Here is a 115,343-nt window from a genome sequence, read left to right as displayed (position 1 = left end):
TGAGTTGAACCATGCCAGTTTTGAATTATGTTGGCAATGCAGTGCTGAGCGCAGTGAAGCGCACTAAGGATGTGAGTAATGGCACATAACCCAGGTTTTGAAAAAATCGTTGAGCTTTTTCGTCCCCATGTAAAAGAAATTACCATAGAACAATATCAGGCCGAAGATGAATGGCAACTTGTCGATGTGCGCGAAGATCATGAATGGTTAGTCGATCATTTACCACGCGCCATCCATATGGGCCGCGGCATTATCGAGCGCGATATTGAAACTAGAGTGCCTGATAAGACCAAACCCTTGTTGCTGTATTGCGGCGGCGGTTATCGCAGTGTCATGGCCGCCCATCATTTGCAATTAATGGGATACACCCATGTGGCATCGCTGATTGGCGGTTACAAAGCTTGGCAGCAACACCAACTGCCACTGGTTAAGGATTAACCCTCAAGACGGTTATTTTCAGTATTAGCCTCTAGGAAAACATGCAGTATGTTCCAATCATGCTGGACACTAACCAGCTCAATATTTTAGTGGTGGGCGGCGGCAGCGTCGCTGAACGTAAGTTAACGCTCCTTGCCCGCACTCAGGCCAATATTGATGTTATGTCGCCAGCGATTACTCCAGCCATTGAGCAACTAGTTGCAAGCAAGCGTATACAATGGTTAGCGCATCACGCTGCGGCTGGCGATATTACTCATCACTATCAGCTAATTTATTTAGCCACAGATGATAGTGAGGTGCAGCAGCAATTAGCCGCCCAAGCCGCCAAGCTTTCGATTTTAGTCAATGTGGTCGACACGCCTGCGCTGTGCAGTTTTATTACTCCAGCGATAGTTGATCGCGGCCGCTTACAAGTAGCCATCAGTACTGCAGGCGCGGCGCCTGTGTATGCGCGCACTATTCGCAGCCGCTTAGAGCAAGCGTTACCCGCCTCATTAGCGCCATTACTTGATTTTGTGGCTGAGCAGCGCGGCGCAGTGAAGCAAGCATTTTTAAATGAAGATGATAGACGCCGTTGCTGGGAGCGTTTTTTTAGCCTGAATGGCGATAGGTTTGATGATCATACTCCGGCCTTATTTCAACAGGCATTGGTCGCTAAGACTCACGCTTTGCCACCGCTATTGTTATTAGATGAACAGTTAGTTCCTCAATTATTACCCATAGCTGCCGTACCGTTACTGCAGCAGCTTGAATACCTGTTCCATCGCGGCCCAGTGGCTTTGGAGCTTAATGAATTAATTCGCCGAGATTGCCACCGCGAAGCCTTGATTGAAGTATCGGCGGCGCTTTCGCGCCAACGCGCTGGATATCGCACTATGCTGATTGCAGATAGCGATACCTTGGCATTAGCGGCAGCGCAATCTCCTCATTGTTTGACCTTGATTGCTGGAGCTGTACATGGCACCTAATGCCACGATTTTTAAAACCGAACTGCAGATTGCAGATATGGACCGTTTTTACTACCAGACTCACCATTTGACCTTAGCGCAGCATCCTTCTGAAACTGATGAACGTATGATGGTGCGCTTAGCTGCCTTTGCTTTGAATGCCTCTGAACATTTAACTTTTTCAAAAGGCTTGTGTGTTGATGATGAAGCTGAGTTATGGGAAAAAAGTTTATGTGGTGACATTGAACTCTGGATTGAGTTTGGTGAAGCCGATGAAAAATGGATTAAGAAGGCTTGTGGCCGCGCCAAAACCGTTAAGTTGTATACCTATGGTGGTCGCAGCGTACCTATCTGGTGGCAGAAAAACCAAGGGCCTTTGAGTCGTTATAAAAACTTAGAAGTGTGGGAATTCCCTAAAGAGCAAATTCAGCTATTAGCCAGTTTAGTGAAACGCAGCATGCGTGTGAGCTGCAATATTTCTGAAGGCGAAATGTGGCTTAATGATGATGATCAAAGCTTAGCATTAACTCCGCAGCGCCTGTATTAAGCGTTTGCTTCTATTGATATAAAGTTAACGGCCGCAATTGTGGCCGTTATTGTTTGATGCTTGTTCGGTTGGCAAGTAGGCACGCAGTTATTGCTGCGCGGGCGCTGTGCGTTGTAATTCTTCTAAGGCGCTGCCATTAAAGGTGTGAGTGTAACCTTGCTCTATTAAGGTTTGCTGCGCCTTACCACTGCGATTACCACTGCGGCAATATAAAACCACTTCAGTGTCTTTGGCGATGTCACGCTCAGCAAAAACTTGGGCGATTTGATCGATAGGAATATTAATCGCATCCGCTAAGTGACCTTCGGCAAATTCCGCCGGGGTGCGCACATCGACGATTAAGGCGCCATCTTGGATCATTTGCCAAGCTTGATTGTCCTCATCTGCGGCTTGTACGCTAGTTTGTAGACTTAACACAGCCAACAGCGTGACAGCAAAACCTGTAATTACTTTTAAAAATTGCATTTCCTTATCCTTTTGCAAGCTTAGCAGTTGTTATCTCAGCTTCTGACTTGATACCACAGTAGCGCATGACCATGGCCGCCGGACAGAAGCCGGTAAAAGCACTTTGAATTAAATTAACACCGACAAAGGCAGTAAGCCAGATAAAATGCGAGCTTACCCAGTGTGTTAGCGCTAAAGATAGCAAAACCATGAAACCTGCAAACACGAATATGGATTTTTCGAGTGACATGTTATTTCTCCGTAATATAGCGTTTAGCTATGGCTGGGAAGCGGTTAATTAAACTGAAATATAGCACTGGGATTAAGATAATCGTGAGTAAGGTTGACACTAAAATGCCAAACAATAAACTCACCGCTAGGCCGTTAAAAATCGGGTCACCTAAGATAAACAATGAGCCTATCATGGCGGCCAGTGCGGTTAATAGAATCGGCTTGGCGCGCACCATACCGGCATGAATCGCGGCTTGCTCTAAAGGAATGCCTCTGGCTAATTCATGGTTAATAAAGTCGACCAGTAAAATGGAGTTGCGCACTATGATGCCAGCGAGCGCTATCATGCCAATCATAGACGGGGCCGTAAAAGGCGCCGCTAATAACGCATGTCCCGGCATGACGCCGATGATGGTTAAAGGAATAGGTGCCATGATGACTAACGGCACAAGGTAAGAGCGAAATTGCGCTACCACCAGTAGGTAAATGCCTATCATGCCGATGCCATAAGCTATGCCCATATCTCGAAAGGTTTCGTAGGTGATTTTCCACTCACCGTCCCACAAAATACTCACACTATCTAAGCCTGACGGCTGGCTAGCAAATGATTGCTGGTAGCCTAAACCCTGTGGCTCCTTGATGCGGCTAACCATATCAAACATGCCATAGAGCGGGCTATCAAGCTCGCCCGCCATATCGCCAGTAACCATTATCATAGGGATCATATTTTTATGCATGATGGGCGTACTTATCTTGCCCTTTTGGATGGTCACGACATTAGCTAGCGCCACCGCTTGCCCTTGCTGATTAGGCAAGGTCAGATTGAATACCTGATCTAAATCCATTTTCATGGACTCTTTAAGCTCAAGTCTGATGGGAATAGGAGTTTGTTGATGGCTTTGATGCAAGCTTGCGACATCTTTACCACCAATGGAGGTAGTCACTAAGTCAACAATGCTAGCGTAAGAGACACCTAAGCTGCTGGCTTTTTGTCTATCTATGCTGACTTGCCACTGAACTTGCTGTGCTGGCAAAAAGATGTCGATATCAACTATGTCTTGGGTTTGTTCAAACAGAGTCTGCATTGCCATAGCCGCTTGGTCTCTAAGCTCAGCACTCGGCGCGTATATTTCAGCAACCACTGGCGCCCACACCGGCGGCCCTGGTGGTACTTCCACCACTTGAATGCGCCCACCATACTGCTTGGCTATCTGAGTTAATTGCGGCCGCACTGCGGCGGCTATGGTATGGCTGTCACGCTTTCTTTGCGCCAGCGGCAGTAAGTTAACTTGAATATCGCCAAGCTCAGGCGTACTGCGTAAATAGTAATGCCTAACTAAACCATTGAAATTCATTGGCGAGCTTGTGCCTACATAAGTCTGCACATGGCTTACTTCGCTCACCGTTAATAAGTGTTGGGATAACCCATTGAGTACCTTTTGGGTTTGCTCTAGGGGGGTGCCTTCAGGCATATCGAGCATCACTTGAAACTCAGACTTATTATCAAAGGGCAGCATCTTCATCACCACTAACTTGGCCACAGGTAAACTTAAGGCAATGGCAATCAAGGTAATAATGGCGGCGCTAAATAAATGGCGATATTTTTTGGCATGCTGGCCAATAATAAACGGGCTAAGTAGTTGCTTAACTAGGGTCTCAAGGCGTGGTGGCGTGGTGGCTGGTGTTTTTAATACTGGGGCGTGACGCAGAAGCTTACCGCTGAGCCAAGGAGTTACCATAAAAGCTATGGCCAGAGAGATTAACATGCCCATACTAGCGTTGATGGGAATAGGGCTCATATAAGGCCCCATCAAACCGCCCACGAAATTCATGGGGAGTAAGGCTGCTATGACAGTTAAGGTTGCCAGAATTGTTGGACCACCAACTTCATCCACAGCTTTGGGGATGAGTGTTGTCATCGGCGCATGACTTAACGCCATATGGCGGTGAATATTTTCAACCACCACTATGGCATCATCGACTAAAATGCCGATAGAAAAAATCAAAGCAAATAGAGAGATACGATTTAACGTAAAACCCCATGCCCAACTGGCAAATAACGTCATAGCAAGGGTGATTAAGATAGCAACGCCTACCACCACAGATTCCCGCATTCCCATGGTCATAAGTACGAGTAAGACCACCGCCATAGTGGCAAACATCAGTTTATAAATTAGCGTATTTGATTTCTCTGCCGCCGATTCGCCATAGTTACGACTAACCACTGCTTCGATGTTATGTGGGATTAACACGTTATGCATCAAGGCGAGTTCATCAGTAATAGTGGCGGCTAAATCAACCGCATTGACCCCCGCTTGTTTGGCTATGGCGATAGTTACAGCAGGAAAGCTGCCGCTATTATCTTGAAACCACACATTGGCATCACTGATATCGGCGCCTAAATGTATGGTGGCAATATCGCCTAAATAGATAGGCTGCTGGCCGTTACTTGATGGGATTACAGCTACAACAATATCGGCGACTTCTTGCTCTGATTGTAAAAACTGACCAGTTTTTACCTTAATGACTTGATTATCTTGTACCAAAGATACCGGCATCGACGCATGGTTGTTATCGTTAAGGCTGGCTTGTATTTTTTCAATGCTGAGGCCAAAGCCATTAAGTTTGATGGGGTCAATCCGAATATTAAGCACTAAATCTTGCTGGCCGACTAAGCTAATTTCGCCCGTACCAGCAATGCGTTTTAACTGAGTTTTTAAGCCGGTAGCGACTTGGGTTAATTGCTCGGCACTGACATTCATATCGTGGGAAAAGAGATTGATGTTCACTATGGGAACGTCATCTATGCTTCGCGGTTTGATCAGTGGCTCACCAACTCCAGCTTGCCTTGGCAGGCGATCCATATTGGCATAAAGCTGATTATAAAGAGCAACTATGGCATCGTTGCGAGCCACTCCCACCTCAAAAACCACTATCAACATAGCGCCGTCGGCTTGTGACATTGAATATAGGGTATCTATGCCCTTAATTTCTGAAATTAATTGCTCAGCAGGCAAGGTGACTAGGTTTTGCACTTCCTCTGGGGTTGCGCCTGGGAAAGGAATAAAGACGTCAATAAAAGTCACATCTATCTGCGGATCTTCTTCTTTGGGGGTGACAATAATGGCAAAAAGTCCCATGAGTAGCCCAAGTAGTGCCAGTAACGGTGTCATAGGGTTTGTTTGAAAAGCTGCCGCCAAGCGCCCAGCTATGCCTAATTTTTGATAGTTCGCTTCCATGAGATACCTATTGTGCCTGGTGCTGACTTGGTGACGCTGCGCCTGTCACTAATACTTGATAAGGGTTCATAGCAATCTTATCCCCTGCGCTTAAGCCTGAGAGTATCTGTACTTGCCCATTGTGAGTTTCACCTAAGCGCACTTGTGTCAGTAAATATTTACCTTGCTGCCAAAGATATACCGCTGAGAGTTGATTTAAATGGTAGATGGCAGTCTCAGGTATCTGAATTTGCTCTGCTTGATGGCGGGTAAAGCTGACCTTAGCCGAGCTTCCTGGACTGAGACCGGTTAATTGTGATGGCAAGCTTAAGCGCACCATATAAGCGTGGCTCTTAGGGTCAGCAAAGGGACTGATCTCAGCTGTGATGTCAGATAACACTCGGCCATCACTTAGGCGTATGGTAAACGCAGGCTCGCGAGTTAATGCTGCTAGGTAGCGCTCAGGAACCCAAGTCACAACGCGCATGGCTTGAGTTGAGTAACCAGACAGCAGTGCTTGCCCAGGTTGCACGGTTTCACCCATTTCGACATGACGAGCCGTGACTATCCCTGAAAATGGCGCAAATACTTGGGTGTATTTGACATTTTCAATGGCTTTATCGACCTGAGATTGCGCTGCATTGACGGCTTGAGTGGCAGATTTGGCATTGGCAATGGCTTTGTCCATGTCACCTTGTGATACAGCGCCTTGTGGAAACAGTTGTTTAAGCCTTTGCAACTGAGCTTTAATTTCAATATTGATAGCTTTGGCACTGGCAAGTTCAGCATCAACTCGAGTTAATTCCGCCCCTTGCTCTTTGCTGGTCATGCGCAGTAATTCTGCGCCTTCAGGAACCCTATCATTGACATCATAATTAATGGCTAAAATACGCGCTGAGGTTTGGGCTGAGACAGTTGCATTTTTTACGGCTTCAATGGTGGCATCTAATGCTAAGGTTTGCTTGACCAGCGTTGGAGCGATAGTGATGAGATCCTTAGCGAAAGGGTCATTAACTATTTCTTGATTGAGCGCTGGCTCATTGCCAATGGCATCATTATTTTGAGCGAAAAGTAGCGGTGGGAATGCACTAACATTGAGCATTACCGCCAGTAAGGCAGTGCGGCGCATATTCATTATTGACCTCAATTCCATTGAAAAGCAGAGATAAACATCATCCATGCAAAAATTCTAATGGAATGTGAGGCAGACTGCAATCAATCCATTAGAAAAATATAATGGATTAATTGCATCAAGGGCTGGTTAATGAAGCCTTTGAATTAATGACATCGTTAAGTCACTGCCAACGGGGTCATTTCCCTACTTAGTCAATCAAGTAATAAGTCACAGTCGATACCACCCTTACTTGCTTGATGTAAGGGGTATTGCTATCGCGATCGGTAATAGTGAATTGCCCTTGGCTCGCTTGCATAATTTTACCGAGCTGGGATTGCGAGTCTTTAGCGAACTTGTCGGCAACTTCGCGGGCATTTTGAGTGGCTTGCTGGATCATCTCAGGTTTAATGGTATTGAGATCATTGTAGAGATATTGCACCTTGCTATCGTAACCATCGGTTGCGAAGGTAATGCCTTCTTTCAATAAGGCGAGAATTAATGGCTGCGCTTTACGCACCTTGTCGACATCGGTGGAATACACAGAAATGGTGGCTTTAGCACCATAGCGGTAGCGAACATTGGGGTCTGAATAGCCCTGAGCTTGTCTATCATCGATAGATGGCATGGTATTAGTAATTTCTACATCACTAAAGCCTTGTTCTTTCAAGAAGGCCACTATGATTTCACTGTTTTTACTGACATTTTGATAGAGTTGACTGAGATCGTTATCAACTACGCTAAATGGGATAGGCCAAATGGCAACATCGGCTTTAACTTCCATTTCGGCAAGGCCTTTCACCGTTACACTTCTATCTAAGGTTTTCATGGTGATGAGGCTATTACCGGCCTGATAGCCAAGCCCAACTAGACCTGCAAAAATTCCCAATCCTAGTAGTGCCGCTGCAATAATATTTTTCATAATGTCCTTGCCCTAGGTTATCGATAGTGATGCTTTGATTAATTAAAGTGGCTTCACTGTATCTAGTTGCGCGGCATTTGTACATTTTGCTTATAAAAAAAGCCGCGAATTCGCGGCTTTTGAGTCTAATTAAAAAATTACAATTAGAACTGATAGTTATACTGCAGACCGTACAACCAAGCGTTCGCACGAGTGGTACCGGTAATGGTAGCCGCTGCAAGTGAACCTACCATTTGTTGTTCTTTAAGATCAACATCTTCGCCCATCAGATAGGTGGCGCCAAAATCAATGCTGGAATGATTGCTTAGCTTGTAAGTAAAACCGGCTGATAGCCATTGGCGGTCAGAATCTGGAATGGCAATTGATTTGATTTCATCAACTGCGCCCATGTCATACATATAACCGGTTCTGAGGGTCCACTTGTCATTGATATCAAAGGTACCGCCGACAGAGAAATGCCAAGTATTGCGCCAGTTGTATTCTTTAATGGTGCCAAATGCATCGGTATCTAAGCTATCGAATTTGCTCCATTCGATGTACTGCGCCGAATATGACAGAGCGAATAAGTCAGTTAACTGATGAAAACCTGAGAATTCAGCCATAGAAGGTAATGGCAAATGCAGTGTGTCATCGTGAGCTGGCTTTCCTTGGTAAGTGAAATCACCTTCAGCCTCAATGGTTGGGCTGAAACGATAGCTTAAACCAAAGCGGTTATTACTGTTTACTTCATACACAGTACCTACATGCCAGCCTAAACCAACCCCTGAAGCCTCAACATCTAGAGCGGCTTTTGAACCAACAAGACCTACAAGTTTAAAGTCACGCTTCAGCTCGCCAGTACCTGAGATAATATCAAGGCCAGCACCTAAGCTCCACTGCTCGTTGATGCGATAAGAGACGCTGCCTTGTAAATTAACGCTGCGCACTTTAGTCAGACCGCCAAAAATATCGCCAGCGAAATCATCTGGATATTCAGTTGTGGTACCAAAGTTTGAATAAGCGCCAAAACCTATGGCCCACTGGTCGTTCAATGGATGAACAATGAAGATGTTAGGAGCAACGCTCACACCACCAATATCATCAACATTTGGGATGTCTTTTGGCACTGGTGACATTAAATTGCTGTACTTAGCATCGCTTAAAGTGACATCTGTATCAATTACTATGACACCACCACTGATAGCCGTGTCTTTAAATAAAGACATAGCGGCTGGGTTGCGAGCCATGGCTGAAGCATTATCAGCAATGACGGCATCGCCCGCATAAGCACGGCCAAGACCAGTGGCTGATTGGCTATTTAATTGAAAGCCTGCGGCCATGGTTTGCGCACTGAGTAAAGTCACTGCTGTGGCTAATAGAGTCTTGTTGAACATTTTCATTATTATCATCTCTTATTATTGGCACAGTGCGATACTCTGCCTTTTTAATGGCTGTATGTTAGGGACTGGTGACTAATGCCACAACTCCGACCAGAGATAAATGGCTGTTAATAAAAAGTTGGATGGCTGTATAATTTTAGCTTTTGCTTATTTTGGTTGCAAGATAGCGCTTTGTATAAGCTTTTGTTATTTATGTTTTTTATTCAAGATCGGAACTTTTGGTTGTGAAGGTTAGTTAGCTGGGATGGCATCAACCTAGCGTTACAATAAATAAAAAGCACAGTCGCTGACTGTGCTTTTTTAATGCAATGATTTTGCGTTTTTGGCGATAAATTAACTTTTTAGCCTAGGTCTTGCCCTAAGTTTTGCTCTAGGGTTAAGCCGTTTGGGGCGTTTAACTCCCAAGCTAAAGCTAAGCCATCGCTAGATAAACACTGCAATAACGCGTTAATTAGGCTCTTAAAAGCGTTATAACTGCTGCTTGAAGCGTTCAAACTGCGCTAGTGTAGCAGTGCTAGGTTTAGAGATAAGACTCACAAGATAGCCAGTGATGGTTGCTGCAATAAATCCTGGGATAATTTCATAAACATCGAAAATACCTCCGTTTAATTGCTTCCAAATCACCACAGTAATGGCACCGGCTAAAATCGTTGCCACCGCGCCATCACGGCTATAGTCTTTCCAAAATAAGGCCAGTAATACTACAGGACCAAAGGCGGCACCAAATCCAGCCCACGCATAACTCACCAGTTCAAGTACGCTTGCCTTAGGATCGAGCGCCAGTACAGTGGCTATAATGGCAATCACTAACACGCCAGCACGGCCAACCCACAGCAATTCTTTGTCACTTGCTTTTGGGCGCAGCCACTTTAAATAAAAGTCTTCAGTAATTACGCTTGAACACACCAATAACTGTGAATCAATGGTGCTCATAATGGCAGACATGATAGCCGCAATCAGTAGACCTGCGACCCAAGGATTAAAGGCCACTTGCACTAATTGAATAAAGACGGTTTCAGGTGTCGCTAGGGTTTCACTGAAATAAATATGGCCACTAATACCTACGGCCAAGGCTCCGATTAAGGCTAACGCCATCCAAATCATGGCGATATTGCGTGATAACGGAATCGCCTTATGATCTTCAATCGCCATAAAGCGGCTTAAAATATGGGGCTGGCCGAAATAACCGAGTCCCCAAGCTAATAATGAGGCAACACCTAAGAGACTGGTATTGTCATTAATCAGACTGAAATAGCTCGGGTCGAGTTGATTAAGATTATTGATGGCTTGTGGCTCAGTAAAAATAGTGACGGGCACTATGATTAAGGCCAATAACATTAAGCAGCCTTGAAAAAAGTCAGTCCAACTAACGGCAAAAAAACCACCGATAAAGGTATAAGACACTATGATGGCGGAGCCGACCATTAGCGCGGTGACATAATCAAAGCCGAAGACTTTTTCAAATAAAATGGCGCCTCCGACCATACCTGACGCTGAATAGAAGGTAAAAAAGACCAAAATGGTAATGGCGGAAACTAATCTGAGTAAGCCTTTATTATCTTGAAAACGGTTTTCAAAAAAGTCAGGCAAGGTCAATGAATTACTCGCAAATTCGGTATAAATTCGCAGGCGTTTAGCTACTAAGTTCCAATTGAGTAAGGCACCAATCATTAAGCCTATGCCGATCCAAGCTTCTGATAACCCGCCAAGATAGACAGCGCCAGGTAATCCGAGCAATACCCAGCCAGACATGTCCGATGCGCCAACACTTAAGGCCGTTACGGCGGGTCCCATCTTGCGGCCACCCAGAATATAGTCATCAACCGAATCTGTGGCTTTATAGGCCCAAAATCCTATGCCAAGCATGAGGATGAGATAAGCACTAAAAGTAATTAAAATAGGTAGTTCAACAGTCATAACGGGGAAATTCTCATTATTATTAGCGACACTAGTGCATGACCAACTCCAGCAAAACTGTTTGGTCAAAGATCTTTAATCAAGGTTTACGCGGGTGAGTGATGGATAATCCATCAGTAGATAAATTATAGCTTGCTGATATGCTAGCAGAATATGGCTTACCTTCGCAAACAAGGTAAGCCATTCCAGGATTAGATAAAGCTGGTTTCTATGCGTGAGCGGGTGGTGATTAATGCTTGCTGGTTATTGGCCACCAGTAACATATAAGCATTTGGGGTACTGTACGCAGCGCCGATATAGTCATCATCATTAAAGTTGCTAGTTAACTGAAAACGCATGTCTTTAGGCACTATATATAAGGTAACCTTTTGATCCCCTTGTTGTAATACTAGGTGAAGCGATTTAACTCCCTGAAAGTCACAATAAGTGGCGTATAAAATATCCCCAGGCGTTGTGACAAAATGCTCGCTACTGTCTGGGAATAGTTGCGCTAGTTTTGCATTGACCATAGCGATAGGAATAATAGACTCGTTTTGTAGCGCTTTGGTCTCATGATGCGTATGAGCTAAGGCATGTTCACTTAAATTAATGGGCGCGAGTCTTAATAAGCTCAAGGTCATCACACTGATAAAAGCTATGGAGGCCGCGATAGCAAAGCTCATTCCTATTCTTCGTTTTACGATAGCGTGGCTTTTTAGCTGACTATTAAGTAGCAACTTGTCTGCCAGTAATGGCGGTGGGGGGACAGCTAGCGCCCGATGTATTTTGCCATCGAGTGTTTGCATTTGTTCCAAAAAATCGGCTTTATTGGCATGAGTCGCCGCTTGGATAAAGTCTTCATCTTGGCAATGTGGGTCAATGACCGCTTGCCGACGAAAGCGTAATTCATCCATTGTTCACATCTCTTATCTGGTTAAATTCAAGAAGATCTTTTAATTGATTGCGCGCGCGAAATAAGCGAGTCAGTACAGTGTTCTGGTTCAATTCAAGAACTTGGGCTATCTCTTCGCCAGTAAAGCCTGCGATGACTTGCAGTAATAATGGCTCACGATATTCAGGCTCTAGCTTAGCGATTTGACGGCGCAATAAAGTTTGTTCCATTTTCTGCTCGAGGGTTAGATTGATATTGTCCTCTAACTGATTTTCTTCGGTATCGGTATAGTCAAACTGTTTGCGTTCAAACCGCCGTGCATTCTCACGCCTTAAAATGGTGATAAGCCAAGCTTTCGCCGCTTTTTCATCTTTTAAGGCATCTAATGACTTCCACGCACGCAAAAAAGTTTCTTGCGTGATGTCTTCGGCTACATGTCGATCACCACAAAGCCAGTAAGCATAACGAAATATATCGGCATGCAAAACCTTCACTAGGGCGTCGTATCGTTTTTGTTTATTCAGCATGTCATTATTGACCGTGCTTGGCTGAATTTTATTTCGAAGTTTTGTGAGCATAGTCATTCATGCAGGCGGCGATAATATCAGCTTAACCTAAAAGTGAGCAGAGGCAATGGGTATGCTTGTGTTTAACTGAGATAGAGGTGATGGCTGAAAGGATAGCAATCTTAAGCGGATTAGCAGGTTACCGCACAACATGGGCAGCACCGCCTATGTTATGCGTTAACGTCTAAAATTAAGGGGCAGGCTAAGGATTAAGTGCACTCAATTCAGAGCGTTGCAGGTTCGCAGGTGCTAACTGCTTAATCTCTTTTAATAGCTGTGAGCATAATGCGGCGCTATCGTGATTTTCCTCTTGGCCATAGGCGTGGCGTTGTAACTGAGCTAAAGTTGCCGCCACTGCGGGCGCGTAAGTGGCAAGTTCGACTAACGATAGGTTAACCCCTAACTTATCACTGCAGACACTGGGTACTAACGTCATTATGGTGCCAATGGCTTGTTGCTCACAGGCGCGCTTGAGCGCCTGTTCATTAGCTTGAGTTGGCGCCATTTGACTGTGAGTTAAGTGTGCTGGCGCGGCATTGAATGATGTTTTGCGCGCGCGCCACCAGGCCCATAAGGTGATTAACCATAGGATGGCAAAGCCTAAACTTAGCCATGGCCATAGGCTGCTATGAGTAAACGGCGATAGTGCCGAGTTGGCTGACTCTCTCTCACCACCATCTGCACTATTGATGGCATTGCTTGATGAATTACCTAGGTTACTGTTTAATGCCGTTGATGTATTGGTGGTCATAGCTGATGGCGCAACGTCAATCTGCCGCTCTGGCAGCGTGGCATATTCAACCCGTTTTAACTGCGGATTCCACCAAGGAATACTAATGGCTGGTAAGGTCAAAGGGCCTGGCTGCGTTGGCACCATAGCAACGGTTTGCGTCAGCTGTGAAATTAAGCGTCCCTCACGTAAAATGCTCTGGCGCACAGGTTTTTCAGGGTAGAGCTTCACATTGGCTGGCGCCTTAATATTCAGGCTAGGGAGATTGTAATCTTCGGCGTTGGAGGCAACCAGAGTGAAGGTACGAGTAATTGGAACCCCCACTTCAAATGGCTGTTGCTCATCCCACTTTTCCGACAGCATGGCTAAATCTGCGACCCACCATTGACCGTTAAAGTCACTTGGCACATCTACTACGTCTAAGGTGCTATCTTTTGCGCTGGTTTGTACTGGGCGACTTTCATTAAAGGCAAATAAGTTAGTGGATTGATTTTGATTGATAATATCGCCGTTAAACTTGGCGCCAACTAAGGTGACTTTGCCAGGTTTATCTATGGTAATACCATAAACGCGTTCAATGACCCGATAACGTATGCCATTAACTATCTCAGTGCTGTCCTTGTCTTCACCTAGCTGCTTTACTTGCGCCCCTTTAATTTCTGGCGCGCTAATTACGCCGCGCTGTAAGTCTTTGGCTAAATACAACTTAACCTGATAGGTAACTAGTTCATCAACATAAGGCTCAGCATTCGATAGCTTTGCCTTTAACATGACATCTTGGCTATGCATTGCATTTGGCGTTTCGGCAACCACCTCAAGGGTTATCGGTGAGCTTTGTATGCCATCAATACGAAAGGCTGGAATAGTCATAGTGCCGACTTGTTTGGCCGCTAATAAAATTTGCCAACGGGTTTCCTTGCTCGCATCGAAATTAATGATTTTAGTGCTGCGACTGACACTGGTTCGCCCAATAATAAAATCCTTAGCTAAGGCTGAGGTATTGAGCGCGTTATTGGCGGTATCATCGTTAGCTATGATAGTTAACGCAAAGTATTCATTTTGCATGACTGGATTGCGATCCACTTCTGCGGATAATCGTGTCACCTGCGCATGGGTGAAAAAGGGGATTAACCACAGCAAGAAAAATAGGGATTTGGTATTTACCACTGTTGTGCTTCCTTATTGGTGTTGCCTTGCATTTGGCGCTTTTGATATTCAAGCTGCATTTTATTGCGTAGCAGGATCTGGGGATTGTCGCTGACAGCGTTGAGCATGCGCTGCATCTCCGCGGGTAATGGCGGTCTTTGTGGGTCAGTGGTTGCTGACGGTACACCTGCTGTTGCCTCTTCGGTATTACCGGCAGCCTCATCTTTAGCTGCGCTTTGAGCCGCTTGGCTATTGCCTGCGGCTAACTCATCTGCTGAGCTTGGCTGTGACTCATCATGTGTTGCCTCTGTTTCTTTCCCGTAGCTAGTGTCACCGTCGGTTGGCGACTTAGCTTGGCTATCGTTAGGGTCTGCCAGCATGGGCGCTTGATTGCTTGGCTCATGTTGTTGTTCATCTGAGTCATTAGGCTTAGATTCATCAGGGGTAGATTCATCTTGCTTTGACTCATTAGAATTGGGCTCATCAGGCTTGGGCTCATTAAGATTTGATGCATAAGCTTGCTCAGATTTCTCATCTGACTGAGCATCATTTCCCCCTTGTGACTGACTCTTATCAGCATCTTGATGTGCTGGGTCTGCGGTGTCGTCAGCAGGGGTTGGCTGCTCGCGTTCGCTGCTCGCCTTTTGATTCGCTTCAGCCTGCGATGATGACTGCTTCGATGCTTGGTTTGAGTCAGAATTTGAACCAGAGTTTGGTTGTCCACTGGGCTCATTTGACTGTTCAGCACTTGAGGATTCTTGGTTCTGCTGGCTGTCTTCACCCTGATTGTTTTGCTGTTGATCTTGGCCGGACTCGCCAGATTGCGAGTCTTGCTGTTGTTTTTGTTGTTCTTGCTGTTGGTGGAGCAATTTTTCTGCCAGTGCCAAATTTTGCTTAGCCTCAGGAAAATCCGGCGCTAATTTGCTAGCTTGCTGATAACGCTCTTTAGCGGCCTCATATTGCTCGAGCTGCATTAAGGCATTGCCTTGATTATAAAGTCCATTGGCACTGTTATCTTTGCTAAATTCAGCGAACGCTTGCTCATATTCTTTCGCCTGATATAAAGCGGCGCCGCGCCACTTAGCGTCAGTAAAAGTATCGGCAGCTTGTTGATATTGTCCCTTGGCATAAGATGCTTGCGCTTGTTGATCTTGGGTGTGCCATAAATCATCCCAGCTACTGGCTTGTGCCTTAGGCGCGATGACACTTGAGGTTAATAACAGACATGCGAAGACGGCATTGGCCAATATCCCATGCCGGAAGGTTAGCAACACGGGCAATAACAATAATAGGGCGATATAAGGACCAAGATCTTGCCACTGCTCACCTTGAATATCGGTAAGCTTGGCGTTATGGGTCACCTTTGACCAGTCAATCACTTGTTGCACATCTGCGCCATTAACACTCATAGGCACAAATAAGCCATCATTCGCTGCGGCCAACTTCGCTAGTAATCCCATGTCAGTTTTGGCTATGATCACTGCGCCTTGATTGTCTTTTTGCAATTGACCATCAGGAAAGCGAATGGCGGCGCCGGCTTCTGTGCCTATGGCCATCACGGCCAAGCGATTGTGGCTGCCACTGAGTACTCGTTGCGCTTGTTCATATTGCTCCCGATTAATGCCATCGCTAAATACAATAATATCGCCATCTTGATAGCCAGCTTGCTTGAGTAACTGTTGGGCTAAGGCTATGCCTGAAGCTATGTTAGAGCCTTGGACTGGCATAATCTCCGGGGTTAAGGTTGGCAATAAATTGAGTAAGGTTTGCTTGTCGCTGGTTAATGGGCTGATAGTAAATGCATCACCCGCGTAGGCCACAAGCGCGGTATCGCCTTGAGTGAATGCTGTAATCAAATCAGTGGCTCTAAATTTTTCTTGAGCTAAGCGATTTGGGGTTAAATCGTCGGCAAATAACGAGTTAGACATGTCTAAAACTATCACTCGGCCTTGATTAGTGGCAAAAACCGGTGTGGCTTCTTTGGTGATGGCAGGCCCAGACAAGGCTAAGATACTTATCAGTAACATTGATGCTAACCACACTAGCGACTTCTTACGGGTCGCTGTGGCAGGGGACACTAATAACCGACTCAAATGACTGGCAATATAATTATTCCAGACCGACGCGCTGCGCTGCACGCGCCATAAATAAGCGAGTAAGAATGGCACTAATAGCAAGCTCCATAGCCATTCAGGTCGAATAAAATGCAGCATAATTATTTACTCTCCACATAACGACTGGGCTTGTTGACTTGCCATAAGGCGAGAGACACGCCGAGTAACAACATCATGGCTAATGGCCAATAAAAGAGTTCAGTTTTTGGCTGATAACTTTGCGCATCGCGGCTAACGGGCTCAAGTTTTTCAATGGCGTTATAAATTTGCTCCAGTTCTTTAGGATTACGGGCGCGAAAATATTGACCGCCAGTCATAGACGCTATGCTTGCTAAGGTTGACTCATCTAAATCGGCGGATGGATTAATTTGCTCGGCGCCAAAAATGCCACGGCGGGTAAGCGTTTCAGCGCCTATGCCTATGGTGTAAATAGTAATACCGCGTTTGGCCGCGATTTTAGCTGCAGCTAATGGCTCAATATTACCGGCATTACTGCTGCCATCTGTGAGTAAAATTAACACTCTATTACTGTCTTTTAGGTTCTCAAAGCGCTTGACCGCAAGCCCAATCGCTTCACCTATGGCGGTTTGTTTACCGACTAAACCAATCTGCGCCTCTTGCAGGTATTGTTTAACACTGCGTCTATCTTGGGTGAGTGGCGCCTGCAAATAGGCATGATCGGCAAACAGAATTAAACCGATGCGATCGCCTTGGCGCCGTTCAATAAAATCGCTTAATACATGCTGAATAAGCGTGAATCTATCCACCAGAGTATTGTTCACTACCATGTCTTCAATTTGCATACTGCCAGATAAATCTACCGCCACCATTAAATCACGGCCATCTGTGGGTAAGGCGATAGGCTCACCTAACCAAGTAGGGCGCGCTAATGCCATGAGCAGCAAAACCCAGATTAAGTAGAGGGGTAAGCTGGCCTTAACCGTGCTTGGCTGGCTTGGCGCTGACGTCATAGTGGCAACGCCTGGCAATTGCAGTTCACCGCCAGTGACAGCTTGTTGCTTACGTCGTAACAATAAGGGCAAAGGTAAAAGTAAAAATATCCAAGGCCAAGTGAGGGTTAACATACTAATTTCCTCTGACTTTGCTCGCGAGTTGGCGGCAAGGCTTGTACTAGCCAGTGCTGAGCCAATGCTTGTAGCTGCAAGGTTTGAGCGTCAGTGAGTGCTTTGCCACTAAAGCGCTGACCTAATAAGGGCTGCCATTGGCCACGCCTATGGCTGGCTAAATCTTGATCAAGCCAAGTAAACCACGCCTCATCATTGAGGCTGGCAAGATTGTGCCTTGGGTAGTAACTCATGGCGGCACGCTTTAGTAATATATTGACTTGATTGCTAAAGTCCGGCTGCTCGCGCTTGAGTTTGGCAAGTAACGCTAAGGCTTGCTTGCGGGCGCGGCGCTGCTGTTTCCGTTTCTTCATCCATAACACTAACGCTAGGCAGAGGATGATAATCACACCCAGCACTAACCAATAGCCGATTGCTGGTGGCCAACTGCCAATCTCAGGCGGCAGTTGGATATCTTGGAGTGAGGCCAAGGGTGAGTTGGCCATAGCGACATTGCTCACTGTCTTATCCTAATTTGGGTAATTGTTGCGATAACGGTAGTCCGGCGTCGATAAATCGTGGCTGGATTTTTAGTCCGCGCAACATAGTCACATATTGCTGTTGTTGCTGTAGCTGCTGCCTTAGCCATAACTCGTAACTGGGACGATTAAGCCAGCGCTCAACATTATGATCGCGTACGGGTAATTGAAATTGTGGCGGCAGCGCTAGCTCGCCTTGGCGCAGCGGGTCGGTAATGATAAACGCGGCTAAATCGCAATGTCGGTGTACTAAGCTTAACGGCGCTTGGCAAGCTGGGGTCATGTTAAAACCATCACTGATGAGGTAAATCAATGAGCCGGGTTTTGCTAAGCACACTAAGCGTTCACACGCGCGGGTTAAGTGATCAGGATCGGCTGGCGTGTGGCTAAACTGCTGCAGCTGCTCAGCATGCATGCTAGTTATCGTATTGATAAAAGGTAATATCCCCGCTTGGCGACTACGAGGTTTGAGCTCTTTATGCTGATGCTCCGACACTATTAAGCCGCCTAAGCGATCACCGTGACCAATGGCCGCCCAACCTAAGGTTGTGGCTAAATGGGCGGCTTGCACGGCTTGCAGCAATAAACTTGAACCAAAGTACATGCTATGGCTCAAGTCCAACAGGATAATGACTGGGCGCTCACGTTCTTCTACAAATAACTTAGTGTGGGCTTGGCCAGTTCTCGCGGTTACGCGCCAATCAATAGTGCGGACATCATCGCCGTGCTGATAATGACGTACCTCAGCAAATTCCATCCCACGGCCCTTAATGGCGCTATTGCGATGCCCAGATAAACTCGCGCGGGCACGCCCCAGTCGTTCACTTACGACTGCTGCTTGTCGCTGACAGGCAAGTAATTCGTTATCACAGAGCGAAATGCCATCGGCAAACAGTGGCATGGACGAAGGTAAATTCATATCTAAGGTACCGCTACCACTGACAATAAGTGATCAATGACCTGATCGCGTGTCACCCCTTCGGCTTGCGCTTGATAGCTAAGTAGCAAACGGTGGCGCAATACATTAGGGGCTACCGCTTGAATATCTTCAGGCGAGACGAAATCACGCTGTTGCAACCAAGCGCGGGCACGGGCGCAGCGCTCAATCGCTAAACTGGCGCGCGGACTAACGCCGTACTCTAACCAGCCTGCCAGTTCCTGACTATACAAAGCAGGTTTACGGGTGGCGTTAATAATATCCACAATATAGTGCTCTAACGGTTCGGCTAAATAGAGCTCCAATGCTTCTTTTCTGGCTTCAAATACATCTACTTGCGCAATAGGCTCGACTTTTAGCTGGTGATCGCTTAAGGCCTCGTTACGGGATAATCGTAGAATTTTCAGCTCAGTTTCGGCGCTGGGGTAATCAAGGTTGAGATGCATTAAAAAACGGTCAAGCTGCGCTTCTGGCAGTGGATAGGTGCCTTCATTTTCTAACGGGTTTTGAGTGGCCATCACCAAAAACAATTCCGGTAGCGGGTAGGAGTGCTTACCCACAGTGACTTGTCCCTCAGCCATGGCTTCTAATAAGGCGGATTGCACTTTGGCAGGCGCGCGGTTGATTTCATCGGCCAAGATCAGATTATGGAAAATAGGACCGGCTTCAAATTCAAATTGACCGGTTTGGGCGCGATAAATATCGGTACCGGTTAAATCGGCAGGCAGCAAATCTGGGGTAAATTGAATGCGATGAAAATCGCCCTCAACGCCTTCACATAAGGCTTTAACTGCGCGAGTTTTGGCTAAACCTGGAGGGCCTTCAACCAGTAAATGACCATCGGCAATCAGCGCAGTTAATAAGTTTTCAGTGAGATCTGGCTGGCCCAATACTTGTTGATTGAGATAATGGCGCAAAGAATGAAATCGACTAATTGGCATAAAAGGTACTCATTCACTTATAGATGGCAGATATAGACAAACGACAGTGTAAATAGTTTCGATGAAATTGGAACTCGTGTATCTATTAATTGTTTTACATGGAAAAAGTTGCACAAAGTAGGTAAATTTTAATAATAAACAAACAAGTGTTTTAAACCTAGATGGAAATAGTTAGAATCTGATCACACTTCTATTGGTCAGACCTGTTAAGTGGGTTGTCAGCACTCAGCAGCAGACGGACAAAATAATAACAAGAGGATGACACATGCATGCTAGACAAGATTTGACCACGCGCAGCGGCGAGCGTATCGCCATAGTCGCAGGTCTGCGTACGCCATTTGCCAAACAGGCGAGCGCCTTTCATGGTGTATCGGCCTTAGATATGGGCAAAATGGTCGTCAATGAGATGATTGCTAGGGCAGAGTTAGACCCAGCATTAGTGCAGCAACTCGTTTATGGCCAAGTGATACAAATGCCTGAAGCGCCAAACATTGCTCGTGAAATTGTCCTAGGTACGGGCATGAATGTCGCCACCGATGCTTACTCAGTTAGCCGTGCCTGTGCCACTAGTTTTCAATCTGCCGTCAATGTGTGTGAGTCGATGTTAGCGGGCAATATTGATGTGGGTATTGCCGGCGGCGCAGATTCCTCGTCAGTGCTCCCTATTGGTGTGTCTAAAAAGTTAGCGCGCGCATTAGTTGATTTAAATAAAGCGCGCAGCCTTGGCGATAAAGTGGCTATTTTCCGCCGTCTTGGCTTAAAAGATTTACTGCCAGTACCGCCCGCAGTGGCTGAATATTCAACCGGATTGTCCATGGGGCAAACCGCCGAACAAATGGCAAAAACCCATAATATTAGCCGTGAAGATCAAGACGCATTAGCGCACCGCTCGCATACCTTAGCGACCCAAACTTGGGCTTCCGGGGTATTACAGCAAGAAGTGATGACTGCGCATGTGCCACCGTTTAAAAAGTTTATTGATATAGATAACAATATCCGTCAAGACTCGCAGTTGAGCTCTTATGCCAAATTAAAACCTGCCTTTGATCGCCGTCATGGCACAGTGACGGCCGCCAACAGTACGCCTTTAACTGATGGCGCTTCAGCCATCATTATGATGACAGAAAGCCGCGCTAAAGCATTAGGTTATCAACCCATCGGCTATATCAAGAGCTATGCCTTTACAGCCATTGACGTGTGGCAAGATATGTTAATGGGCCCATCTTATGCCACGCCATTGGCGTTAGCGCGCGCCGGCATGCAGCTTGAAGATTTAACCTTAATCGAAATGCATGAAGCCTTTGCCGCGCAAACCTTAGCCAATATGAAAATGTTTGCCTCAAAGAAGTTTGCTGAAGATAAATTAGGCTTAAACCGCGCCATAGGTGAGATAGATATGGATAAGTTTAATGTGCTGGGCGGCTCGTTAGCTTACGGCCATCCTTTTGCCGCAACAGGCACGCGTCTTATCACGCAAGTGTGTCATGAACTTAAGCGCCGTGGTGGCGGTTTTGGGTTAGCGACAGCGTGCGCAGCCGGTGGTCTTGGCGTGGCAATGATTTTAGAGGTGGAGTAACACACATGGAAAACACATTTACATTAAGCCGCCAAGATAACGGCATTGCCTTACTGACTATGGATGTTGTGGGTGAAACCATGAACACCCTTAAATCTGAATTCGCCTTTGAAATTAAGGAAATTATTGAAGAGATTAAGCAAGATAGCCGGATTAAAGGGCTGGTATTAGTCTCTGGTAAACCAGATTCATTCGTGGCTGGCGCTGATATCAGCATGCTAGATAACTGCCAAACCTATGCTGATGCCAAAGCGTTATCACAGGAAGGTCATCAAGTGTTTGCCGCTCTGGAAGGTTTGAATATTCCCGTGGTCGCTGCGATTCATGGCCCGTGTTTAGGTGGTGGTTTAGAGCTTGCCTTAGCATGTCATTCACGGGTGTGTAGTGACGATGCTAAAACCCAGTTAGGCGTCCCAGAAGTGCAACTAGGTTTATTGCCTGGTGGTGGCGGCACCCAAAGATTACCGCGCTTAGTGGGAATAGCAAAAGCATTAGATATGATGCTGACAGGTAAGCAAATTCGCCCTAAGCAAGCGCTTACTATGGGGCTGGTAGATGATGTAGTACCTGTCACTATTTTGACTCAAACCGCCATCAACATAGCGCTTGCGGGTAAAAAGAAGCGTAAGCCAATCAAACAAACCTTGGTGGAAAAGTTATTAGAAGGCAATAGCATTGGCCGCAATATCATTTTTCAGCAAGCGCACAAGCAAGTGATAAAAAAGACCCAAGGCAATTATCCCGCGCCCGCCAAAATTATTGATTGCGTGCGCCAAGGCATGGATAAAGGCATGAGCAAAGGGCTTGAATTTGAAGCCAGCCATTTTGCCAACTTGGTGATGACCAAAGAATCAGCGGCCATGCGGGCGTTATTTTTTGCCATGACTGAAATGAAAAAAGAAATCAAGGTTGATGGCATAGCACCTAAGAAAGTCATGAAAGCCGTGGTGTTAGGTGGCGGCTTAATGGGCGGCGGAATTGCCTCAGTGACAGCCTCAAAAGCCAAAGTGCCAGTGCGAGTGAAAGATATTAACGAGCAGGGCTTAAGTAATGCTTTGGCTTATGCCTACAAGTTAACTGAGAAGCCAGTAAAACGTCGTCATATGACGGTCGCCGCTCGCGATAAAATGATGGCTATGATGACCACCACCACCCAATATTCTGGGATTAAAGATGCCGATATTGTGATTGAAGCCGTATTTGAAGACTTAAACTTAAAGCATCAAATGGTTAAAGATATTGAAGCTCATTGCGGGCCTGAGACTATTTTTGCCTCTAATACGTCGTCGCTGCCTATTGGCCAAATTGCCGCCGTGGCTAGCCGTCCAGAAAATGTGATTGGTCTACATTACTTCTCGCCAGTAGAAAAAATGCCGCTGGTGGAAGTCATTGCCCATAAAGGCACGTCGGCACAAACCATTGCCACTACTGTGGCCTTTGCGCGTAAGCAAGGCAAAACTCCGATTGTTGTGCAAGATGGCGCCGGTTTCTATGTCAATCGTATCTTAGCCTTGTATATGAATGAAGCTGCGCAATTGTTGCTTGAAGGGCAAAGCGTGGCACACCTTGATAAAGCCTTAGTTAAGTTCGGTTTTCCTGTGGGACCTATGACCTTATTGGATGAGGTTGGCATAGATGTCGGCGCTAAGATTGCTCCCATTTTAACGACTGAACTGGGTGAACGCTTTATGGCACCGGCGGCATTTGATCGCCTGATTAATGATGGCCGTAAAGGGCGCAAAAATGAGAAAGGTTTTTATGTTTATGGCGCTAAGTCATCTAAAAAAGCTAAGCAAGTCGATGAATCTGTGTATGCGGTACTCGGTATTAAACCGAGCTCCGATATGGAAATGACGAGCTTAGCTGAGCGCTGCGTTATTCAAATGTTGAATGAGGCCGCTCGTTGCTTGGATGAAGGCATTATTAGTTCGGCGCGGGATGGTGATATTGGCGCCATTTTTGGCATCGGCTTCCCGCCATTCTTAGGTGGTCCATTTAGATACATGGATAGTTTAGGTATTGCGAACGTAGTGGCGAAGTTAGAAGCTTACCAAGCAACCTTTGGCGATCGTTTCGCGCCATGCCCTCTCTTAAAAACTATGGTGCAAGACAGCCGCACTTTCTTTTAAGCGTATTCACTGCCAATGACGTTATAACCATTAACTAGTTGATTAAATTATTCAAAAAGCGGCTATCACTGGCCGCTTTTTTATTTTTAGCGGCAAATTGATTCCTCGGTTATCCATTTAATATTTAAGTGTCATTGATGCACCGTATGCTTAATGCACTAGGTATAGACAAAGTCAGAGTGACAAAAGGTATTGCAAGATACCCAGAGCGCACAGAGTGTCGCTAGAGGAAAGGGGCTGTAAGGCACTAAGAGATGAAATAAAAGAGGTAGTTTATTTGAAAGATAGGGAGCATGGCTCCCTATCTTGCTTTGTTATGAATGTTGCTAACGCACCACTAGTTCCACCAACGTTTGGCTGGAATGACTTCTAAACGCTGTAAACCTTCAGGTAGTTGCACCATTTTCCGAGGAGCCTTGTTTAACCCAAATGCTCTTTTTATCACGGTAATCATGGGATTTCCTGTGCTCTGCTGTTTATGCAATGCCTGTACTGTCATTAAAACGTACCCAAGGCAGAGCGGCAGTTTCGGTTTCAGTGAAACGCACCCAAGGCAGAGCGGCAGTTTCGGTTTCAGTGAAATGCACCCAAGGCAGAGCGGCAGTTTCGGTTTCAGTGAAACGCACCCAAGGCAGGGCGGCGGTTTCGGTTTCAGTGAAACGCACCCAAGGCAGAGCGGCAGTTTCGGTTTCAGTGAAACGTACCCAAGGCAGAGCGGCGGTTTCGGTTTCAGTGAAACGTACCCAAGGCAGAGCGGCGGTTTCGGTTTCAGTGAAACGTACCCAAGGCAGAGCGGCGGTTTCGGTTTCAGTGAAACGCACCCAAGGCAGAGCGGCGGTTTCGGTTTCAGTGAAACGTACCCAAGGCAGGGCGGCAGTTTCGGTATCAGTGAAACGCACCCAAGGCAGAGCGGCAGTTTCGGTTTCAGTGAAACGCACCCAAGGCAGGGCGGCAGTTTCGGTTTCAGTGAAACGCACCCAAGGCAGGGCGGCAGTTTGATTGGATAAATCAATTGCGACTGGAGCCTGAATTGAAGCAGACACAGAAGTTGCTAGCACTGACAAGCTTAATACTATCTTTCTAATCATCGTTGTTTTCTCTCGTGTTGATTTAAGTTGTTTTTATTGACAGCGAGATATATCTGCATTTTGTATGCCAATTCAGATGCGTGGTAGGACTTAAATTAGTGTAAGTGGTTAAAGTTAATTTTAATGGAGTGAGAGGCATTCTGCGGCCGTAGCTAAGTTATATTGATTTTATATAGGCGCTCAGTGCTATTAGGTGATAGTGGTAAATCATATGCGCTGACTTTAAAAACGGTTTTCAATAGTGATTTTTGCCTGTGATCAACATGTTTTACTAATTAATCGACTAGTGGCTTGATGAGACTGTTGATGAATATTTCAATGAACTAAGTCATCGACCACTTAGTGGACATGGTAATCCCCCCTAAAAATAATCGCTGCTAAAAGTAGAATTTTCTCGTAAGTTAAATGCAGGAGATTCTGCCATGAAAAAATCACGATATGCGAATAGCTAGATTATAACGATCCTTAAGCAATCAGAAGCTAGTACGCCTGTGCCTGAGCTTTGTCGAGAGCACGGTCTCAGTAGCGCCACCTTTTATAAGTGGCGTGCTAAATACGGCGGTATGGATGCATCATTAATGGCTCGAATGAAAGAGCTAGAAGATGAAAACCGACGATTAAAAAAGATGTACGCAGAAGAACGCCTTAAAGCCGAAGTGATCCAGGAAGCCATGGCAAAAAAGTGGTGAAGCCCTGTGAAGGACGCGAACTCGCTCAGCAGTCAGTGGCAAACCATCAGCTAAGTATTCGTATGGCTTGCCGCACGTTTATGGTCAGTGAAACGTGCTTTCGTTATCAAGCGCAGTACTGTGATGACAATACTCTGATAGCGAACTGGCATTGAACCTAGGTATTCGCCCCAAACGGCGGTTAAAGCGAAACGTGCCAGAACCCTTAAAAGAACCGATGAAGCCCAACCAAGTTTGGTCTATCGATTTTATGCATGACCAACTAGCAGATGGCCGTCACTTTCGGCTATTCAACGTTATTGACGATTACCGTTGTGAAGGATTGGCCATCGAGCCAGTTTTTTCACTTCCAGCACCGAGGGTGATAAGAACCTTAGAGCAATTACTGGAATAACGAGCTAAACCTACGGCTATTCGTTGTGACAACGGCCTTGAATTCATTAACGCAGAGTTCACCGCATGGGCTAAGGCTAACAATATTCGGATTGACTACATTCAACCAGGAAAGCCACAGCAAAACGCTTATATAGAGCGACACAACAGAACAATTAGGTATAGTTGGGTGAGCAAGTACTTATTCGAGTCAATCGAAGAGGTCCAAGATTATGCAACAAAATGGTTATGGTTATACAATCATGAACGACTACACAAAGCGAATAATGGCAGGCCTCCACTGATGGCTACCTAACTTCTACTTTTAACGGCAGTTAAAAATGGGAGGATTACCAAGTCAAATCCGCCGTGCACTCAGTCAGAGGGCGTTCAAAATTCTGTGTCAGGCTAATTTTTAAATTTCCAGCACGCTATCTAAACGTCCTTCAAAATAAATCGCTAACTGAGATAAACAAAGGCTCCAATTGTGGATTGGCATGGTCCATTTATCTGAGGCGTTTAATATGCCTGCGTAAAGGAGCTTCAACAAGCTATTTTCATTAGGAAAAGCACCTTTGGTTTTGGTGAGCTTTCTAAATTGGCGATGTACAGCCTCAACTGCATTGGTGGTGTAAATCACTTTCCTGATATGTTCTGGGTACTTAATATAATGAGACAAATTATGCCATTTGCGGCGCCAAGAGTTGATTACCAGCGGATAAGCATCACCCCATTTGGCCTCCAGTTCGTCCAATGCCATCTCTGCCGCTTCTTTACTCACGGCTCGATACACAGGCTTTAAATCAGCCATAAACGCTTTCTGATTTTTTGAGGCGACATACTTCATTGAGTTGCGGATCTGGTGGATAACGCATAGCTGTGTTTCCGTATGAGGGAAGATACTGGCTATGGCCTCAGGGAAACCGGTCAAGCCGTCAACACAGGCGATAAGAATATCTTTTACACCACGATTATTAAGATCGGTCAGCACCGATAACCAGTAATTAGCGCCTTCATTTTCGGACAAGTGAAGCTCTAAAATTTCCTTTTTTCCTTTCATATTAAGCGCTAACAATGTGTAAACGGCTTTACTGACGTAACGCCCATCCTCTTTGACTTTATAATGTATCGCATCAAGCCAAACGATAGGATAATGGCTATCTAATGGGCGCTGTTGCCACGCGTTAAGTTCGGGGATGAGTTTGTCGGTGATGGCGCTTACCGTTGCGTTAGACACATTGATCCCATACATATCTTCAACATGTTGATTAATATCGCGATAGCTCATACCTATACTGAACATCGACAACACTTTACGTTCGATTTCATCGGTTAGCGTAGTTTGATTTTTCTTAATCAACTGAGGCTCAAAGGTGCCATTGCGGTCTCTAGGCGCGTCTAACACAAAGTTACCGGACGGATGCTTAATGGTCTTAGGGGTTTTGCCATTTTTACGATTAGGCAGAGGATCATGCGCTAAATGCTGCTCAAGCTCAGCCTGGAGAGCCGCTTCAGTGAGTTGCTTGATCAGTGGGCCAAGAATGCTGTCTTTACCTGTGAGGCTTTTACCTGATTGCAGATCTTTAAGGGCTTGTTCGAAGTTAAAAGGTTGGGTCATGTGTCATTCCTGTTTTTGAATATTTTACTGAAATGACACAGAATTATGAACACTACCCTCAGTCAATCAATGGAACGCTATTCTTAACTTAAAAAAATCCTGATAGCGTAAATAACTTATGTTAACCACTAGCTTACCTGTTCGTTGGTTTTTGGATAAACCTGAAAAAATTAACTAGATTAGTTTAGCAGACTAGCTGAAGTTGCTTTTTCTCTTGAAGATCTGTTAATAGTTGTTGAAATTCGCTTTCCTTTAACGGCTTGCTAAATACATACCCTTGTATTTCTTCGCAATTAAGTAATTTTAATATGGCTAGCTGAGAAGCATTTTCAACACCTTCCGCCACCACTAACAATCCCATATTGTGGGCAATCGTGATAATAGAATCAACCATCTTCATGTCACGTTCTGAGTTGGTAATATCATCAATAAAGGCTTTATCAATTTTGAGTGTATGAATAGGAAAGCGCTTAAGGTAAGACAAAGATGAATAGCCAGTGCCAAAATCATCTAAGGCTAAATTCACCCCCATTTCAGCCAGTTCTTGCATGACTTTAATGGCTTTTTCTGGCTGTTTAATCACGGTCCCTTCGGTAATTTCAATTTCTAGGTGGTGAGGCGGTAAGTGTGTAAATTGTAAAATAGACTCAATTCGTTGTTGTAAATCAGCTAATGCAAATTGATGTGACGATAAATTGACGGCAACACGGCCATTAAATAAGCCTTGTTCGCGCCAATGCTGAGTAGCAAAACATGCTTTTGTAAGCACTAGGTCGCCAATTTCAGCAATAAGGCCAGTTTCCTCTGCTAAAGGAATAAACTCACTTGGTGGGATTAACCCAAGCTCAGGATCCCTAAGACGGACTAAGGCTTCCATACCATTAAGCATATGGTTTTTCACATCAACTTTTGGCTGGTAATAGACTTCAAAATAATTGTGCTGCAATCCTTTTCTGATGAGGTTTTCCATTTTTAATTGTTTGATAGCATGACGGTTTAACGATTCAGAGTAGAACTGGTAACGATTGCCACCCGCAGATTTGGCATGATACATAGCAATATCCGCTTTCCTTAATAATGCTTGCTCGTCTTGCTCATCTTCAGGATAAAATACTATGCCAATACTGACGCTGACGACCATAGGTTCTTGATTGATAATGAAAGGGTCAACGAATGCCGTAATCAAACGAGAGGATATATTGGCGCAGCTACTGATATCTACTTGGTTATCTAATAATACAGCAAACTCATCCCCCCCTAATCGATAGATGCTAGCAGTACTAGGTAAGCTTAGTACTAAGCGGCTAGCGACTAAGCATAACAACTGATCACCGACTTGATGTCCTAGTGAGTCATTGATTTTTTTGAATTTATCTAAATCTAGTACCATTAAAGTATGATGCTGATCTTTCTTGACTAAGTTATGCAGGCTGACTTGTAAGTTAGCACGATTAGGTAAGCCCGTGAGTACATCATTGTTGGTAAGTTTTCTTAATTCTTCTTCTTGGTATTTACGGCGACTAATATCTGAAAATACTCCTACATAATGACTTAATTCACCTTGTTCATCATTAATAGCGTCAATCGTGATCTCGATTAAAATACTATTGCCATCGCCGCGTATTGATTCAATTTCATCGCTCCAGCGGCCATCGTTGCGTAATAATGCTTTAATTTGTGCTGAATAACTTTTTGGGTAGGCGTCAAAATTTAGAGGTTGGCCAATCAATTGCTGCCTATTTTTACCAGTAATATTGCAGCAGGCTTCGTTCACTTCCACAAAACTATAGTGCGCATCTAAAATAAACATACCTTCAGAGATATTCTTTATGGCACGTTCGAACAACTTGAGTTGTTCTTCAGCTTGCTTGAATATGCTGATATTTTTGATAGTACCTGTCATTCGAAGAGCATTATCAAACTGATCTCTTTCCACAATTTTGGCTCTATCTAAGATCCACAACCAATTTTCATGTTTGCCTTTTACTCGATAAGCCACTTCAAAATGATCGGTTTTGCCATCAAAATGCTGATTTAGTGCCTCACTTACTCTAGATTGATCTTGTGGATGAATATTACTGTCTTCTCCAATAGTGCCTGAGCGGCGACCATCGCGAGGAAATTCTAACGTTCCCCAAATATTAGAGCGAAATATATGTCCGGTTTCTATATCCCAGTCCCACATTTCATCACCACTGCCCCAAAGTGACAGCTTAAGGCGTTCTTCACTTTGTGCAATTTGCTTTTGAATGGCGGCTCTTTTGGCGAATACTCTTAAGATGATGGCGATGATCAGTAAGCCAATTACTAAATAAATTAATTTGGCAGAGGTTGATAACCACCAAGGTGGCGTAATCACTAAGATAATTGATTTTTCAGGACCAATGATTTGTGTCTGATTATCAGTGGCATATACACTAAATACATACTTACCTGGCGAGAGGTTAGTATACGTTGCCGAGTGAGTGTTATTGGCCTCTATCCAATGATCGGACAGCTCTGATAACTTATATTTGAAGGTAAATTGATGATTACTGCGGCCAATCGCGCTAAAATTGATAGTAAATGGATAATCGGAATACTTTAATTTAAGCTCTTCAGTATGATTAATTGTGCTAGCTAAAAATTCACTGCCAACACGCTGAGATTTATTGAAAATGAGTAAGTCGTTAAAGGCGACTCTTGGCGTTGGCATAGATTTAAAGTAATTCTCAGCTTTGGCCGGGTTAACTAAGTCTATGCCATGGTTACCACCGAGCAAAATAGAATTGTTAACTGTAGATATTGCTTGTGCATTATATTCATCTTGTGCACCATTATATCTGTTTATGATAGTCTTATTGTGGTTTTTAGTGTTGTAGATAATGACTTCACTTACTGATGCTGCGATGACATATCCATCAATTGTCGCTAAAGAATAAATAGATTTTTTATTGTTGTGGATATAAGTGATACTTTTTCCATTGTAATGCTTTAGTCCAGATTCAGTGCCAAAATAAATTTCTTTGTTAATGGTGACCGCATTTATGGCAAAAGAATCTTTGATAATATGCGAACTAGTATGTTGGTTTAATGAGTAAATACCTATTTGAGTGGAGATCAGCGCTGAGTCGTTGCTTAGGTGTATGTTGAAAATGGGATAGCCATTACTAACAAGTACAGTGGTGAATTGATCATTGCCATCGACCTTAGTGATATAACCGCTAATGTCACCGACTAACAAGTCACCATTAAGCCTTGATTTTGATATTACTGTATACTGGCCATCGGCAATTTTTTCTATGTTGCTTGTAACTTTATTTAATTTAAATAGACCTTTTAAGCTGCTTAGATAAATATAGTTGGTTTCATTCGCGATGGATTTAGCGCCTAGTATACCGGTGGCGTAAGTGTGAACTACTTGACCAAACTTATCATAATGAATGATATCACCATTTTCATAGGCAATGAAAATACTGTGGTCGTTATTATTACTAGTAGCTATGTCCCATACACTATCGGCTCTAACTTTGACGCGATTAATGATGTTAGCGGTTTTATCAATGAGAATAAAACCTTGGTTTACAGTAGCTATGATTAGTTTGTCATCTGTAGCAAATAAATTAGGTTTAGCGATGATAGGTATATCATTAGGAAGTCTTCCTAACTCATCAAACCTGACGCCATCTATTGATGACAAAATATTCTTTTTTGATATAGCATAAATAATATTATTTTTTACGACGAGAGAGTCTATGTCTTGTGTATTTGATATCAAGTTGTTGTTTGTATCAAATAAACCATTGTCTCTTACCAATATAGCTTGATCCTTAAAGGATTCAATCTGCTTACTATAACCAAGCGGGGTAATGATATTGTTTTTTGATAAATAGGTGTTGCCATTATCGGTACGTAATACTATGCCTTGATTGACTAATTCAAATGTGAGAATGTTTTCGTCATTCGTTAGGTGTAATACTTCAACTAATTTACTCAAGTCTTGGCTTAAACTAAACACTTTATTTGTCGTTGAAATGAAAATCTGTCCATTATCTTCATGAATATGCCCGACGGCAAAATTTACGATAGGGATAGCGGTAAATTTATCCTGTTTGCTGTCATAAATTACTAAGCCATGATTAGTGCCGACTAATAAACGATTGCTTGAATCATTAAGTAAACTGCGGATAAATGAGGTAGATAGTCCTGAGATTGCAGAAGCCACATAATGACTAAAAGTATTACCATTATAGCGATTAAGGCCATTAAACGTACCTATCCACAGGTGGCCTTCAGCGTCTATCGCGACAGAGGATGCCGCGCTTTCAGACAAGCCTTCTGCAATGCTAAATTTTTTAGCATTGAGCATAAAGGGAAGATGCGAATTTTGAAGGTGTTCAAAGCTCCAAGCAAGTGTGCTCGGCAGGGATGCGAAAATGAATAGCAAGCCTAGAAAGATGTTTTTTAGCATATAAGGTATTGTTTTTATTTGCCATAGTAATGCTTTAGTGTTAACACTTTTCCAGAACTCATGGCGCTTGTAAACCCCACTTACAACTGAGTCGAATAGATTTCAATCAAAAGTTTGATTTGCTTGTTTTAGTTTTTGCTGAAATAGACGTATTGGCGGCAGTTAATGCTGTTCTTGTCGATAGGCTTAGCCGTTATTACTAGTCTTAGTGAAGAGTGTGATGGTTTTCGCTTAAGCGAATAAATATCTATAAATTTTAAATATATGGTCTATTTAGACTTCCCGCCTCGAAAGGCGAGCATAGTCGTAAACTTGTTTACCTGTATAGACAGTCACAAGAGTATTCATAATAGCTATAGCAAAAATAGCTGACTGTGATCTTTGAAATGTGTCAAGTCAGTTATCTGATTAGTGGAGCTAAGCCTTGGCTGCTGCTGATGAGCTTGGCCAGTGGAATGTAAGATAAGTCTATCGGCATGTTTAGTGCGCATGTGATTGACAATAAAGCTAATCAAATCAGCTCGGGTTAGTTTATCAATTTGCTCTACCACTTTCTCACGTTGATTAAATTGATAGTCCTTATGACCTAAACTTGCCCAATATCGCTGTGAGCGTGTTTTTAGGTTGGCGTCATGCTCCATGACTTGATTAATTAGTCCTTGTTTAGTGCTTTGCCATTGTTCTGTGGTGATTTGCATAATGGCATAAGTGAAATCTGCGATAAATTCATCGATGGCTTGCAGTAATTTAACTGGGCCAGTGGCGGGGGACTGAATATAAAAAATCATTCCAGGGTGGCGATGCAGGGGTAAATAACCAGTGCCGACCACATAACCTAATTGTTTTTCGGTGCGCAGTTCGTGAAAAAAGTTAGATGACATGCTGTGATTCAAAAGACTGAGAATCGCCATCGAATGCTCGTCGCTAAATTCAGACTGATAATACACAATTATGCTGCTGTCTTGATGATCGATACAAAGCTCACGATACAGAGTGCCGCGTCCTTTAAGATTAATTAGTTCGCGCCGTGTTTCATGGCTTGGCAAGCTGACTAAGGTCAGAATTTGTTTTAGGTGTAACGCCAGATTTTGTGCTTCTTTCGCTAACCAATTACCATAAATCATCCCTTCTAAATGTAACTTCTCATAAAACAGTACTATATGATTGTGCAGATGTTCTAAGCCAATAGGCTTTAATGCTTCAGCCATTTTGTGCGGTTCATAAGAACAGCGCTGTAAGGTCACGGCCATGCTAGTAAACAATTGTGAAATTGGCTTAGCCTGACTCTGATTTTGCCAACCGCGAATTAATTGCTCTTTAATACGGGCAAAATTAGTGGGTGAAAAATTACGTTCACGCGCTTTTTCTATCAGTAATTCTAATAGTTTACTTTGCTTGCCTGTATATCCTGACAAGTGCAAAGTGATCCCACCTTGATGGGAATAAATATGATAACTAAGACCTGCGACTTCTGCTTGATAGGTATCTTCTGTGAGTGCATCGAGTAGCATTTCTACATAAAGACGGGTGAGCGCTGCGTGAGTGACGGTTTTACTCGCTTGCTCTGAGTCCAACGATAAAAAGATATGCGCTTTAGGCACATTAAATTCATCATCTTTTTTATGCCATAAACGATAGCCTTTACCTTCGGCAATTATCTTGGGCACAGCACTGATATTGGCTTCATGGCTTGGTTCAGTATCATCAGGAATAAACGGGTTCGCCGGGGGTAAAGACAATTGCTCACACCATTTATCGACTTGCCACTTGGCTAAGCGCTCATAGGAAATCGCAGTGTTTTTATAGGGCGTAAAATACCACGGCGCTTGTTGATCGGTTTCAAGCCCTGGTGCCACTAGCTGTATTCTTAAGTTATCTGGCGATAGTTTATCTAACAAGGCTTTGGCTTCAGTTATTTGTAAACGATCCATACGATAATCACCAAATATAGTATCTACAGCAGGGTAGTGCTGCATATTAATACTAAGATGGCTGGCTAAATCGAGCGGACGCACAGGTTCTTGATATTTATAGGTAAGTGTTAGTAAGGTTGAGCGCTCTTGATAACGCCAATCTTCTAATCCTTGTTTTTTTATTAATAGAATTGCCTCGAAACACAAAGTAATAATGTCATCAATATGCTCAAAGCCTTCATCGGTCAGCTGAATATTGATGCAATAATCTTTAAAGTTATAACCATTGACGCCGCCACCTGCTGACAGATTGCTAGCAAAGCCCATTTCTTTAAGGCAATGCAACAAGCTGCCATAACTTTCATTGCCTAGTAGATGGCTAATAAAGGTTAACGGTTTAGTGGCGTACAGCTTATCTATGCCTTCCAAGGCAAAACTTAAGGTTAAGCGTTTTTGATCTTTTAATGGCACTATTTCAATTTGACGGTGTTGCTCATTTGGCGTAATTAATGCGACTTCAGGATAGTGTTTGCTGAGGTTATGGTTGTTAATCGCTGAGAAATATTGAACAGCGAGTTGCTCAAGTTGGCTGAGTGTAAACGGTGCCACTATGCACAAGGTCATTAAGTTAGCACTGTAATTTTTACTGTAGAACTCAATCAGTTCTTGTCGCAGTACCTGCGCTTCGCCACTTAAGGTAACTAGGTTACCCACCGAAAAATGACTAAAAGGGTGGTCTTGATTAACGCTGTCTTTTTGTACTTGATAGATGCGGCGAATGTCATCTTTTAATTTGAGGCTAAATTCAGATTCTATCGCTTGGCGTTCTCTATCCACCAACTCCACATTAAAGGCTGGAGCAATAAAAAATTGACTGAATCTATCAAGTGACTCTGCTAATTGATCTTGATGAATACTGTAAAAGAAATTCGTGTGTTCTGTGCCAGTCCAAGCATTATTACTACCCCCATGCTGATTAATAAAATGGTGATATTCAGCGGGATCTGGAAATTTTTCGGTACCTAGAAACAACATATGCTCTAAAAAATGAGCCATGCCAGGGCGTTGTTTGGGATCGTCGAAATGGCCAACATTCACAGCCATAGATGCAGCCGCTTGATTGCTTTGCATATCAGACACTAACAAAACCCTCAGCTGATTGGCTAAGGTAAGATAAGCATATTGACGACTATCATGCTTGCTGGTGTGGATTTGAGTCAGCGCTATGGGCAAGAGACGCTCCATGATTAAATGTCTGACTTATATCTTGATTGGCACTGAAGGGTTTGGCAAATGTCTTTTGGCTAATTTGTTTTAATTAGCGGGCTAAATCGGATAATAGTGGCACTATTGGGACTGAAATCGCTAACTGCTTTAGCCATACTCGACTAATTTACAGTGTCACTCCCAAGATAATCTAGATACAATGAGGCTTCATTCACGTTTGAAAATGCAAGAGTGAAGTATGCAGTTATTTTTGATGCGTCATGGTGAAGCTAGTTTTAATGCCACGCGCGATAAAGAGCGAACGCTGACCGATACCGGCCGTTATGAAACTCGTTCTATGGTTAAATGCTTGCAAGTCGATAATACCCGCTTCGATCTTGTATTAGTAAGTCCTTACTTAAGGGCGCAGCAATCATGGGATGAAATTCGAGAGTTAATCCCAGCCCCGCGCCATTGCATTGAGCTTAATGATTTAACACCCGATGCCAATCCAAGTTATGCCGCCGATGTTATCTTGGCTTATGCCGAGCAATATAAAGCCGACAAGGTGCTAGTGATTAGCCATATGCCATTATTGGGATACTTGGTGAGTGAACTGGTTGCAGGTCATGAACCACCATTATTTGCAACTTCTGCGGTGGCGTTATTAGATAAGCATGCAGAGCATGTGAGTTTTCAATGGATGAATGTGCCTACGGTCATGGCAGCGACTAGCCGTGCTTAAGTTTGCTTTTCCTTAACTTAAGCTTGCTTATGTTTACTCATGGGCTTTTTAGCTATCTATGAATAGCACACCACCAAGATGCCATGCGTTATGATGGCATCTAGGGCTAAGCGCTAGTCTAGTCGCTATAGAAATTCACACGGATGACCAATATCGACTAATACCAGTAAGGCTGCGTCGCCCCCCCAAGCCTTAGGCGCCTGGTGAAATGCTAACACTTTAGGATGCTGCGCTAGCCACAGTGGAATTTGCTGTTTTAAAATCCCCGCCCCATAGCCATGCATTACGCAGCAAGCGTGACTGTGCTCAGCAATACAAGCCTCAATCAAAGCGATTAATTCCAGTTTGGCCTCAGCTTGACGCATCCCATGCATATCTAACAATAATTCAGGGACATAGTCACCGCGGCGTAAGCGTTTTAATTCAAAGCTATCGGTATGCGGCGCGCGCCAACGCATAGGTCCATCACTTGGCAACAAGGGTTGGTAACTGTCGGAAAAGAGTCCTGCTGCATCCTGAGTTATCTTATGGTTCACCAGTACCGTTTTGGCTTTTACTGGCGTACCAAAATGGCGCTTATCTTGGCTCAAGGGTTTGACGCCGGCCATTAACTCAGCAAATAGTGTCACGTCTGTGTGTTCAATCGTCATGGAAATACTTGTGCTTGGTCAAATGAAAAATAGGCTTGCTAGGGCTAGTGTAACCTAATGTTAACCCCAAGCCCAAATCTTAGGCGCTGGCCAATTTAGCACTAAGAATTATGCCTTCTTTAACTGCATCAGTTACAATAGCGCCAGAGAATTAATGTTGGAGTGTGTTTTGGATAAAATTTTTGTGGATGAAGCCGTTACTGAGCTTAGAACCATAGGTGATATGTTGCGTTGGGCTGTGAGTCGTTTTAACGATTCAGGTATTTTTTACGGTCATGGTACTGATAACGCTTGGGATGAAGCCGTATCTTTAGTCTTCCATGCCCTGCATTTACCTGATGAAGTCGGCCAGCAAGTTATCCATGCTAATTTAACTAGCAGTGAAAAACACAAAATAGTGGAACTGATTTTACGCCGCGTACGCGAGCGTGTGCCTGTGCCATATCTGACCAATGTTGCCCGCTTTGCCGGTCTTGATTTTTTTGTTGATGAACGAGTGTTAGTACCACGCTCACCTATTGGTGAAATGATTGCCAATGGTTTTCAGCCTTGGATTAGCAATAAACCAGTCAGCCGTATCTTAGATTTGTGTACTGGCAGTGGTTGTATTGCGATTGCTTGTGCGTACGAATTTGAAGATGCTGAAGTCGATGCTCTGGATATCAGTGAAGATGCGTTAGATGTTGCCCAAATCAACATTGAAGGTTTAGGGGTAATGGAGCGCGTGTTCCCAATCCAATCTGACCTATTCGCCGCTATCCCAACGGGTCCACAATACGATTTAATCGTCTCCAACCCGCCGTACGTGGATGAAGAAGATTTATCGGATATGCCTGCTGAGTTCCACCATGAGCCTGAATTAGGCTTAGCGTCTGGCTATGACGGCTTAGATTTAACTAAGCGTATTCTGGCCAATGCTGCTGACTACCTGACTGAAGACGGTGTGTTAGTGGTTGAAGTGGGTAACTCTATGGTGCATTTGATTGAGCAATATCCAGAAGTCCCATTTACTTGGGTAAGCTTCAATCACGGTGGTGATGGTGTGTTCGTATTAACTCGTGAGCAGTTAGTTGAAAATGAATCACTGTTCGGCATCTATAAAGACAGGGCATAATCTGCACTCAGTGTGAATCAAGCTTTCTGCGCTAATAAACGACACTTGGGTGTCGTTTTTTTCAACCAAAAATTAGAATAATCAGCATGGAATAGAGAGGTTAAGATGTCAGGAAATAGCATAGGATTGAATTTTGTCGTCACTAGCTTTGGTGAAAGTCATGGCCCCTCAATTGGTTGTATCGTCGATGGTTGCCCACCGGGACTCGCCTTAAGTGTTGAGGATATGCAGCATGACCTCGATAGGCGCCGCCCTGGTACCTCAAAATTCACCACAGCACGGCGCGAAGATGATGCCGTTAAAATTCTCTCTGGCGTATTTGAAGGTAAAACCACAGGTACTTCGATTGGTTTACTGATAGAAAACACTGATCAGCGCAGCCAAGATTATTCCAACATTAAAGAACTCTTTCGCCCAGGCCACGCTGATTATACCTATCAACAAAAATACGGCTTGCGCGATTATCGCGGCGGCGGCCGGGCTTCTGCTCGTGAAACTGCGATGCGAGTCGCCGCAGGCGCCATTGCCAAAAAATACCTTAAACAGGCTTATGGCATTGAGATTTATGGTTTCTTGTCACAATTAGGCCCGATTGCCGCCGAGCAGATTGACCGCCACGAGATTGAAAACAACCCATTCTTTTTCCCAGACGTCACTAAGCTTAATGCCTTAGATGAATACATGCGCGATTTGAAAAAGTCAGGGGATTCAATCGGCGCCAAAATCACAGTGGTCGCGACCAGTGTGCCGGTCGGCTTAGGTGAGCCTGTGTTTGATCGCCTTGATGCGGATATTGCCCATGCCATGATGGGGATTAACGCAGTTAAAGGGGTCGAAATCGGCGATGGCTTTGCCGTGGTTGAGCAAAAAGGCTCAGAGCATCGCGACTTAATGACACCAGAGGGCTTTAAGTCTAATCATGCTGGCGGCATTCTTGGCGGCATATCCTCAGGGCAACCTGTGGTAGTGCATTTAGCATTAAAGCCAACTTCGAGCATTAGCGTCGAAGGCGATAGCATCAATGTGCATGGTGAAGCTACTAAGGTAGTGACTAAGGGTCGCCATGACCCTTGTGTTGGTATTCGCGGCGTACCGATTGCTGAGGCCATGTTAGCCATAGTCTTAATGGATCATTTATTACGGCACCGGGCGCAAAATCAGCAAGTGATGTCTACCACTCCAGTGCTAGGAATGTGTGAATGATGGAAGTTCGACCGCAGGCGTCATTAGTTTGGTTGTCCGCCTGCTATTTTTTCTTTTTTGCCATTCTTGGCATTATGGTGCCATACCTTGGCGTATTTTTTGACGACAGAGGGTTTAATCCGCAGCAAATTGGTTTTCTGCTCGCCATTGTGATGGGCACACGGATTATCGCCCCGAATGTGTGGGCGCGAGTCGCTGATAAAACGGGCATGCGGGCGCAGTTAATTAAGATGGGCGCACTAGTGGCGGCCTTTAGCTATACCAGTTTTTTTTATGACGGTTCATTTACCTATATGGCCATTAGCTTGGCCGTCTATACCTTCTTTTGGAATGCCATTTTAGCTCAGCTAGAGGTTATCACTTTAGAAACCTTAGGCGATAAAGCGTATCGTTACGGCGCTATTCGCAGCTTTGGCAGTATTGGTTATATCTGCTTAGTGGTTGCTGGCGGTTTTGCCATTGAAGCCTTTGGCCCGCAGGTGTTGCCTTATATCGGCATGGGGTTGTTTCTTGGCATGTTGCTGTGCTCCTTGCCATTGCCCAATGAAACCAAAACGGTTAATCGCGGTGAAACCAAGGCGTTGGCATTTAATCGCTCCATCATCTGGTTTTTAATTGCGGCTATGCTGCTGCAAATGAGCGCCGGCCCATTTTATGGCTTTTTTGTGCTCTATCTTAAGCAGGCGGGTTACACCGAATCTATCGCCGGTATCTTTGTGGCGTTAGGTGTCGTGTCTGAAATTGTCATGTTTATGTTTGCGCCTAAGTTATTGGCGCGTTTTAGTGTGATCACCTTACTCAAAGTGAGCACGGCGATGACGGTTATCCGTTGGCTGTTATTAGCCGTGGCGGTAGAGTCAGTGTTATGGCTGACCGTGAGTCAATTATTACACTCTTTTACCTTCGGCTTAGTGCATGCGGCATCCATTCAGTTTGTATATCAAGCCTTTGATAAATCGCATCAAAGTCAGGGGCAGGCTTTATATGCCAGCTTAGGTTTTGGCTTAGGCGGCTCCATGGGAATTGGGATTTGCGGCTTTATCTGGGGCGATGGTAGCGGCGCGGTTTGGACTTGGGTATTTGCGGCTATGTGCGCAGCAGCTTCACTCTTGGCGTTATATGTGATTCATAAGCCGGGCTCAGCCCTTAAAGTATCAGACGCGGTGGCGGCATAAATCGGTGAGTTTAGGTGTTAATTAAATAGAGATGCAGTGGTTCAAGCAGCCAAGCAATCAATTAAGCAATCAGTCAGTGGATGAATGATGAAGCGACAGTTTATGTTAGGCCTATTAATTAATCCGTTAGCAGGCTTAGGTGGTAGCGTGGCCTTAAAAGGCAGTGACAATGTGGCGGCGCAAGCGCTCGCTCTTGGCGCCAAACCTATGGCGAATGCGCGAATGGCGCAGGCGTTAACTCAGTTGCTGCCCTATCAAGATGATATTCATATTATTACTGGTAGCGGCAAACTAGGCGCCGAGTTATGTGAACACATGGGCTTTAGCTATCAAGTGATTTACCAAGCTAAGCCAGCTTACAGCGCAGACGATAGCCATAGTTTAATTGTGGCTATGGCAGAATTTTCGCCAGATCTCATCTTGTTTGCGGGCGGGGATGGCACCGCTCGAGATGTACTGGCAAGCATCAGTCCACAGCAAGTGGTTTTAGGTGTGCCTGCTGGAGTGAAAATTCACTCTGGAGTATACGGTATTACTCCAAAGGCCGCAGGCACAGTCGTTGCCATGTTATTGCAAGGTCAATTAGTGAACTTGCTAGACGCTGATGTCATGGATATTGATGAGCAAGCGTTTCGCGCCGGCCAAGTGCGCGCGCAGCGTTTTGGCTCAATGCGAGTACCGGCTGAACCCAGATACGTGCAAGCGGTTAAGATGGGCGGCAAGGAGTGTGATGAACTGGTATTAGCGGATATCGCTGCCGATGTGATTGAGTCCATGGAGGATGAGTATTTCATCATGGGGTCGGGCAGCACTGTGGCCTTTATCATGGAAGAGCTTGGGCTTGATAATACCTTGCTCGGTGTGGATGTGATTGCGAATAAAGCGCTGGTAATGACAGATACAACCGCGGCCGAGCTATTAGCGCTTAGTGATGATAAGCCCTTAAAGTTAGTGTTTACCTTAATTGGTGGCCAGGGCCATATTTTAGGCCGCGGCAATCAGCAGTTGTCGCCCGCGCTAATTCGCCGTGTAGGGCGAGAGAATATCATCATAGTGGCGACCAAAACTAAGTTAAAAGCACTTGAAGGACGGCCATTAATCGTGGATAGTGGCGACCCAGAATTAGACCAAGCCCTTGCTGGTTTTTATAAAGTGACCACAGGTTATCGCGATTACGTGATGTACCCAGTGGCTAACCCAGAATGAGCGGAGAAGTACCATGTTGGAAAAATACGATAACATCTTGAATCATTGGGTAGAAACCATTGTTGCTCAAGGCGATGATGATGCCTTATTTGCAAGCGGTTATCTGCAAGGTCATGTCACAGTCGCTTTAGCGCAATTAGAACAAGCAGGCGTTGCGGACTTCAGTCATTTGCAGCTTAAAATGCAAGACAGCTTAAAATTAGCCAGTCGCGAATTGGAAGATAACGATTACCAGTTAGTGCAACACGCATGGACTGAACTGTCTGCGCAATTGATGGTTTGCTAAGCCGATAGTTTGGCTAGCTCCCGCAGCTAACTCGCTTTACATGATACCAACCGCCCTCAAGTTTCAAGGTGTTTAAGGCTGTATAAGCCCAAAACCCTCAGAAATAGGGCGGTTGTTTTCGTTAAGCGGTTACCATTTTATTTGCTTGCCACGAATAAGCTTTCTTAACCATAAGCGATTTGGCATTAACATCTCAACCATGGCTTGCTGGCAAGGAAGAAACTCGCCACACAACTGACTGGCGAGCATTTCTGCGGCCAGTGCACCGTTACATAAACCGCGACTACCAAGCCCGCCGAGTAAATATAAGCCGCTAATGGTTGGCGCGGTTTGTTGCTGCCAAAAATCAGCCATAGCTTGTTTATCGCCTTGGCTAAAATGCTGATCACTCTCTAAACGCTTGAGCGCTTCCACATCAGTCGCTAAACCTACCACGGGAAAATGATCGCGACTAACCATACGCACACCTACGCGGGCATCTTGCTCGCTAATATCGACATCATCAACCCAGGTTTGGTTTGGATAACTGGTTTGTAGTTGCCCTAAGTTAGCCACTTGTTCACTGTCACTGTAATCCAGTGAGCTTGGATTTTTGATATAACTGGCGCCTAAACAATGATGCTTGTTATGGCTTGGGGTGAAGTAGCCTTTAGCGCATAGCACAGTATTCAGTGCTGTTAATGTTGCCGTGGATGGCACATGGCTCACTTGGCCTCGAAAAGGACTTAAGGCTTGCGCTTTAGTATCGGCAAACTGATTAATGCCAGTGCCATTGGCCAAGATCAGTTGCTCAAACGGACCGTGCTGCTGATTTCCCACATTTAGATACCAGCCATCTTGGCGATGATGAATGTCAGTTACACTATGGCCTAAATGCACAGTGGCAAAATCACCAGCAGCCTGCATGCAAGCCGAAGTTAGCTCTGCTGGCGCGATCCAACCACCGTTTGGATACCATAAGCCGTTATTATCTATCGCGATATTAGCTAAGGCATTGGCCTTAGCAGCTGAGCATGCTGACACTAACTGCGCGGGGAAGTTGGCATCGGCCAATTCTTGTAAGCGTTCGGCTGAGCGCGCGTCATGGGGCGTTTGTAACACCCCGCAAAACTCATGACTGACAGGATATGAGCTATGTATTTGCTCTAAGCGCTGACGACTGAGTAGAAATCCATGCTGATAAAAACGGCTAAGTAAGTCGTGTTCTGGTGTTAACAGCGGATAAAGGGCGCCTTGGCGATTGCCAGAAGCTGCCATAGCGAATTGTTCATCTTGGCAAAATAGACTAAATGTCCGTTGACGCGAGGCTAGGCTGTAGGCTAGTTGTGCGCTGGCAAGCCCGCCACCAATAATGGCAATATGACCAGGTCCTGGATTTATGGGTACATGGCCAAGCTGCGCTTGATGTTGACGGCGCAATACTTGGCGCTGCTCAAGGGTAAGCGTATCTGGTGCTTCACTTGTCATCATTTGTGCGTCAGTAGCGCTCACAAGCTCTAGCCTAAACTGCGGTAAATTGGCTTGGGTGAATGGGGCTGCGAGTACATTATCTTGATAACAAATTACCGCATCATCCTGACTTAAGCGCGCTAATTGCCATAAATGGCAGGCTTGTAACCAGTTGGTATCCGTTTGCTGCCAAAACCAGCGGCTCACGCGCTGCTGCGTTGGCGTCATGATTTGGCGCAATAACTCTGGCGCTGGCAAATAATGCACATCAAGACGCACTTTTCCTTGCTGCCATTCAAAACGTTGGCTTTGCGCGGCCTCTAAGGTGTTGGCGGTTAATTGCTGCAACAGGTAATCAGCTAACGCGTGATAGGGACCAGACATCTGTTGCCAATGGCCTAATGCCAATTGTTTGATATCGGCAGGGCCTAACACTAACAATAAATGGCAAGCTTGCGATGAAGCTGTGGCCAAGGACGCTGGGGTTAATGGTGCGGCGTTACACTGACTTTGAGCGCGCTCTAATTGGGTTAACCATAGTTCAGGTGTTATGGGTAACCCCAGCCAAGCATTCACTGTTACACTATTGGTTTGCTGTGTTATGTTGGTATTGGCTGTTGATGCCGATGACGGGGAACGGTCCAAATGGGGCAATTTCCGGTACTCAATTAGTCTCTATTGGCATCATTTTACCTGTATTTATGGAAAGCTGACCACTTAAGTGTTCTAAAAGCGATACCATTGGCTCAGCAGAATTTGGTCCTGACATTACGGAATGGATAGTTAGCAATGAAAAGAGTCGTTATCACAGGTATGGGTGTAGTTTCTAGCATCGGCAATAACCTCGTTGAGGTATTGCAGTCCCTAAAAGCTGGAAAAAGTGGCATTACTCGCTCTGCACAATTTGAAGAAATGAAACTCCGCAGTTTAGTGTGGGGTGATATTAAGTTAGATACGAGCGAGCACATTGACCGTAAAGCCTTACGTTTTATGGGCGATGCTGCGGCGTACGCTTATATCGCTATGAAAGAAGCCATCAGTGATGCTGGCTTAGAAGAACATCAGTATTCTCATCCGCGCGTAGGTTTAGTGGCAGGAAGCGGCGGCGCTTCATCACAAAACCAAGTAGCAGCGGCAGATATCTTGAGAGAGAAAGGTGTTAAGCGCGTCGGTCCTTATATTGTACCGCGTATTATGTCGAGCACTGCCAGTGCATGTTTGGCGACCCCATTTAAGATTAAAGGCGTGAATTACTCGATTAGTTCGGCCTGCGCTACCAGTGCTCATTGTATTGGTCATGCCGCTGAACTTATCCAATTGGGTAAGCAAGACATAGTGTTTGCTGGCGGCGCTGAAGAAGTTGATTGGACCTTAACCATGGGCTTTGATGCAATGGGCGCCTTATCAACTAAGTATAACGATACTCCAGAACGAGCTTCTCGCACCTATGACGCCAACCGCGATGGTTTTGTGATTTCTGGCGGCGGCGGCATAGTTGTGGTTGAAGAGTTAGAGCACGCGTTAGCGCGTGGCGCTAAGATTTATGCCGAAATTATTGGTTATGGTGCCACCTCTGATGGTTATGACATGGTTGCACCATCAGGTGAAGGTGCTGTGCGCTGTATGCAAATGGCATTAGCCGATGTTGATACTGACGTGGATTATATCAATACCCACGGCACTTCGACTCCGGTTGGCGATATGCGTGAACTTGAAGCGTTAAAAGAAGTGTTTGGCGCTAAGATGCCAGCGATTGCATCGACCAAGTCGCTCACAGGTCATGCCTTAGGTGCTGCTGGTGTTCACGAAGCTATCTATAGCTTGTTGATGCTCGAACACAATTTTATTGCTAAGAGCGCCAACATTGAGACCTTAGATCCAGAAGCCGTAGGTTTGCCGATTGTGACTGAATACACTGAGAAAATGATGAATACCGTCATGAGTAACAGTTTTGGTTTCGGCGGCACTAACGCAAGCTTAGTGATGCGCAGATATAAGTAATCAGTATTTAGCGGATTGACTAAAAAAGGGAAGCTTAGGCTTCCCTTTTTCATTGGTGCTCGGGCTACAATGGCGCAATACACAGAAGTAGGGATACATGATGAAAATAATCGCCGATGAAAATATGCCGTTCGTTAACGAACTCTTTGCCGGCATAGGTGAAGTGACTCTGGTGAATGGTCGGCAATTGCAGCCGGAGCAATTAATAGATGCTGATATGTTATTGGTGCGTTCTGTCACTGAAGTCAATGCTCAGCTGTTAAGTGCGGCGCCTAAGCTTAAATTTATCGGCAGTGCCACCATAGGTACTGAGCATGTCGATGCAGCGTATTTAGACACTTGCGGCATCACATTTACCAATGCTCCAGGGTGCAATGCCACCGCGGTGGGTGAATATGCTTTTATCAGCATGCTCGAATTAGCCCAGCAACATGGCTGCTTGCTGACAGATAAAACCGTCGCAATCATTGGTGCAGGTAATACCGGTTCGGCCTTGGCTGTATGTCTTGAGGCCTATGGTGTTAACTATGCATTGTGCGATCCTCTGCTAGCACCGACTGATAATAGCCGCGCTTATGTGAGCTTGGATGAGGCATTAGCGCTAAGTGATATTATTAGCTTGCACGTGCCCTTAACCACCACGGGCCCATATCCGACTCATTACCTATTTGACAAAGACCGATTATCAAAGCTTAAGGCCGGCACTTGGTTATTGAACTGTTGCCGCGGCGCCGTGATAGATAATCACGCCTTATTACAGCATATGGAGCAAGGAGGTGATTTATCGTTAGTGTTAGATGTGTGGGAAAACGAGCCTGAACCTTTGGCGGCGCTCATTCCTTGGGTCAGCATAGCGACGCCGCATATTGCCGGTTACAGCCTTGAGGGAAAAGCGCGTGGCACCTATCACTTGTATCAAGCCTGTTGCCAATGGTTAAGGCAGCCTGTGGCACACACACTTAAGGATTTACTGCCGCCCTTATGCTTTTCACAGTTGATGCTAGAAGATGAAACTCATCTTAATGGCGCGAGCTTAGCGCATCAGCGCCAAATGTTAGCGCTGGCGCGCTTGGTTTATGATGTTAGGGATGATGACCGAATGTTTAGACAACAGGTCCAACATATCAATGGATTTGATCAAATGAGAAAAAATCATCGTCATAGGCGTGAATTTAGTGCTTTGGCGCTAGCCTCGACAGGGGATTGTAAGTTAAATTGGTTAACTCGTTTAGGTTTTGCAGGAGTCAGTCAATAAATGTCGCAGGAATTTAATGTTGTAGTGTTGGGCGCGTCCGGAGCTGTCGGTCAAACCATGATCGAGATTTTAGAGGAACGCAATTTCCCAGTAGCCAAACTTTTTCCGCTGGCTAGCCGTCGTAGTGCAGGTGAAACCGTTGAATTTCACGGTAAACAAGTAGAAATCCTCGACGTAGAAACCTTTGACTGGAGTCAGGCGCAGATCGGTTTCTTCTCTGCCGGTGGTGATGTGTCTGCCAAATGGGCGCCGATTGCTGCCGAATTTGGTTGTGTGGTGATAGATAACACCTCACATTTCCGTTATGACGCGGATATTCCATTAGTGATCCCTGAGGTGAATCCGCATGCTATTGCTGATTTCCGTAATCGCAATATTATTGCCAATCCTAATTGCTCAACCATCCAGATGCTGGTGGCATTAAAGCCTATTTATGATGCCTTTGGTATTAGCCGCATTAACGTTGCGACTTATCAATCTGTGTCGGGCACAGGTAAAGAAGCCATTGAAGAGTTAGCAGCGCAGTGCGCCCGTTTACTGCAAGGCTTGCCAGCAGAATCAAAAGTGTACGATAAGCAAATTGCTTTCAATGCGTTGCCGCATATCGATGTGTTTTTAGATAACGGCTACACCAAAGAAGAAATGAAAATGGTGTGGGAAACTCAGAAAATTTTGGGTGATACCCAAATCACTGTGAATCCAACCGCTGTGCGCGTTCCTGTGTTTTATGGTCATTCAGAAGCCATTCACTTAGAAACTGTCCAAAGCGTTGACGCTGAAGCGATTAAGTCAGTATTAAGAGATGCCCCTGGCGTTGAACTGTTTGAAACTGACAGTGAATACCCAACAGCTGTGACTGATGCTGCGGGTGCTGATGCGGTATTTGTGGGCCGAGTGCGCAATGATATTTCTCACGAAAACGGCATCAATATGTGGGTAGTGTCTGACAATATTCGCAAAGGTGCTGCGTTAAATAGTATTCAAATTGCTGAAATTTTAGTGCGTGATTACTATTAATGACGTCACTGACTAGTTAAACGTAAAAAAGGCCTGCATTTTGCAGGTTTTTTTATACCTGTTTGACCCAGGCAATATCAGGCAACTGTGGACGGTAATCATCCGCGGCCAGAGCCACGGCGATTGCGTGCCAGACTAGCTCGGCGCGGGTTTCTAGTTTATAGTAATTTCAATAAATACAATTGCCTAAGATAATTGTTTGGTGGGATGATGTTTAGCGCTGCTAAGGGATGAATGGATGAATTTTTGTATGGCAACTTGGTTTAATGCATGGCGACCTGTGTTGTTGGCGTTGCCTTTGGTAATGACGACAGTGCAAGCGGCAGAGCCGCTGCGATTAACTGGGCCTGAAGGCCAAACACGGCAAATGGTTAAACAGTATGGCCCAACGTCTGCGTCTGACACTTTTTGGGGCATAGCGGTTAAGATGCGTCCCGATCCTAGTTTAAGTGTTTATCAAGTCATGGCCGCTATTTATGAGGCCAACCCGCATGCGTTTGCTAGCAATAATTTCAATAGCCTTGAAAAGGGCATGTTGTTAACTATCCCAAGTGGCGCCGATATGGCCGCCATTCCTGCTGAGCGTGCCAAAAGCCGAGCTGAGCAAGATGATGTCAATTGGAGTCGCTTAACCCGCAAACAAAAGCAGCAGCAATTTGATAATCTCACCGCCAGCAATGCTAATAATGCGGCAGAGGCTCCTAAACCTAGCCGCGCTAAAGTATCACCGCCACCTGTGGTTGTGCAGCCAGTATCACCACCCGTTGTCCCAGTACTTGTTAACTCTCAGCCATCCCAAGTAACTTCAGTGCCAGCAGCCAATCCAGCTGTACCAGCATCCCAAGGTGGCACTGCTGTGACTAATAGTGAATTAGTCAAAATGATTGCAAGCTTGGAAGAAAATCAAGCCAAGAATTTGGCATTGACGGATGAACTGGCAAGAGCGCTTGATCAACAACTGGTGTCTGACTTAGATAATAAAAACCTCAAAGTTAGATTGGAAGAATTAAGCACCACTATCGCGGCACTTGAAGAGCAATTGATGGCAAGTCGTCAGCAAGTGGCAGTGCTGAACGCCGAAATTGAAATGCTCAAGCAGCAGCAAAGCACAGTGCCGATTAAAGATGCAGAGCCAAGTCTCTTAGATAATCCTTGGTTAGTAGGCGGCGTGAGTGCTGCAATTATCGTCTTATTGTTACTGATGATTGGTTTGTTGCTGCGTAGGCGCCAAGCGCCAGTGTCAGCGTCCGCCAGTGTTGCGCCGTTAGTCGCTGCTACCGTCGCAGTCGTTGCCGCAGCGCCAACAGAGGTAGCTGTTGATGAGCCCAGTGTACATCTTGATGATGACTCTCTAGATAGCTTGCTCGAACTTGATGCGGTTGATTTAGCCCCTGAAGTAAGTTTGACTACTGATGGCCTTGATAGTAATGATGAGTTTGATTTAGCAAGCGATGGGGGTCAGTCCTTAGATGACTTATGGGCTGAAGCTATGGGCGAGCAATCTGCGGGCTTAGATAGCAGTGAGACTGATTTAGACGCGTTATTAGCTAGCTTAGAAATGCCAGAAGAGGATGATGTTACTCATGCCACTAACGATGTTGGCGATGAACTGAATTTGGACGCAGTATCCCTTGATGATGACGCCGAGAGTGCATTATTAGCTGACTTAGAGGCTGATTTTATTAGCGCGCCACCAAGATCGCCGAGTGAAACTATTTCTCAAGATGATTTAAATGATTTGTTCAGCCAGTTAGATGCAGAAGACAGCAAGGACAGCGTTGCATCATTAGATGTTGATGCCGATAGCGATGTCTTAGAAGATTTATTTGCGCAATCGGTAGCCGTAGAAGAGGCGCTGATTGAGCCTGATCTAACTGAGCTAGACCTAAATTCTATTGATGAACATGTGGCGAGTGAGTCAGGGCTTAACATCGATGATGATGCTGACGAATTAGAGATGCTGTTAGCACAATCGGTTGCCGTAGAAGAGGCGCTGATTGAGCCTGATGTAACTGAGCTAGACCTAAATTCTGCTGATGAACCTGTAGCGAGTGAGTCAGGGCTTAACATCGATGATGATGCTGACGAATTAGAGATGCTATTAGCACAATCGGTTGCCGTAGAAGAGGCGCTGATTGAGCCTGAACTTGATGAGCTAGACCTAAATTCTATTGATGAACATGTGGCGAGTGAGTCAGGGCTTAACATCGATGATGATGCTGACGAATTAGAGATGCTGTTAGCACAATCGGTAGCCGTAGAAGAGGCGCTGATTGAGCCTGATGTAACTGAGCTAGACCTAGATTCAAACATCGAACTCGACTCACTTGATATAGATGTGAGCCTGCTCGCGACGGATAGTCTTGATGACATGAGTGCGCCTGAACTTAATACTTTAGAGCTTAATGTTGATGAGTCTGGTTTAGACTCGATTGATGACAGTGCTATAGATTTAAATTCAGCAGACTTAGATTTCACAGACTTAGATTCAACAGGCTTAGATTCAACAGATTTGAATACGGCTGATGAGATCAATGACAACAATGCGCGCACTGCGCTTAACCTAGATAATGATACTGATGAACTAGCAGCCCCACACTTCGAATCTCAGCATGAACCTGCGATGGCATCTTTGGTCGGTACGCTAGATGAGCCATTGGTGGTCAATGAGTCAGAGTTATTAGTCACAGATAATGTGGATGATTTAGCTGAAACAGAGTTGATTTCAGAGCTTGAGTTAAATTCAGCAACAGAAATAGCGCCGCAATTTGTCGCCCCAGAGGCACTAGCACTCGAAGAAGAACTCGCTGCGTTTGAAGACGATTTACTGTTGCCAGAAGAGGAGTTCACTTACTCAAGTATTGCTGACATTCAAGCGCAGCCATTGACGACGCCAGTTGAGGATGATCTTAATAACATCAATACCAACCCTGATATTGATAGCAGCCACCTGAGTGATTCTGGCATTAAGCCAGAGCTTGGCTCGCCAATGAATACAGAACTCGATGCCTTTGCAGCCTTAGATACTGACATTATTGCTATCAGTGACGATGACCTCAGTTTTGATTTCGCGGCTTATGATACTGAGATTGATTTTGCGGGTGATGCCGGACACTTAGAACCGGTTATTTCAGATATCGACGTTTTAGATAGCGAGGCGTTAAATCTCGATACGGAAGATTTCAATGCTTTACCCCCTAAGGCTATCGAACCTAGTATTTCGCCGGCAATGGCAACTGAGGTTACCGCAGACTTGGCCACTGACGACGTATTTGACGTTGCTACCGAAATCGCTGCTGTTGTTGCCCCCGTTGCTGCTATAGCTATCGCTAAAACCGATGGCAATAGTCATTCAGATGCTGTGAGTCATGCACCTTTAGATGCTAAGACAAGTACTGAGCCAGATTTTGACCTTGACGCCTCAGACCTTGACCTAGAAGCCTTAGACCCGCTGGATTCTCTGTCCGATGATGATTTACTGGCGCAATTTACTGAGCATGCAGAACCTGTGGTGTTTGATATCGGCTCCGCGCTTGATAGTCATATCGACATAGATACCGACTTTGCAAGTGAGCTAAAAGCGAGTGTAGATTTTGATAGCAGTGCTGATGTCGATTTACATGCGATCACAGAGCTTGATAGTGACTTTGACTTACTGGCATTAAATCCAGGCCAGTCAAAGTTAACCGTTGAAGAGGCGTTGGCGGCGTTAGATGCGAAAGAGAGTATCAATCAAGCTAAGTATGATAATGATTTATCGAATTTTCAGCGTGATAACGGCTATATAGATATTGACCTTTTACTCAATGAAGCCAATGAACCAGAAGATATTGCTGACAGGTATCGCGAGCCTGAGATGGTGATGAGCGAAGTGACGCAATTATTCAATGGTGTTGATTTAATTGATGTTGATGATGAAGAAAATGCTGTTAATGCCAAACTCGATCTCGCTCGTGCTTACCTTGAGATTGAAGATGCCGATAGTGCAAAGGCGTTACTTGCCGAAGTTAAGCTCGATGGTAACGAGCAGCAGCAAGTAGAAGCTAAAAAGTTATTAGCTAAATTAGGCTAAGCCCAAAGAGTAATGAACGGCGCCACTAGGCGCCGTTTTTTTATGCAGAGCCTGTGCGGCCTTTATGGTATATTTGCCGCAAATTTGCAGTAGAGAGATGATGATGCGTATAGCCTTAGGGGTTGAATACGATGGCAGTGGCTTTTACGGTTGGCAGCGCCAAGCGGAAGTGGATTCAGTGCAAGCGCAAGTCGAGCGCGCCTTATCAGTGATTGCCAATGAACCTATTTTAGTTCAATGCGCTGGCCGCACCGATGCCGGCGTGCACGCCACTGGTCAAGTGGTGCATTTTGATACCCAGGCGGTGCGTAATTTAGGGGCATGGACCTTAGGGGTCAATAGCCATTTACCCGATAACATCGCTGTGCGCTGGGCCATGGAAGTGGATGATGATTTTCATGCACGCTTCTCAGCCACTGCGCGGCGTTATCGTTACGTGATTTATAACCATAATTTGCGTCCAGGCATTTTGCGCTATGGTGTGAGTCAGTATGCTGGTCAAATTGATGAGCAGCGTATGCACTTGGCGGCGCAGTACATTTTAGGCGAGCAAGACTTCACTAGTTTTAGAGCAATTCAGTGTCAGTCAAAAACACCGTTTCGCAATGTTCATCGTGTAGATGTGAGTCGTCATGGCGCCTTCATTATTGTTGATATTGCCGCCAACGCTTTTTTACATCATATGGTGCGCAACATAGTAGGCTCGTTGTTAGAAGTCGGCTATGGCCGAGAAGACCTTGATTATCTCGGCAAATTATTGGCATTAAAAGATCGCAGTAAAGCCGCCGCTACCGCTAAACCTCACGGTTTATATTTAGTGGATGTGACTTACCCTAATTATGAGTTGCCTAAGCCGGCCATGGGGCCATTATTTTTGGCGGATTAATATGACGACAAATAGCTTACAGAGCCCTGCTGCCAATAGTAGTCTTGACACTTGGCTTGATTATATTTTGGCTATGCATCCCACTGAAATCGACATGGGACTGACCCGTATTAGCCAAGTGGCAGAGCGCCTTGGGGTTAAGACGTTAACGCCAAGCAAGGTCATTACTGTGGCGGGTACCAATGGTAAAGGCACGACTTGCGCTATGTTAGCCAGTATCTTGCAAGAGGCAGGTTACAGCGTGGGTGTGTATAGCTCACCGCACTTATTGCGCTATAACGAGCGCATTAGCGTTAATGGTGTCGATGTCAGTGATGAGCAGCTAATTGCAGCTTTTCAACTAATTGAACGCACCCGCGCTGAGTTATCACTGACTTTTTTTGAGTTTGCCACCTTAGCCGCCTTAGTGATTTTTAAGCAGCAAGCGCTCGATGTGATCATTTTAGAAGTGGGCCTAGGCGGCAGATTAGATGCAACTAACCTGATTGATGCTGATGTGAGCGTGGTTACCGCTATTGATTTAGATCATCAAGAGTATTTAGGTGATACCCGCGAATTAGTGGGTAAAGAGAAAGCTGGCATATTTCGCGCAGGCAAACCTGCCATTAGCGGCGATCTCGATTGTCCTGCCTCGGTGTTAGCGGTAGCTAACGATATTGGCGCCCAATTTATTCAAGTCGGGCAGTCGTTTCATTATCAACCCCATGGTTTAGGCGTTAATCAGCCAGCCCAAACTTTTGATTACCAAGGCCCTGTGTGGCAATGGCAAGGTTTACCGGTACCGCTATTACCGCTTGCTAATGCGGCCACTGCGCTGGCAGCACTTGAGCAACTTATGCCTGATTTAGCGTTTGCCCATATTTCACAAGGGTTATTAAACGCTAAGTTAGCTGGGCGGTTTGAATGCGTGAGCAAGCAACCGCTGACCTATGTGGATGTGGCCCATAACCCGCATGCTGCCCGTTACTTGGCACATAAGTTAGTTGAGCTCGGTGCTAAGCGCATTATTGGCTTATGCGGCATGCTTAAAGATAAAGACATTAAAGGGGTGATGGATTGTCTCGCGCCTGTGATTGACAACTGGTACCTTATTTCCATTGATAATGCCAGAGGCGCTAAGGCGTCAGATTTACAACAATATTTAGCCACTGAAACTTCTCACTGTTTTGCTGATATGGCCAGTGCTTGGCAAGCCATTGGCGAGCACCAGCAAGCTGGGGATGCAGTAATAGTGTTTGGATCGTTTTATACCGTGGCTGCGTTTAGTAACGTTTTAGAAGGGAAATAGTTTGTCTACTCAGTTTCATAATCGACTGGTTGGAATAATAGTGCTGGTAGCACTTGGAGTGATTTTTTTGCCAGATATGTTGGATGGCAAGCCGCTGCAAGAGCAAGAAACCTTTGCTGAAATTCCGCTGCGACCAAAAACGCAAACGCCGCCGGCAACATTTGAAGTGGCAAGTATTGCCCCGGTAGATCTTAGCCAAGCGCCAGTGCAGTCAAGCTTTGAAGGTAAAACCGAATTGGCGGCTAAAGTTGAGCCTAAACCAGAAGTTAAGCCCGAGCCAAAGCCAGAAGTGAAGTCAGAAGCTAAGGCGCAACCTAAGCCTGAGCCAAAACCTCAGCCTAAGCCGCAACCTAAGGTCGAGCCAAAACCTGAAGCTAAGCCTGAAACGCAAACGGCGTCAATTAGCGCCAAAGCCGGGTGGACGCTGCAACTGGGTAGCTTTGCTAATGCTAAAAATGTTAATGCCTTAGTCGCGCAGCTGCGTAAAGCGGGTTTCCCGACTTATACCTATCCCGCTAAACCTGTGGATGGGCAGTTAACTAAGGTATTTGTAGGCCCAGAAATTAGTAAAGATAAGCTTTCTGGCATGCAGGCTCGGGTTCATAAATTGACTGATCTTAAGGGGCGAATCGTTAATTACGATCCCATTCAAGGTTAATCGTCGTTAGTGTCGGCAATAGGGGATTGTTTCCCCTACGGATAATACATTTTCTGGGGGTGAGAATCCTAACCGTCTCTGTTATTATCCCGCCGACTTCAATTGCTGTATCGGATTGCATATTTTATGGTTTGGATTGATTACGCCATTATCGCCATCGTTGGTTTATCGACACTGATCAGTTTGATCCGTGGCTTTGCCAAAGAGGCCATGTCTTTAGTGGTTTGGTTTGTTGCCTTCTTTGTCGCCAGTGAGTTTTATGAACCGCTAGCTGCTCATCTCACCCAATTACAGGACCAATTCTTACGCAATGGTGTCGCCATTGCCATTTTGTTTGTGTGCACCTTAATGGTCGGTGCCTTCGTTAACTATATCTTGGGTCAGTTAGTCTCAAAAACCGGCCTATCGGGAACCGATAGGGTCTTAGGATTATGTTTTGGCGCACTACGCGGCGCCTTGATTGTTAGTGCCATATTGTTTTTTATGGATGCGTTTACCGGCGCTCCGTCTGCCATTTGGTGGAAGGAATCCGTACTCGTGCCCGAATTTGGGGTAGTCATTCAGTGGTTTTTTAACTACTTGGAAAGCACCTCAAGCTTTGTACCTACATTATAAAAATAGAATTTGAACATCTTACAATGAGGATACTTACCCATGTGTGGTATTGTTGGAATAATTGGCTCGTCGGCGGTTAATCAAACGATTTACGATGCTTTGACTGTGTTACAACATCGAGGCCAAGATGCTGCAGGGATAGTGACTGTTGATGGCTCCGCCTTTCGTTTACGCAAAGCTAATGGTCTGGTGCGTGATGTGTTTGAACCTAAACATATGCAGAGACTACAAGGCAATGCAGGCATAGGGCACGTACGTTACCCGACCGCAGGCAGTTCCAGTGCCTCGGAAGCGCAACCTTTTTATGTTAATTCCCCCTTTGGTATCTCCCTCGCTCACAACGGTAATTTAACCAATACGCTCGAACTGTCTGAATCCTTACTTAAAAAACGTCGCCATGTGAATACCACCTCAGATTCTGAAGTGTTACTTAACTTATTGGCGGATGAACTGCAGCAAACTAAAGGCTTGATTTTGTCTGAAGATGAAGTCTTTTCTGCTGTAGCTCACTTGCATCAACAAACCCGCGGCGCCTATGCCGTAGTGGCCATGATTATCGGTCAAGGTTTGCTGGCGTTTCGCGATCCCTTTGGTATTCGGCCATTAATGCTAGGTAAAAATGAAACTGCCAAAGGCACTGAGTACATGGTGGCTTCTGAAAGTGTGGCCTTGGACGCTGTCGGTTTTGAAGTAATACGCGATGTCGCTCCAGGTGAAGCCATCTTTATCACCTTAGATGGCCGCCTATTTACCCGCCAATGCGCAGAAGCGCCAAGTTACAGCCCATGCATCTTTGAATATGTGTATTTTGCACGTCCAGATTCAACCATAGATAAAGTCTCTGTATATGCGAGTCGCGTTAATATGGGCACTTATTTAGGTAAGAAGATTAAGAAAGAATGGTATGAGCATGATATTGATGTGGTCATTCCTATTCCAGAAACCTCATGTGATATCGCGCTCGAAATCGCTCGTGAAATGGACTTACCTTATCGCCAAGGCTTTGTTAAAAACCGCTATATTGGCCGTACCTTTATTATGCCTGGTCAGCAAGAACGTAAAAAATCAGTCCGTCGTAAGCTCAATGCCATTAATACTGAGTTTTACGGTAAAAATGTCTTGCTGGTGGATGATTCGATAGTTCGCGGTACTACTTCAGAGCAAATTATTGAAATGGCAAGAGAAGCAGGTGCTAACAAGGTGTATTTTGCCTCGGCCGCCCCTGAAATTCGCTTCCCTAACGTCTATGGCATTGATATGCCAACCACTAATGAGCTGATTGCTCATGGTCGCGATGCCGATGAAATTGCCCAGATTATTGGCGCTGATGGCATTATCTTCCAAGACTTGCCCGATTTGATTGCCGCCGTTAGACAAGAAAATCCGGACATTGCCCGTTTTGAAACCTCAGTATTTGATGGTATCTACATTACTAACGATGTTGACCAAGCTTACCTTGATCAATTAACCGCGCAGCGTAATGACAACAGCAAGACTACCCGCAATAAAGACCTAGGCACTAACCTTGAATTGCACAATGTCTGCCACCCGTAAGGGATAAATGGCATCATTGCTAGTCATTTAATTAAAACCACAGCCTTGGCTGTGGTTTTTTTCTTGCCGAAACTAATAACAAACGCTAAGGTTACTGTAAATTTATCCAGTGCTTCGGTGTCGATGTTGTTAACGTCACTATGGGTGTACTGATTGGCAGTTTGATGGCCATCTACTTGAGCCCATGGCTGAACTCATTCGGGGTTACCAAGCCAATTAACGCCGCCGTCTGGATAATATCGTGAGCTTTAGAGCAGGTAAGTCAGTGTGAGATTATTTATTGCAGAAAAACCCAGTTTAGGCCGAGCATTGGTTGATGTGCTACCTAAACCCCATCAACAACATGATGGCTATATCAAGGCCGGCAATGGCGATGTAGTCACTTGGTGTATTGGCCATTTATTGGAACAAGCTGAGCCTGAAGCCTATAACCCAGATTATAAAAAATGGGCGTTAGAGCATTTGCCGATTGTACCCACTGAATGGAAATTGGTGGTTAAGGCTAACACTAAAAAGCAATTTACTGTGGTCAAGAAACTCATTAAAGACGCTGATGTGTTAGTCAACATGGGCGACCCTGATAGGGTCGGGCAGATATTGATTGATGAAGTCATTAATCATTGTGGCGTATCTAAAGCCAAAAAAGCTGAAGTATTGCGCTGCTTAATTAGCGATTTAAATCCAGTAGCAGTTAAAAAGGCGCTCAATAATCTAAGAAAAAATACCGACTTTATTCCCTTAGCAACCTCAGCGTTAGCTCGAGCTCGAGCCGATTGGCTGTATGGCATTAATATGACGCGCCTATGCACTCTGCAAGGGCGCCAATCAGGCTATAACGGCGTGTTATCTATCGGCCGCGTGCAGACCCCGGTATTAGGCTTAATCGTTCACCGTGACCTTGAAATTGCCGACTTCGTCTCTAAACCTTTTTATGAAGTGCTGGCAACTTTCTTGACTGCCAGCAATGAGTCTTATCAGGCCAAATGGCGCCCGAGTGCCGCGTGTGAGCCTTATATGGATGAAGATAATCGAGTATTATCAAAGGCATTAGCCTTGAATGTTATCTCACGGGTACAAGGGCAAACGGGCAAAATAGTCAATGTCACCCAAGCCAAAAAAGCCACGCCGCCACCACTGCCTTATAGTTTATCAGCCTTACAAATTGATGCCGCCAAACGCTTTGGCATGAGCGCTCAAAGCGTGCTTGATACTTGTCAGCAATTGTATGAGCGCCATAAGCTCATCACTTATCCGCGTTCTGATTGCCGCTATTTACCAAAAGAGCATTTAAATGATGTGCCGCAAGTCATTAGCGCCATCCGCCATTCTTGCGCGGCTTTACAAGATGCGGCGAACAATGCCAATGTTAGCCTTAAATCTAAGGCGTGGAATGATAGTAAAATCAGTGCTCACCACGCGATAATCCCGACCGCGAAAGCCACAGATTTAAGTCGCCTCTCTAGCGCCGAAAACAACATTTATGAGCTAGTAGCGCGGCAGTATTTAATTCAGTTTTATCCGCATTTTGAATACGTGGATAAACAAATAGATACTGAAGTCGCCGGTGGATTATTCATTGCCAAACAAAAGGATGTGGTTGCCCTAGGCTGGAAAGTGTTATTTCCGACTAAATCTAATCCTCAAGGCGAGAGTGAGTTTTCTGCCTTCAGTTTGCCACAGGTGGCGATTGGCGATGGCGTTCATTGTCAGCAAGCCGATTTAGTCGAAAAACAAACGACAGCACCTAAATTTTTTAATGATGCTAGCTTACTCTCGGCCATGACAGGTATTGCGCGCCATGTGACCGATCCTGCCATTAAAAAAGTGTTACGCGATACTGATGGTTTAGGTACAGAAGCCACGCGAGCAGGCATTATTGAACTGCTATTTAAACGTCAGTTTTTAACTCGCCAAGGCAAAGATATTCGAGCGACCGAGGTTGGCACTGAGCTTATTTGCTCGCTCCCTAAGCGCATGACTATTCCTGATATGACGGCGCACTGGGAATCGCAGTTAGAAGCCATTAGTCAGCGAGAGATAAAATACGCTCATTTTATGGAGCCTATTACCCAAAACATTGGCATATTAATCGATGAAGTGAAATCCGTGACCTTTAGTGGTTTAAAAGGCAAGGGCACGCCTTATAAACCCAAAGGGGTGTTTAAAGGCAAAGCCAAAACAACCAGTAAGGCCAAGCCTCAAGCGAATTTTAAGCCTAAACCTAAGGCAAAATAAGCGGTATGTCCTCGCGGATTTTGACATTTACCTTGTAACATTTCACTCAGAGATGAAGTTGCGGCTTATCTCTGGATCTGTTGTCTACGGCTTGGCCTTGGCCAAACGCTAGCTCTTAATGGTGATTGATACGTGGATCACTCATAGATTTTACTCGCTGAGGGATCCACTTAGACTACCGTTAATTATCGGCTTGGTTATTGGCTTTTTGTTCGAGTTTGGCGCTGCGTCGAGCCTCGATAATTTGTTTTACCTCACTGCCGATATGGGCTTCGCCGCGTTGTTTGGCTAAGTGAATTTGACGTTCGCGTTCTTCAAAGCGGGTGCGTTGTTGCTCACTGGTGTTGGTGATGCAATGTGGGCAGCTTATCCCTTGTACAAAGTGTGGCGACTGTTTATCAGCTTCAGTAATTGGCATGCGGCAGGCGTTACATTGATCGTACTGACCTTTGATTAAGTCATGAGTCACTGCCACACGGTTATCAAATACAAAGCATTCACCTTGCCAGCGAGTTTGTTGCTGCGGAATTTCTTCTAAGTATTTTAAGACGCCACCTTCAAGGTGATAGACCTCATCAAAGCCTTGCTCTTTCAAGTAGGCGGTTGATTTTTCACAGCGAATTCCGCCGGTGCAAAACATAGCCACTTTTTTATGCTTGGCAGGATCTAGGTTGTTTTTAACAAACTCAGGGAATTCGCGGAAGGTTTGAGTTTTAGGATTAACGGCGTTAGCAAATGTACCAATCTGCACTTCGTAATCGTTACGTGTGTCTATGACTAGGACTTCAGGGTCATCAATCAATTGATTCCAGTCTTGTGGTTTCACATAAGTGCCTACCACTTTTAATGGGTCTATGCCTTCAACCCCTAAGGTTACTATTTCTTTTTTAAGTTTGACCTTAGTACGATAAAAAGGCATGTCGTCATGATACGCGTATTTATAGCTGCTGTTCTCAAGCCCAGATTGCGACTCTAGCCAGACAAGCAAGGCATCGATAGACGCTTGCGTACCCGCGACCGTGCCATTAATCCCTTCGCTTGCCAGTAGCAAGGTGCCCTTGATGTGAAGTCGCTCTAAGGTTGCCAGTAATGGCCGCTGTATTTGAGTAAAATGAGGCAGGGCGACAAATTTATATAAAGCGCAAACTACAACTGACATAACATCCTCTCTTGCTGGCTGAAGCTTAATCTTCAGTGCAAATCCATTGATATTGGTAATATTACCGCCGCGCAGTGTACGCCACCTAATGCTTGCTAAATAGACAGTAAAATTGTGGGTATTTAAATGAGTTTGCTTTTGGCTGTGGTTAATGGGGGGGAGTTCACCATTTACTGACTGAGTTATTCAAGATCAAACAAACAAACGAGAATATCGGCTATGTTAGTGGCATAATCTTCACATGGACTTCAGTGAGAAATAGCCGATGAAATACGTCACTATCCCAGTTACTCCTTTTCAACAAAATTGTAGTTTGATGTGGTGTGAAACCACTAGAGAAGCGGCAGTGGTTGATCCCGGCGGTAATATTGACCGCATAATGCAGCGCATTGAAAAAGAACAATTGACCTTAACTATGATTTTGTTAACTCATGGTCATATCGATCATGTGGGCGGCGCCAAAGCGTTAAGCGATATGACAGGCGTTAAGATTATAGGCCCACATCAGGCCGATGCTTTTTGGCTGGATAATTTGGCCCAGCAAAGCCAAAACTTTGGTTTTGCGGCGGCAGAGCCATTTGCGCCTCATCGCTATTTAGAAGATGGTGATGTGATTGAGCTTGGTCATCAGCAATTGCAAGTAGTGCATTGCCCAGGCCATACGCCAGGCCATGTGGTGTTTTATCATCAAGGTGAGAACTTAGCTTGGGTAGGGGATGTGTTATTTAGAGGCTCAGTGGGTCGCACTGATTTTCCTGGCTCTAATCATAGCGACCTCATTCATTCTATTACCAAAAAATTATGGCCTTTGGGCAAAGATGTTACCTTTGTACCTGGTCATGGCCCCATCTCTACCTTTGGTGAAGAACGTAAGCACAATCCATTTGTGGCCGACCAGCTACTGGATTAATTTTGCCGTTTAGTCTGCCTTTTAACGACCGGATACGGAAAGACGTTATTGCTTACATTATCGTTAAGGATATGACTCGCAAACACGATAGCGCTCAATTGTCCGGCCTCAATATTGTTTTTGGCATGGTACATAGCGCTATCAGCTTTTCGTAACAATTCAGTATTGTGAGTGCCATCTTCTGGATAGCGACTCACACCTAAGCTGGCCCCGAGTGTGAGCTTAATGCCATTAAGCTCCATTGGTTCCTCGATTAACGTCACAAGCTTGTTGAGCTGAGCTGGCAAGGCTTCGACCTTGGCTTGGTTATCAAGCCATAGCACAAATTCATCACCGCCAAAGCGGCCGATAAGATCCGATTTACGCAGCTTTATTTGTAAGCGTGAACTCAATTGTTGCAGGGCCATATCACCACATTGGTGGCCGTAGGTATCGTTAATGTCTTTAAAACCATTGAGATCGATAAAGACCAACACCCCTTTTTTGCCATCGCGTTGGCAGCGCTCAAGAGCAATAGTAAATAAGCGTTCAAAGGTGTTTTTTGATAATAAGCCGCATAAATCATCATGTTCAGCCACATATTGCAATTGCTTCGCTTGTTGTTGCAAAGCGTGAGTTTGGCGACTAACTTCAATTTCCAATTCAGTCTTTAACATAGTAGTTTGCTGTAAATTTTTGCGCATTTCATTGAAATGGTTGGTAAGAAAACCAAGTTCGTCCTGGTAGTCACTAGTGACTGGTGTGGTTAATTCGCCACAGGCAACTTGTTGTACTCCCGTGGTGAGCGCCTGTATCCCGGCTTCAAAGCGTTTTAATAGCAAGACTGCGCCAATGCTAATGAGTAAGGCAAACGCCAGCAAAACCCCGCCATTTAAATACATGAGTTGCAATTGCAAGTGTTTGTGTTGATTGATGACGTGCAACTTATAGTGATACAAGCTTTCGCGCAGCGATTGAATGGCAATGGTCAATGATGAAAGCAAAATTAACTGGCTCTGCTCGCCGAGGCTAACATTTTGCTGACTTAGGGTGAGCAGTTTTCGAACCTGGGTAATATCGCGCTCAAGAATAGTGAAGTCGTTGCGTATGACAAGGTCGTCTTTAGGGATTTTTGCTAGCGATTGCTCAATATGGTTAATTTCCAGCAGATTTGCGGCAATTAATTTATTATCGCTGAAGTTTTTTAAGGTCCATAAATCAAAAGCTAAGGTGTCGATGGCACTGCTTAAACTTAAAATTTGTTCGAGCCGAACATTCGACTCTTGTTCGATTTGCACTTGTTTAACGATAGCGACTAATACTAAGGCGGTAAGGCCAAGACTAAATATGATTAATAGCCGTAGTTGTTGGACAATTTTCATTAGAGATCATCTGTGATAAAGCGCTGAGTATCTAAGGCTTGGGTATGAATAATCTGGTCAAAATCAGGCATTGTTGTGCTACTGACTATGCCGGTGGTCCGGGCCCAATGGGCGCTATTTTTTAATTGCGCGAGTAAAAACTCACTGCTTGATAATCTAAATCGATAATCGGGCCACAGGCTGGTTAATTCCTTGGCATAGACCCCAAGGAAGGCTTGCACCACTCGCTGACTTTCGGCCTCATTACTTAAAATAAATAAATTAGCTGCATTGATGGCTTGTAATATCGCAGGCCACTGTAGACTGTTGGCAAGCTTTTCTTGGGTGACAAGACTGAAGCTTAATAAGGTTAATACTTGGGTATCGAAGGCTAAGCGCACGCTGGGGTTATTGGCTTGTAAGCGATAGCCATAAGGCTCCCAAATTGAGACCGCATCTACCTCCCCCTTTAGTAGGGCATCGGCCAATTTATCAGCAGAATAATAGTGACGTTTAATCTGCGATGACTTAAGCCCGTGCAATAGCAGTAATTGATCTAACAAGTATTCACTGGCGGAATGTTTGACAATCCCAACGTTTTTATTGATGAGATCTTTGGGCGCATGAATGCCACTGTTATCTTGGGTGTAAAGTTTTATATCGTTATCTGAGCTTGAGATATTGGCTAAGACTCTAAAATCTTGGCGACTAAAACTCATAAACATGATGGCGCTGTCAGAAGTGGTAGCTAAATCCACTTCATTATTGAGCAAGCGTTCAAGGCAAGCATTGCCACCTATAGTGGTCAGAAGCTCTACATCTACTCCGTACTGGGTAAAGAAACCTTGCTGTTTAGCTATGATGACAGGTGTTGATAGCGGCGATAACGAGACGGCAATCTTGATGGGGTCAGCCTGGGCAATACTTGATATTAACCAATAAAATCCAATAGTTATCCAAATAAATTTTGAGCTGGCAACAGGCATTAATTTCATCCTTGAATTTCCAGTGCATCCTGCACTTCGGGTTACAGCGTTTACCTTGGTGATTAATCTTAATCGCTAAGTTAAGACCTAGCTTAACGACTTTTTTAACAGCTTGTTTAACTAGGCTGTTAACCTAGCTCACCAGCAGTAAATCATTTTTTGTTAAAATAGTGATGTGAAAAAATCTATCCGATTGAACTTAAGACATTAAATGCGAATTAACAAGTATTGTCATTAAAAAAGGAAACCGAGCGGTTTCCTTTATGAGTTATGCACTAAACTCGCTCCAAATCGGCGCGTGATCTGAGGGCTTATCTATGCCTCTTAGTGGATAGTCAATATCGGCCGCGACTAAGCGCTGCGCTAGGCTTGGGGTCGCTAAAATCACATCGATTCGTAAACCGCGATTATCATCAAAGCCTTTACTGCGATAATCAAACCAAGAGAAACGCTCATTGGTACTTGGGTGTACTTGTCTAAAGGTGTCGACAAAGCCCCAGTCCATGAGCGTCGCCAGCCATTGCCTTTCTTCCGGTTGGAAGCTGCATTTACCGGTTTTTAGCCAGCGCTTAGCATTGACATCACCAATACCTATATCTAAATCCAGTGGCGAAATATTGATGTCACCTATCACTGCAATGTCATCAGCATTTGAGCATTGCTCATTTAGATGCGCCATTAAATCTTGGTAAAAGCGGCGCTTAGCAGGATATTTGCTTTCATGGTGAATGCTTTCACCTTGGGGGAAATAGCCATTAATCACAGTCAATACGCGGCCGTTTTCTTGCTGGAATTTGCCTATGATTAAGCGGCGCTGAGCCTCTTCTTCATCGGTTACAAAGCCTTTTTGCACTTCAAGTGGCGCCATTTTTGATAGCATAGCTACGCCATAATGGGCCTTACCGCCGTGATAATGGACGTGATAACCCATGGCTTCCACATCAGCCACTGGAAAAGCTTCATCATGTACCTTGGTTTCTTGAAGGCCGATGATATCAGGACTATGGCTATCAATTAAGGCTTGCAGTTGATGCAGGCGCGCTCTTAGGCCATTGATATTGAAAGAAACGATTTTCATTAAGGCAATACCTTTTTGTAAGGTTTGACGATGACCTTGCTATAGACGCCTGCCGCAAAGTATGGGTCGGCATCAGCCCAGGCTTGAGCTTCAATTACACTGGAAAACTCAGCAACGACTAATGAACCAGTAAAGCCAGCATCGCCTGGATTTTCACTATCAATGGCAGGATGTGGTCCGGCAATTAATAATCGACCTTCATCGCACAGCAATTGCAGGCGAGCAAGATGCTCAGCGCGCGCGGCTAAACGCTTATCTAAAGTGTTCGGGTGATCTTCGGCTGAAATCATATACCACATTACTTGAACTCCTTACGTTGATCTTCACTTAAATGTTTGTAGAGGTAAATCACTGTCACTACGGTATTTATTAAGGTGAGGGCGGTTAAGCCAAACACTTTAAAATTGACCCAAAATTGTTGCGATAACCAAAAAGCGACATAAATGTTAACTAGGCCACAGGCAGTAAAAAAGGCGACCCAGTACCAAGTGACTTTTGCCCATACGCTATCGGCCACTTGCATCTCTTTGCCGAGCATGCTTTTAAGGATGGGCTTATTGATAAACTGCCCCACGATTAAGGCGATGGCAAATAATGCATACACTATGGTGACTTTCCATTTAATGAAGGCATCATCATGAAATACCAAAGTCATTGTGCCAAATATGGTCACTATGGCAAAAGTGATCAGGTGCATTTTCTCAACGGTTTTGAATATCAAATAGCTTAAAACCAGTTGTAAGGCGGTGGCTCCAATTAAGGCGCCTGTAGCAGCATAAATATCAACGAATTTATAAACGATAAAAAATACAACAAGTGGAAAAAAATCAAGAAGTTGCTTCATATAAAATTAATGTTTACCAGTAACAAAGATGCGCCGAGTGTAGCATGGCTTAAGTCTTAGACCAATCTGGCATAATCACAATAAGATTCAAAATTTAACGATTGGTGGGAGGAGATTAGCGCATTAAGTGTTAGCCAAAGAGTAACACTGCTAGATGTTACTCTTTGCTAATGATGATATGAACTGGCGCTAGTGGACTACTCGTCGTGAACCCGCGCTAGGGGCTGATCTTTACGCTCACATCATTGTTAATTAGGCCGGTTATCCTAGTTAGGTCGCAGCCTTTAGCGATTGAATAAATGCCGCCATCTCTTGCAATAATACCTCTGGCTGATGTAGATGCTTAGCAATTATGCTCACCACGGCTGAGCCTGAAATTACGCCTGCGGCACCCGCCTTAATGGCGGCTTGCACTTGCTCAGCTTGGCTAATGCCAAAACCTAATAATGGTGGCGGCGCATTATAGTGCTTTAGCTTATCGACTATGGCGGTGATGGGCATATTGGCAGCAACATCGGCGCCAGTCACTCCAGCTCTTGATAATAAATAGGTATAGCCGCTAGCCATTGAGGCTAACGCTTCAATATCGGCATCTGTGCTATTGGGCGGCGCAATAAAGATAGGGTCAAGTTGATGACGCTTGGCAGCAGCGACAAAAGGCTCGGCTTCTTGCATAGGAACATCGGCAATTAAGATTGAATCCACCCCAGCACTATGGGCTTGTTGATAAAAACTATCTAAGCCATTGGCATAAGCTAGGTTGGCATAAATTAATAGGCCAATGGGCAAGCTTGGGTGGCGCGCGCGAATAATGCTTATCATCTCAAAGCAATCACTCATTTTAACGTTTGCCGCGCGCGCGCGCAGGTTAGCGCCTTGGATCACCGGGCCATCGGCGAGTGGATCTGAAAAGGGTAATCCTAATTCCAGAGCGTCGGCGCCATTGCTAATTAAACATTCAATAATTTCAAGCGATAACTCTTTACCTGGATCGCCCAAGGTCACAAAAGGCACTAAGGCGCCACGTTGCTCGTGTTCAAGGTGGCTAAACAGGGCTGGGTAGCGGCTCATAATGTCTCTCCTGCTGCAGATGGGTTTAATAGGTCTGACACAGTAAATATGTCTTTATCGCCGCGGCCTGATAAGTTCACGACCAATAAGGTCTCAGTGGTGGCCTTAGCGGCTAGTTTAATGGCATAGGCTAAGGCGTGGGCAGACTCCAGCGCTGGAATAATACCTTCACAACGCGCTAATTGCTGGAACGCAGCGATGGCTTCATCATCGGTGGTCGATTCATATTGCGCGCGGCCAATGGCGGCAAGGTGGGCGTGCTGTGGTCCGACCGATGGGAAGTCTAAGCCGGCTGAAATCGAGTACGACTCTTCAATCTGGCCTTCCTCATCTTGCATCAAGGGCGCTTTCATACCGAAAAATATGCCGGTTTTACCGTGGCGCAGCGGCGCGCCGTGCATATGGGTGTCTATGCCTTTACCTGCAGGTTCAATACCGATTAGTTGCACTTGCGGTTCGTCAATAAAATCGGCAAACATGCCGATGGCATTGGAGCCGCCGCCAACACAGGCAATCACGGCATCAGGCAAACGGCCTTCTTTTTCTAAAATTTGGCGTTTTGTTTCGGCGCCAATTACGCGTTGAAATTCCCGCACTATGGTTGGAAATGGATGCGGGCCAGCAGCCGTACCTAACAGGTAATGCGCCTTTTCATAGCTGCCAGACCAGTCGCGCATAGCTTCATTGCAGGCATCTTTTAAGGTGGCAGAACCTGAGGTCACAGGAATAACTGTGGCTCCCATCAAACGCATTCTGAACACATTGGGCGATTGGCGTTCCACATCTTTTGCGCCCATATAAATGCGGCACTTAAGCCCCAGCAGTGCGCAGGCTAACGCTGTGGCTACCCCATGTTGACCCGCGCCGGTTTCGGCAATGATTTCTTTTTTACCCATGCGTTTAGCCAGTAATGCTTGCGCTAATACTTGGTTGGTTTTATGGGCGCCGCCGTGCAATAAGTCTTCGCGCTTTAAGTAAATTTTACATAATGGGTTAGGGCTTAAGTTACGGGTTAAGGTTAAGGCTGTTGGTCTGCCGGCATAGTTGTGCAGTAAATCCATCAATTCGGCATTAAAGGTGGGATCGTCAATGGCGCTTAAATAGGCTTGCTCTAATTGATGCAGGGCAGGCATTAAAATTTGCGGCACAAAACTGCCACCGAACTCACCAAAATAAGGGTTTAGGGTAAATTGCTTCATAGTAACCTCGCTATTAATACTGTCGCAGCTGACTAAAGGCTGCCTGAATTTTGTTGGGATCTTTAATGCCGGGGCGGCTCTCTAACCCTGAATTGAAATCTAAGCCAAGGAATCCCGCTTCTGCCGCGTTAAGTGCGTTATCAGCATCAAGGCCGCCAGCCAACATAGCGCGGCTTTTGGCCGGTAATAATCGCTGCCAATCAAAAGGCGTGCCTGTGCCACCAAATTGCTGCGCTACTCGGCTGTCATACACTAAGCGCGCAACTTGTGGGCTTGGTGAAAAGTGCGCTATATCAGTAGCAACTCCTAAGGCTTGCCACAACTCACAGTCAAGTTGCTGCGCTGCTAGCTGCTCTTTAAGATGGGTGATGACAAGCTCAGATTCATCGCCATGCAGTTGAATGGCCGTGAGTTTAAGTGTCCTGGCATAAGTCACCATTTGCTCAATGTCAGCATTAACAAACACGCCGACCAATTTAAGCGGCTGAGCTAATTGCTGGTTAAACTCCGCTAAGGCTATTGCTGCATCTAAGGTTAACGCGCGCAGTGAACTTGACGCGAATATCAGGCCTGCGTATAGACAGCCAGCGCTAGCCGCTGCCGCTAAGTCTTGGCTACGGGTAAGACCGCAAATCTTATTCTCACCAAAAATCAGGGCGCGGCAGGCTTGATCAAGATTGGCTTGCGCCATTAACGAGCTACCAACTAAAAAGCCTTGCACTAAAGGCGCTAAGCGGCGCACGTCTTGATGACAATAAATGCCTGACTCACTAATGACGACAGTGTCCGCTGGGATTTGTGGTGCCAATTGCTCAGTCGTCGCTAAGTCAGTGGTTAAATCGCGCAGGTCACGATTATTAATGCCTATGATGTTAGCTTTTAAGGCAATGGCTCTCGTTAACTCTTGGCTATTACTGACTTCAGTTAATACATCTAAGTTAAATTGTGCGGCAAGGCTCGCTAATGCTTGATACTGCTCATCATCAAGAATCGATAGCATTAATAAAATGGCATCGGCGCCTTGATGGGCGGCGAGTGTTACTTGGTATGACGAGATAAAAAAATCTTTGCACAAAATGGGCTGGCTAACTAAGGCTTTGACCTCAGGAATATTCGCCATATTGCCTTGAAACCATTGCTCGTCGGTGAGGACGGATAAGGCCGCGGCATAGCGACCATAAACAGAGGCTATGGCTTTGATATCAAAGTCGGCGCGAATTAAGCCCTTTGATGGGCTCGCTTTTTTGCATTCCAGAATAAAGCTCGCAGGCTTGATTCTTAATGCTTGATAAAGGCTGCGAGTTGAGCGCTTAGGCGCAAGCGTGGCTTCTGGGTACGCTAGTTGCAGCTGAGCAATATGCTGATGCTTAGTGGCGACTATTTTCTCTAAAATATTACTCATGCCTGCACCTCGTTAATGGCGGCGTTTGATGTTTCAATGAGTTGCTCCAAGCGCTCCCATGCTCTTGATGTATGTAAAATAGCGAGCGCCATGGCCGTGCCATCTTTGGGACTTGGGGCAATACCCGCGACATATAAGGCGCAGCCAGCATTGACTGCTACGGCATCTTGATGGGCGCGTTGGCCGTGACCTTGCAATATAGAGCGGGTAATGTTGGCGTTTTCCATTGGGCTGCCGCCCGTTAATGCGCTGAGTGGCGCCGTGTTTATGCCTAATATTTCAGGGGTTAACTGATAACTGATTAAGCTATTTGGCGTCACTTCAATGACATCGGTAAAGCCATGAATGGCAACTTCATCTAAGCCAGAACCATGCACTACCATAGCGCGCTTAACCCCTAAGGTTTGTAAGCATTGGGCAATAGGTTGCAGCAAACTTGGGCAATAAACGCCAAGCAGCATAAAATCTGGGCGCGCAGGATTAATTAATGGCCCTAAGATATTGAAAATAGTCCGAGTTTTTAAGGCCCGGCGCACTGGCACTGCGTGGCGTACCCCGGCGTGATACTGAGGCGCGAAAATAAAACATACCCCCACATCGACTAAGCACTGCGCCGCTATAGCAGGCGGCATAGTAAGATTCAGTCCTAAACTTGCCAATAGATCAGACGAGCCCGATTGACTCGAGACACTGCGATTGCCATGTTTGGCAACTTTGGCGCCCGCGGTCGCGGCGACTAAGGCTGCTGTGGTAGAAATATTTATGGTATTAAAGCCATCACCACCAGTTCCCACGATATCCAGTAAACCAGGCTGGCAAGATGACTGGCTGGCAGTCATTGTCTCAGCTTGGCGTGGAAATGGTGTCGCGGCCAATAATAAGGCATCCGCCGCGCCACTGATCTCATCTAAGCTCTCGCCTTTAAGTTTTAAGGCGATCAACGCCGCCGCGATTTGGCTGTCATTTAATTCACCCGCAACAATGGCGCCAAATAATGCCTGACTCTGCATGCGGCTTAATGATTGCTGCGCAAATAAAGTATCCAGTAACGGCTGAACATTAATGGCCATGATGACGCTCCTTACTCACGTACGCTAACGCTTGGGTCAATAATAAGCCGCCCTTAGTGGTTAAAATCGATTCAGGATGGAATTGAAAACCTAACACTTGATCTTCCCTATGATAAATGGCCATAGGTAAATCATCGGCGCTTGCGATAACGTCAAGGGATGGCGGCACCACAGTTGCCACTAACGAGTGATAGCGAGCAATAGGTAAAGGGTTTGGGAGGTTGGCAAATATCCCTTGGCTATTGTGAGTCGCTAAGCTTGCCTTGCCATGGACCACTTGCGGCGCACGCTCAACCTTACCGCCATAATGCTCAATCAGGGCTTGGTGGCCTAAGCAAATGCCGATGATGGGCATGTTACCTACTTGACGAGCAATCAAGGCTGCCATACAACCCGCTTGATGCGGCGCGCCTGGGCCTGGCGATAACACTAATACTTGTTGTTCATCGGTGGTGGCAAGCTTTTGACATAAATAATCGATATCAACATCATTGCGATATATATCAACTTGATGACCTAGGCTTCGAAACTGATCCACTAAGTTGTAGGTAAATGAGTCGAAGTTATCGAGTAAGGTAATTTTCATAAGCCACCTCCTTGTTGTACCGCATTAATCACAGCTTGGGCTTTTTGACGGGTTTCCGTGGTTTCTGCCTGAGGGTCTGAATCAAATACTACCCCAGCGCCCGCTTGAATATGGGCAAGTCCTTGGCTAACAAAGGCTGAGCGAATGACAATGCAAGTGTCCATATCGCCCTGACCGTTTAGATAACCTACCGCGCCACCATAGCTGCCGCGGCGGCTTTGTTCGACTTCACGAATTAATTGCGCCGCGCGAATTTTAGGGGCGCCAACTAAGGTGCCCATATTCATACAGGCTTGATAAGCATGTAAGGCATCAAGTTGATGTTGTAATTGGCCTGTCACGCGGCTCACCAGATGCATGACGTGGGAGTAGCGATCGACTTTGAGTAATTCAGCCACTTTACGCGTGCCAGCTTGGCTAATTCGGGCAATATCATTACGCGCTAAATCAACCAGCATTAAATGCTCGGCTAGCTCTTTTTTATCTAAACGTAATTCAAGCTCAATGCGGCTATCTAAGTCGGCATCGATTTGACCGTTATCGTCTTTACCGCGTGGACGAGTGCCAGCGATTGGGTAGACCTCAACCGTGTTTGATGATGCTTGGTATTTCAATGCGCTTTCAGGTGAGGCGCCAAACAGACAAAAATCTGGTGCTTGGAAAAAAAACATATACGGACTTGGATTGGTCGTACGCAGTGCCCGATAAGCGCCGATGGGATTGGCGCATGGCAAAGTAAAGCTACGCGATGGCACCACTTGAAATATATCGCCAGCGACTATGTGCTCTTTAAGGGCATCGACCTGCTGACAAAATTGCTCATCGCTGACATTGACTGACACATCCGCAGTCTGCGCTTGGCCAAAGAGGGCGGGGTGATAATCATTAGCTATGGCGCATAGGGCTTGCTGCCTATCTTCGATGCTAGCAGCAATGCTCGGCGTGTTACTAAACACAAAGCTTTGCAATTCGGCGCTTTGGGTTTGATGGTCAATAACAATTAATTGCTCGGCTAAATAAAACAAATAATCTGGGCAATGATTAGCGCCTGTGGGCACGTTTGGCAGCACTTCAGTGGTAGCGATTAAATCATAAGCCAGCACGCCACCAAGAAACAGCGCCGCTTGGCTTTGGGCATCAAGGCAGTAGTGTTTAAGTTCAGCAATGAAAAAACGCAGGCCATCAAGGGGGGAACTGGCGACTAATCTTGCATCTTCATCCATAGGCGTTGCTGGCGGCGTTAAGGTCACTATTAACTTATTACTTGAGCTTGCTGAGGATGGTAACCTGGCCATTTGAGTTGGCCGTCTAAAGAACTCAGCAATCAGTGGTAGTAACTGCTGGCCATTGTCACTTAGCGCCGTGAATTCGAGTTGATAGCCCTGACAGCGAATTTCAAGGGCACTGTCACACAACAATAAGCTTTTAAGATTCGCTTTAGTGGTGACTTCAGCAGATTCCAGTAACAGGTTGTGGCGACTATGAGCATTTAGCGCCTGATAAAGGCACAAAGGGTCGGCTTGATAGCAAATGGCCGCACGCTTGCATTGGATAAAGGAGGGTGTCGTTGTCATTTTTTCTTTCCCGTAATTACTTATCTAAACTAGCCAAGGTGTCTTTGCGGGAAATTTGCTGATAAAAAAACCCGCAGCGGGCGGGTTCTTTATTGAAGCGACACTTTATTTAGATGTGTACAGCCAAGTCTACCCGCGAATGTGAGTAAAGCCACCAACCAAAAACGGTATTAGTTTGTGCTGTAAAAGTCATAATAAAGTGATATTCCTGTCATTTAGTTGTCTATAGAAAACTAGTTTTGTGACTCAATGTCAATGGAAAAAATGCAATGATGATAAAATGTCATCATAATCATGCACGGGCATCGACGTGAGCTTATGCTTATAACCCATTTATTTAAGGTGTTTTTTGCCCGCATCCATTACAATACTCAAATGAATGAAAATACTGCTGTGACCCGAGTGGTCGACCTCCATAGCCATACTACCGCCTCTGACGGCCGCTTAACGCCTGCGCAACTTGTGCAACGTGCGGCAGAAAAGGGCGTGCATATGTTGGCGATTACCGATCATGATTCTGTCGCTGCGATGATCCCGGCTCACGCCGCGAATCAAGCGTTGGAACAACCATTAACGCTCATCAATGGCGCTGAAATTTCTACTCGCTGGTACAGTTACGATATTCATGTTGTGGCATTAAATATCGATATCCACAATCCGCAGTTGCAAGACTTTTTAGATAACCAAGCTGTACTTAGGGATCAACGAGCCCAAGAAATTGGTGTGCGCTTAGCCAAAGTTGGCATTGAGGGTGCGTATGACGCTGCCAAAGCATTTGCTGATGGCGCCGTGATTAGTCGTGGTCATTTTGCACGTTTTCTGATTGAAAAAGGCTATGCCACCGATAACGCTGGGGTGTTTAAGAAGTACCTCGCTAAAGGTAAAACCGGTTATGTGCCTAATAACTGGGGCGACATGGCGAGTGCAATCGAGATTATCCATCAAGCCGGTGGTTTGGCTGTACTCGCGCATCCCAGTGCCTATCAATTATCGGGTAAATGGCTGCGCCGCTTAGTCACAGAGTTTAAAGACGCGGGTGGCGATGCCATGGAAGTGGTATTAGGCCAACAAAATCTTGATGATAGAGCTAATCTTGTGGCCTTGAGCCATAAACATGAATTATTGACCTCAGTGGGAAGTGATTTTCATTTTGTCGGTGGCTGGGTTGAACTTGGCCGTAATTTATTTTTACCTGCTGGCCTCAATTGGGTTTGGCAATCGCCTTTATGGAAGGACAGAGCATGAGCCAATTTTTTTATGTACATGAACAAAACCCGCAAACTCGTTTAATTAGCCAAACAGTGGCAATTTTACGCAGCGGTGGCGTGATTGTTTACCCAACCGACTCAGGTTATGCCTTAGGTTGTTTATTGGGGGATAAAGATGCCATGACTCGTATCACGCGTATTCGTCATATCGAGCATGACCACAATTTTTCTTTGATGTGCCGCGACTTGTCTGAAATATCTATCTACGCCAAAGTCGAAAATCAAGCGTATCGCTTGGTAAAAAGTTGCACTCCAGGACCTTACACTTTCATTTTTAAAGCGACTAAAGAAGTACCTAAGCGCTTACAAAATGATAAGAAAAAGACTATCGGTATTCGCGTTCCTGACAATATCATTGCTCGTGATTTATTAGAGGCTTTAGGTGAGCCTTTGATGTCGACCTCGTTAGTGATGCCTGGCCAAGAGTTTGCAGAATCTGATCCTGAACATATCCGCGATATTTTAGAACATCAGGTTGATGCGATTTTACACGGTGGTTATTTAGGTGAAAAACCGACCAGCGTGATTGATTTGTCCGAAGGTGAAATGGAAGTGTTGCGCGAAGGCGCGGGCGATCTATCGGCATTCCTTTAATAGCCATAAAAATACAGGTATAATGCCGCGTTTTGCTGAAATTATGGCAAGAGATCCATTATGGAGCAGCGCATGCCGGAGCTAACGGTACAACATAGTTTACCTTTGGCCATTATTCGCGGCGAACCTGTGCAAGAGTGGCCGACAGATTTATTTATTCCACCTGAAGCGCTTGAGGTATTTTTAGAAGCGTTTGAGGGGCCACTTGATCTGCTCTTATACTTGATCCGTAAGCATAAGTTAGATGTAGTCGATGTATCTATCGCCCAAATCACTAGTCAGTACCTTGAGTATATTACCCTGCTCACCGACTCTCGGGTTGAGTTGGCAGCTGACTATTTAGTGATGGCGGCGACCTTAGCGGAAATTAAATCGCGAATGTTGCTGCCGGTGATAGCAACAGATGACAATGAGGAAGAAGATCCTCGGACACGTTTAATAAAGCAACTGAAAGCTTATGAAACCATCAAGCAAGCGTCTTATGATTTAGATGCTTTGCCAAGGCTTGAGCGTGATTATTTTCAAGCCACTGCGGCATTAACCGCCGCCGAAGCAGAAATTGTGCCACCGGACGTGAGTTTGAGTGACTTGATAAGAGCGTTTTCAACCATCTATCGACGCATTCAAATGACCGAGAGCCATCACGTGCAGCGCGAACATTTATCGACGCGTGAACGTATGAGCCAAATATTGGCACAATTAACTCGTGAAGAGTTCGTGCCATTTACGCGCTTGTTTCAGCCCCATGAAGGGCGCGCTGGTGTAGTAGTGACCTTTTTGGCCTTGATGGAACTAGTAAAAGAATCTTTGGTGGAGTTAATGCAAGCAGCTCCATTGACTGAAATCTATGTCAGAGCTAGTTAATTAATTTATGCCGATCAGTGATATTCAATTAAAACAATTGCTCGAAGCGGGACTATTTGCACAAGGACGAGCGTTAACGATTAAAGAGTTACGCCAAGGATTATTGCGTGATTTAAGTGTTTCTCGCGAACGTATTAGCGAGCAATTAGCAGTATTAGAACAAGATTATCAGGAACGGGGCGTGCAATTGGTAAAAGTTGCCGGCGGATACCGTTTCCAAACCAGAGAAGAATTAGCGCCATTTCTACAGTTAATGACTCAAGAAAAAGCACCTAAGTATTCTCGCGCCACCTTGGAAACCTTAGCTGTGATTGCTTACAGCCAACCAGTTACCCGAGGCGAAATTGAACAGATAAGAGGGGTTGCGGTTGCAAGCCAGATCATTAAAACCTTATCTGATCGTTTGTGGATCAGGGGCATTGGGCATAAAGATGTGCCCGGTAGGCCGGCATTGTATGCGACCACCCCTGAATTTTTAGCCTATTTTGGCTTGGACTCCCTTGCGGATTTACCTCCGTTAACGGATGCCGAGTCGTTGGCGGCATTATTTAGTCATAGATCTACGATTGAGACTAATCCGCCACAGTCATAAGAAGAGTCGAAACTAATGAGTGAAAAATTGCAGAAAGTCTTGGCCCGTGCAGGCCATGGCTCCCGTCGTGAGATGGAGGCATGGATTGCTGCAGGTCGAGTTAGCGTAGACGGCGAGATTGCCAGTTTAGGCGATCGCGTTGAACCCGATGCTAAAATTCGTATCGATGGCCGTACTGTGTCAATGAAATCGGCTGACGATTTGATTTGTCGAGTGCTGGCTTATCATAAGCCTGAAGGTGAAATTTGTTCGCGCAAAGATCCTGAAGGTCGTCCAACCGTATTTGACCGTTTACCTAAGATCCGTGATGGTCGTTGGGTTGCTGTTGGTCGTTTGGATATCAACACCTCAGGTTTGTTATTGTTCACTTGTGATGGTGAACTGGCTAACCGCTTAATGCACCCATCGAATGAAGTTGAGCGTGAATACGCTGTGCGTACCTTTGGTGAAGTGACCGAAGCCACAGTTCAGCGTTTACGCAATGGCGTGATGTTAGAAGATGGTCCAGCACAGTTTGATCATGTCAAAGCCGCGGGTGGCGAAGGCCTGAACCAGTGGTGGCATGTTGGTCTGCGTGAAGGTCGTAACCGTGAAGTTCGCCGTTTATGGGAATCTCAAGAAGTTCAAGTAAGCCGTCTTATCCGTATTCGTTACGGTATGATTGAACTGCCTAAAACCTTGCCTCGCGGTGGTTGGATGGAACTGCCGTTGGATCAAGTGAATTACTTGCGTCAACTAGGCGGTATGGACGTTGAAACCCGCAGTATGCTGGGTTCAGATAAGCACAGTGTCGCCCGCGCTAAAGTGCGCAGCGCTAAAATTCGCCGTGCCGTTCATAAGCATAAAGTTGTTGGCGGTAAGCCAAAGCCTTCGCGTCAGCGTGGCTAACAATGTGTAGCTAATCGCTCGCATTCAGAATAATAGGTCGCATTAGCGGCCTATTTTTTTAGCTGTGATTTACTTATTTTTATCAGCCATTAATCAGAGTATTTTGCTTACTAACAGTGGCGCTATTATTAATGAATATGTTCAAGCAGTTATGAGCCATAATCATATTCATAACGACTGTAGGTCGTCATCGCTAGTTGCCATAAGTATTGGTTCATCACATGCACAAGGACAGAGCATGAAGATCATCAAACATAAAAAGATTTGGGATAAATCTCCCCATAGTGCCTTTACTGACTTATGCCGCTATCAAGGCCAGTTTTATTGTGTGTTTCGCAGTGCAATCGCCCATGTGTCGGACACTGCCGAGCTAGTCATACTGGTGTCGAGTGATGGTAATAAGTGGCACAAGTTTGCAGAAGTTAGCGAACCTGAACGCGATCTTCGTGATGGTAAATGGCTGATTTTTAATAATACGCTTTACCTTAATGCCGCAGCTGTTGATAGACGCCCACAGTGCGATGCCGACAAACGTTTGCAAAGCTTAAGTTGGACAGTGACCTCGCAAGGAGTGAGTGCGCCACGCGTAATCGTGAGTGATAATTACTGGTTGTGGAAATGCGCTGCTAATGCTGCGCAAAACCTCATAGTTGGCGGTGCTTATCGCGGCGGACCAGAAGGAGACTTACGCTTATATACAAGTATTGATGGCGATAATTTTACCTGCGCCATGGCCCCTTTAAATAACCAAGGTTATGTCAATGAAGCGGCGCCGCTGTTTGTGAAAGATGATTTGTATGTACTGCTGCGGCGTGACCCTGCCTATGATGATAGAGGAGCAGCGTTACTTGGCTGCGCGTCGGCGCCGTATCTTGACTGGCAATGGCTAGAACTCACTTGCCGCGTTGGTGGACCTACCTTATTTAGCTGGCATGATAAATTATTGGCCATAGTGCGCCTGTATAACGATAACACTCGCACCTCTCTTATCGAGATAGATAAAGTGACAGGGCAGGTGACAGAACGCTTAACTATGCCTTCTGGCGGAGACACCAGTTATGCCGGCGTCGTGCTGGAAAAAGATTGCTTATCCCTCAGTTATTACTCATCCCATGAAGGTCATAGTTGTATTTATTTCGCGAAAATATCGCTAAGTTAGTCAGTGGGCTGCAATTTACCGCAAGTGGCTAAGGTTAAGAGGTCGATGCGCGCATCGCAACTTGTCGACTGAATCTGTATACTGCGCGTCCCAGCATTATTGTCATTAGTTTCCTATGTCAGTTAGTCATCAAGATTTCAAACTCTATAAGCCCTTTGGTTATTTAAGTCAGTTTCTCCAAGAACCGCGTAAAAATAAAAAACGCCTAGGTGAGTTATTTGATTTTCCCGCTGGCATTATGACCATTGGCCGTTTAGATCATGATTCTGAGGGATTGTTACTACTCACCACTCATGGCATGACTAGCCATAATGTGCGCAGCGCTGATGTTGAAAAAGAATATTTCGCCCAAGTCGATGGCGACATTAGTGCAGAGGCTATTGCTGAGCTTGAGACTGGTGTGACTATTAAGGTCAAAGGCGAAATCTATATGACCAAAGCATGCCGGGTGCGCAAACTCGATGAAAGTCCAAATTTACCTGCCAGAGGTCATAAAATTCGTGATGAGCGCCATGGGCCAACGAGTTGGGTGTCTTTGATTTTGCGAGAAGGTAAAAATCGGCAAGTGCGCAAGATGACGGCGGCGGTCGGCTTTCCAACCTTAAGATTAGTGCGGGTGCGTATTGGTGCGATTTCTATTGATGACCTGCACGTTGGTGAAGTGCAAGCCATCAAGATTGCAAGTGAGCTAAGGGCTGATTAGTTAAGAAAATCAGCCTAAGTATCACTTGGCGAATTTACTGCGCGTTAAAGGCCTGACCGTTAACCTCTGCGCTGTCATCTGTCATCAGGTACAAATAGGTCGGCATAATATCTGCGGGCGTTTTTAAGGTTGCAGGGTTCTCAGCCGGATAAGCATTGGCGCGCATGCTCGTGCGGGTTGCACCAGGATTAATGCTATTTACTCTAAGATGCGTGCCATCAAATTCATGGGCTAATACTTGCATCATGCCTTCGGTTGCAAACTTAGAAATTGCATATGCGCCCCAATAAGCGCGGCCTTGGCGACCGACACCGCTTGAGGTGAATACGATAGAAGGTTTTTCTGCCAGCTTCATCACAGGTAGGAGAGCCTTGGTCATCATAGCTTGCGCGGTGACATTGACTTGCATAACGTCGTTAAATGCACCCATGTCCATATGCTCAAACGGACCGAGCACCCCAAGCAAACTGGCGTTATGTAACAGACCATCGAGTTTACCAAACTGCTCAGCTATGGTTTCGGCCATATCTTTATAGTTTTGCTCGGTGGCGCCCTTCATATCTAATGGCACTATGGCAGGTTTTGGGCCACCAGAGGCTTCAATCTCATCATACACAGCTTCTAATTTGCTAACGGTTTTGCCGAGCAGAATAACGAGCGCGCCATGACGCGCAAAAGTGATGGCGGCGGTTTTACCTATGCCATCGCCTGCACCTGTCACTAAAATAATTTTTCCCTGTAAAGCGTCACTCTTAGCTTGATATTCCAACATATATTGATACTTCCCTAGAACGCTAAAGCCTATCATCACAGGCCATTTAGCTGGCCTCTATCGTGTGTTTAAAACAAATGAATGATTAAATCCCATTTTAGCTATGGTTGAGTGTGACAAAAATGTAGCTAAGTCATTACTTTTACGTTAGCTTTATTTGTAGCTCAGGACGTTTTTTGTCCTGTTGGTCATGGTTCTCGACTATTGTGACCAATTTCCTGAGGAAAACAAAATTATTACAACAAGATTTGGGGATGAAAGATGAAAAGACTCTTTTTGAGTGTTGCAATTGCATCTGCACTGGGACTCACAGGATGTGGTGGCGATACATATGATGATTTAACCGAAACGACTAAGCCGTTAATCCCAGTGTCTCAAATCGCATTTGATCCCGCTAATGCCATATTACCAATACCTAATGATTTATTGTTTAGTGGTACCACTGACGGCACTCTTACCATTCCTGGTGAAGCCACGGGAAATTATGTTGATCCACAAATCGCTTTAGGGGCGTTAGACGGCTGGTCCACTACGTCACCTATTAGCATTAAAGTGATCCCGCCTGCTGGAACTACCACCACCTTAGATGCAACTTCTGTGATGCAACCTGGCGCAGTCGTGATGTACGAAGCGACTGTTGGCGGCGCATTATCGTCAGATCCTGAATGTAAAGATGCGCTGTCAGTGTCAGCTTGTAAAATCGGTGAAGAGCTTGTGTTTGGTGTGGATTTCGTAAGTACTGCCTCTGGCAACACCATTGCGATTATTCCGCTCAAACCATTAAAACCTAATCAGTCTTATGTGTATGCGGTGACCAGTTTAGTACAAGACTCAAATGGTCAATCTGTTGCTGCTTCAGCTACATATGCTTTGCTAAAGCTTGATATTGATACCAATCCGCTCGAAACCCCATCGCAGTTGTTGCTGCAAGGGCTAGTTAATAGCTATGAAAAAGGAATAGCGGAAGCTGGTGGCGTTGATGCGGAAGAGATTAGTTATGCTGGCTTATTTACCACTCAGTCGGTGGCCAATGTCTACGAAACCAATAAATTATTAATGGCCAGCCAAGACCCCTATAAGCCAAAGTTTAAAGTGCTGCCTACACCCGCCGGTTACACAGTCGCTACCGCATTAGGCATAGCACCATCACAGGACCTTGCCTATGTGACAGCTAACTTAGCTGATGTCTATTCTGCGGTGATTACTTTGCCTGTGTATGGCGATTGCTCTTCGGTTAAGTGCTTAGATGCCAATAATAAGCCGACCATCAATGGTCGCTGGCAGGCACAAGGTGATAGCCCTGTCGCCGTATTATTAGCGCTGCAAGCTAAGACTTTAAGTAATGAAAATTTTGCAGCCCAAGCAGTAGCTCAAGGGGTCGACCCACAAGCGGCGTTAACTAACCCAAGCTTACTTGCTGGTAAAACTTGGTTGCTCGATAACGGTCAACCAGCTGATGCGGCTAAGCATCTAACTAAGTTTAACCCTATCGTTAAAATCAAAGGTTATGAAGACATCCCAGTGCTCATAACCCTGCCAAATGCGGCAAAATTGGCAGCGTTTTATGCAGCGCAAGGCATACCTTTTGTGCCACCAACTAAAGGCTGGCCGACGACTATGGCCATGCATGGCCTAGGTGGCGGTAAAGAAATGGCCTTAGCCTATGCTGGTACTTATGCTGCCAATGGTGTCGCATTAGTGGCGATTGATATGCCACTGCATGGCGAGCGCTCATTTGATGTAAATAAAGATGTCGATGCTGGCGGTAGCTATGAAGTATCAGCCACAGATCCATCTTTTGGTGCTGTGATTGGTAAACCTAATGCATTTGCTCAAGGTAATCCGCTGGTGTTTGTGAATATCGCCAGTACCTTAAGTGTGCGAGATAACTTCCGCCAAGCGGTATCAGATCACTTAGGTGTGCGTTTAGCCTTAACTGGTTTGGCTGGTGCCTTAGCTAATGCCAACAAGCCACAAATATTTGATGTGTCAGGTATTAGTGCTCAAGGTTTAAGTTTGGGCGGTATAGTTGGTACCACCTTTGCTAATTACGCCAGTACCGGTTTAGTTAACCCAGCTACCGGTCAGGCATTACCTAACGCGTACGCTTTAAAAGCAGCCTCGTTAGTGGCACCTAGCGGCGGTTTAGCCGGTTCATTTGCAGGCTCGGCGACTTTTGGCCCAGTGCTGTTTAATAACATCACAGCCAGTGAAACCTTTAAAGCCTTAGTGACTGCGGCAAATACCTCGGGTTTCGCGCCTGGTTCGGATGAATACAATGCGTTAGTAAAACAAGTGTATGCCAACTTTATCCCAACCTTCGCCTTTGCGGTGCAAACAGCAGTTGATAGCGCTGATCCGATTAACCAAGCGGCTAGTTTAGTGGCGACTAAGTTACCTGTGCAGTTAATTGAAGTGGCGGGCGATGGCGTTAACTTGCCAGATCAAGTGTTACCTAACAAGGTTGAAGGTTTCCCGCTTTCTGGAACTGAGCCGTTAATTAGCGCATTAGGCCTTGAGTGTATCGACTCGACTCGTGTGGGAAGTGGCGTCGCGCGCTTCTTAAAAGGTCATCACAGTTCAATCGTTAGTCCTAGAGAAATCGCTGGGGTGACCGATGGCTCGGCGCTGGCAGCAACCGTTGAAATGCAATCGCAAGTAGCCAGTTTTGCAAAATCTGCGGCTGTGGGCACTGCCACTACATTAATTCGCAATGCAGTGTTATTAAAGTCATGTGATTAATTGCTGACTTAATCGAGTGTAGCTATATAAACCCAGCCAAATGGCTGGGTTTTGTTTTTGGGGTGGCAATCATTGGCGGCAATGATTACGGCTGTTAGAATAAGCGTCATTGAATTTGCCAAGGGTATTTGGCGTCCATAAGCTTGGAGTAAGTGTTGGAATTTATTTATGAATATGGCCTATTTTTGGCCAAGGCTGTCACAGTTGTCGTTGCCATTGGCGCCATAGTTATTTTAGTGTTAGCCAGCGCCGTAAGACAAAGGCCTCAGGCTGGTGAATTACGCTTAACCAATATCAGCGAAGAATTGCAGGAGTTAACGCATCACCTGCAGGAGCAACTGCTCAATAAGAAGCAATTAAAAGCCTATGACAAACAATTAAAAGATGAGCAAAAAGCCAAAGATAAACAAGTGGATGAAGAGCCAGTTTCTCGCGTCTATGTGATTGACTTTAAAGGCAGCATTGATGCTAGTGAAGTGGCTTCTTTGCGCGAAGAAATTAGCGCGATTTTAACCATAGCGACTAGCGCAGATGAAGTGATTGTCAACGTTGAAAGTGGCGGCGGCATGGTGCATGGTTACGGTTTAGCGGCAAGCCAGCTTGATAGAATTCGTCAAGCCAATATCCCATTAACTATCTGCGTCGATAAAGTCGCGGCCAGTGGTGGTTATATGATGGCATGTGTGGCCAATACTGTGATTGCCGCTCCTTTTGCCATTGTGGGCTCGATTGGCGTTATAGCGCAAATCCCTAATTTTAATAAGTTATTAAAGAAGCACGACATTGATTATGAGCAGCACACTGCCGGTAATTTCAAGCGTACTTTAACTGTATTTGGTGAGAATACTGATGAAGGTCGCGCTAAGTTTCAAGAAGAATTGGAAGCCACTCATGAATTATTTAAAACCTTCGTGAGCAATTATCGCCCGCAATTGGATTTGAGTGTCGTGGCAACCGGTGAGCATTGGTACGGTCAACAAGCGTTAGCATTAGGGCTGGTGGATAAAATCAGTACTAGTGATGATGTGTTGTTAGACCTAGCGCGCAACAAAACAGTTATCAAGGTTAGATATCAAATCAAGAAAAAGCTGGCCGATAAGATTGCCCATGGTGCTTCGTTATCTGTCAGTGCCATTTTTAATAAGTTGGCCGAGAAAAATCAGTCAACTCATTAATCATAATGTGAACATGAGAGTGTGATTGAAGCCTGCCTTGTGCAGGCTTTTTTTATGGAATGTCAAAAGCTTCTTGTATTCAAATAATCCTTTGTTAAGTTAGTGTTAATGTGGTTTGGTAAGGATTTTTTATGTTTGGTTATAAGGCGCAAGCGACGGTTGGCGATCAGGCTTATCCTGCATATGAACTCAAAAACATTATCTCATCTTTAGAGAAATATTTGCCTGAGCCTAAGCGTCAGCTCGCCGAATTGTTTGAAGAGCTTAATTTAAGTCGTTCGCAATTACTCAGTTCAACCAAGGTTTACGTCTGGCAAGTGCACTTAGCTATGCGTTACGCCAGACTTTGGCTTGGGCGCTCAGCTGGCGCCTTAATTGGTCAGGAATATCAGCCTAGTGACTTAGATTTACTGTTACCGCATTTAAGTGGGTGCGCGGATTTATCTGAGTGTTTGTTATTAATCATCAATAACCCGCAGTTAGTGGGCAGTTTTTCAGACTCTGTAGTGCAAGATAATGGCGATTCTCTCTCAATTCGTTGGCTTAATACCGGCGGCTTAGCCAAAGATGTTTATTGCGATTTATTTGTGTTGAGCGTGACCGCATTAATGATAGTCGCGCGCCAGTTAACGCTTGCGCCGGTGCAGTTCAGCGTTATTGAATTATCATGCAGCGCAAACGACATCACTATTGGCGAAGATTTAGCAGCAGATATCCGGTTTAACAGTGATATTTGCCAATGGCGTATAGCTAAGTCGTGGTTAGCTTTACCTGTGAGTACCGGTGTTAGTGCGCTCAGTGTTGCTGACGAGGCTGCGCGCGATTCAATTAGCGAGCAAGTGATTAACTATCTTAGGGATGCAAGTCCCTGCGTGCCTGCCTTTGCGACCGTTGCCGCGGCGCTTAATATGAGTGAGCGCACCTTAAGACGGCGCTTAGCTAACACCCATTGCAGCTATCAGGTGCTGCTCGATTTAGTGCGGAGTCAAACGGCGCTCGCGTTGATCATTCAAGGGCAATTAAGCGTGAATGAGATTGCAGAGCAAATGGGATACTCGGATGTGTGTCATTTCAGGCAGAGCTTTAAGCATTGGCTAGGGTTGCCGCCAGGCTATTTTCGCCAATAATAGTCGTGGCTTGGTTAATCGTTAACGGTTAGAGCATGCTAGCAAGTGACTAAAGGCTGTTGTTTAAGCTCCTCGATTAAAAGTTCAGACCAAGCTAGCGTTTGCTAACTTGGTCTGAGGTTATTGGCTTGGCTACTTACTGCGAGCAAGCCGCTGCTGGTAAGCGCTTAATCCATTCATGAATTAAGGCAACACCTTCATCATGACTTAAGCTGCGACCAATTTCTGGCATTCTGTCACCAGGATTAGTCGAGTCCATTCTAAAGTGCATAATGGATTTATCTGGGCTACCAGGCACTATGTCATAACCTAAATCGCCGCCGCCATAAGCGACCGGGGACTTACAAGTGCCATGAGCAAAGGCATTTTCACTGTCATAGGGACGCCAGTATTCCAATTTAAGACCGGTATTCGAGGCGTTACCTTCAGGACGGTGGCAATGGGCACAGTTGATATCCAAATAGCCTTTAGCTGTGGCCATCAATTCACTATCAGATAATGCGTTAACGGTAGCGGCATCACTATCCTTAAATACTGGCTGCTTAGGTACTTGAGCTAAATCAGGTAATTGACTCAAAATACCGCTACTTTGCCAGTGAGTTAATTGGTTTACTGTACCAGCGCCATAATCCACAGTATTGTTTAAGTGCCGCGCCTTTGGACCTATGGGCATAAACACTGAGTTAGCATCGCTGCTGGGTTTAAATTGATGACATTGCTTACATTGATTGGTGGATGGCACCACATAATCAAAGCTTAAACTTGCCCCTTCATGGGTGATAGTTTTCGCCTGAATCGCCCCAGGTTTAGTTAACATCGCATCAGATTTTTGGGCGTTCCACACAAAGGGTAGGGCCGTCCAGCCTGTGGCGCGTTTAATTAATAGGCGCGTTTCAATCAGTTCTTCATTGGCAAAACCGCGATTAGCCGTGTTTTGCGGTAATGCGAAGGTTTTTGCAATCACAGTACCTACAGGGAAATCAAAACTTTCATTTTGAGAGTAAGTAGCGGCTTGTCCATGAGGCACAAACACAAAGCGATACTTACTGGCGTAATCGGTAAATAACTCAGTGTTTAACCAATAAGGCATGCCGCTTGATTGTGGGTTAATGGTTGGGTTGGTTTTATCGGCAAACAGTTGGTAATCAGAGAGTTTTGGACAATTGGCTCCAAGTAAGGCATTCCAATTCACTTGACCTGCGGCGCTAGTGCATAAAGATAAATCGCCATCGCCGACTAAGCCGCCTTCACCTTCACCTATGCTACCTCCACCGCCAACGAGATTACCGCCATCACACCCTTTAGTATCATCATCCACGCCGCAACCAAAGGTTTTATCACCAAAGGTAACGGTATGAACGGGCAAGCTCACCTGCGCGCAATTAAGTAAGTTAGTGGCTTTGCGCTCATAGAGAATGTTGGCAATATTAAGATCGGTATTGTCGTTGGAATACATTTGACCAATGGAAACATCGCCATTATTTTGCGCGCACACATTGCCACTGCCATCGCTAGCAAAGGGTAATTCTTTTAAACCTAAGTAGGCAGAGGTGCCATTGTTAGACAGTAATTCCCCTAAACCATCGTAAAGAATGCCGGGCATATTGCCATGGGTCAGAACATAGGCCTGAATAATATCCTTGATTAAATAACCGTTAGGCTTAGTGCCGTAATCTGTGATGAGGTTATCATGCAAATAAATGTTGCGCGGGGTTGGGCGCCAACCATCGCTAATGGCTTGACCGGGTTGACCATAAGTGCCAACAAAGGCTTGGATATCAGGCTCAGCGATAAAGAAGCTGCTAACTGTGACTCCCAAGGTGTCATGACCGGTAATGGTATTATCAAAGATTTCTACATCCGCGGTAGAAAGCACAATTAAGCCTGTGCCGGGTGGCACTATGTGAACACCGGCGGGATTAGCTGACGCATTGGCAAAATTGGGGGTATTGTTGTCATAAATTTTGTTATTAAATACCCGCACGCTTGAGCCGTATCTTTGATTACCTATAGGCAAGTCAAAAATTAACACACCGCCGGTATTACCCATGGCTTCGTTGTTATAGACATCAGCATATTTTGAGTTTTCAATCTCAATACCCGCGACGTTCTCTTTGGCTATATTGCGGCGCACCACTATGTATTGGGATTGACCCACATAAATACCGGCATCGGCACTGCCGCGCACATAAGAGTCTTCAATCAGAATGTTTTCGCATTCGACTGGGTATAAGCCATAAGCGCCGTTGTCTTTATCCAGCGCACCGCCCCAAATAGTGGCAACTCGGCGCAAAATAATACCGTTGGTATTTTTAAGCTTGATGCCGTTGTTTTTAGCTTCGTTGACGGCGAGATCTTGAATAATAATGTTGCGGGCGTTTTCAACCAAAATACCATCGCCTGACTTAGCATTGGCAAAGTTGAGTATGGTTTTATCTTTGCCATAACCTGTGATGGTAATGTTTTTAGCAAAGCTACCGTCACCATCCACGTCACCATCAAAAAGTAAGGTGGATTCAATCATAAACTCGCCTTTAGGTAAGGCGATGACATCACCACTTTGGGCATTGATGAATGCGGCTTGAATTCGCGAGGTTAAGTTGTCACCAGCGTCTATGATAATCGCGCCTGCTGGAAAGGGGTTCTCGGGTTCGACTGTGGGTGGCGTCACTTCTACCAGTGGAGGATTATCATCATTGTTACAACTTGAGAGTGATAGGGCGATGGCGACTGACAATACACTTGGCAATAACCATTGAGGCATCTTGTTGGACATAGCATCTCCTGCTTTTCATTGTTATTTGTATTAGCAAAAGATTGCATTGACGCATTTAATATTCAATGTGAAATCTGGCCACATTTAATTAACAATTAAGTTTGAGGAGCTAGGCGAACTAAGACGTGGGAGATTGATAACCAGAGTGAGGTTAAATAGGGCAGCTAGTGCTGAGGTGAAAGATCGCCACTTAAAAGCTTAGAAAGGCGCAGTAAAAGTCACTTACTGCACCTATGAAAACTCTTATGGAGCTATATAGCTTAAATGCTGGTGAAAGCGGATCATTAACTCATCTTGATGTTGATTGAGGCCAATCTCATTGGCAAATTGCTGCAGCAATAATTCCACTTGATTGATGAAGCGGCCGTAACAACTATCAAACTGATCATCGGCTCTGGCAACTAAGATAAATTCAGCCGTGGCGACCAGTTTGTCGGCTTGCCAATGGCTTTGTAGTTGCAAGTGATTGGCGCGCGGATCAAAGCCTAACATCACCACGTCATGCTGGCTTTGTTGGTCAGTAAATTTACTGTTACGCACTAAGCCTAATTGACCATTGGCAATCATGGCGGCATGCTTGATAGGGCTAAGACTTAAGGCGGTGGCAAACTTATCTTCTAAGGCTTGGTATAAGGCGGCGTAGTCGTGCTCTCTATCTAAACTCGTCATTAAGCGGCGCGTGAGCGGTAGGCTTACCGTAATAAAGTTGCGGCTATTAGACACTTCTGGCAATTGACATTCGCGCGCCTGATAGCGCATAGGTAAGGCGCGAAACTTATAACCAAAGCTTTGCTTGTTGCCTTTATGGCTAGCAAACATGTCATAGGCTAAATGCTGGTGATCGCGAATTTTAATATCAATAGTCAGACCGCAGGACTGTTTAAATTGGCTGACGAGGCGCTGCACTTGACGATGAAAATGCGCTGAGGAAGAACGAATATCTGTGCCTGTGGCTAAACACACAATACGAATTTTACGCGGGATTTGCCTGGGCGTTTGAATCAGTTTTCTGGCTTCATGACAATTAGGGTTATAGAAAATAAACACCTGATGATCATTTTCAATGCAGTAAGATTCACTGTTATGCCTGACCAATGGCAACTTATCATTGGCTATCACATGGCAATTTAAAATCTCATTGTCATCCGCGAGTGAAAAAATGACGTTTGTCATGGCTTCTAGCGAGGCAAAGGCTTGTTTGACCGTGTCTGAATAGAGAAACTCGGCACTAATGTATTGCACAGTACGGGTATCAATGGGCACATAAGCTTTTTGTAAATGACGAGACGACATACTTACTCCTTGTAATTGTCATTACACAAGAGCCTAACAATAGTTAACGATGGAAATATTGATTTGCTTCATAAATACACTATTTAGCTAAGATGTTGGTGGAATTGCACGCATTCCTGGCGTGAATTAAGCATGCGTTAGCCGTGACCTGTTATCTCGATAAAAATAAGTATCTAGATAAAAAATAAGCCCACCAACAAGTATCCCATTACGCCTAGGTGAGCTTATTTTGTTTAATGCGACTTATAAGTCGATACCAAAACCAATAATGACTTGATAGTCATTTTGCATTGGCACCACACCACTGCTATTGGCTTTAGGGTTTTGGGTGTGATCCCACACGAAAGATAAATCTAAATCAAAGATGTCAGTCAGTTCAACGGATAAGGTACTGACGGCATGGTGGGTATAGCCACCTGACTCTTGATTGCCATACTGCATGCGGTATTGTGCAGTGAAATCAATATCCTTGGTGATTTCAGTGTCATAGACAGTGTCGAGAACTACAGATGCTGACGATTCTGCGCGCGCTTGGTCGGCTTCTACATGGTCATAGCGGGTGTAAGAGTACGCTGGACCACCTGAGATGCTCCATTCAGTCTTACTGTTATCTATGATGTTATAACCTACACCCGAACCTACAGTTGTTCGGTAGTTTAAGTTTAAAAATGGGTCTTTATATACTTCGGCAAAAACTGGGCGCAGATAAAAACGCTTAGAAATAAACCAGTCAAAGGTGCTGTTTAGGCGATGATTATTGGCTGTGCTATCGCCTTCACTGCGGCTATAGTTACCAATATAATCGGCTTTGAATCTGGATTCTGTGCTGCGGCGAGTGGTTTTCGCTATGGCAGAATAATCAAGTTGTTCAGTGTTACCTGAACGTAAGTTAGCACCTAAGGTGATCTTGGTTGACCAGTAATTAGCCTCAGTATCTTCACCTGCAATAATGGTCATGATGTCGTTAGGGTTAAACTCAACCCCATCAATATAAGCCTTACCATCACGAATGGAGAGTTTGCCTGTGCGAGTGGTTAAGTCGGTAAAACCAACGCTAACAGTGCCTGCGCTTTGCAGCCATAAAATGTCTTCCCAATCGAGTGACAAATCATCGAGAGTATCACTATCAAAGAGCAATTTGTCATCATAGAGGTTCTTGATGTCGCCTCTTAGGATTTCATCCGAGGTTAATTTAACCCAGTCATACTTAGTATTAGACGGAAATTGAAGTAGATCCGTGCGAGCTTCCTCGGTCGTGGCCAACACAGGTGCGGCAATCGCCATACTGCCTGCCATGATACAAAGGGATAAAGCTTGAATGCGCATGGCATTCTCCGATAACTAGCGGACATGACTATGTCATGCCGCAAAAACGCAATAGTCTATCGTCAAATGCTAAAAAATCAATCACCAATGCTATCTAAGATATAAGGCTGCATCCACGCGCTGATAAGAGGCTGTGCCTCGCGATTAGGATGTAGGTTGTCTCTTTGCATTAACCGAGGATGCGGGGCGATTTCAGTCATAAAAAATGGCACTAAGGTCACTTGCTCACTGCCTGCTAATTGATGGTATACGGCATTAAATTGCGCCGCATACTTAGGGCCGTAATTAGGGGGAACCATGATTTCAGTCAGTAATACCTTAGCGTTGGCTTTTTGTGATAGCTGAATTAATTGTGTAAGATTTTCTTTTAATTGTTGTGGTGCAAAGCCGCGAAGGCCATCATTACCCCCAAGTTCGATGACAACAACATCGACATCTTGGGCCGCCAATATGGCTGGTAAACGTCTAAGGGCACCACTGGTGATTTCGCCGCTCACTGAGGCATTAATTATTTGATGCTGCGGGAGTTGGTCTTGGAGTAATTGTACCCAGCCTTGCTCTTCTGATATGCCATAAGCGGCGCTTAAGCTATCGCCTAAAATCAATACCGTGGCGCTATAGCTTGATGATGCGATAGTTAACGTAGTGATAGATAACAGCAGTGACTGCTGCAGCCAAGAACATAAGGACTTTAGTGTGGAAAATAATATCATTCGCTCAATCAACCTTGAAAAAATTGTCCATACCCAAGAAGGCGAGTTAACTATCCTGCGGGGCATCAATCTTGAAGTCAAGTGTGGAGAAACTATCGCAATTATGGGTCCATCGGGGTCAGGTAAATCAAGCTTATTAGGCTTACTTGCGGCTATGGATACTCCAAGTCGCGGCGATATTATGTTAGATGGAATTTCACTGGCAAGCTTAGATGAAGAAGCTAAAGCTAAAATCAGAAAAGATAAGTTAAGCTTTATTTTTCAGTCATTTCTATTGGTTGGTACGTTAAACGCCCTTGAAAATGTGATGCTGCCGGCTGAGCTTGCTGGGGTTAAAGATGCCAAAAGCCAAGCGTTAGCCTTGTTAACAAAAGTAGGCTTAGCTCATCGCATTAATCACTTACCTAAACAATTATCTGGCGGCGAGCAGCAACGAGTGGCCATTGCTAGAGCCTTTATTTGTCGCCCCAAAGTGTTATTTGCCGACGAACCCACAGGTAACTTAGATGCGCAAAACGGTGAGAAAATTGCCGATATGCTCTTTGCCATGAATGAGCACAGCGATACCACCTTAGTGCTGGTAACTCATGATGAAAAACTAGCACGCCGCTGTCAGCGGCAGTTATTGATGCATGATGGTCAATTAACGGAAGTGACGGCAATAAAAGAAACAACAGCGCGGGTTGTGTTGACGGAGGCGCTATGACTAATAGTGCTCCGCTAGCATGGCGCTTATTTCGTCGAGAATTGCTTCAAGGTCAGCTAATGCTGATTATTTTGGCAATCGCCTTAGCGGTAATGGCAGTAAGTGGCTTAGCGGGCGTGAGCGAACGCTTGCAAAGCGCTATTCGCACTCAGGCCAGTGAATTCATTGCCGCCGATCTAACTTTAGATTCGCCGCAAGCCATCGAGGCTGCATGGTTAGACAAAGCCAAAAGTTTAGGCCTGAGCTCTGCCACTAACATGATTTTCAATTCCATGTTGTTTCATGATGATAGATTTCAATTAGTCACAGTGCGCGCCGTTGATGAGCATTATCCGCTAAAAGGTGAGATTGAGCTGACATCAGGTAACACTGAGCAGTTACCACAAAGTGGTGAAATGTGGTTTGAAGGGCGCTTAGCCGGCCTATTAGGCCAACCGCAAGCATTAGAGTTGGGCTTAACTGAGTTTAGGTTGACGCAAGAAATCAGGCGTTTGCCCGATGCCGGTTTTAATCCTTTTGCGCAGTCGCCCATAGTGTTAATCGCTATGAGCGATGTGGAGGCTACCCAAGTGGTGCAACCAGGCAGCCGCGTAAATTACTTGTACCAATTTGCTGGAGACAGTGACGCCCTTAAAGCGTTTGAAGATTATGTTACGCCGCTGCTGAATAACTCGCAGCGATTAAGTGACGTGACTTCATCAGAATCCCCCATTGCCAAAGCCATTAATCGCGCGGAGCAGTTTTTACTATTAGCCAGCTTGCTTGGTATCGCGCTAGCCTGCGCAGCGATAGCTATTGCCGCGCAACGCTATTGTGAGCGCCATTACGATGTTGTCGCTATGCTAAAAACTTTTGGCGCCAGCAGTCAGCAAATTCGCCATATCTTTGGCTTACATCTGCTGCTAGTTAGTCTTGCGGGGATTATTGCAGGCTTATTCTTAGGGCTAATGTTAGATAACGCCGTGAGCTTGATGCTACCAGCAGAGCTGGCATCCAATAGCCCAAGCTGGTGGCGTCCGGCTGCACTTGGGTTACTCACAGGCTTAATTAGCGCCTTTATGTTCTGTGTCTATCCGTTGTGGCGATTGTTGGCAATTCCGCCACTACGAGTCTTTCAGGCCGACTTGCAAGGTCTAGCGCTGGGTAACTGGGTGCATATAGTACTGAGCATGTTAGCTATGGGCTTATTAGGCTATCTCTACAGTGGCTCATTAACCTTAACCTTATTGGTATTGGCTGGCGGCGGTCTACTTGGGGCATTACTGGCTCTCTTAGGTATGTTGATGGTCCGCTTAGGCCATGGCGTGGGAATACGGACTTCCAATCCCTTACAATTAGCCCTGGCTGGACTTAGGCGCCGTGCACGCCAAAATGTGGTGCAATTAGTCGGCTTTTCAAGCGCGTTAGTGTTACTCCTCACTATTCTTGCTTTGCGTAATGATTTATTGAGTGAATGGCGATCGCAATTACCAGCCGATGCCCCTAATTACTTTTTAGTGAATATTGCCCCTGAGGATGAAGCGCGCCTTCAGCAATTTTTTACTGACCAGCAGATGACGCTAGGGGATGTATATCCTGTGGTGCGCGCAAGATTGGTCGCTATTAATGGCGAGTCATTGATTTCTGCAGCCATGGCTAAGCAAGGTGATGCTGGTCGTGTGGGCATTGATAGAGAGCTTAATTTGAGTTGGCAGGCGAATGTGCCTGCGCATAATCAAATTATAGAGGGCGAGTACCATCAGCATGCTGGTGAAGTCTCGATTGAATCAAAAGTGGCTGAACGTTTAGGTATCGTGCTTAGTGATGTATTAAGTTATCGCATTGATAATCAGGCGCTTGATGTCAAAGTGACTAGTATTCGATTAGTGCGTTGGGAAAGTTTACAGCCTAATTTCTTTATGTTGTTTCACGAGCAAGATTTGGCGCCGTTTGCTTATACCGCTATGACTAGTTTTTATCTTGATGATAGTCAGAAGGATAAGATTTTAACGCTTATTCAAGAGTTTCCAACCTTAGCCATTATCGATGTTGGCGCCATGATGTCGCAGCTGCGCGGCATTGTCGACCAAGTATCTGTGTCGCTAAGCCTCGTCTTAGTATTGGTGCTGGCTGCCAGCAGCTTAGTACTGTTTGCGCAAACCGAAGCTGGAATGGCGATGCGGCAACGAGAGCTCGCTGTGCTGCGCACCTTTGGTGGCAGTGGTCGGTTACTTAAAATGTCAACGGCATTAGAGTTCGCGTTATTGGGCGCCATTTCAGGCGTGATAGCGACGATAGTGGCTGAGTTTACTTTATATCTATTAAAGACTCAGGTGTTTGAGTTAAATGTTATTTGGCATCCAAGCTGGTGGTTATTAGCCCCGTTATTCGGTGCTACCTTGGTTGCATTACTAGGATTATGGCGCTGCCGGCAATTACTTAATAAAAATTGTCGGCAATTACTCACAGCTTAAGTCTTAAATACCAGCAAGCTGGTGTTTCAGTAAAGTGATGGGGCGAATCAAGCAGTTTGAATATGAATACAGAGCGTTGAATACAAAAAGGGCATAAAGATTTAATCTTTATGCCCTTTCATTAAAACAGGTGAAATTAATGGCGTTGCAATGAGTCGTGATTCATATAAGCAAACTAATTTATTAACTTAGTAGCTAGGTCATTAACAAATAAACAGAATTAAACTTCTTCCGCTTCTTTTATGCGCTCGCGTCTTTCTTGCTCTTCATCAAACGCTGCCCTAATTTCATCAAGCACGGCTGAAACATCAGCTTCATGAGTCGGAGCATCAAAATGACCGGTTAGAACTGAATCAGGGAATAGTTCACCCTTTTCAAACAAGCTCCAAATTTCATCGGCATATTGGCTCGTCAATAACTGCGGCGCAAATTGACCATAATATTGGGTCATATTATTGACGTCACGTTTGAGCATGGCTTTAGCATTATTATTGGCTGCAGCGTTAACCGCTTGTGGCAAGTCAATAATGACAGGCCCTTGCTCATCGACCAGCACATTAAATTCAGATAAGTCGCCATGAACAAGACCTGCGCATAGCATCCGCACTATATCTTGCATGACTGTGGCATGGTCTCTTAAGGCTTGTTCTTCAGGGAAGCTGACATCATTAAGACGCGGGGCAACATCGCCATGAGCATCTGTGATGAGTTCCATTAATAACACGCCATCAAAGCAACCGTAAGGGGTTGGTACTCTAACGTTAGCATCCGCTAAGGTAAACAGAGCATCTACTTCGGCATTTTGCCAAGCGGATTCTTGCTGATCACGACCATATTTAGAGCCTTTCTCCATCGCGCGGGCACGGCGGCTATTGCGGCTTTTACGGCCCTCTTGATATTGAGCCGCTTTCTTAAAGCTGCGCTGATTGGCTTCTTTATAAACTTTAGCGCAGCGGATATCTTGGCCGCATCGCACCATATAAACCGTGGCTTCCTTGCCACTCATCAGTTGGCTGATCACTTGGTCAACCAAACCGTCATCCACTAACGGTTGTAAGCGTTTAGGTATTTTCATTGCGCCGTTATACCTTAGTTACTCCTTGGAAGATATATTGAAGCTATTTTTTTAACTAAAAATTGGCTGACAGCTAATGTCAGCGGTCATTTCATTATCAAATAGTATCGAATTTCTATTATAGAAGGAATTCAATGAGTCGCTATTTAGCGGGTATTTTTACTATAGATTTGTGCTAAGGCTGTTGCTATGGTCGGATAATTAAACTGAAAACCTTGGTTGATGGCACGTGTTGGCAAAATATATTGGCCTTGCGTGAGTAAGCTAGCACTTTCACCTAATAAAGAGTTTAACACGAATGCCGGAACAGAAAATAATGTTGGGCGCTGTAATTGCTTGCCTAACGCTTGCGTAAAATCATTATTACTCACAGGGTTAGGGGCCGTGCCGTTATAAATACCGCTGAAATGAGGATCCTGTAAACAGCGTAGCATTAACGCTGTTAAATCATCGATATGAATCCAACTCATGCCTTGTTTACCCGAGGCAATCTTGCCGCCTAAACCTAAAGTAAAGGGTAATTTCATTTTGGCTAAGGCACCTCCATGACCAAGGACTATGCCTATTCTAATAATGCATACTCGGGTGAGTTCCGATTGCGCCGCGAAGGCCTTTTGCTCCCAAGTGCTACACACTTGCTGGGCAAAATCGACTTGTCTGGGGGGTTGCTCGCTAATCCCACGGATGGGGGTCGTTTCATCCTGTGGTTTGGTATTCCAAGTGCCATAAACACCGATAGCTGAGGCACTAATAAAGACTCGAGGTTTTGGGGTGGATATAGATAACAATTTCACCAAAGTGTCAGTGATATGCCAGCGGCTGTAGCAAATCTTTTCTTTTTGCGCGGCTGTCCAACGTTTATCAATAATGGGTTCGCCAGCAAGATTTAAGATAACATCAAAGTCGTTGAGATGAGTTAATGCTTCAAGCTTGACTATGTTGATGCGCCCAAGAGGCAGGTCCTTAATATTATTAGCATCTTGGCGACTGACGATGACAAGGTCATGTTCATCAGCTAATGCGTTGAGCCAGTGGCGACCAATAAATCCGCTCGCGCCAGTGATGAGTATTTTCATTATCCAGTCTTCCTTGTGAGCAAAACGCTGATGGTCAGTGGTTCATTATTATCTGTTTGAAATTAATACGTGTTGTCATGACAAATGGCAATACTGAGCGTGTTTAATTTTATGGGAATAGTTACTGGGCTAAGTGACAATGGTATTATCTACATTCTATTTTAAGAGCATCAAACTGGTAGTATTTGCACGTAACTATGACTTTAAGGTAACACTTTCTTGTGTAGCTGATAGTTAAGGTTTGTAAGTATGACCACTTCGTTTCACCTAATTGCCTGACAAAAGATGAACCCATGCACCTGTTATCACCTGTATTAACGAGTATACCATTGCCTTTAGATGACAATAGTCGTCGCTTATTTCACGGCCGAGGTAGCAAGGTTGCTGGCCTTGAACATATTTGTCTCGACTGGTTTGAACCTGTCATTTTATTAACTAGTTTTAAGCCATTAACTGTCGAAGAATTAGATGGTTATATTGAGCAAATTCAATTGTGGTGGCAGCTCGATACTCAGCTTAATTTAGTGTATCAATGCCGGGCAGGCCTTGAAAGCATCACTCAAGTGATCCTTGGTCAAGTGCCATATCCGCATTGGATCACTGAAGCGGGTATTCGTTATCGAGTGCATATTGATAGAGGCCAAAATCATGGCATCTTTTTGGATATGGCCAATGGTCGCCGATTTGTAAGCGAACACAGCCAAGGTAAAAAAGTACTCAACTTGTTTGCTTATACTTGTGGTTTTTCATTGGCGGCATTAAAAGGTGGCGCTAGTGAAGTGATTAATATTGATATGAGTAAAGGCGCCATTGCGATTGGTAAACAAAATCACAGTGAAAATGATTTTGCTGGGATCAGTCGCTTCTTATCTCACGACATTTTTAAATCTTGGGGCAAGCTTAAAAAGTTAGGACCTTATGATGTGATCATTGCCGACCCGCCAAGCAATCAAAAGGGCAGTTTTGTTGCTACGAAAGACTATGTCCGTTTGCTCAGACGCTTGCCTGAGTTATTAGCCGAAGATGCTGAATTATTACTTTGCCTCAATGCTCCGGAATTATCGATGGATTTTTTACAGCAACAAGTGCAAGAAGCCGCGCCGCAGCTCACTTGGATTGAGCGTTTAGCTAACCCTGAGGTTTATGCTGACGTTGATGAAGACAAGTCATTAAAGGTGTTGCGATACAAAGTGACGAGTTAAAAAGCTAGAAAATTCTGGCGTAAATTCTGAAAGTCTTTCATGGAAAATAAGATGATCATACTGTATTTGCAGCTAAGTCATTGATATTGAGGTTTTTGGTAAAACGAAAATGAAAGTTTTATGTAACTATTAATTGGTTTTGTGTATACTCAGTCTAGATACTGCTAAATGCAGCTACCAACAAGAGACAAAATGTCAAACATAGACATGTCTTAGACCTTGACCCTACGGAGTAGTTATGGAAACTAATGAATATCAAGAAGCTTATTATCAAGTGAAAGACGACGTGATGGGCTCTATACCGGTCGAGTTTGATGAAGAAGCTTAATTAGCAATGATATTAAAGAACGCAGCCTAAGGTTGCGTTTTTTTATGTTTAATAAATGAGATTACCACTAGGTATGCTGGGTATACTCATTGGCTAATCATGTTGTATGTGCAAGAGTTTAACCACGGACATTAGTTTCGGCGATAAAATCTGTGATTATCCAACGACCTCTGATTTTGCGAATTTTTACTTTGCGATCATCTACCCAGACTTTACCCCCTTTCAAGCCATCAAACTTAATGGTCACAGTCGTGACATCACTGGATTTTCGTAAGAAGTCTAATTCAACCTCTAGTATTTTTAGCTTAACTTGGGTCATGGGTAGTGCAAATACATGACGCTGGATTTGACTGGCTAGGTAGTAGTGCTGCAATAACTCAGCTAATTCAGGGGTAACAAACTCTTTGGCGCCATTAACATTATTATCTATGTAAATTGCTTGAAAGAAGCCTAACACTGCACTTTCTGGCGTATTGGAACCTTCTATTGGATCCGGTCCACAGCCATTAATGAGCAAGATAATTATTAGAAGAATAATGCGCATAAGTCAATTTATCCACTTAGCATAATCACTTAGGTATAAAATCTAGATCTATGTATGTCAAGAACAGTTGAGCATTTACTCATATGAGTTGTAATTTGGTATAGCCGAACCCTTGGTGCTGAAATAGTGAGCGATCGCACTGAGATCCCATCATTACACTTGACAGTGACTAGTAAAAACAGCAATGCTAAAAGACTAGTCTAAATACTTGTCCACAGAATCTGTGGGTAACTATGTGGATGACTAAGGGTAACTAAACTAAGCCATTGTTTTTAAGTGTCTTATCGTTGTGGTTGTTTTTTGAGTCACGTCAATATTGTCGTTAATTCCATCACATTTCTGTATAAATACCGTCAATTATCATCTATTTAGCTTATTTTAGTGGGCTATATTGCTAAGTTTAAAGCTAATCTACCTTTTGATACTCATGGGCACTACTATTGGTCTTGGCAGGTTTTTTTATGACGTTTAAGTGAGTACTGATAGCGTGTTATAAACGCATATCGGCAGCATATTTTATTAACATGTAGTGACCTATCTTCTTCATAGTCCGACAATAATCCCAGATTACAGCCATAAAAAAACGCCGACCGGAGTCGACGTTTTTAGGTAACCATGAAAGCGAATTACGCTTGGTTAGCCTGAATCGCAGTCAGAGCGATGGTGTAAACGATATCGTCTACCAAAGCACCACGAGACAAATCGTTTACTGGCTTACGCATGCCTTGCAGCATAGGGCCAATACTGATTAAGTCAGCACTACGTTGTACAGCTTTATAAGTGGTGTTACCAGTGTTTAAGTCTGGGAAGACGAATACAGTGGCTTGACCAGCAACAGGGCTGTTAGGCGCCTTAGAGCGCGCAACGTTTGGCATCACGGCAGCGTCATACTGCAGTGGGCCATCGATGACGAGATCTGGACGCTTTTCTTTAGCAATACGAGTTGCTTCACGTACCTTTTCAACATCACTACCAGTACCTGAAGTACCAGTTGAGTAACTGATCATGGCAACTTTTGGTTCGATACCAAAGGCTTGAGCAGACTCAGCTGACTGAATAGCGATATCAGCTAACTGTTCAGCACTTGGATCTGGGTTAATGGCGCAGTCACCATAAACCAGCACTTGATCAGGCATCAACATAAAGAAGATAGATGATACTAAGCTTGAACCTGGTGCAGTTTTGATTAACTGCAGTGGCGGACGAATGGTATTGGCTGTGGTGTTTACCGCGCCAGAAACGATACCGTCAACTTCGCCTTGAGCTAACATCATAGTACCCAGTACCATGTTGTCTTGTAATTGCTCACGAGCAACCACTTCAGTCATGCCTTTGCTGCGACGCAGTTCAACCAGAGGTTCAACATAGTTTTCACGAACCAACTCTGGATCCATGATTTCTACGCCTTTACCTAAGATAACGTTTTGCTGTTTAGCAATACGCTTAATCTCATCAGGATTACCTAACAGTACACAACGAGCAATACCGCGCTCAGCACAGATGCTAGCGGCTTTAATGGTACGTGGCTCATCACCTTCAGGCAGCACTACAGTCTTATTGGCAGCACGTGCTAATTCAGTTAACTTGTAACGGAAAGCAGGTGGCGATAAACGGTGCTCACGTGGAGAATTTTCAGTAACGCTTTGGATCCACGCTTGATCAACGTGGCCAGCCACGAATTCTTGAACCAGTTCAATGCGCACGGCATCATCTACTGGTACTTCGTGATCAAAACGTTGAATATTCAGCGACGTCTGCCAAGTATTGGTATCTGTCAGGAAGATTGGCAGACCAGTTTCAAATGCTTGCTCACACAATGCCATGATTTGTGGCTCTGGCTCATAAGAACCAGTCAACAATAAGGCACCAATTTTAACGCCATTCATGGCCGCTAAACAGGCTGCAACAATCACATCACTGCGATCGCCAGAAGTCACTAACAGTGAATCTGGCTTGAAGTGGCTAACCATGTTCGGAATGCTACGAGCACAGAAAGTCACGTTACGTAAACGACGAGTGTTCATATCACCAGCACTGATAATGCGAGCACGTAAGTGCTTGGCTAAATCAGAGGCGCGTGGCGACACTAAATCGATGTTGTATGGAACGCTACCAAGAATACGCAGTGGGCTCTTGCTTGGCAGTTGGAATAAATCACATGATTCCAAGTGAGCAGGGGCTTCACGATCAAACATGTCGGTTAAATCAGGACGAGTACGTCCATCATCATCTACCGGAGCACCAATCTTGTTGATGATAGCGCCGATAATACGCTTGTTTTCACTGCCGCCCCAGGCATTGAACGCGATTTCTAAACGGTTCATTAATGCAGTTGGGCTATCGTTACCTGGAGTAGCAACGAAAATAACATCTGCATCCAAAGCCTTAGCCATGGTGTAGTTAACGTCATCAGCAAAAGAGTGGCTACGAGTCTGTACTAAAGCTTCTACAATCAGAGTTTCAGTATTAGCTGCGCATTCACTGGCACGAGCAATAATTTGCTCCATCAGCATATCTTGCTCATCAGCACGGATTAAGGCTTCGGCATGTTCCATGTCGAAAGGCTCAAGTGGGTTAACCGTTGGAGATTTGCTTAAGATAGTAGTTGAACGCTCTGGACCTGAGTCATGAGAACGTAACTGGCTGATTGGCTTGAAAAACTGAACTTTAACGCCATGGCGCTCTAAAGCACGGACCATGCCGAGGCTGACAGACGTCAGACCAACACCAGTTCCGATTGGGACGAGCATAATTTTACGAGTCATAAAAACCTCAATAAGTGTATGGTTTTGCAGTGTGCAAACCAATCAGGCCGCTCATTGAGCGGCCTGTTATTGACTGATTACTTAGTGATCAGACGAATTGAATCTTCAGCGATAACCCACTCTTCATTAGTTGGGATTACCATAGCTACAGTGCCTTCATCTTTAGTGATGATGCCACCATTGCCAAAGCGTGCTGCTTTATTGCGATCGCTATCAACGTTGAAGTTGAAGATAGACAGCATTTCTAACACTTTAGCACGGATCAGATCAGAGTTTTCACCGATACCACCGGTGAAGATTACTGCGTCTAAACGGCCTAAAGCCACAGTGTAAGAAGCAATATACTTAGCTAAACGGTAGCAGAAGATCTCTAAGGCTAAAGTCGCGCCTTTGTGACCAGCAGCAAAACCGTCTTCGATACCACGGCAATCGTTTGTCAGTTCAGAAATACCCAGTAAGCCAGACTGCTTGTTCAGCATGTCGTTAACTTCTTGAACGGTATAACCCAGTTGCTCAACCAAATGGAAGATGATTGAAGGGTCGATATCGCCACAACGAGTACCCATTACCAGACCTTCTAATGGAGTCATACCCATAGAAGTATCAACACTCTTACCGCCTTTAATAGCAGTAACAGAAGCGCCGTTGCCTAAGTGTGCACAGATAACATTGGTTTCAGTGATATTTTTGTTCAGCACTTTAGCGGCTTCACGGCTTACGAATAAGTGGCTAGTACCATGCATACCATAACGACGCACAGCGTTTTCACGGTACAGCTTGTATGGCAGAGCATAGATATAAGCGTGCTCTGGCATAGTCTGGTGGAAAGCAGTATCAAATACAGCAACTTGTGGCAGGCTTGGGAAAGAAGCCATAGCAGCGCGGATACCGATCAGGTGAGCTGGGTTGTGCAAGGGAGCCAGTGAAGAACAATCTTCGATGCCTTGCAGAACGTCCTGGTCAATGATCACTGACTGAGTGAATTTCTCACCACCATGAACGATACGGTGACCTACAGCTTGGATTTGAGCAGCCAGAGCAGGGTGCGCAGCCAAAATAGTGTCAACGATATACTCAACCGCTTCGCGGTGAGCGGTGAAGGCGCCTAATTGTGCTTCGTGCTTAGCACCGTCTACTTTCCACTTGATGCGAGAATCTTCTAAACCAAAACATTCTGCCAGACCAGAGATATGATCATCACCAGTTACTGCATCCATGATAGCAAATTTCAGTGAAGAACTGCCGCAGTTAAGAACCAAAACCAATTTGTTGGACATGTTAAAACCTTTATACCATTGAATGAGTGTTACCACTCGACTACTGACTCCGAATGACTTCGGAGCACCGTATGCCCTTATGGGCGAAGTTACTGTGTTTCTTTGACAGCGTTTGGGTCTAGCCCTTTGCTATGCTAAGGTAACAACAGGTTCAGTTTTTTGGTGTCTATTCATTGAGCACTTCACTACTCAAAACCATTCGACTTGGTCGTCATTATATGAAGACTTGGCCTATGGTTAGACAATTGGGTTACTACTTTCCCGAGTACCGCGTCATGCGAGCGACTCAGTTGGCCTTGCCGGTAACACCAGCATTGGCCATAGGTGTCATGTTCAGTCAGCTTTACCTGTTAGGTTGGGATGTATTCCCACAAACCTTAGCCATGACGCTATTTTTTCTTAGCCTACCAATACAGGGACTGATTTGGTTAGGATGGCGAGCTCAACATCCGTTGCCGTTAACCTTATTAGATTGGGGCAATCAACTGTCGGCTAAACTGCAACACCTGGGTGTCAGTTGCCATCCTCTAGGTGCCAATGCCCGTTATCAGGATATGGCAAATATTTTAAAACTTGCTTTTGAGCGCTTAGAACCCAAGTATTGGGAAGAACTCTAAGTTAAGCATTAATCAATAGATCGCATTAAGACCCATTTCAACAAAAATGGCCTTTATTTTTTCCATGGTTTCGCTGCTTGGCGGCGAAACATCATTGAGCTGATATTCATCGCCCAATACATCCCATTTATGCTTACCCAACTCGTGATAAGGCAGTAATTCGATTTTTTCGACATTACTCATGGGCTTAATAAACTCGGCTAATTCACGAGCCGACTCGATATCATCAGTATGACCACCAACGACTACGTAACGAATCCAAGTTTTTTGTTGTCTCTTTGCCAAATACTCAGCAAATTGTAATGTTCTTTGGTTGCTTACTTTGGTCAGATCAATGTGTTTTTCATCATTCATCTGTTTAATATCAAGCATGACCAGATCTGTGTTATCGAGTAATTCATCGATAACCGGGGTATATTTGCGCAACATACCATTAGTATCAAGACAAGTGTTGATACCTTCAGCCTTACAGGCTTTAAACCATTCATTGATAAAATCGAGCTGCAGTAGGGCTTCGCCACCACTGGCTGTTACACCACCACCATTGGCATAGAAACTCATATAAGCGCGGATTTGTTTCATCAAATCTTCGACTGTGACTTCTTTACCAGCATGGGTATCCCAGGTGTCACGATTATGGCAATACAAACAGCGCATTAAGCAGCCTTGTAAAAAGGCAATAAAGCGAATTCCTGGACCATCGACGGTGCCGAAAGATTCTATGGAATGAATGCGTCCTGTGATTGTCATCGGGTCTCCTGATAAAAAGCGGCAGTGCGGATGCACTGCCGTATCGTCTAACTACTTAAATCTTATAAAGATTTAGTGAAAGTACGAGTGATAACGTCACGTTGCTGCTCTGGAGTCAGAGAGTTGAAACGTACCGCATAGCCAGACACACGAATGGTCAGCTGTGGGTAGTTTTCTGGATGTGCAACGGCATCTTCCAGAGTTTCACGGTTCAGAACGTTTACGTTTAAGTGTTGACCACCTTCACGTACTTCGTTGTTAGCAAAGTAACCGTCCATCAGCGCAGCTAAGTTAGTGCGACGTTGGCTGTCATCTTTACCTAAAGCATTTGGCACGATAGAGAAAGTATAAGAGATACCGTCTTGAGCGTGAGCAAATGGCAGTTTAGCAACAGAAGTCAGAGATGCTACAGCACCGTTTTCGTCACGGCCATGCATAGGGTTTGCACCTGGAGCAAATGGCGCGCCAGAAGGACGACCGTCTGGAGTAGTACCAGTCTTCTTACCATATACTACGTTAGAAGTAATGGTCAGGATTGACTGAGTAGGTACTGCATTGCGGTACATCTTCTTGTGACGGATTTTCTGCATGAAGCGTTCAACTAAGTCACAGGCGATATCATCAACGCGAGCGTCGTTGTTACCAAACTTAGGATAATCACCTTCGATTTCGAAATCGACAGCAATACCGTCTTCATCACGGATTGGCTTCACTTTAGCAAACTTGATTGCAGACAGTGAGTCAGCAGCGATAGACAGACCAGCGATACCACAAGCCATAGTGCGACGTACGTCACGGTCATGCAGTGCCATCAGGGCAGCTTCGTAGCTGTACTTGTCATGGCTCCAGTGAATAGCGTTCAGCGCGCTCACATATTGAGTCGCTAACCAATCCATCAGAGAATCTAAGCGTGAGAACACATCGTCAAAGTTCAGAACTTCGTCAGTGATCTTGTCAGCCACTGGGCCTACTTGGATCTTCAGTTTTTCATCAACGCCGCCGTTGATTGCATACAGCATGGTCTTGGCTAAGTTAGCACGAGCACCAAAGAACTGCATGTGCTTACCCACGATCATTGGGCTTACACAACAAGCAATCGCATAATCGTCAGATTCGAAATCAGGACGCATCAGGTCATCATTTTCGTACTGGATAGAGCTGGTATCGATAGATACTTTAGCACAGTACTCTTTAAAGCCCTGTGGTAATTGCTCAGACCACAATACAGTGATGTTTGGCTCTGGGCTTGGGCCCATGTTGTACAGAGTGTTCAAGAAACGGAAGTTGTTCTTGCTCACTAAAGTACGACCATCTAAACCCATACCGCCGATTGACTCAGTCGCCCAAATTGGGTCGCCAGAGAACAGTTCATCGTATTCTGGGGTACGCAGGAAGCGAACCATACGCAGTTTCATTACGAAATGGTCAACCATTTCTTGAGCTTGCGATTCAGTGATGATATCAGCTTTCAGATCGCGTTCGATGAAAACGTCTAAGAAGGTAGCAGTACGGCCTAATGACATAGCCGCGCCGTTTTGGCTCTTAATCGCAGCTAAGTAAGCGAAGTAAGTCCACTGGATAGCTTCTTGAGCGTTGGTCGCTGGGCGAGAAATGTCAAAACCATACTTGGCAGCCATTTTCTTCATTTGACCCAGAGCACGGTGCTGCTCAGAAATCTCTTCACGCAACTGCATGGTCATTTGCAGATCATCACCAGCTTCGAACTGAGCTTGTAATGAATTGAACTGAGCCACTTTATCCTTCATCAGGAAGTCGATACCGTACAGAGCAACACGACGGTAGTCACCAATGATACGGCCACGGCCATATGCATCAGGTAAACCAGTCAGGATGCCAGACTTACGACAAGCCAGGATTTCTGGAGTGTATACGTCGAATACACCTTGGTTATGGGTCTTACGCAGTTCAGAGTAAACGTATTTAACTTCTGGGTTTAACACGCGACCGTAAGCTTTGCATGAACCTTCGATCATACGTACGCCGCCGTTAGGCATCATGGCGCGCTTCAGTGGTGCTTCAGTCTGCAGACCAACGATGGTCTCCAGATCTTTAATGATGTAACCAGCGTCATGAGCAGTGATGGTTGATACTACTTCAGTATCAAAATCTACTGGCGCATGAGTGCGGTTTTCTTCTTTAATGCCTTCCATAACCTTGTCCCACAAAATTGTGGTGGCTTCGGTAGGACCGGCTAAGAAAGACTCATCACCTTCATAAGGGGTGTAGTTAGTTTGGATAAAGTCACGTACATTGACCTCCGATTTCCAATCGCCAGGAACGAAACCTTCCCACGCATTTGCAAACAGATCAGTTTTATCAGTCATCGTACTAATACCTTCTTGTTGATATCAAGGTTACTGAAACCGCCGTGGCACCTTCACCAAATTCAGTTCAGCACTAAGTCCTTCACCCACTACACCTTGAGGCGTTTGCCTAATAGAATGTCGAGGCGAAGTGAGTAAGCTTATTCCAAAGGAATAAATTACAGATAAGTGGACTATCAAGAAAACCACCACTTATCAAATTGGTAAGACCAATTGTCCAAAGCATATTAGCATAGTAGAAAATGGCTCGCATCTTAAACCGTGCGCTTTCGCAGCATCAGATCATAAAATTGTTACCGAGCTAACAATTTTCAGGCATATCTAGCATTAACTCGAGTGCGTTTTTTTGTGCATAAAATAACGACCACAACAAATGAGTGCGCAACACTATGTTTTTAAAAGTTTTTTTTAATCGGCAGTAATTTGAGGTTTAATGAGGGTTTGACTGTGATGTTAGTCACAAATTTAAGCGGGGGAAAGGTGTTTATAAAAATGGCACCTGTAAAACAGGTGCCATAGGGTCAAGCGATTAACAGCAAGCGATTAGAGCAGTGCAGGAATACCGCGGATCATGCCCACAGCGAGCATAGCAGCCAAACATATGGCAAAGGCTAAGCCAGGAATAATCAAGCGATCAGCGGTTGATAATTGCTTAGCGCGTTCTTTATCACCGATCAGACCATTGTTGTCTAACAGCATAGTTAATGCCCAGCCAAATACTGGATTCACAACCATAGAGGCAAAGATACAGATACCCGCGGTTTGTGAAGACGCAGTAGATTTAACCATCTGCATACCCGCTTCAAGCAGAGGTAAGAATACACCTACTAGCAATGCGATACTCATTACCGGAGCCCATACCGCTATGTCCATTGGGTAGCCGACAGTGGCAACCACAATACACATGATACCCAGCAAAATACCGCCCGCAGGGATAGGACGCTTAGCGATAGCAGCAGGGATCATATAGGTACCCCAGCTTGATGTTACGTTACCACCACCAAATGCTGTACCTACGAACTGACGCACTGAACAGCCCGCCATAGTATCGTCAACATCCATCAATACTTCTTTAGCTTTCTTAGGATAATTCAGCTCTTGGAAGATTCTGTGACCTAAGAAATCAGGAGACCACATGGCAACAGCTAAGATAGCAAAAGGTAAAGATGCTAAGAAATGTTGAGTGGTTGGTAAACCTAATTTCCAACCGGTTTCGGTTGAACCCCACCAGTATACTGGGTTGAGGTTAGGTAAGCCTGGCTCAGTCGTGAAATGGAACGGGGCGCCTAAAGCTAACGCAACACCTACGGCTAAAGCACTACAGGCAGGGATGGCTAACCAACGCTTACCAATTTTGGCTAGGTAAGCATAAAGCACCACGTTTAGGAACAGTACGGCAAACGCCACATAACCCATCTTCAGGCCTTCAGCCCAATCGATTAAGTTATTGATTTGGCTTTGCGCGCCCATGATACCTAAGTAGACCAAGAGTCCACCGGCCACCCCTTCACTGGTGAGGTTAACTAGCCGCGAGCCGCCTTTGACTAAGCTAAGTGTCATACCAAAAATGGCAATCAAAATAGCTAATGCTAATGGGTGACCACCTGACATAGCAATCATGCCGATCATAGGGATCATTGGGCCATGGTTACCAGCAAGGTTAGCGCGAGGATTCATGAAGCCCGACACGAAAATACAGAAGATCAGGGCAGATACCCACATCTCTACTCGTACGTTTTCGATAACGAAGTCGGCACCTAAACCAAAGGCTGCAGCATAGGATGACATTACCGCACTATACATAACGGTAATACCAATAGTTCCAGCTAATGCTGGGACCAGATCTTCCCATTCGAAACGAAAGTCACGACCGGGTAAGTTTAAACGCCAGCGTCTTGGCTTCATGATTTCTAATTCATGATCTAAGTATTCGCTGCGAGTCTCAAAATCAGACGATGGACGATGCATCTCCTGATACGAGCCTGTTTGCTCAGCTATAGCATCAGGTGGGGTGACTGTGTTAGTCATAATTTGTCAATTCTCCGACAAGTACAGCAAAAAAATTCTGTTGTTGACTTGGGTAGTAAGTCCGTGTTTTTAACCACTTCAACGGCAAACGTTGAATACTGGCGTTGTTTGACAGTGACGATAAAAGCTAAAACTTTAGCTTAAGTCGCAGCCCAATTTTCTGACTGCAGTGCGCCCACATCCTATCCGTGTTACCCGATTAATTTGGTCAGACCAATTTACCTTTAAATATTATCACACGCTGATATGTCCTTGTAGGTGCTATCAGTTTTTTTGATGGTATCGATTAGGCGAATTGCGACCCAGTTAACAAGTTCATCTTTATTTAAGCTTAACTCGTGACTTGCGGCACTGTTTTTGCGTTTAGCTTGTTGCTGCCGTCACTTCCTTGAACGCAAGTTAGTAAGTATCTGATAAATAATGATTATAGTTATTACTTGTTTAGTTGCTACTTAAGTTGTGCCATATCTATTAACGCAATACACGCAGACAGCTGCTCACAAGATTAATAATAGTCAATCATTGCGCTTAGCTTTTACGCGCTAAAACACCCTGATTTAGCTAAGCCAGCACGAGTGAAAACCGCATAATACCTGCCAAAAGTTATCAATTTTATTGATAGTCGCAACAAATATTATCCATTTATTACAAGTGATTATCTCAGGCTATTGTTAAGTCGGCTTTGCCATTAGATGAATAATAATTAGATAAGGAGAACGATAATGAGGTTATTAAGCGGTCGGTCATTGACGTTTGTCGCCTTGGTGGAGGCTCAATGACAATCAGTCCAGTACCGAGCCCCCCAGAACCCAGCTTATGCGTAATAGCCGAGCAATATGGCTATGCCAAAGTGGTGAAATCTGCGAGTCAATCTTTAGGATTATCCATTTTTGCAGGCGCCTTTATTGCGCTGGCTTTCGTGTTTTACATCACAGTGACAACTGGGGCAGAAGGAGCGCCTTGGGGTTTAGTGCGGTTAACGGGCGGTCTCGCGTTTAGCTTAGGCCTAGTGCTAGTGGTTATTTGTGGCGCTGAACTGTTTACCAGCACTGTACTTAGCACACTGACCTATGTGCACAAACGCGTGACAGCTAAGCAATTATTACTGTGTTGGGCTCGGGTTTATGTGGGTAATTTATTTGGTGCTAGCTTAATCCTACTGCTCGTATGGGTAGGCGGTATGCATCAACTTGACCATGGGCAATGGGGGCTTAATGCACTCAATATTGCTCAGCATAAACTCGAGCATACCTGGTGGCAGGCTTTTGCCTTAGGCATTTTATGCAACATGTTGGTGTGTTTAGGGGTCTGGATGACTTTTGCCAGCAAAGAGGCCTTAGCGCGTGCCACATTATTAATGCTGCCAGTTGCCATGTTTGTTTCCAGTGGCTTTGAGCACAGCATAGCCAATCTCTTCATGGTGCCGTTAGGCATAGTTATCTCAGAGTTCGCCCCTGCGGCTTTTTTCGATGGTCTTGGCATTAGTGCCATGAGCTATCAAGACTTAACGTTAGGCAATTTTATCATCAACAACCTTATTCCTGTGACGCTTGGCAACATAGTCGGCGGCGGCGTTATTGTGGCGCTTGGGTACTGGTTAATTGAACAACAATCAAAATTATTACAAATAAAAGGACATTAAGATGGAATCCTACTTAGCACGTTTAACCGTGGTCGACATAATGCAAACTAATACTGTGTCTCTGTCTCCTGAAACGGGATTATTTGAAGCTCTAGGTACTTGCCGTCAACAAGGTGTCGATATTGCACTAGTGATGAAAACGGGAACCTTAGTGGGTACTATTGGTCTGCAAGATATAATGCGGGGCTTATGGTCAGAGGAATATAGCAGTAAGACCAGTTTGACTGTGGCTGATTTAATGTGCGCTGAATTTACCGCGGTAAGACCTTGCCTTAAGGTTAATCAGCTCATAGAAACCTTAGTGGTGAACAAAGAAGTGCTATTTAATGTCAATGATAACGGCATGTTGATTAGTCCGTATTTAACCTTTGAGCAGCGTTTACGTAAAGCCAGTAGTCAGCACGCTGAAGTATTGCCTGTGATTGAAGGCTCAAGTCTTAAAGGGGTGGTGAGCCGCGCCGCTTTAGCCGATTTATTACTGGCTAAGCGTGCAAGTTAAGCTATGTAGCTAGCAATATTTACACCCAATGAAACAAGCCGCGATGATCGCGGCTTTTTTGTGTCTGCTATGGTCGTCAGAGGCTATCTCTGAGCTCATAGGACAGGGTTAAGGCATAGATTGAGCCTTTTGTTTGGCAAGGCGCTTAGCTTGGGCGAGGACACAATCTCGCAGTGGGTTGTTATTACTATCACTGCGCCACACAAAGCTTAAGCTGCGGTGCATATCTAAGCTTGGCGTTGGGAGTAAGGCTAATTGACCGCGTTGAATATCTTGCATGACATCAAGCCAAGGCAGGGCACTTAAGTAACTTCCTCCTTTGACTAACGCCTTTAAAATACTGACCTGTTCGTATTCACGGCACACATTGAGCTTATCTATCTTGCCATGTACCGCACCATCAAAGATGCGGCGCGTGCCAGCGCCATGTTCCCTCAACACCCATTTAGCGACGGCTAACTGTTCGAGTGATACTTGAGCCTGATGAGCAAACGCATGTTCAGGGGCGCCAACGACCACTAAGTGGTCATCTATCCAGGGTACTGACGTAATGCGGGTATCATCACTGCGTCCTTCAATCACACCCAAATCAAAATCATAGTTGAGCAAACGTTGGATCACAGTTTCCGTATTTTCTACGTCTATTCGGATATGTAATTGTGGAAAGTCACTATCAATTTTACTGATAAGCTCAGGAATTAAGTGCTCTGCAGCCGTTTGACTGGCGCAAATGGACAAGTTACCACTAATCACTTGTTGATCATGCAAGCCGCTTTCAATTTGACGGGCATCATTGAGTAAACTGCGCGCCTTAGGTCGCAGCCAATGGCCCCAGTGACTGAGTACTAAGCGGTTTCCTTGGCGACTGAATAGCGGGCGGCCGAGTTGGTTTTCTAATTGAGATAACGACATACTCACCGCAGATTGCGTCATCATCAATTTACGTGCGGCGGCGCTTACACTTTCTTGACTGGCAATGGCATCAAAAACTTCAATTTGTTTTAGCGAGTATTTCACTTTAGATCTCATGCTGTTAGGGATTAACCCATGGTAGTCATGCTATGGGTTGGACTCAATAGGTTAAAGGCAGCAGTGTTAGCTTTTACGAGTGGCCTCACGTATCAAAAACGTATTTTGTGAGTTATCCCTGAGTTACCTAAAGGCTAATTCTCACTGTGACACGCTTGGTTAGTTTTCTGCGGGCTATATTTGGCCATGAACCGAGATGAGTGGATGACACATTACTGATAAAGAGGGGAGAATAAGATAGGTTTTATAACAACACACCAACCGTCATGATTGGTGTGTTGATGAGCGATTAAGCCATTAGTGACTCAAAGCTAGTCAATTACGTGCCTAGCCATTGTGCTTAAGCCCAGTTGGCTTTGGCTTTAGCCGCTTGTAACTTTTGATAGGCTTGTAGCAGTTTTTGATGCTTAGTGAATTCAGTTAACTGACGAATATGCATCAAATCATAGCCTTGGGCAGTATTGCTAACATGCGCAAATGCCGCAGCGTAGTCTTGTTCACCAAACATGCGCTTAAAGGCTGCTTGGTATTGATTAACATCGCCATCGGCTAATTGAATGTTCAAAATGGCTTGTACGGCATGATAAAAACGCAAACGGCGTTGCAGGTCACTGCTAATACCGCCGGCATTAAAGCCTGTGGTCCATTCAGCCCATTCCAGTGCAGATTCTAAATCACCGGCAGCTAAAGATAACAAACAGCGTAATTCACCAACGCGCAGAGTGCTCCATGGCGATGAAGCATCTACGCCTAAGCCTAACAGTTGATCGAGCGGCTGGAATTCATCAACATCTAAGGCATCTAAGCTATCGATAATTTCAGCTGCTAAGGCGGCATCTTGCTTAACATCAAGCCATTGCTGGATTTGCTGACGCAGTGCCATAGCGCGGTTGTTATTGACCCAAGTTAACTCGTACACAGGGTAAATTTCGGAATAACCAGGCACTAATACGCGGCACGCATAGGTGTGTAAGTGGCTGTAATCCGCAATATAGACTTCAGCGCCTAAGTCATGGAATTTATTCAATAACTGATGGAATTCCTCATCAGTGTTGCCTTCAAAGTTCCAATCAACAAAGTCAAAATCGCTATCTGCTCGGAATAAATCCCAAGACACTAAGCCTGATGAATCAATAAAGTGAGTCTCAAGGTTAGTGTGATCAGATACTTCATCATTATCAAATGATGGTGATGGGAAGATATCTAAATCTTTTAAGCTGCGACCTTGGAGTAACTCAGTCACAGTGCGTTCCAGCGCAATTTCAAAGCGTGGATGGGCGCCAAAAGAGGCAAAACAACCGCCATTGTCTGGGTTGAATAAGGTCACACAAATCACAGGGTATTCGCCGCCTAATGAAGCGTCAAAACACGTGATAGGGAAACCTTGCTGTTCCAATTCATTGATAGCCGCTACCACTTTCGGGAAACGGTTAACTACATCAGCGGGAATTTCAGGCAGGCTGATAGATTCGGCTATGATGCGGTTTTTAATATAACGCTCAAAACACTCGCTTAAGGCTTGAGTGCGCGCTTCCGTCGCAGTATTACCTGCTGACATGCCGTTAGACACAAACATATTGCCGATAATGTTCATCGGTATGTAGGTCACTTGGTTATCCGATTGGCGAGTAAATGGCAGGGCGCATACACCGCGTTCCATATTACCTGATTGTAAATCCACTAAGCCTGCCATAGTGACTTCATCTTCGGGATCGTAATGCTGCCACAAGGCCTCATTCATCAGACCTGCAGGACGGGTATCATCAGTCACGGCAAACCATTTTTCATTGGGATAGTGCACAAACTCACTATTGGCTATCTCTTCGCCTAAATAGAAGTCGGCAAAAAAATAGTTACAGGCTAAACGCTCAAAATATTCCCCTAATGCACTGGCCAAGGCCGCATCTTTACTCGCGCCTTTACCATTGGTAAAGCATGCAGGGCAGTTACGGTCGCGAATATGCACAGACCAAACGTATGACACTGGATTAAGCCAAGAGGCCTCTTCGATATCGAATCCAAGTTCGACTAAGCGCTGTTGCATAGTGGCAATTGAAACTTCTAAGGCTTCATCTTTACCAGGGATATAAGTGTGATTCATGACTTCCTCATTGGCATAGGGTGACGTGTACCACGTCACAATTGCGGCCATTGTATCGAGAAGATCATCAAAGTGGAATGATACTTGTTTGCCATGGGCTTCTGTCTAACGCGCAATCATGACAAATGATGCCAAATGGTCTAGAATCGCGCGTTTTCAAGCATTCTACAAAAGTGCGAGTGTATGTTTTCCTCTTCCTTAGCGAAACGGGTCACACCGGCTGTCATTATTTTATGCTTGGCCCTAGGGTATTTCCTGGTGTGGGCCTTTGGACCTTTATTCCTCAGTGAACGTGGCAGTTGGCTCGGTATGCCGCTGTGGTTTTGGTGTTCTTGTGTCGCGGCGCCGTTGTTATTATTGGCGGCATTAGCGGCCATTAATCATCAATCTGCTGATACTAATCATGGGGAAAATGAACTGTGACAGCCTTAATAGCAGTAGTTATCTATCTCATTTTTAGTCTTTATATCAGCCGCATTATTGCCAGTAAGATGAAAACAGGGTTAGTGGCCGATAAAGCCAATCGCTTCTTTATTGGTGGCCGTATTCTTAATGGCCCGCTAGTCGCTTTGACCTTAGTCGCGACTTATACCAGTGCGAGCTCTTTCATTGGTGGCCCCGGCGCTGCCTATAAAATTGGTTTAGGTTGGGTGTGGTTAGCACTCATTCAAGTGCCTGTCGCCATGCTGACCTTAGGCGTGCTTGGGCCAAAATTTTTAGCCTTAAAAGAGCGTCACTCCACTTTACTTGAATGGTTAGATCATAGATTTAACAGTCCGTGGTTAAGCCGCATTGCGATTGTGAGCTTAGTGGCGGGTTTTATCGCCATGATCACAGTGCAATTTATTGGTGGTGCGCGCATGTTTGCTGGCGTGAGCGGTATCAGTTATGAGCTAGGTTTAGCCATTTTTGTGGTGACAGTGTTAGCTTACACCTTAACGGGTGGCTTTCGCGCTGTGGCGGCAACCGATGCGGTGCAAGGCATAGTCATGACGCTTGGCATAGTGGTATTGCTGGCCACGGTACTGATTAAAGGCGATGTGCCGGCTATGCTCGCTAACTTAAATCAACAGCAGAGCCCATTATTGTCACCTTGGGGCAGCGAGCAACAACTTGGCTGGCCTATGATGTTATCTTTTTGGGTGTTGGTGTGTTTTGGCACCTTAGGTTTACCCCATACCGTGGTGCGTTTATTAGCGGTAAAAGATAAACAGGCGCTGCGTAAAGGCATGGTATATGGCACGGCCATTAGTTTATTAATGACCTTATTGCCGCACTTATGTGGCTTCTTTGGCCGCGCTATTTATCCAGATTTGACCATTCCCGATGAAATCATGCCTAAGTTAATCGCAGGGTTATTTTCGCCTTGGGTCGCGGGTTTGTTATTAGCCGCTCCCATTGCGGCGGTGATGTCATCGGTAGACTCTATGTTGCTGCAGTCAGCAGTGACCTTAGTGCGTGATGCCGTTGTTAAAACTCGCCCGACTATGTCAAGTGAGCGCCAATTAACCTTGACGCGCGTGGCTATGGTAGTCATTACCTTGCTTGCCGCGTGGTGGGCATTAAAGCCGCCTGATATGATTGTTTGGCTGAATTTAGCCGCCTTTGGCGCGCTGCAATCTGTGTTCTTATGGCCGATTGTCGCGGGCATATGCTGGCCAAGCATTAGTGGTGAAGGTGCGTTAGCTGCTATGGTGACAGGACTCATTAGTTACTTGCTGGCATTTCAGTTTGGGCCATTGCCATATAATGTGCACGCGATTGTGCCCGCATTACTCTTGTCTTTAGTGGCTATGTTGACCGTGGTTGCCTATCAGGGGTACTGTCGCCGCCAAGCCATAGTTTAAGCAATCATCGTCATTAACTAGCGCTAATAGTCATAATTAATGGCAAGTGTTTGCATAAATATGCATCTGTTGTGACCCAGATAACCTTTGTTGTCTGGGTTCTACTTAAAAATTAGTTTATATTGCATCCTCTTCGAATAATAAAGGGTGCCCCCCATGTCTTTGACACAATCCATTGAGACGAGCGCTAGCACCAGCTGCACTCGTCGCTGGCAAATGCCAGATACCTTGGTCATCATCTTTTTTGTGGCAATCGTCGCAGCCATAATGACTTACCTCATCCCTATCGGTTCTTTTGAAACTCAAGAAGCCCACTATGTGATGGATGGCGTTGAGAAAACTCGACAAGTCGTTGATCCCGATTCATTCCGTTATGCCCTCGATGACAATGGCGAGCCTAAATTAGCCCCAGTGTCCTTGTTTGCCGGTGGTGGTGATGTTGGTTTTTTCAATTTTGCATTTGAAGGACTGACTTCTGGCTCTAAATGGGGCAGCGCTATTGGCGTCATCATGTTTATGTTGGTGATAGGCGGTTCATTTGGCATAGTCATGGCGACAGGTACCATAGATAACGGTATTTTGCGCCTTATCGATAAGACTCGTGGCAATGAAAAGTTATTTATTCCCGCCTTATTTACTTTATTTTCTTTAGGCGGCGCCGTATTTGGCATGGGTGAAGAAGCTATTGCCTTTGCCATCATTATTTGTCCATTGATGATCCGCTTGGGATACGATGGCATTACTACGGTGATGGTGACTTATGTGGCCACTCAAGTCGGGTTTGCCTCATCGTGGATGAACCCGTTTGGCGTGGCGATTGCCCAAGGTATTGCCGGCGTGCCAGTGTTATCTGGCAGTGAGTTCCGCGTCCCTATGTGGGTGCTATTCACCTTGTTTGGTATCTTATTTACCATGCGCTACGCGAGTCGTATTCAAAAGTCACCCGCTTCATCTTACAGCTATCACTCAGATGCTTTCTTCCGAGAGCAGCAAAGTCACAGTTCGCTCGATAGCCGCTTTGGTTTAGGCGACTGGTTAGTGATAGGCGTTATTATCGCCACCGTAGCTTGGGTGGTTTGGGGCGTGGTTGCCCATGCTTGGTTTATCCCTGAGATTGCGAGCCAATTCTTTACTATGGGCTTAGCCGTGGGGTTAGTGGGCGTGCTCTTTGGACTTAACGGTATGACCATCAATCAAATGGCTAGAAGCTTCAAGCAAGGCGCAGCCACCATGATTGAACCTGCCATTTTAGTGGGCTGTGCTTCGGGTATTTTGCTCTTGTTAGGCGGCGGTAAAGCCACCGAACCTAGTGTACTTAATAGCATATTGTCAGCAG

Annotated in this window: 90 protein-coding genes and 1 pseudogene (2 of these 91 cut by a window edge); 43 read left to right on the top strand and 48 right to left on the bottom strand. The window is 45.2% G+C overall.

Annotation, left to right across the window (positions count from 1 at the left end):
* The 4 genes in view from AC1HDP_RS06740 to AC1HDP_RS06725 are tightly spaced (at most 41 nt apart) and all read left to right on the top strand, a layout consistent with a single transcriptional unit that may run on beyond the window.
* On the top strand, positions 1-67 hold the 3' portion of the coding sequence (locus AC1HDP_RS06740; protein WP_479638156.1) for a putative signal transducing protein. The gene continues 248 nt to the left of window position 1, outside the view; 67 of the gene's 315 nt are visible here — the last part of the coding sequence; its start codon lies off the left edge, out of view; it ends in the stop codon at positions 65-67.
* An 11-nt stretch (positions 68-78) separates the two neighbouring features.
* Positions 79-438 carry a rhodanese-like domain-containing protein gene (locus tag AC1HDP_RS06735; RefSeq protein ID WP_479638155.1) on the top strand — a complete coding sequence of 120 codons (360 nt, stop codon included), beginning with the start codon at positions 79-81 and terminating at the stop codon, positions 436-438.
* 41 nt (positions 439-479) lie between these two features.
* The gene (locus tag AC1HDP_RS06730) at positions 480-1,406 is read left to right on the top strand and encodes a precorrin-2 dehydrogenase/sirohydrochlorin ferrochelatase family protein (RefSeq protein WP_479638154.1); all 927 of its coding nucleotides are present in this window, start codon (positions 480-482) and stop codon (positions 1,404-1,406) included.
* Entirely contained in the window at positions 1,396-1,932 is a 537-nt protein-coding gene (locus tag AC1HDP_RS06725) for a YaeQ family protein (protein WP_479638153.1), read from the top strand. Before AC1HDP_RS06730 ends, AC1HDP_RS06725 begins: the two co-directional genes overlap by 11 nt.
* Positions 1,933-2,019: 87 nt before the next feature.
* On the opposite strand, the gene AC1HDP_RS06720 is transcribed toward AC1HDP_RS06725, so the two are convergent.
* The 15 genes from AC1HDP_RS06720 to AC1HDP_RS06650 all read right to left on the bottom strand — a co-directional run bounded on the left by AC1HDP_RS06720 (position 2,020) and on the right by AC1HDP_RS06650 (position 20,062).
* Entirely contained in the window at positions 2,020-2,397 is a 378-nt protein-coding gene (locus tag AC1HDP_RS06720) for a rhodanese-like domain-containing protein (RefSeq protein ID WP_479638152.1), read from the bottom strand.
* 4 nt (positions 2,398-2,401) lie between these two features.
* Positions 2,402-2,626, bottom strand: a complete 225-nt coding sequence (locus AC1HDP_RS06715) for a YgaP family membrane protein (RefSeq protein ID WP_479638151.1) — start codon at positions 2,624-2,626, stop codon at positions 2,402-2,404.
* Position 2,627: 1 nt separating this feature from the next.
* Positions 2,628-5,846: an efflux RND transporter permease subunit gene (locus AC1HDP_RS06710; RefSeq protein WP_479638150.1), complete on the bottom strand. Its 3,219-nt coding sequence runs from the start codon at positions 5,844-5,846 to the stop codon at positions 2,628-2,630.
* A 7-nt stretch (positions 5,847-5,853) separates the two neighbouring features.
* Entirely contained in the window at positions 5,854-6,960 is a 1,107-nt protein-coding gene (locus AC1HDP_RS06705; RefSeq protein ID WP_479638149.1) for an efflux RND transporter periplasmic adaptor subunit, read from the bottom strand.
* A gap of 187 nt (positions 6,961-7,147) precedes the next feature.
* Positions 7,148-7,858 (bottom strand): SIMPL domain-containing protein, encoded by a 711-nt coding sequence (locus tag AC1HDP_RS06700; RefSeq protein ID WP_479638148.1) that lies wholly within the window; start codon positions 7,856-7,858, stop codon positions 7,148-7,150.
* Between the two features lie 143 nt (positions 7,859-8,001).
* Positions 8,002-9,237, bottom strand: a complete 1,236-nt coding sequence (locus AC1HDP_RS06695) for an OmpP1/FadL family transporter (protein WP_479638147.1) — start codon at positions 9,235-9,237, stop codon at positions 8,002-8,004.
* Positions 9,238-9,705: 468 nt separating this feature from the next.
* On the bottom strand, positions 9,706-11,154 hold the full coding sequence (putP, locus tag AC1HDP_RS06690) for a sodium/proline symporter PutP (protein WP_479638146.1): 1,449 nt from the start codon (positions 11,152-11,154) through the stop codon (positions 9,706-9,708).
* Between the two features lie 191 nt (positions 11,155-11,345).
* Positions 11,346-12,047, bottom strand: a complete 702-nt coding sequence (locus AC1HDP_RS06685) for a DUF3379 family protein (RefSeq protein WP_479638145.1) — start codon at positions 12,045-12,047, stop codon at positions 11,346-11,348.
* Entirely contained in the window at positions 12,040-12,603 is a 564-nt protein-coding gene (locus AC1HDP_RS06680; protein WP_479638144.1) for a sigma-70 family RNA polymerase sigma factor, read from the bottom strand. Before AC1HDP_RS06680 ends, AC1HDP_RS06685 begins: the two co-directional genes overlap by 8 nt.
* 190 nt (positions 12,604-12,793) lie before the next feature.
* On the bottom strand, positions 12,794-14,488 hold the full coding sequence (locus tag AC1HDP_RS06675; RefSeq protein WP_479638143.1) for a BatD family protein: 1,695 nt from the start codon (positions 14,486-14,488) through the stop codon (positions 12,794-12,796).
* Positions 14,482-16,680 (bottom strand): vWA domain-containing protein, encoded by a 2,199-nt coding sequence (locus AC1HDP_RS06670; protein WP_479638142.1) that lies wholly within the window; start codon positions 16,678-16,680, stop codon positions 14,482-14,484. Before AC1HDP_RS06670 ends, AC1HDP_RS06675 begins: the two co-directional genes overlap by 7 nt.
* Before the next feature lie 2 nt (positions 16,681-16,682).
* Positions 16,683-17,666 carry a vWA domain-containing protein gene (locus tag AC1HDP_RS06665; RefSeq protein ID WP_479638141.1) on the bottom strand — a complete coding sequence of 328 codons (984 nt, stop codon included), beginning with the start codon at positions 17,664-17,666 and terminating at the stop codon, positions 16,683-16,685.
* Positions 17,660-18,166 carry a DUF4381 domain-containing protein gene (locus AC1HDP_RS06660; RefSeq protein WP_479638140.1) on the bottom strand — a complete coding sequence of 169 codons (507 nt, stop codon included), beginning with the start codon at positions 18,164-18,166 and terminating at the stop codon, positions 17,660-17,662. Before AC1HDP_RS06660 ends, AC1HDP_RS06665 begins: the two co-directional genes overlap by 7 nt.
* Positions 18,167-18,170: 4 nt before the next feature.
* The gene (locus AC1HDP_RS06655; RefSeq protein ID WP_479638139.1) at positions 18,171-19,103 is read right to left on the bottom strand and encodes a DUF58 domain-containing protein; all 933 of its coding nucleotides are present in this window, start codon (positions 19,101-19,103) and stop codon (positions 18,171-18,173) included.
* 2 nt (positions 19,104-19,105) lie between these two features.
* Positions 19,106-20,062 carry an AAA family ATPase gene (locus tag AC1HDP_RS06650; RefSeq protein ID WP_140933039.1) on the bottom strand — a complete coding sequence of 319 codons (957 nt, stop codon included), beginning with the start codon at positions 20,060-20,062 and terminating at the stop codon, positions 19,106-19,108.
* A gap of 265 nt (positions 20,063-20,327) precedes the next feature.
* On the opposite strand from AC1HDP_RS06650, the gene fadI reads away from it, so the two are divergent.
* Both fadI and fadJ read left to right on the top strand, forming a co-directional pair.
* Positions 20,328-21,638, top strand: coding sequence for an acetyl-CoA C-acyltransferase FadI (gene fadI / locus AC1HDP_RS06645; RefSeq protein WP_479638138.1), 1,311 nt, complete (start codon positions 20,328-20,330; stop codon positions 21,636-21,638).
* Between the two features lie 5 nt (positions 21,639-21,643).
* The gene (gene fadJ / locus AC1HDP_RS06640) at positions 21,644-23,767 is read left to right on the top strand and encodes a fatty acid oxidation complex subunit alpha FadJ (protein WP_479638137.1); all 2,124 of its coding nucleotides are present in this window, start codon (positions 21,644-21,646) and stop codon (positions 23,765-23,767) included.
* Positions 23,768-24,243: 476 nt separating this feature from the next.
* Here fadJ and AC1HDP_RS06635 read toward each other — a convergent pair whose 3' ends face one another.
* Positions 24,244-24,855 carry a hypothetical protein gene (locus tag AC1HDP_RS06635; RefSeq protein WP_479638136.1) on the bottom strand — a complete coding sequence of 204 codons (612 nt, stop codon included), beginning with the start codon at positions 24,853-24,855 and terminating at the stop codon, positions 24,244-24,246.
* 452 nt (positions 24,856-25,307) lie between these two features.
* Between AC1HDP_RS06635 and AC1HDP_RS06630 the strand changes: the two are divergent.
* Positions 25,308-26,232, top strand: a pseudogene (locus AC1HDP_RS06630) (IS3 family transposase).
* Between the two features lie 99 nt (positions 26,233-26,331).
* Here the strand turns inward: AC1HDP_RS06630 and AC1HDP_RS06625 are convergent.
* From AC1HDP_RS06625 to AC1HDP_RS06615, 3 genes are all read right to left on the bottom strand, one after another.
* Positions 26,332-27,534: an IS256-like element ISSod4 family transposase gene (locus AC1HDP_RS06625; protein ID WP_479638135.1), complete on the bottom strand. Its 1,203-nt coding sequence runs from the start codon at positions 27,532-27,534 to the stop codon at positions 26,332-26,334.
* Between the two features lie 184 nt (positions 27,535-27,718).
* Positions 27,719-31,984 carry an EAL domain-containing protein gene (locus AC1HDP_RS06620; protein WP_479638134.1) on the bottom strand — a complete coding sequence of 1,422 codons (4,266 nt, stop codon included), beginning with the start codon at positions 31,982-31,984 and terminating at the stop codon, positions 27,719-27,721.
* Positions 31,985-32,337: 353 nt separating this feature from the next.
* A complete protein-coding gene (locus tag AC1HDP_RS06615) occupies positions 32,338-35,130 on the bottom strand; it encodes an insulinase family protein (RefSeq protein WP_479638133.1) in 2,793 nt (930 codons plus the stop codon).
* Between the two features lie 232 nt (positions 35,131-35,362).
* Between AC1HDP_RS06615 and sixA the strand changes: the two genes are divergently transcribed.
* Positions 35,363-35,848 (top strand): phosphohistidine phosphatase SixA, encoded by a 486-nt coding sequence (gene sixA / locus AC1HDP_RS06610; RefSeq protein ID WP_479638132.1) that lies wholly within the window; start codon positions 35,363-35,365, stop codon positions 35,846-35,848.
* A gap of 125 nt (positions 35,849-35,973) precedes the next feature.
* Here sixA and smrB read toward each other — a convergent pair whose 3' ends face one another.
* On the bottom strand, positions 35,974-36,498 hold the full coding sequence (gene smrB, locus AC1HDP_RS06605; RefSeq protein ID WP_140933028.1) for an endonuclease SmrB: 525 nt from the start codon (positions 36,496-36,498) through the stop codon (positions 35,974-35,976).
* A gap of 169 nt (positions 36,499-36,667) precedes the next feature.
* Between smrB and prmB the strand changes: the two genes are divergently transcribed.
* From prmB to AC1HDP_RS06580, 5 genes are all read left to right on the top strand, one after another.
* A complete protein-coding gene (gene prmB / locus AC1HDP_RS06600) occupies positions 36,668-37,612 on the top strand; it encodes a 50S ribosomal protein L3 N(5)-glutamine methyltransferase (protein ID WP_479638131.1) in 945 nt (314 codons plus the stop codon).
* A gap of 105 nt (positions 37,613-37,717) precedes the next feature.
* Positions 37,718-38,815 carry a chorismate synthase gene (gene aroC / locus AC1HDP_RS06595; RefSeq protein WP_479638130.1) on the top strand — a complete coding sequence of 366 codons (1,098 nt, stop codon included), beginning with the start codon at positions 37,718-37,720 and terminating at the stop codon, positions 38,813-38,815.
* On the top strand, positions 38,812-39,990 hold the full coding sequence (locus AC1HDP_RS06590) for an MFS transporter (protein WP_479638129.1): 1,179 nt from the start codon (positions 38,812-38,814) through the stop codon (positions 39,988-39,990). Before aroC ends, AC1HDP_RS06590 begins: the two co-directional genes overlap by 4 nt.
* Before the next feature lie 87 nt (positions 39,991-40,077).
* Complete coding sequence (locus AC1HDP_RS06585) at positions 40,078-41,196, top strand: ATP-NAD kinase family protein (protein WP_479639842.1); 1,119 nt, start codon at positions 40,078-40,080, stop codon at positions 41,194-41,196.
* Positions 41,197-41,209: 13 nt separating this feature from the next.
* Positions 41,210-41,482 carry a YfcL family protein gene (locus tag AC1HDP_RS06580; RefSeq protein WP_140933021.1) on the top strand — a complete coding sequence of 91 codons (273 nt, stop codon included), beginning with the start codon at positions 41,210-41,212 and terminating at the stop codon, positions 41,480-41,482.
* Positions 41,483-41,611: 129 nt separating this feature from the next.
* Here AC1HDP_RS06580 and mnmC1 read toward each other — a convergent pair whose 3' ends face one another.
* A complete protein-coding gene (gene mnmC1 / locus AC1HDP_RS06575) occupies positions 41,612-43,576 on the bottom strand; it encodes an FAD-dependent 5-carboxymethylaminomethyl-2-thiouridine(34) oxidoreductase MnmC1 (protein ID WP_479638128.1) in 1,965 nt (654 codons plus the stop codon).
* 144 nt (positions 43,577-43,720) lie between these two features.
* On the opposite strand from mnmC1, the gene fabB reads away from it, so the two are divergent.
* The 10 genes from fabB (at position 43,721) to AC1HDP_RS06525 (ending at position 58,512) form a co-directional block, all read left to right on the top strand.
* Entirely contained in the window at positions 43,721-44,932 is a 1,212-nt protein-coding gene (gene fabB / locus AC1HDP_RS06570) for a beta-ketoacyl-ACP synthase I (protein WP_479638127.1), read from the top strand.
* Positions 44,933-45,032: 100 nt separating this feature from the next.
* Positions 45,033-46,187, top strand: coding sequence for a 4-phosphoerythronate dehydrogenase (locus tag AC1HDP_RS06565; protein WP_479639841.1), 1,155 nt, complete (start codon positions 45,033-45,035; stop codon positions 46,185-46,187).
* A complete protein-coding gene (locus tag AC1HDP_RS06560) occupies positions 46,188-47,204 on the top strand; it encodes an aspartate-semialdehyde dehydrogenase (RefSeq protein WP_140933017.1) in 1,017 nt (338 codons plus the stop codon).
* A gap of 250 nt (positions 47,205-47,454) precedes the next feature.
* The gene (locus tag AC1HDP_RS06555; protein ID WP_479638126.1) at positions 47,455-51,276 is read left to right on the top strand and encodes a FimV/HubP family polar landmark protein; all 3,822 of its coding nucleotides are present in this window, start codon (positions 47,455-47,457) and stop codon (positions 51,274-51,276) included.
* A 103-nt stretch (positions 51,277-51,379) separates the two neighbouring features.
* Positions 51,380-52,162 (top strand): tRNA pseudouridine(38-40) synthase TruA, encoded by a 783-nt coding sequence (gene truA / locus AC1HDP_RS06550; RefSeq protein ID WP_140934117.1) that lies wholly within the window; start codon positions 51,380-51,382, stop codon positions 52,160-52,162.
* Position 52,163: 1 nt separating this feature from the next.
* The gene (gene folC, locus AC1HDP_RS06545; protein ID WP_479638125.1) at positions 52,164-53,450 is read left to right on the top strand and encodes a bifunctional tetrahydrofolate synthase/dihydrofolate synthase; all 1,287 of its coding nucleotides are present in this window, start codon (positions 52,164-52,166) and stop codon (positions 53,448-53,450) included.
* 1 nt (position 53,451) lies between these two features.
* Positions 53,452-54,108 carry a cell division protein DedD gene (gene dedD / locus AC1HDP_RS06540; RefSeq protein WP_479638124.1) on the top strand — a complete coding sequence of 219 codons (657 nt, stop codon included), beginning with the start codon at positions 53,452-53,454 and terminating at the stop codon, positions 54,106-54,108.
* A gap of 126 nt (positions 54,109-54,234) precedes the next feature.
* Complete coding sequence (locus tag AC1HDP_RS06535; protein WP_140933013.1) at positions 54,235-54,723, top strand: CvpA family protein; 489 nt, start codon at positions 54,235-54,237, stop codon at positions 54,721-54,723.
* Positions 54,724-54,762: 39 nt separating this feature from the next.
* Positions 54,763-56,277: an amidophosphoribosyltransferase gene (purF, locus tag AC1HDP_RS06530; protein WP_479638123.1), complete on the top strand. Its 1,515-nt coding sequence runs from the start codon at positions 54,763-54,765 to the stop codon at positions 56,275-56,277.
* Positions 56,278-56,544: 267 nt separating this feature from the next.
* Complete coding sequence (locus tag AC1HDP_RS06525; protein ID WP_479638122.1) at positions 56,545-58,512, top strand: DNA topoisomerase III; 1,968 nt, start codon at positions 56,545-56,547, stop codon at positions 58,510-58,512.
* A gap of 181 nt (positions 58,513-58,693) precedes the next feature.
* Here AC1HDP_RS06525 and trhO read toward each other — a convergent pair whose 3' ends face one another.
* Positions 58,694-59,671: an oxygen-dependent tRNA uridine(34) hydroxylase TrhO gene (gene trhO / locus AC1HDP_RS06520; protein ID WP_479638121.1), complete on the bottom strand. Its 978-nt coding sequence runs from the start codon at positions 59,669-59,671 to the stop codon at positions 58,694-58,696.
* Positions 59,672-59,936: 265 nt separating this feature from the next.
* On the opposite strand from trhO, the gene AC1HDP_RS06515 reads away from it, so the two are divergent.
* On the top strand, positions 59,937-60,581 hold the full coding sequence (locus AC1HDP_RS06515; protein ID WP_479638120.1) for an MBL fold metallo-hydrolase: 645 nt from the start codon (positions 59,937-59,939) through the stop codon (positions 60,579-60,581).
* On the opposite strand, the gene AC1HDP_RS06510 is transcribed toward AC1HDP_RS06515, so the two are convergent.
* The 11 genes from AC1HDP_RS06510 to AC1HDP_RS06460 all read right to left on the bottom strand — a co-directional run bounded on the left by AC1HDP_RS06510 (position 60,578) and on the right by AC1HDP_RS06460 (position 71,731).
* A complete protein-coding gene (locus AC1HDP_RS06510; RefSeq protein WP_479638119.1) occupies positions 60,578-61,942 on the bottom strand; it encodes a GGDEF domain-containing protein in 1,365 nt (454 codons plus the stop codon). The genes AC1HDP_RS06515 and AC1HDP_RS06510 overlap by 4 nt on opposite strands.
* The gene (locus AC1HDP_RS06505) at positions 61,942-62,907 is read right to left on the bottom strand and encodes an ABC transporter substrate-binding protein (RefSeq protein WP_479638118.1); all 966 of its coding nucleotides are present in this window, start codon (positions 62,905-62,907) and stop codon (positions 61,942-61,944) included. The genes AC1HDP_RS06510 and AC1HDP_RS06505 overlap by 1 nt, the downstream gene beginning before the upstream one ends.
* A 268-nt stretch (positions 62,908-63,175) precedes the next feature.
* The gene (gene xthA, locus AC1HDP_RS06500; RefSeq protein ID WP_140933007.1) at positions 63,176-63,985 is read right to left on the bottom strand and encodes an exodeoxyribonuclease III; all 810 of its coding nucleotides are present in this window, start codon (positions 63,983-63,985) and stop codon (positions 63,176-63,178) included.
* Complete coding sequence (locus AC1HDP_RS06495; RefSeq protein WP_479638117.1) at positions 63,985-64,284, bottom strand: YciI family protein; 300 nt, start codon at positions 64,282-64,284, stop codon at positions 63,985-63,987. Before AC1HDP_RS06495 ends, xthA begins: the two co-directional genes overlap by 1 nt.
* A complete protein-coding gene (locus AC1HDP_RS06490) occupies positions 64,284-64,829 on the bottom strand; it encodes a septation protein A (protein WP_479638116.1) in 546 nt (181 codons plus the stop codon). Before AC1HDP_RS06490 ends, AC1HDP_RS06495 begins: the two co-directional genes overlap by 1 nt.
* A 270-nt stretch (positions 64,830-65,099) precedes the next feature.
* Positions 65,100-65,900, bottom strand: a complete 801-nt coding sequence (gene trpA, locus AC1HDP_RS06485) for a tryptophan synthase subunit alpha (protein ID WP_479638115.1) — start codon at positions 65,898-65,900, stop codon at positions 65,100-65,102.
* Complete coding sequence (trpB, locus tag AC1HDP_RS06480) at positions 65,897-67,099, bottom strand: tryptophan synthase subunit beta (protein WP_479638114.1); 1,203 nt, start codon at positions 67,097-67,099, stop codon at positions 65,897-65,899. The genes trpA and trpB overlap by 4 nt, the downstream gene beginning before the upstream one ends.
* Positions 67,100-67,112: 13 nt before the next feature.
* Positions 67,113-68,501 (bottom strand): bifunctional indole-3-glycerol-phosphate synthase TrpC/phosphoribosylanthranilate isomerase TrpF, encoded by a 1,389-nt coding sequence (trpCF, locus tag AC1HDP_RS06475; protein WP_479638113.1) that lies wholly within the window; start codon positions 68,499-68,501, stop codon positions 67,113-67,115.
* Positions 68,498-69,571 carry an anthranilate phosphoribosyltransferase gene (trpD, locus tag AC1HDP_RS06470; RefSeq protein ID WP_479638112.1) on the bottom strand — a complete coding sequence of 358 codons (1,074 nt, stop codon included), beginning with the start codon at positions 69,569-69,571 and terminating at the stop codon, positions 68,498-68,500. The genes trpCF and trpD overlap by 4 nt, the downstream gene beginning before the upstream one ends.
* Entirely contained in the window at positions 69,561-70,157 is a 597-nt protein-coding gene (locus tag AC1HDP_RS06465; protein WP_479638111.1) for an aminodeoxychorismate/anthranilate synthase component II, read from the bottom strand. The genes trpD and AC1HDP_RS06465 overlap by 11 nt, the downstream gene beginning before the upstream one ends.
* Entirely contained in the window at positions 70,154-71,731 is a 1,578-nt protein-coding gene (locus tag AC1HDP_RS06460; protein ID WP_479638110.1) for an anthranilate synthase component 1, read from the bottom strand. Before AC1HDP_RS06460 ends, AC1HDP_RS06465 begins: the two co-directional genes overlap by 4 nt.
* 375 nt (positions 71,732-72,106) lie before the next feature.
* Between AC1HDP_RS06460 and rnm the strand changes: the two genes are divergently transcribed.
* From rnm to AC1HDP_RS06425, 7 genes are all read left to right on the top strand, one after another.
* The gene (gene rnm / locus AC1HDP_RS06455; RefSeq protein ID WP_479639840.1) at positions 72,107-72,976 is read left to right on the top strand and encodes an RNase RNM; all 870 of its coding nucleotides are present in this window, start codon (positions 72,107-72,109) and stop codon (positions 72,974-72,976) included.
* Positions 72,973-73,593 (top strand): L-threonylcarbamoyladenylate synthase, encoded by a 621-nt coding sequence (locus tag AC1HDP_RS06450; RefSeq protein WP_479638109.1) that lies wholly within the window; start codon positions 72,973-72,975, stop codon positions 73,591-73,593. The genes rnm and AC1HDP_RS06450 overlap by 4 nt, the downstream gene beginning before the upstream one ends.
* Before the next feature lie 72 nt (positions 73,594-73,665).
* Positions 73,666-74,457 carry a segregation and condensation protein A gene (locus AC1HDP_RS06445; RefSeq protein WP_479638108.1) on the top strand — a complete coding sequence of 264 codons (792 nt, stop codon included), beginning with the start codon at positions 73,666-73,668 and terminating at the stop codon, positions 74,455-74,457.
* A gap of 7 nt (positions 74,458-74,464) precedes the next feature.
* Positions 74,465-75,049: an SMC-Scp complex subunit ScpB gene (scpB, locus tag AC1HDP_RS06440; RefSeq protein WP_479638107.1), complete on the top strand. Its 585-nt coding sequence runs from the start codon at positions 74,465-74,467 to the stop codon at positions 75,047-75,049.
* A gap of 15 nt (positions 75,050-75,064) precedes the next feature.
* A complete protein-coding gene (gene rluB / locus AC1HDP_RS06435; RefSeq protein WP_140932995.1) occupies positions 75,065-75,937 on the top strand; it encodes a 23S rRNA pseudouridine(2605) synthase RluB in 873 nt (290 codons plus the stop codon).
* Between the two features lie 238 nt (positions 75,938-76,175).
* On the top strand, positions 76,176-77,096 hold the full coding sequence (locus tag AC1HDP_RS06430; protein ID WP_479638106.1) for an exo-alpha-sialidase: 921 nt from the start codon (positions 76,176-76,178) through the stop codon (positions 77,094-77,096).
* 115 nt (positions 77,097-77,211) lie between these two features.
* Entirely contained in the window at positions 77,212-77,799 is a 588-nt protein-coding gene (locus tag AC1HDP_RS06425; protein WP_479638105.1) for a pseudouridine synthase, read from the top strand.
* Positions 77,800-77,833: 34 nt separating this feature from the next.
* Here AC1HDP_RS06425 and AC1HDP_RS06420 read toward each other — a convergent pair whose 3' ends face one another.
* Complete coding sequence (locus AC1HDP_RS06420; protein WP_479638104.1) at positions 77,834-78,571, bottom strand: YciK family oxidoreductase; 738 nt, start codon at positions 78,569-78,571, stop codon at positions 77,834-77,836.
* A 261-nt stretch (positions 78,572-78,832) separates the two neighbouring features.
* On the opposite strand from AC1HDP_RS06420, the gene AC1HDP_RS06415 reads away from it, so the two are divergent.
* The 3 genes from AC1HDP_RS06415 to AC1HDP_RS06405 all read left to right on the top strand — a co-directional run bounded on the left by AC1HDP_RS06415 (position 78,833) and on the right by AC1HDP_RS06405 (position 83,615).
* The gene (locus AC1HDP_RS06415) at positions 78,833-81,313 is read left to right on the top strand and encodes a VolA/Pla-1 family phospholipase (protein WP_479638103.1); all 2,481 of its coding nucleotides are present in this window, start codon (positions 78,833-78,835) and stop codon (positions 81,311-81,313) included.
* Positions 81,314-81,468: 155 nt separating this feature from the next.
* A complete protein-coding gene (gene sohB, locus AC1HDP_RS06410) occupies positions 81,469-82,488 on the top strand; it encodes a protease SohB (RefSeq protein ID WP_479638102.1) in 1,020 nt (339 codons plus the stop codon).
* A 131-nt stretch (positions 82,489-82,619) separates the two neighbouring features.
* On the top strand, positions 82,620-83,615 hold the full coding sequence (locus AC1HDP_RS06405) for a helix-turn-helix transcriptional regulator (protein WP_479638101.1): 996 nt from the start codon (positions 82,620-82,622) through the stop codon (positions 83,613-83,615).
* A gap of 136 nt (positions 83,616-83,751) precedes the next feature.
* Here the strand turns inward: AC1HDP_RS06405 and AC1HDP_RS06400 are convergent, their stop codons facing one another.
* The 4 genes from AC1HDP_RS06400 to AC1HDP_RS06385 form a co-directional block, all read right to left on the bottom strand.
* A complete protein-coding gene (locus AC1HDP_RS06400) occupies positions 83,752-86,391 on the bottom strand; it encodes a parallel beta-helix domain-containing protein (RefSeq protein WP_479638100.1) in 2,640 nt (879 codons plus the stop codon).
* 243 nt (positions 86,392-86,634) lie between these two features.
* On the bottom strand, positions 86,635-87,684 hold the full coding sequence (locus AC1HDP_RS06395; protein WP_479638099.1) for a DUF3083 family protein: 1,050 nt from the start codon (positions 87,682-87,684) through the stop codon (positions 86,635-86,637).
* 243 nt (positions 87,685-87,927) lie between these two features.
* Positions 87,928-89,010, bottom strand: coding sequence for a DUF481 domain-containing protein (locus AC1HDP_RS06390; RefSeq protein WP_479638098.1), 1,083 nt, complete (start codon positions 89,008-89,010; stop codon positions 87,928-87,930).
* A 77-nt stretch (positions 89,011-89,087) separates the two neighbouring features.
* Positions 89,088-89,645 carry an arylesterase gene (locus AC1HDP_RS06385; protein WP_479639839.1) on the bottom strand — a complete coding sequence of 186 codons (558 nt, stop codon included), beginning with the start codon at positions 89,643-89,645 and terminating at the stop codon, positions 89,088-89,090.
* Positions 89,646-89,706: 61 nt separating this feature from the next.
* Here AC1HDP_RS06385 and AC1HDP_RS06380 point away from each other — a divergent pair, with 61 nt between their 5' ends.
* Positions 89,707-90,429 (top strand): ABC transporter ATP-binding protein, encoded by a 723-nt coding sequence (locus AC1HDP_RS06380; RefSeq protein ID WP_479638097.1) that lies wholly within the window; start codon positions 89,707-89,709, stop codon positions 90,427-90,429.
* Positions 90,426-92,882 carry an ABC transporter permease gene (locus tag AC1HDP_RS06375; protein WP_479638096.1) on the top strand — a complete coding sequence of 819 codons (2,457 nt, stop codon included), beginning with the start codon at positions 90,426-90,428 and terminating at the stop codon, positions 92,880-92,882. Before AC1HDP_RS06380 ends, AC1HDP_RS06375 begins: the two co-directional genes overlap by 4 nt.
* Positions 92,883-93,102: 220 nt before the next feature.
* Here the strand turns inward: AC1HDP_RS06375 and AC1HDP_RS06370 are convergent, their stop codons facing one another.
* Both AC1HDP_RS06370 and AC1HDP_RS06365 read right to left on the bottom strand, forming a co-directional pair.
* Positions 93,103-93,957: a PA4780 family RIO1-like protein kinase gene (locus AC1HDP_RS06370; RefSeq protein ID WP_479638095.1), complete on the bottom strand. Its 855-nt coding sequence runs from the start codon at positions 93,955-93,957 to the stop codon at positions 93,103-93,105.
* Between the two features lie 146 nt (positions 93,958-94,103).
* Positions 94,104-95,033, bottom strand: coding sequence for a TIGR01777 family oxidoreductase (locus tag AC1HDP_RS06365; RefSeq protein ID WP_479638094.1), 930 nt, complete (start codon positions 95,031-95,033; stop codon positions 94,104-94,106).
* Between the two features lie 293 nt (positions 95,034-95,326).
* Here AC1HDP_RS06365 and AC1HDP_RS06360 point away from each other — a divergent pair, with 293 nt between their 5' ends.
* On the top strand, positions 95,327-96,235 hold the full coding sequence (locus AC1HDP_RS06360; RefSeq protein ID WP_479638093.1) for a class I SAM-dependent methyltransferase: 909 nt from the start codon (positions 95,327-95,329) through the stop codon (positions 96,233-96,235).
* Between the two features lie 446 nt (positions 96,236-96,681).
* Here the strand turns inward: AC1HDP_RS06360 and AC1HDP_RS06355 are convergent, their stop codons facing one another.
* The 3 genes from AC1HDP_RS06355 to ackA all read right to left on the bottom strand — a co-directional run bounded on the left by AC1HDP_RS06355 (position 96,682) and on the right by ackA (position 101,149).
* On the bottom strand, positions 96,682-97,107 hold the full coding sequence (locus tag AC1HDP_RS06355; RefSeq protein ID WP_479638092.1) for a nuclear transport factor 2 family protein: 426 nt from the start codon (positions 97,105-97,107) through the stop codon (positions 96,682-96,684).
* Between the two features lie 626 nt (positions 97,108-97,733).
* The gene (gene pta / locus AC1HDP_RS06350; protein WP_479638091.1) at positions 97,734-99,872 is read right to left on the bottom strand and encodes a phosphate acetyltransferase; all 2,139 of its coding nucleotides are present in this window, start codon (positions 99,870-99,872) and stop codon (positions 97,734-97,736) included.
* A 77-nt stretch (positions 99,873-99,949) separates the two neighbouring features.
* Positions 99,950-101,149, bottom strand: coding sequence for an acetate kinase (gene ackA, locus AC1HDP_RS06345; RefSeq protein WP_479638090.1), 1,200 nt, complete (start codon positions 101,147-101,149; stop codon positions 99,950-99,952).
* Positions 101,150-101,322: 173 nt separating this feature from the next.
* On the opposite strand from ackA, the gene yfbV reads away from it, so the two are divergent.
* A complete protein-coding gene (gene yfbV / locus AC1HDP_RS06340) occupies positions 101,323-101,766 on the top strand; it encodes a terminus macrodomain insulation protein YfbV (RefSeq protein ID WP_479638089.1) in 444 nt (147 codons plus the stop codon).
* A gap of 12 nt (positions 101,767-101,778) precedes the next feature.
* Here yfbV and pflA read toward each other — a convergent pair whose 3' ends face one another.
* The 3 genes from pflA to AC1HDP_RS06325 all read right to left on the bottom strand — a co-directional run bounded on the left by pflA (position 101,779) and on the right by AC1HDP_RS06325 (position 106,889).
* A complete protein-coding gene (gene pflA, locus AC1HDP_RS06335; protein WP_479638088.1) occupies positions 101,779-102,516 on the bottom strand; it encodes a pyruvate formate lyase 1-activating protein in 738 nt (245 codons plus the stop codon).
* A 62-nt stretch (positions 102,517-102,578) separates the two neighbouring features.
* Entirely contained in the window at positions 102,579-104,861 is a 2,283-nt protein-coding gene (pflB, locus tag AC1HDP_RS06330; RefSeq protein ID WP_479638087.1) for a formate C-acetyltransferase, read from the bottom strand.
* A gap of 543 nt (positions 104,862-105,404) precedes the next feature.
* On the bottom strand, positions 105,405-106,889 hold the full coding sequence (locus tag AC1HDP_RS06325) for a DUF3360 family protein (RefSeq protein ID WP_479638086.1): 1,485 nt from the start codon (positions 106,887-106,889) through the stop codon (positions 105,405-105,407).
* A gap of 775 nt (positions 106,890-107,664) precedes the next feature.
* Between AC1HDP_RS06325 and focA the strand changes: the two genes are divergently transcribed.
* Together focA and AC1HDP_RS06315 are read left to right on the top strand one after the other, a co-directional pair.
* On the top strand, positions 107,665-108,531 hold the full coding sequence (gene focA / locus AC1HDP_RS06320) for a formate transporter FocA (RefSeq protein WP_479638085.1): 867 nt from the start codon (positions 107,665-107,667) through the stop codon (positions 108,529-108,531).
* Position 108,532: 1 nt separating this feature from the next.
* A complete protein-coding gene (locus AC1HDP_RS06315) occupies positions 108,533-109,030 on the top strand; it encodes a CBS domain-containing protein (RefSeq protein WP_479638084.1) in 498 nt (165 codons plus the stop codon).
* Between the two features lie 108 nt (positions 109,031-109,138).
* Here the strand turns inward: AC1HDP_RS06315 and AC1HDP_RS06310 are convergent, their stop codons facing one another.
* Positions 109,139-110,047: a LysR substrate-binding domain-containing protein gene (locus AC1HDP_RS06310; RefSeq protein ID WP_479638083.1), complete on the bottom strand. Its 909-nt coding sequence runs from the start codon at positions 110,045-110,047 to the stop codon at positions 109,139-109,141.
* A gap of 352 nt (positions 110,048-110,399) precedes the next feature.
* Positions 110,400-112,160 (bottom strand): 30S ribosomal protein S12 methylthiotransferase accessory factor YcaO, encoded by a 1,761-nt coding sequence (gene ycaO, locus AC1HDP_RS06305; protein WP_479638082.1) that lies wholly within the window; start codon positions 112,158-112,160, stop codon positions 110,400-110,402.
* Positions 112,161-112,343: 183 nt separating this feature from the next.
* Here ycaO and AC1HDP_RS06300 point away from each other — a divergent pair, with 183 nt between their 5' ends.
* From AC1HDP_RS06300 to yfcC, 3 genes are all read left to right on the top strand, one after another.
* A complete protein-coding gene (locus tag AC1HDP_RS06300) occupies positions 112,344-112,583 on the top strand; it encodes a YhdT family protein (protein WP_479638081.1) in 240 nt (79 codons plus the stop codon).
* A complete protein-coding gene (panF, locus tag AC1HDP_RS06295; protein WP_479638080.1) occupies positions 112,580-114,007 on the top strand; it encodes a sodium/pantothenate symporter in 1,428 nt (475 codons plus the stop codon). Before AC1HDP_RS06300 ends, panF begins: the two co-directional genes overlap by 4 nt.
* A 156-nt stretch (positions 114,008-114,163) precedes the next feature.
* On the top strand, positions 114,164-115,343 hold the 5' portion of the coding sequence (gene yfcC, locus AC1HDP_RS06290) for a putative basic amino acid antiporter YfcC (protein ID WP_479638079.1). Its footprint extends 359 nt past the window's final position; only the first 1,180 of its 1,539 coding nucleotides appear in the window; the start codon lies at positions 114,164-114,166; its stop codon lies off the right edge, out of view.

This window comes from Shewanella sp. ISS20, from assembly GCF_056522965.1.
Note: the sequence above shows the minus strand (reverse complement) of the source record. Positions and strands in the feature narration are given on the sequence as shown.

Bases quoted from the DNA above. Each gene is read 5' to 3' on its own strand.
- AC1HDP_RS06735 (WP_479638155.1), top strand. From the start codon at position 79: ATGGCACATAACCCAGGTTTTGAAAAAATCGTTGAGCTTTTTCGTCCC.
- AC1HDP_RS06730 (WP_479638154.1), top strand. From the start codon at position 480: ATGCAGTATGTTCCAATCATGCTGGACACTAACCAGCTCAATATTTTA.
- AC1HDP_RS06725 (WP_479638153.1), top strand. From the start codon at position 1,396: ATGGCACCTAATGCCACGATTTTTAAAACCGAACTGCAGATTGCAGAT.
- AC1HDP_RS06720 (WP_479638152.1), bottom strand. From the start codon at position 2,397: ATGCAATTTTTAAAAGTAATTACAGGTTTTGCTGTCACGCTGTTGGCT.
- AC1HDP_RS06715 (WP_479638151.1), bottom strand. From the start codon at position 2,626: ATGTCACTCGAAAAATCCATATTCGTGTTTGCAGGTTTCATGGTTTTG.
- AC1HDP_RS06710 (WP_479638150.1), bottom strand. From the start codon at position 5,846: ATGGAAGCGAACTATCAAAAATTAGGCATAGCTGGGCGCTTGGCGGCA.
- AC1HDP_RS06705 (WP_479638149.1), bottom strand. From the start codon at position 6,960: ATGAATATGCGCCGCACTGCCTTACTGGCGGTAATGCTCAATGTTAGT.
- AC1HDP_RS06700 (WP_479638148.1), bottom strand. From the start codon at position 7,858: ATGAAAAATATTATTGCAGCGGCACTACTAGGATTGGGAATTTTTGCA.
- AC1HDP_RS06695 (WP_479638147.1), bottom strand. From the start codon at position 9,237: ATGAAAATGTTCAACAAGACTCTATTAGCCACAGCAGTGACTTTACTC.
- putP (WP_479638146.1), bottom strand. From the start codon at position 11,154: ATGACTGTTGAACTACCTATTTTAATTACTTTTAGTGCTTATCTCATC.
- AC1HDP_RS06685 (WP_479638145.1), bottom strand. From the start codon at position 12,047: ATGGATGAATTACGCTTTCGTCGGCAAGCGGTCATTGACCCACATTGC.
- AC1HDP_RS06680 (WP_479638144.1), bottom strand. From the start codon at position 12,603: ATGCTCACAAAACTTCGAAATAAAATTCAGCCAAGCACGGTCAATAAT.
- AC1HDP_RS06670 (WP_479638142.1), bottom strand. From the start codon at position 16,680: ATGCTGCATTTTATTCGACCTGAATGGCTATGGAGCTTGCTATTAGTG.
- AC1HDP_RS06665 (WP_479638141.1), bottom strand. From the start codon at position 17,666: ATGTTAACCCTCACTTGGCCTTGGATATTTTTACTTTTACCTTTGCCC.
- AC1HDP_RS06655 (WP_479638139.1), bottom strand. From the start codon at position 19,103: ATGAATTTACCTTCGTCCATGCCACTGTTTGCCGATGGCATTTCGCTC.
- AC1HDP_RS06650 (WP_140933039.1), bottom strand. From the start codon at position 20,062: ATGCCAATTAGTCGATTTCATTCTTTGCGCCATTATCTCAATCAACAA.
- fadI (WP_479638138.1), top strand. From the start codon at position 20,328: ATGCATGCTAGACAAGATTTGACCACGCGCAGCGGCGAGCGTATCGCC.
- fadJ (WP_479638137.1), top strand. From the start codon at position 21,644: ATGGAAAACACATTTACATTAAGCCGCCAAGATAACGGCATTGCCTTA.
- AC1HDP_RS06635 (WP_479638136.1), bottom strand. From the start codon at position 24,855: ATGATTAGAAAGATAGTATTAAGCTTGTCAGTGCTAGCAACTTCTGTG.
- AC1HDP_RS06625 (WP_479638135.1), bottom strand. From the start codon at position 27,534: ATGACCCAACCTTTTAACTTCGAACAAGCCCTTAAAGATCTGCAATCA.
- AC1HDP_RS06620 (WP_479638134.1), bottom strand. From the start codon at position 31,984: ATGCTAAAAAACATCTTTCTAGGCTTGCTATTCATTTTCGCATCCCTG.
- sixA (WP_479638132.1), top strand. From the start codon at position 35,363: ATGCAGTTATTTTTGATGCGTCATGGTGAAGCTAGTTTTAATGCCACG.
- smrB (WP_140933028.1), bottom strand. From the start codon at position 36,498: ATGACGATTGAACACACAGACGTGACACTATTTGCTGAGTTAATGGCC.
- aroC (WP_479638130.1), top strand. From the start codon at position 37,718: ATGTCAGGAAATAGCATAGGATTGAATTTTGTCGTCACTAGCTTTGGT.
- AC1HDP_RS06590 (WP_479638129.1), top strand. From the start codon at position 38,812: ATGATGGAAGTTCGACCGCAGGCGTCATTAGTTTGGTTGTCCGCCTGC.
- AC1HDP_RS06585 (WP_479639842.1), top strand. From the start codon at position 40,078: ATGAAGCGACAGTTTATGTTAGGCCTATTAATTAATCCGTTAGCAGGC.
- AC1HDP_RS06580 (WP_140933021.1), top strand. From the start codon at position 41,210: ATGTTGGAAAAATACGATAACATCTTGAATCATTGGGTAGAAACCATT.
- fabB (WP_479638127.1), top strand. From the start codon at position 43,721: ATGAAAAGAGTCGTTATCACAGGTATGGGTGTAGTTTCTAGCATCGGC.
- AC1HDP_RS06565 (WP_479639841.1), top strand. From the start codon at position 45,033: ATGAAAATAATCGCCGATGAAAATATGCCGTTCGTTAACGAACTCTTT.
- AC1HDP_RS06560 (WP_140933017.1), top strand. From the start codon at position 46,188: ATGTCGCAGGAATTTAATGTTGTAGTGTTGGGCGCGTCCGGAGCTGTC.
- AC1HDP_RS06555 (WP_479638126.1), top strand. From the start codon at position 47,455: ATGGCAACTTGGTTTAATGCATGGCGACCTGTGTTGTTGGCGTTGCCT.
- truA (WP_140934117.1), top strand. From the start codon at position 51,380: ATGCGTATAGCCTTAGGGGTTGAATACGATGGCAGTGGCTTTTACGGT.
- folC (WP_479638125.1), top strand. From the start codon at position 52,164: ATGACGACAAATAGCTTACAGAGCCCTGCTGCCAATAGTAGTCTTGAC.
- AC1HDP_RS06535 (WP_140933013.1), top strand. From the start codon at position 54,235: ATGGTTTGGATTGATTACGCCATTATCGCCATCGTTGGTTTATCGACA.
- purF (WP_479638123.1), top strand. From the start codon at position 54,763: ATGTGTGGTATTGTTGGAATAATTGGCTCGTCGGCGGTTAATCAAACG.
- trhO (WP_479638121.1), bottom strand. From the start codon at position 59,671: ATGTCAGTTGTAGTTTGCGCTTTATATAAATTTGTCGCCCTGCCTCAT.
- AC1HDP_RS06515 (WP_479638120.1), top strand. From the start codon at position 59,937: ATGAAATACGTCACTATCCCAGTTACTCCTTTTCAACAAAATTGTAGT.
- AC1HDP_RS06510 (WP_479638119.1), bottom strand. From the start codon at position 61,942: ATGAAAATTGTCCAACAACTACGGCTATTAATCATATTTAGTCTTGGC.
- AC1HDP_RS06505 (WP_479638118.1), bottom strand. From the start codon at position 62,907: ATGCCTGTTGCCAGCTCAAAATTTATTTGGATAACTATTGGATTTTAT.
- xthA (WP_140933007.1), bottom strand. From the start codon at position 63,985: ATGAAAATCGTTTCTTTCAATATCAATGGCCTAAGAGCGCGCCTGCAT.
- AC1HDP_RS06495 (WP_479638117.1), bottom strand. From the start codon at position 64,284: ATGTGGTATATGATTTCAGCCGAAGATCACCCGAACACTTTAGATAAG.
- AC1HDP_RS06490 (WP_479638116.1), bottom strand. From the start codon at position 64,829: ATGAAGCAACTTCTTGATTTTTTTCCACTTGTTGTATTTTTTATCGTT.
- trpA (WP_479638115.1), bottom strand. From the start codon at position 65,900: ATGAGCCGCTACCCAGCCCTGTTTAGCCACCTTGAACACGAGCAACGT.
- trpB (WP_479638114.1), bottom strand. From the start codon at position 67,099: ATGAAGCAATTTACCCTAAACCCTTATTTTGGTGAGTTCGGTGGCAGT.
- trpCF (WP_479638113.1), bottom strand. From the start codon at position 68,501: ATGAGTAATATTTTAGAGAAAATAGTCGCCACTAAGCATCAGCATATT.
- trpD (WP_479638112.1), bottom strand. From the start codon at position 69,571: ATGGCCATTAATGTTCAGCCGTTACTGGATACTTTATTTGCGCAGCAA.
- AC1HDP_RS06465 (WP_479638111.1), bottom strand. From the start codon at position 70,157: ATGAAAATTACCTTACTCGATAACTTCGACTCATTTACCTACAACTTA.
- AC1HDP_RS06460 (WP_479638110.1), bottom strand. From the start codon at position 71,731: ATGACAACGACACCCTCCTTTATCCAATGCAAGCGTGCGGCCATTTGC.
- rnm (WP_479639840.1), top strand. From the start codon at position 72,107: ATGAATGAAAATACTGCTGTGACCCGAGTGGTCGACCTCCATAGCCAT.
- AC1HDP_RS06450 (WP_479638109.1), top strand. From the start codon at position 72,973: ATGAGCCAATTTTTTTATGTACATGAACAAAACCCGCAAACTCGTTTA.
- AC1HDP_RS06445 (WP_479638108.1), top strand. From the start codon at position 73,666: ATGCCGGAGCTAACGGTACAACATAGTTTACCTTTGGCCATTATTCGC.
- scpB (WP_479638107.1), top strand. From the start codon at position 74,465: ATGCCGATCAGTGATATTCAATTAAAACAATTGCTCGAAGCGGGACTA.
- rluB (WP_140932995.1), top strand. From the start codon at position 75,065: ATGAGTGAAAAATTGCAGAAAGTCTTGGCCCGTGCAGGCCATGGCTCC.
- AC1HDP_RS06430 (WP_479638106.1), top strand. From the start codon at position 76,176: ATGAAGATCATCAAACATAAAAAGATTTGGGATAAATCTCCCCATAGT.
- AC1HDP_RS06425 (WP_479638105.1), top strand. From the start codon at position 77,212: ATGTCAGTTAGTCATCAAGATTTCAAACTCTATAAGCCCTTTGGTTAT.
- AC1HDP_RS06420 (WP_479638104.1), bottom strand. From the start codon at position 78,571: ATGTTGGAATATCAAGCTAAGAGTGACGCTTTACAGGGAAAAATTATT.
- AC1HDP_RS06415 (WP_479638103.1), top strand. From the start codon at position 78,833: ATGAAAAGACTCTTTTTGAGTGTTGCAATTGCATCTGCACTGGGACTC.
- AC1HDP_RS06405 (WP_479638101.1), top strand. From the start codon at position 82,620: ATGTTTGGTTATAAGGCGCAAGCGACGGTTGGCGATCAGGCTTATCCT.
- AC1HDP_RS06400 (WP_479638100.1), bottom strand. From the start codon at position 86,391: ATGTCCAACAAGATGCCTCAATGGTTATTGCCAAGTGTATTGTCAGTC.
- AC1HDP_RS06395 (WP_479638099.1), bottom strand. From the start codon at position 87,684: ATGTCGTCTCGTCATTTACAAAAAGCTTATGTGCCCATTGATACCCGT.
- AC1HDP_RS06390 (WP_479638098.1), bottom strand. From the start codon at position 89,010: ATGCGCATTCAAGCTTTATCCCTTTGTATCATGGCAGGCAGTATGGCG.
- AC1HDP_RS06375 (WP_479638096.1), top strand. From the start codon at position 90,426: ATGACTAATAGTGCTCCGCTAGCATGGCGCTTATTTCGTCGAGAATTG.
- AC1HDP_RS06370 (WP_479638095.1), bottom strand. From the start codon at position 93,957: ATGAAAATACCTAAACGCTTACAACCGTTAGTGGATGACGGTTTGGTT.
- AC1HDP_RS06365 (WP_479638094.1), bottom strand. From the start codon at position 95,033: ATGAAAATACTCATCACTGGCGCGAGCGGATTTATTGGTCGCCACTGG.
- AC1HDP_RS06360 (WP_479638093.1), top strand. From the start codon at position 95,327: ATGCACCTGTTATCACCTGTATTAACGAGTATACCATTGCCTTTAGAT.
- AC1HDP_RS06355 (WP_479638092.1), bottom strand. From the start codon at position 97,107: ATGCGCATTATTCTTCTAATAATTATCTTGCTCATTAATGGCTGTGGA.
- pta (WP_479638091.1), bottom strand. From the start codon at position 99,872: ATGACTCGTAAAATTATGCTCGTCCCAATCGGAACTGGTGTTGGTCTG.
- ackA (WP_479638090.1), bottom strand. From the start codon at position 101,149: ATGTCCAACAAATTGGTTTTGGTTCTTAACTGCGGCAGTTCTTCACTG.
- pflA (WP_479638088.1), bottom strand. From the start codon at position 102,516: ATGACAATCACAGGACGCATTCATTCCATAGAATCTTTCGGCACCGTC.
- pflB (WP_479638087.1), bottom strand. From the start codon at position 104,861: ATGACTGATAAAACTGATCTGTTTGCAAATGCGTGGGAAGGTTTCGTT.
- AC1HDP_RS06325 (WP_479638086.1), bottom strand. From the start codon at position 106,889: ATGACTAACACAGTCACCCCACCTGATGCTATAGCTGAGCAAACAGGC.
- focA (WP_479638085.1), top strand. From the start codon at position 107,665: ATGACAATCAGTCCAGTACCGAGCCCCCCAGAACCCAGCTTATGCGTA.
- AC1HDP_RS06315 (WP_479638084.1), top strand. From the start codon at position 108,533: ATGGAATCCTACTTAGCACGTTTAACCGTGGTCGACATAATGCAAACT.
- ycaO (WP_479638082.1), bottom strand. From the start codon at position 112,160: ATGAATCACACTTATATCCCTGGTAAAGATGAAGCCTTAGAAGTTTCA.
- AC1HDP_RS06300 (WP_479638081.1), top strand. From the start codon at position 112,344: ATGTTTTCCTCTTCCTTAGCGAAACGGGTCACACCGGCTGTCATTATT.